The 115,343-nt window shown below is 47.2% G+C and carries 112 protein-coding genes, 2 pseudogenes and 1 riboswitch (2 of these 115 running past the window's edge); of the genes and pseudogenes, 32 read left to right on the top strand and 82 right to left on the bottom strand.

The features are described from left to right. Positions 1 to 185, top strand: the end of a protein-coding gene (locus tag ABTV53_RS07010) for a hypothetical protein (RefSeq protein ID WP_433751878.1). 481 nt of this gene lie to the left of the window's left edge; only the last 185 of its 666 coding nucleotides appear in the window; the start codon falls outside the window, past its left edge; the stop codon is at positions 183 to 185. 170 nt (positions 186 to 355) lie between these two features. Here ABTV53_RS07010 and ABTV53_RS07005 read toward each other — a convergent pair whose 3' ends face one another. The 9 genes from ABTV53_RS07005 to ABTV53_RS06965 form a co-directional block, all read right to left on the bottom strand. Next, positions 356 to 835 carry an SRPBCC family protein gene (locus ABTV53_RS07005; protein WP_433751877.1) on the bottom strand — a complete coding sequence of 160 codons (480 nt, stop codon included), beginning with the start codon at positions 833 to 835 and terminating at the stop codon, positions 356 to 358. Positions 836 to 855: 20 nt separating this feature from the next. After that, positions 856 to 1,164 carry a hypothetical protein gene (locus tag ABTV53_RS07000; RefSeq protein WP_433751875.1) on the bottom strand — a complete coding sequence of 103 codons (309 nt, stop codon included), beginning with the start codon at positions 1,162 to 1,164 and terminating at the stop codon, positions 856 to 858. Between the two features lie 191 nt (positions 1,165 to 1,355). Continuing rightward, positions 1,356 to 1,607 (bottom strand): hypothetical protein, encoded by a 252-nt coding sequence (locus ABTV53_RS06995; RefSeq protein WP_433751874.1) that lies wholly within the window; start codon positions 1,605 to 1,607, stop codon positions 1,356 to 1,358. A 231-nt stretch (positions 1,608 to 1,838) separates the two neighbouring features. Next, complete coding sequence (locus tag ABTV53_RS06990; RefSeq protein WP_433751873.1) at positions 1,839 to 3,560, bottom strand: helix-turn-helix domain-containing protein; 1,722 nt, start codon at positions 3,558 to 3,560, stop codon at positions 1,839 to 1,841. A gap of 44 nt (positions 3,561 to 3,604) precedes the next feature. Then, positions 3,605 to 4,381, bottom strand: a complete 777-nt coding sequence (locus tag ABTV53_RS06985) for a (2Fe-2S)-binding protein (RefSeq protein ID WP_433751871.1) — start codon at positions 4,379 to 4,381, stop codon at positions 3,605 to 3,607. A gap of 1 nt (position 4,382) precedes the next feature. Beyond that, entirely contained in the window at positions 4,383 to 5,423 is a 1,041-nt protein-coding gene (locus ABTV53_RS06980; protein WP_433751869.1) for an ABC transporter substrate-binding protein, read from the bottom strand. 151 nt (positions 5,424 to 5,574) lie between these two features. Next, complete coding sequence (locus tag ABTV53_RS06975; protein WP_433751868.1) at positions 5,575 to 5,868, bottom strand: hypothetical protein; 294 nt, start codon at positions 5,866 to 5,868, stop codon at positions 5,575 to 5,577. Between the two features lie 556 nt (positions 5,869 to 6,424). After that, positions 6,425 to 7,009: a chloramphenicol phosphotransferase CPT family protein gene (locus tag ABTV53_RS06970; protein ID WP_433751867.1), complete on the bottom strand. Its 585-nt coding sequence runs from the start codon at positions 7,007 to 7,009 to the stop codon at positions 6,425 to 6,427. 46 nt (positions 7,010 to 7,055) lie between these two features. Beyond that, complete coding sequence (locus ABTV53_RS06965) at positions 7,056 to 7,193, bottom strand: hypothetical protein (RefSeq protein WP_433754373.1); 138 nt, start codon at positions 7,191 to 7,193, stop codon at positions 7,056 to 7,058. Between the two features lie 113 nt (positions 7,194 to 7,306). Between ABTV53_RS06965 and ABTV53_RS06960 the strand changes: the two genes are divergently transcribed. Further along, positions 7,307 to 7,921, top strand: coding sequence for a hypothetical protein (locus ABTV53_RS06960; protein WP_433751865.1), 615 nt, complete (start codon positions 7,307 to 7,309; stop codon positions 7,919 to 7,921). A 277-nt stretch (positions 7,922 to 8,198) separates the two neighbouring features. Here ABTV53_RS06960 and ABTV53_RS06955 read toward each other — a convergent pair whose 3' ends face one another. From ABTV53_RS06955 to ABTV53_RS06880, 16 genes and pseudogenes are all read right to left on the bottom strand, one after another. Then, on the bottom strand, positions 8,199 to 9,035 hold the full coding sequence (locus ABTV53_RS06955; protein WP_421898328.1) for a carbohydrate ABC transporter permease: 837 nt from the start codon (positions 9,033 to 9,035) through the stop codon (positions 8,199 to 8,201). 17 nt (positions 9,036 to 9,052) lie between these two features. Beyond that, complete coding sequence (locus tag ABTV53_RS06950; RefSeq protein WP_433751863.1) at positions 9,053 to 9,988, bottom strand: carbohydrate ABC transporter permease; 936 nt, start codon at positions 9,986 to 9,988, stop codon at positions 9,053 to 9,055. Positions 9,989 to 10,060: 72 nt separating this feature from the next. After that, positions 10,061 to 11,362 (bottom strand): ABC transporter substrate-binding protein, encoded by a 1,302-nt coding sequence (locus ABTV53_RS06945; protein ID WP_433751862.1) that lies wholly within the window; start codon positions 11,360 to 11,362, stop codon positions 10,061 to 10,063. A 530-nt stretch (positions 11,363 to 11,892) separates the two neighbouring features. After that, positions 11,893 to 13,017: a GntR family transcriptional regulator gene (locus ABTV53_RS06940; protein ID WP_433751860.1), complete on the bottom strand. Its 1,125-nt coding sequence runs from the start codon at positions 13,015 to 13,017 to the stop codon at positions 11,893 to 11,895. 256 nt (positions 13,018 to 13,273) lie between these two features. Then, positions 13,274 to 13,714: a hypothetical protein gene (locus tag ABTV53_RS06935; RefSeq protein ID WP_421898340.1), complete on the bottom strand. Its 441-nt coding sequence runs from the start codon at positions 13,712 to 13,714 to the stop codon at positions 13,274 to 13,276. Between the two features lie 255 nt (positions 13,715 to 13,969). Next, positions 13,970 to 14,110, bottom strand: coding sequence for a putative holin-like toxin (locus ABTV53_RS06930; protein WP_421898343.1), 141 nt, complete (start codon positions 14,108 to 14,110; stop codon positions 13,970 to 13,972). Between the two features lie 325 nt (positions 14,111 to 14,435). Beyond that, positions 14,436 to 14,840, bottom strand: coding sequence for a tyrosine-type recombinase/integrase (locus ABTV53_RS06925; protein ID WP_433751857.1), 405 nt, complete (start codon positions 14,838 to 14,840; stop codon positions 14,436 to 14,438). Positions 14,841 to 14,862: 22 nt separating this feature from the next. Further along, entirely contained in the window at positions 14,863 to 15,192 is a 330-nt protein-coding gene (locus ABTV53_RS06920; RefSeq protein ID WP_433751856.1) for a hypothetical protein, read from the bottom strand. 337 nt (positions 15,193 to 15,529) lie between these two features. Then, positions 15,530 to 17,572 carry a B12-binding domain-containing radical SAM protein gene (locus ABTV53_RS06915; protein WP_433751854.1) on the bottom strand — a complete coding sequence of 681 codons (2,043 nt, stop codon included), beginning with the start codon at positions 17,570 to 17,572 and terminating at the stop codon, positions 15,530 to 15,532. Positions 17,573 to 18,160: 588 nt separating this feature from the next. Next, complete coding sequence (gene recQ / locus ABTV53_RS06910) at positions 18,161 to 20,041, bottom strand: DNA helicase RecQ (protein ID WP_339303479.1); 1,881 nt, start codon at positions 20,039 to 20,041, stop codon at positions 18,161 to 18,163. A gap of 347 nt (positions 20,042 to 20,388) precedes the next feature. Then, positions 20,389 to 21,264: pseudogene (locus ABTV53_RS06905) on the bottom strand (Rpn family recombination-promoting nuclease/putative transposase). A gap of 272 nt (positions 21,265 to 21,536) precedes the next feature. After that, the gene (locus tag ABTV53_RS06900) at positions 21,537 to 22,667 is read right to left on the bottom strand and encodes a glycosyltransferase (protein WP_433751852.1); all 1,131 of its coding nucleotides are present in this window, start codon (positions 22,665 to 22,667) and stop codon (positions 21,537 to 21,539) included. Positions 22,668 to 23,493: 826 nt separating this feature from the next. After that, on the bottom strand, positions 23,494 to 24,240 hold the full coding sequence (locus tag ABTV53_RS06895; RefSeq protein WP_433751851.1) for a class I SAM-dependent methyltransferase: 747 nt from the start codon (positions 24,238 to 24,240) through the stop codon (positions 23,494 to 23,496). Further along, entirely contained in the window at positions 24,227 to 25,744 is a 1,518-nt protein-coding gene (locus tag ABTV53_RS06890) for a nucleotide sugar dehydrogenase (protein ID WP_433754105.1), read from the bottom strand. Before ABTV53_RS06890 ends, ABTV53_RS06895 begins: the two co-directional genes overlap by 14 nt. Before the next feature lie 75 nt (positions 25,745 to 25,819). Next, positions 25,820 to 26,809, bottom strand: a complete 990-nt coding sequence (locus ABTV53_RS06885) for an SDR family NAD(P)-dependent oxidoreductase (RefSeq protein WP_433751849.1) — start codon at positions 26,807 to 26,809, stop codon at positions 25,820 to 25,822. Positions 26,810 to 26,827: 18 nt separating this feature from the next. Next, a complete protein-coding gene (locus ABTV53_RS06880; protein WP_150366442.1) occupies positions 26,828 to 27,517 on the bottom strand; it encodes a glycosyltransferase in 690 nt (229 codons plus the stop codon). Positions 27,518 to 27,836: 319 nt separating this feature from the next. Between ABTV53_RS06880 and ABTV53_RS06875 the strand changes: the two genes are divergently transcribed. Beyond that, positions 27,837 to 28,547, top strand: a complete 711-nt coding sequence (locus ABTV53_RS06875) for a GT-D fold domain-containing glycosyltransferase (RefSeq protein ID WP_433751847.1) — start codon at positions 27,837 to 27,839, stop codon at positions 28,545 to 28,547. A gap of 225 nt (positions 28,548 to 28,772) precedes the next feature. Here the strand turns inward: ABTV53_RS06875 and ABTV53_RS06870 are convergent, their stop codons facing one another. Next, entirely contained in the window at positions 28,773 to 29,180 is a 408-nt protein-coding gene (locus ABTV53_RS06870; protein WP_433751845.1) for a hypothetical protein, read from the bottom strand. A 189-nt stretch (positions 29,181 to 29,369) separates the two neighbouring features. On the opposite strand from ABTV53_RS06870, the gene ABTV53_RS06865 reads away from it, so the two are divergent. From ABTV53_RS06865 to ABTV53_RS06805, 13 genes and pseudogenes are all read left to right on the top strand, one after another. Beyond that, positions 29,370 to 30,518 (top strand): RluA family pseudouridine synthase, encoded by a 1,149-nt coding sequence (locus ABTV53_RS06865; protein ID WP_433751843.1) that lies wholly within the window; start codon positions 29,370 to 29,372, stop codon positions 30,516 to 30,518. A 97-nt stretch (positions 30,519 to 30,615) separates the two neighbouring features. Beyond that, positions 30,616 to 31,194: a DUF1273 domain-containing protein gene (locus ABTV53_RS06860; protein WP_433754104.1), complete on the top strand. Its 579-nt coding sequence runs from the start codon at positions 30,616 to 30,618 to the stop codon at positions 31,192 to 31,194. 127 nt (positions 31,195 to 31,321) lie between these two features. Further along, positions 31,322 to 32,137 (top strand): adenosylmethionine decarboxylase, encoded by an 816-nt coding sequence (gene speD / locus ABTV53_RS06855; RefSeq protein WP_433751842.1) that lies wholly within the window; start codon positions 31,322 to 31,324, stop codon positions 32,135 to 32,137. A gap of 184 nt (positions 32,138 to 32,321) precedes the next feature. Continuing rightward, positions 32,322 to 32,732, top strand: a complete 411-nt coding sequence (gene flgB, locus ABTV53_RS06850) for a flagellar basal body rod protein FlgB (protein WP_433751840.1) — start codon at positions 32,322 to 32,324, stop codon at positions 32,730 to 32,732. A gap of 150 nt (positions 32,733 to 32,882) precedes the next feature. Next, positions 32,883 to 33,374 (top strand): annotated as a pseudogene (locus ABTV53_RS06845) (GNAT family N-acetyltransferase); the annotation flags it as partial. A 207-nt stretch (positions 33,375 to 33,581) separates the two neighbouring features. Further along, positions 33,582 to 33,977 carry an NUDIX domain-containing protein gene (locus tag ABTV53_RS06840; protein ID WP_433754102.1) on the top strand — a complete coding sequence of 132 codons (396 nt, stop codon included), beginning with the start codon at positions 33,582 to 33,584 and terminating at the stop codon, positions 33,975 to 33,977. A 44-nt stretch (positions 33,978 to 34,021) separates the two neighbouring features. Then, positions 34,022 to 34,543: an ankyrin repeat domain-containing protein gene (locus ABTV53_RS06835; RefSeq protein ID WP_433751838.1), complete on the top strand. Its 522-nt coding sequence runs from the start codon at positions 34,022 to 34,024 to the stop codon at positions 34,541 to 34,543. Positions 34,544 to 34,762: 219 nt separating this feature from the next. Beyond that, complete coding sequence (locus tag ABTV53_RS06830; protein WP_433751836.1) at positions 34,763 to 35,278, top strand: sigma-70 family RNA polymerase sigma factor; 516 nt, start codon at positions 34,763 to 34,765, stop codon at positions 35,276 to 35,278. Then, entirely contained in the window at positions 35,275 to 36,591 is a 1,317-nt protein-coding gene (locus ABTV53_RS06825) for a DUF4179 domain-containing protein (RefSeq protein WP_433751834.1), read from the top strand. The genes ABTV53_RS06830 and ABTV53_RS06825 overlap by 4 nt, the downstream gene beginning before the upstream one ends. Before the next feature lie 111 nt (positions 36,592 to 36,702). Next, on the top strand, positions 36,703 to 37,746 hold the full coding sequence (locus tag ABTV53_RS06820) for a S66 family peptidase (protein WP_433751833.1): 1,044 nt from the start codon (positions 36,703 to 36,705) through the stop codon (positions 37,744 to 37,746). A 64-nt stretch (positions 37,747 to 37,810) separates the two neighbouring features. Further along, on the top strand, positions 37,811 to 38,116 hold the full coding sequence (locus ABTV53_RS06815) for a hypothetical protein (protein ID WP_433751832.1): 306 nt from the start codon (positions 37,811 to 37,813) through the stop codon (positions 38,114 to 38,116). 235 nt (positions 38,117 to 38,351) lie between these two features. After that, positions 38,352 to 39,113: a threonine/serine exporter family protein gene (locus ABTV53_RS06810; protein WP_433754100.1), complete on the top strand. Its 762-nt coding sequence runs from the start codon at positions 38,352 to 38,354 to the stop codon at positions 39,111 to 39,113. Between the two features lie 18 nt (positions 39,114 to 39,131). Continuing rightward, complete coding sequence (locus tag ABTV53_RS06805) at positions 39,132 to 39,590, top strand: threonine/serine exporter family protein (RefSeq protein ID WP_433751830.1); 459 nt, start codon at positions 39,132 to 39,134, stop codon at positions 39,588 to 39,590. Positions 39,591 to 39,691: 101 nt separating this feature from the next. Here the strand turns inward: ABTV53_RS06805 and ABTV53_RS06800 are convergent, their stop codons facing one another. From ABTV53_RS06800 to ABTV53_RS06750, 11 genes are all read right to left on the bottom strand, one after another. Beyond that, positions 39,692 to 40,243, bottom strand: a complete 552-nt coding sequence (locus ABTV53_RS06800) for a DUF2569 domain-containing protein (protein ID WP_433751829.1) — start codon at positions 40,241 to 40,243, stop codon at positions 39,692 to 39,694. A gap of 120 nt (positions 40,244 to 40,363) precedes the next feature. Next, positions 40,364 to 42,040, bottom strand: a complete 1,677-nt coding sequence (locus ABTV53_RS06795) for a transglycosylase domain-containing protein (protein WP_433751827.1) — start codon at positions 42,038 to 42,040, stop codon at positions 40,364 to 40,366. Positions 42,041 to 42,043: 3 nt separating this feature from the next. Next, entirely contained in the window at positions 42,044 to 42,232 is a 189-nt protein-coding gene (locus tag ABTV53_RS06790) for a hypothetical protein (protein ID WP_433751826.1), read from the bottom strand. After that, on the bottom strand, positions 42,226 to 42,738 hold the full coding sequence (locus ABTV53_RS06785) for a HAMP domain-containing protein (RefSeq protein ID WP_433751824.1): 513 nt from the start codon (positions 42,736 to 42,738) through the stop codon (positions 42,226 to 42,228). The genes ABTV53_RS06790 and ABTV53_RS06785 overlap by 7 nt, the downstream gene beginning before the upstream one ends. Before the next feature lie 98 nt (positions 42,739 to 42,836). Then, a complete protein-coding gene (locus ABTV53_RS06780; protein ID WP_433751823.1) occupies positions 42,837 to 43,970 on the bottom strand; it encodes a sensor histidine kinase in 1,134 nt (377 codons plus the stop codon). Between the two features lie 59 nt (positions 43,971 to 44,029). Next, positions 44,030 to 44,734: a response regulator transcription factor gene (locus ABTV53_RS06775; protein ID WP_026081203.1), complete on the bottom strand. Its 705-nt coding sequence runs from the start codon at positions 44,732 to 44,734 to the stop codon at positions 44,030 to 44,032. Between the two features lie 29 nt (positions 44,735 to 44,763). Continuing rightward, complete coding sequence (locus ABTV53_RS06770) at positions 44,764 to 45,717, bottom strand: aminoglycoside phosphotransferase family protein (RefSeq protein ID WP_433751821.1); 954 nt, start codon at positions 45,715 to 45,717, stop codon at positions 44,764 to 44,766. Between the two features lie 106 nt (positions 45,718 to 45,823). Beyond that, positions 45,824 to 46,291, bottom strand: coding sequence for a DinB family protein (locus tag ABTV53_RS06765; protein WP_433751820.1), 468 nt, complete (start codon positions 46,289 to 46,291; stop codon positions 45,824 to 45,826). Between the two features lie 176 nt (positions 46,292 to 46,467). Then, a complete protein-coding gene (locus ABTV53_RS06760; protein WP_433751819.1) occupies positions 46,468 to 47,409 on the bottom strand; it encodes a DUF1963 domain-containing protein in 942 nt (313 codons plus the stop codon). A 380-nt stretch (positions 47,410 to 47,789) separates the two neighbouring features. Then, entirely contained in the window at positions 47,790 to 49,079 is a 1,290-nt protein-coding gene (locus ABTV53_RS06755; protein ID WP_433751817.1) for an ammonium transporter, read from the bottom strand. Then, on the bottom strand, positions 49,076 to 49,495 hold the full coding sequence (locus tag ABTV53_RS06750; RefSeq protein ID WP_433751815.1) for a hypothetical protein: 420 nt from the start codon (positions 49,493 to 49,495) through the stop codon (positions 49,076 to 49,078). The genes ABTV53_RS06755 and ABTV53_RS06750 overlap by 4 nt, the downstream gene beginning before the upstream one ends. 286 nt (positions 49,496 to 49,781) lie before the next feature. Between ABTV53_RS06750 and ABTV53_RS06745 the strand changes: the two genes are divergently transcribed. Then, positions 49,782 to 50,273: a DinB family protein gene (locus ABTV53_RS06745; protein ID WP_433751813.1), complete on the top strand. Its 492-nt coding sequence runs from the start codon at positions 49,782 to 49,784 to the stop codon at positions 50,271 to 50,273. A gap of 109 nt (positions 50,274 to 50,382) precedes the next feature. Here ABTV53_RS06745 and ABTV53_RS06740 read toward each other — a convergent pair whose 3' ends face one another. After that, positions 50,383 to 50,886 (bottom strand): N-acetyltransferase family protein, encoded by a 504-nt coding sequence (locus ABTV53_RS06740; RefSeq protein ID WP_433751811.1) that lies wholly within the window; start codon positions 50,884 to 50,886, stop codon positions 50,383 to 50,385. 96 nt (positions 50,887 to 50,982) lie between these two features. Then, positions 50,983 to 52,086, bottom strand: coding sequence for a M23 family metallopeptidase (locus ABTV53_RS06735; protein WP_433751810.1), 1,104 nt, complete (start codon positions 52,084 to 52,086; stop codon positions 50,983 to 50,985). A gap of 220 nt (positions 52,087 to 52,306) precedes the next feature. Here ABTV53_RS06735 and ABTV53_RS06730 point away from each other — a divergent pair, with 220 nt between their 5' ends. The 3 genes from ABTV53_RS06730 (at position 52,307) to thrS (ending at position 57,297) form a co-directional block, all read left to right on the top strand. Further along, positions 52,307 to 53,068 carry a response regulator transcription factor gene (locus ABTV53_RS06730; protein WP_433751809.1) on the top strand — a complete coding sequence of 254 codons (762 nt, stop codon included), beginning with the start codon at positions 52,307 to 52,309 and terminating at the stop codon, positions 53,066 to 53,068. Beyond that, positions 53,065 to 54,825: a sensor histidine kinase gene (locus tag ABTV53_RS06725; protein WP_433751807.1), complete on the top strand. Its 1,761-nt coding sequence runs from the start codon at positions 53,065 to 53,067 to the stop codon at positions 54,823 to 54,825. The genes ABTV53_RS06730 and ABTV53_RS06725 overlap by 4 nt, the downstream gene beginning before the upstream one ends. A 471-nt stretch (positions 54,826 to 55,296) precedes the next feature. After that, positions 55,297 to 57,297 (top strand): threonine--tRNA ligase, encoded by a 2,001-nt coding sequence (thrS, locus tag ABTV53_RS06720; protein WP_433751805.1) that lies wholly within the window; start codon positions 55,297 to 55,299, stop codon positions 57,295 to 57,297. Positions 57,298 to 57,343: 46 nt separating this feature from the next. Here thrS and ABTV53_RS06715 read toward each other — a convergent pair whose 3' ends face one another. Beyond that, the gene (locus tag ABTV53_RS06715) at positions 57,344 to 58,207 is read right to left on the bottom strand and encodes an SDR family oxidoreductase (protein WP_433751803.1); all 864 of its coding nucleotides are present in this window, start codon (positions 58,205 to 58,207) and stop codon (positions 57,344 to 57,346) included. 104 nt (positions 58,208 to 58,311) lie between these two features. On the opposite strand from ABTV53_RS06715, the gene ABTV53_RS06710 reads away from it, so the two are divergent. Together ABTV53_RS06710 and ABTV53_RS06705 are read left to right on the top strand one after the other, a co-directional pair. Then, positions 58,312 to 58,854 (top strand): hypothetical protein, encoded by a 543-nt coding sequence (locus tag ABTV53_RS06710; protein WP_433751800.1) that lies wholly within the window; start codon positions 58,312 to 58,314, stop codon positions 58,852 to 58,854. A gap of 67 nt (positions 58,855 to 58,921) precedes the next feature. Then, complete coding sequence (locus ABTV53_RS06705; protein ID WP_433751799.1) at positions 58,922 to 59,653, top strand: MBL fold metallo-hydrolase; 732 nt, start codon at positions 58,922 to 58,924, stop codon at positions 59,651 to 59,653. Positions 59,654 to 59,759: 106 nt separating this feature from the next. Here the strand turns inward: ABTV53_RS06705 and ABTV53_RS06700 are convergent, their stop codons facing one another. Next, complete coding sequence (locus tag ABTV53_RS06700; protein WP_433751797.1) at positions 59,760 to 60,971, bottom strand: PQQ-dependent sugar dehydrogenase; 1,212 nt, start codon at positions 60,969 to 60,971, stop codon at positions 59,760 to 59,762. A 263-nt stretch (positions 60,972 to 61,234) separates the two neighbouring features. Between ABTV53_RS06700 and ABTV53_RS06695 the strand changes: the two genes are divergently transcribed. Then, the gene (locus ABTV53_RS06695) at positions 61,235 to 62,323 is read left to right on the top strand and encodes a M24 family metallopeptidase (RefSeq protein ID WP_433751795.1); all 1,089 of its coding nucleotides are present in this window, start codon (positions 61,235 to 61,237) and stop codon (positions 62,321 to 62,323) included. A 192-nt stretch (positions 62,324 to 62,515) separates the two neighbouring features. Here ABTV53_RS06695 and ABTV53_RS06690 read toward each other — a convergent pair whose 3' ends face one another. Next, on the bottom strand, positions 62,516 to 63,199 hold the full coding sequence (locus ABTV53_RS06690; protein WP_433751793.1) for a queuosine precursor transporter: 684 nt from the start codon (positions 63,197 to 63,199) through the stop codon (positions 62,516 to 62,518). Between the two features lie 263 nt (positions 63,200 to 63,462). After that, positions 63,463 to 64,860, bottom strand: coding sequence for an L-cystine transporter (locus tag ABTV53_RS06685; protein ID WP_433751791.1), 1,398 nt, complete (start codon positions 64,858 to 64,860; stop codon positions 63,463 to 63,465). Positions 64,861 to 65,212: 352 nt separating this feature from the next. Between ABTV53_RS06685 and ABTV53_RS06680 the strand changes: the two genes are divergently transcribed. Continuing rightward, the gene (locus ABTV53_RS06680) at positions 65,213 to 66,913 is read left to right on the top strand and encodes a methyl-accepting chemotaxis protein (protein ID WP_433751789.1); all 1,701 of its coding nucleotides are present in this window, start codon (positions 65,213 to 65,215) and stop codon (positions 66,911 to 66,913) included. A gap of 126 nt (positions 66,914 to 67,039) precedes the next feature. On the opposite strand, the gene ABTV53_RS06675 is transcribed toward ABTV53_RS06680, so the two are convergent. The 11 genes from ABTV53_RS06675 to cobD all read right to left on the bottom strand — a co-directional run bounded on the left by ABTV53_RS06675 (position 67,040) and on the right by cobD (position 78,679). Then, the gene (locus ABTV53_RS06675) at positions 67,040 to 68,584 is read right to left on the bottom strand and encodes a cobyric acid synthase (protein ID WP_433754098.1); all 1,545 of its coding nucleotides are present in this window, start codon (positions 68,582 to 68,584) and stop codon (positions 67,040 to 67,042) included. 129 nt (positions 68,585 to 68,713) lie between these two features. Continuing rightward, positions 68,714 to 69,604 (bottom strand): adenosylcobinamide-GDP ribazoletransferase, encoded by an 891-nt coding sequence (gene cobS / locus ABTV53_RS06670; protein WP_433751787.1) that lies wholly within the window; start codon positions 69,602 to 69,604, stop codon positions 68,714 to 68,716. Beyond that, positions 69,601 to 70,161, bottom strand: a complete 561-nt coding sequence (gene cobU / locus ABTV53_RS06665; protein WP_421886903.1) for a bifunctional adenosylcobinamide kinase/adenosylcobinamide-phosphate guanylyltransferase — start codon at positions 70,159 to 70,161, stop codon at positions 69,601 to 69,603. Before cobU ends, cobS begins: the two co-directional genes overlap by 4 nt. Beyond that, positions 70,158 to 71,279 (bottom strand): nicotinate-nucleotide--dimethylbenzimidazole phosphoribosyltransferase, encoded by a 1,122-nt coding sequence (cobT, locus tag ABTV53_RS06660; RefSeq protein WP_433751785.1) that lies wholly within the window; start codon positions 71,277 to 71,279, stop codon positions 70,158 to 70,160. The genes cobU and cobT overlap by 4 nt, the downstream gene beginning before the upstream one ends. 45 nt (positions 71,280 to 71,324) lie before the next feature. Then, complete coding sequence (locus tag ABTV53_RS06655) at positions 71,325 to 72,161, bottom strand: ABC transporter ATP-binding protein (RefSeq protein WP_433751783.1); 837 nt, start codon at positions 72,159 to 72,161, stop codon at positions 71,325 to 71,327. Next, positions 72,158 to 73,204, bottom strand: a complete 1,047-nt coding sequence (locus ABTV53_RS06650; RefSeq protein ID WP_421886913.1) for a FecCD family ABC transporter permease — start codon at positions 73,202 to 73,204, stop codon at positions 72,158 to 72,160. Before ABTV53_RS06650 ends, ABTV53_RS06655 begins: the two co-directional genes overlap by 4 nt. Next, the gene (locus ABTV53_RS06645; protein WP_433751781.1) at positions 73,201 to 74,199 is read right to left on the bottom strand and encodes an ABC transporter substrate-binding protein; all 999 of its coding nucleotides are present in this window, start codon (positions 74,197 to 74,199) and stop codon (positions 73,201 to 73,203) included. Before ABTV53_RS06645 ends, ABTV53_RS06650 begins: the two co-directional genes overlap by 4 nt. 443 nt (positions 74,200 to 74,642) lie before the next feature. Then, positions 74,643 to 74,760: riboswitch (cobalamin riboswitch) on the bottom strand. 197 nt (positions 74,761 to 74,957) lie between these two features. Next, positions 74,958 to 75,644 carry a histidine phosphatase family protein gene (locus tag ABTV53_RS06640; RefSeq protein WP_433751779.1) on the bottom strand — a complete coding sequence of 229 codons (687 nt, stop codon included), beginning with the start codon at positions 75,642 to 75,644 and terminating at the stop codon, positions 74,958 to 74,960. Beyond that, entirely contained in the window at positions 75,635 to 76,615 is a 981-nt protein-coding gene (gene cbiB, locus ABTV53_RS06635) for an adenosylcobinamide-phosphate synthase CbiB (RefSeq protein WP_433754096.1), read from the bottom strand. Before cbiB ends, ABTV53_RS06640 begins: the two co-directional genes overlap by 10 nt. 44 nt (positions 76,616 to 76,659) lie before the next feature. Then, the gene (locus ABTV53_RS06630) at positions 76,660 to 77,490 is read right to left on the bottom strand and encodes an adenosylcobinamide amidohydrolase (protein WP_433751778.1); all 831 of its coding nucleotides are present in this window, start codon (positions 77,488 to 77,490) and stop codon (positions 76,660 to 76,662) included. Further along, positions 77,471 to 78,679, bottom strand: a complete 1,209-nt coding sequence (gene cobD / locus ABTV53_RS06625; protein WP_433751776.1) for a threonine-phosphate decarboxylase CobD — start codon at positions 78,677 to 78,679, stop codon at positions 77,471 to 77,473. Before cobD ends, ABTV53_RS06630 begins: the two co-directional genes overlap by 20 nt. Positions 78,680 to 78,868: 189 nt before the next feature. Here cobD and ABTV53_RS06620 point away from each other — a divergent pair, with 189 nt between their 5' ends. Together ABTV53_RS06620 and ABTV53_RS06615 are read left to right on the top strand one after the other, a co-directional pair. After that, entirely contained in the window at positions 78,869 to 79,873 is a 1,005-nt protein-coding gene (locus ABTV53_RS06620) for a lipoate--protein ligase (RefSeq protein ID WP_433751774.1), read from the top strand. A gap of 240 nt (positions 79,874 to 80,113) precedes the next feature. Further along, positions 80,114 to 80,917 carry a Cof-type HAD-IIB family hydrolase gene (locus ABTV53_RS06615; protein ID WP_433751772.1) on the top strand — a complete coding sequence of 268 codons (804 nt, stop codon included), beginning with the start codon at positions 80,114 to 80,116 and terminating at the stop codon, positions 80,915 to 80,917. A 406-nt stretch (positions 80,918 to 81,323) separates the two neighbouring features. On the opposite strand, the gene ABTV53_RS06610 is transcribed toward ABTV53_RS06615, so the two are convergent. Continuing rightward, complete coding sequence (locus ABTV53_RS06610) at positions 81,324 to 82,262, bottom strand: DMT family transporter (RefSeq protein WP_433751770.1); 939 nt, start codon at positions 82,260 to 82,262, stop codon at positions 81,324 to 81,326. Between the two features lie 120 nt (positions 82,263 to 82,382). Between ABTV53_RS06610 and ABTV53_RS06605 the strand changes: the two genes are divergently transcribed. Beyond that, positions 82,383 to 83,804, top strand: a complete 1,422-nt coding sequence (locus tag ABTV53_RS06605; protein ID WP_433751769.1) for a PLP-dependent aminotransferase family protein — start codon at positions 82,383 to 82,385, stop codon at positions 83,802 to 83,804. Between the two features lie 121 nt (positions 83,805 to 83,925). Here the strand turns inward: ABTV53_RS06605 and ABTV53_RS06600 are convergent, their stop codons facing one another. From ABTV53_RS06600 to ABTV53_RS06570, 7 genes are all read right to left on the bottom strand, one after another. Further along, on the bottom strand, positions 83,926 to 84,552 hold the full coding sequence (locus ABTV53_RS06600; protein WP_433751768.1) for an ABC-2 transporter permease: 627 nt from the start codon (positions 84,550 to 84,552) through the stop codon (positions 83,926 to 83,928). Further along, complete coding sequence (locus tag ABTV53_RS06595) at positions 84,545 to 85,411, bottom strand: ABC transporter ATP-binding protein (protein ID WP_433751766.1); 867 nt, start codon at positions 85,409 to 85,411, stop codon at positions 84,545 to 84,547. The genes ABTV53_RS06600 and ABTV53_RS06595 overlap by 8 nt, the downstream gene beginning before the upstream one ends. 5 nt (positions 85,412 to 85,416) lie before the next feature. After that, on the bottom strand, positions 85,417 to 85,791 hold the full coding sequence (locus ABTV53_RS06590; protein WP_433754095.1) for a GntR family transcriptional regulator: 375 nt from the start codon (positions 85,789 to 85,791) through the stop codon (positions 85,417 to 85,419). Between the two features lie 227 nt (positions 85,792 to 86,018). Next, entirely contained in the window at positions 86,019 to 86,600 is a 582-nt protein-coding gene (gene clpP / locus ABTV53_RS06585; RefSeq protein WP_433751764.1) for an ATP-dependent Clp endopeptidase proteolytic subunit ClpP, read from the bottom strand. Between the two features lie 18 nt (positions 86,601 to 86,618). Beyond that, complete coding sequence (locus ABTV53_RS06580) at positions 86,619 to 87,491, bottom strand: RNA polymerase sigma factor (protein ID WP_433751763.1); 873 nt, start codon at positions 87,489 to 87,491, stop codon at positions 86,619 to 86,621. Positions 87,492 to 87,631: 140 nt separating this feature from the next. After that, positions 87,632 to 88,417 carry an MBL fold metallo-hydrolase gene (locus ABTV53_RS06575; RefSeq protein ID WP_433751761.1) on the bottom strand — a complete coding sequence of 262 codons (786 nt, stop codon included), beginning with the start codon at positions 88,415 to 88,417 and terminating at the stop codon, positions 87,632 to 87,634. A gap of 175 nt (positions 88,418 to 88,592) precedes the next feature. Further along, on the bottom strand, positions 88,593 to 89,039 hold the full coding sequence (locus ABTV53_RS06570; protein WP_433751760.1) for a hypothetical protein: 447 nt from the start codon (positions 89,037 to 89,039) through the stop codon (positions 88,593 to 88,595). Positions 89,040 to 89,415: 376 nt separating this feature from the next. Between ABTV53_RS06570 and ABTV53_RS06565 the strand changes: the two genes are divergently transcribed. Continuing rightward, entirely contained in the window at positions 89,416 to 90,678 is a 1,263-nt protein-coding gene (locus ABTV53_RS06565) for a hypothetical protein (protein ID WP_433751758.1), read from the top strand. A 119-nt stretch (positions 90,679 to 90,797) separates the two neighbouring features. Here the strand turns inward: ABTV53_RS06565 and ABTV53_RS06560 are convergent, their stop codons facing one another. The 4 genes from ABTV53_RS06560 to cysT are packed head-to-tail and all read right to left on the bottom strand — an operon-like array spanning position 90,798 to position 94,563. Next, complete coding sequence (locus tag ABTV53_RS06560; protein ID WP_433751756.1) at positions 90,798 to 91,862, bottom strand: sulfate ABC transporter substrate-binding protein; 1,065 nt, start codon at positions 91,860 to 91,862, stop codon at positions 90,798 to 90,800. 25 nt (positions 91,863 to 91,887) lie between these two features. Beyond that, positions 91,888 to 92,952 (bottom strand): sulfate/molybdate ABC transporter ATP-binding protein, encoded by a 1,065-nt coding sequence (locus ABTV53_RS06555; protein ID WP_036610770.1) that lies wholly within the window; start codon positions 92,950 to 92,952, stop codon positions 91,888 to 91,890. Position 92,953: 1 nt separating this feature from the next. Continuing rightward, a complete protein-coding gene (locus tag ABTV53_RS06550) occupies positions 92,954 to 93,751 on the bottom strand; it encodes a sulfate ABC transporter permease subunit (RefSeq protein WP_433751753.1) in 798 nt (265 codons plus the stop codon). Then, positions 93,748 to 94,563 (bottom strand): sulfate ABC transporter permease subunit CysT, encoded by an 816-nt coding sequence (gene cysT, locus ABTV53_RS06545; RefSeq protein WP_145320373.1) that lies wholly within the window; start codon positions 94,561 to 94,563, stop codon positions 93,748 to 93,750. The genes ABTV53_RS06550 and cysT overlap by 4 nt, the downstream gene beginning before the upstream one ends. Before the next feature lie 345 nt (positions 94,564 to 94,908). Here cysT and ABTV53_RS06540 point away from each other — a divergent pair, with 345 nt between their 5' ends. Beyond that, positions 94,909 to 95,310, top strand: coding sequence for a secondary thiamine-phosphate synthase enzyme YjbQ (locus ABTV53_RS06540; RefSeq protein WP_433751751.1), 402 nt, complete (start codon positions 94,909 to 94,911; stop codon positions 95,308 to 95,310). Positions 95,311 to 95,499: 189 nt separating this feature from the next. On the opposite strand, the gene ABTV53_RS06535 is transcribed toward ABTV53_RS06540, so the two are convergent. The 5 genes from ABTV53_RS06535 to tkt form a co-directional block, all read right to left on the bottom strand. After that, positions 95,500 to 96,102: a TetR/AcrR family transcriptional regulator gene (locus ABTV53_RS06535; RefSeq protein ID WP_017689980.1), complete on the bottom strand. Its 603-nt coding sequence runs from the start codon at positions 96,100 to 96,102 to the stop codon at positions 95,500 to 95,502. 5 nt (positions 96,103 to 96,107) lie between these two features. Further along, positions 96,108 to 96,740: a YigZ family protein gene (locus ABTV53_RS06530; protein WP_036610785.1), complete on the bottom strand. Its 633-nt coding sequence runs from the start codon at positions 96,738 to 96,740 to the stop codon at positions 96,108 to 96,110. A gap of 176 nt (positions 96,741 to 96,916) precedes the next feature. Continuing rightward, entirely contained in the window at positions 96,917 to 98,272 is a 1,356-nt protein-coding gene (locus ABTV53_RS06525) for a glucose-6-phosphate isomerase (RefSeq protein ID WP_017689982.1), read from the bottom strand. 189 nt (positions 98,273 to 98,461) lie between these two features. Further along, positions 98,462 to 98,779 (bottom strand): pyrimidine/purine nucleoside phosphorylase, encoded by a 318-nt coding sequence (locus ABTV53_RS06520; protein ID WP_017689983.1) that lies wholly within the window; start codon positions 98,777 to 98,779, stop codon positions 98,462 to 98,464. A gap of 268 nt (positions 98,780 to 99,047) precedes the next feature. Next, on the bottom strand, positions 99,048 to 101,090 hold the full coding sequence (gene tkt / locus ABTV53_RS06515; RefSeq protein WP_433751748.1) for a transketolase: 2,043 nt from the start codon (positions 101,088 to 101,090) through the stop codon (positions 99,048 to 99,050). Between the two features lie 431 nt (positions 101,091 to 101,521). On the opposite strand from tkt, the gene ABTV53_RS06510 reads away from it, so the two are divergent. Beyond that, positions 101,522 to 101,998 carry a hypothetical protein gene (locus ABTV53_RS06510; RefSeq protein WP_433751746.1) on the top strand — a complete coding sequence of 159 codons (477 nt, stop codon included), beginning with the start codon at positions 101,522 to 101,524 and terminating at the stop codon, positions 101,996 to 101,998. A gap of 81 nt (positions 101,999 to 102,079) precedes the next feature. Here ABTV53_RS06510 and purU read toward each other — a convergent pair whose 3' ends face one another. Together purU and ABTV53_RS06500 are read right to left on the bottom strand one after the other, a co-directional pair. Continuing rightward, on the bottom strand, positions 102,080 to 102,973 hold the full coding sequence (purU, locus tag ABTV53_RS06505; RefSeq protein ID WP_433751745.1) for a formyltetrahydrofolate deformylase: 894 nt from the start codon (positions 102,971 to 102,973) through the stop codon (positions 102,080 to 102,082). A 42-nt stretch (positions 102,974 to 103,015) separates the two neighbouring features. Then, positions 103,016 to 104,122 carry a deoxyribonuclease IV gene (locus ABTV53_RS06500; RefSeq protein ID WP_149846393.1) on the bottom strand — a complete coding sequence of 369 codons (1,107 nt, stop codon included), beginning with the start codon at positions 104,120 to 104,122 and terminating at the stop codon, positions 103,016 to 103,018. Between the two features lie 171 nt (positions 104,123 to 104,293). On the opposite strand from ABTV53_RS06500, the gene ABTV53_RS06495 reads away from it, so the two are divergent. Together ABTV53_RS06495 and ABTV53_RS06490 are read left to right on the top strand one after the other, a co-directional pair. Further along, on the top strand, positions 104,294 to 104,761 hold the full coding sequence (locus tag ABTV53_RS06495) for a DUF2621 domain-containing protein (protein WP_339259632.1): 468 nt from the start codon (positions 104,294 to 104,296) through the stop codon (positions 104,759 to 104,761). A 159-nt stretch (positions 104,762 to 104,920) separates the two neighbouring features. Then, the gene (locus ABTV53_RS06490; RefSeq protein ID WP_433751742.1) at positions 104,921 to 105,832 is read left to right on the top strand and encodes a TIGR01777 family oxidoreductase; all 912 of its coding nucleotides are present in this window, start codon (positions 104,921 to 104,923) and stop codon (positions 105,830 to 105,832) included. A 12-nt stretch (positions 105,833 to 105,844) separates the two neighbouring features. Here ABTV53_RS06490 and ABTV53_RS06485 read toward each other — a convergent pair whose 3' ends face one another. The 9 genes from ABTV53_RS06485 to ABTV53_RS06445 form a co-directional block, all read right to left on the bottom strand. Beyond that, positions 105,845 to 107,626, bottom strand: a complete 1,782-nt coding sequence (locus ABTV53_RS06485) for a DUF6382 domain-containing protein (RefSeq protein WP_433751741.1) — start codon at positions 107,624 to 107,626, stop codon at positions 105,845 to 105,847. A gap of 338 nt (positions 107,627 to 107,964) precedes the next feature. Then, complete coding sequence (locus tag ABTV53_RS06480) at positions 107,965 to 108,480, bottom strand: A24 family peptidase (protein ID WP_433754093.1); 516 nt, start codon at positions 108,478 to 108,480, stop codon at positions 107,965 to 107,967. A gap of 11 nt (positions 108,481 to 108,491) precedes the next feature. Further along, positions 108,492 to 109,523 (bottom strand): pilus assembly protein, encoded by a 1,032-nt coding sequence (locus ABTV53_RS06475; protein ID WP_433751739.1) that lies wholly within the window; start codon positions 109,521 to 109,523, stop codon positions 108,492 to 108,494. Between the two features lie 29 nt (positions 109,524 to 109,552). Continuing rightward, the gene (locus tag ABTV53_RS06470; protein WP_433751737.1) at positions 109,553 to 111,670 is read right to left on the bottom strand and encodes a hypothetical protein; all 2,118 of its coding nucleotides are present in this window, start codon (positions 111,668 to 111,670) and stop codon (positions 109,553 to 109,555) included. 91 nt (positions 111,671 to 111,761) lie between these two features. Continuing rightward, the gene (locus ABTV53_RS06465; protein WP_433751735.1) at positions 111,762 to 112,439 is read right to left on the bottom strand and encodes a TadE/TadG family type IV pilus assembly protein; all 678 of its coding nucleotides are present in this window, start codon (positions 112,437 to 112,439) and stop codon (positions 111,762 to 111,764) included. Beyond that, positions 112,420 to 112,611: a Flp1 family type IVb pilin gene (locus tag ABTV53_RS06460; protein ID WP_433751733.1), complete on the bottom strand. Its 192-nt coding sequence runs from the start codon at positions 112,609 to 112,611 to the stop codon at positions 112,420 to 112,422. Before ABTV53_RS06460 ends, ABTV53_RS06465 begins: the two co-directional genes overlap by 20 nt. Before the next feature lie 11 nt (positions 112,612 to 112,622). Next, positions 112,623 to 113,492, bottom strand: a complete 870-nt coding sequence (locus ABTV53_RS06455; RefSeq protein ID WP_433751731.1) for a type II secretion system F family protein — start codon at positions 113,490 to 113,492, stop codon at positions 112,623 to 112,625. 12 nt (positions 113,493 to 113,504) lie between these two features. Continuing rightward, on the bottom strand, positions 113,505 to 114,248 hold the full coding sequence (locus tag ABTV53_RS06450) for a type II secretion system F family protein (protein ID WP_433754092.1): 744 nt from the start codon (positions 114,246 to 114,248) through the stop codon (positions 113,505 to 113,507). A 40-nt stretch (positions 114,249 to 114,288) separates the two neighbouring features. Then, a protein-coding gene (locus ABTV53_RS06445; protein ID WP_433751730.1) for a CpaF family protein crosses the window boundary here: on the bottom strand, positions 114,289 to 115,343 show its 3' portion. 250 nt of this gene lie beyond the right edge of the window; the window shows 1,055 of its 1,305 coding nt (coding positions 251–1,305); its start codon lies off the right edge, out of view; its stop codon occupies positions 114,289 to 114,291.

Raw genomic sequence — 115,343 nt, 5'->3', positions numbered from 1 at the left:
CAGCGCCAGAACAACAAGGCAGTTATTCATTCACTAGGTATGCCACTTATTATATTGTTGATGATGATTATGTTTTATCTGCGTACCAAGGAAAATCTGAAGATATGAAAAAGTTCACAAATCAAACAGATGGTAAAACGTTAAATAACTTGGTAGAGCAGATTACAGAACTCTGGTCTAATTAGTAATGAAAAATAGAAAAGTTCACTATTATCCCCTTTAAGACTATTTGGAGGGGATTTTATGATCTGATGGATTGTAATATGAAGTGCGACACTACTGTAAAATAAATAAAAAAGCGCCTAAAGCCGGATTCGTGTAGAATGAAGGTTCCTACACCACATTCACACTTCATTTAACTTTCCAACTTAAATACTTCACTATAGACTTTACGCAGCTCAGTGGAGTTATCGTCCCACTTAATGGGTTTACTATTGATAATTTGGACCAATACATCCAGACACCTATGCCATCCTGCGGCGGTATTCACTGCCCATGAATTATCGTTAAACGTATGGGTAAAGATCAATCGACAACCTTTATCTTCTTTCTGCAATGAAATGTTTATCAGATCATCAACTTCACGGAAACCAAATACATATGGTTTTTCTAACTCTGTAATGGTCCCCTCATATGTTGTTCCTTCACCATCATCGAAGGCAATCTTGCCACCAAGCCTGAGATCCATCTCTCCTGTTGCGAAAGGGTACCATTGGGCGAAGGAACTAGGCTTCGTGATCACAAGGAAAACATCTTCTGGATTATGATGAAGAAATCGTTCAAACCTCAAAGCATATCGACCGTTTGACTCATGTAATGTACCATATTCTTTCACCTGTTCATCCTCCTTTTTCATCACATATATCCATCTTCAGGTTCACCAACATCAAAACCTAATATTTTTGACGCTTCCAACTTGAACGTTGCTATCCAAGAAGTCCAATCATCGTTATTCATCTGTGCATAAAATGATAATCCACTAGGCTCAACGGATGTTTCAATAAAAACATCATCCTCGTCAGTTCCAAACCAATATGGAATTCCACTTTTATAACCAATCCACCCTGGCATTCGCTCATATACTTTAGAAACTTTAGCCCATATCTCATCAGGCAGGTCATAACTTACATTTAGGTTGCAATTATGAGAATTTATGTTGTTCATTTAGATTTTCTCCTTTTACATTGGACATATATCAAAATTCACCTTTATTTTTATGTAAAGTACTACAACTCTTCCACCACTTGCTCAAAGTTGTATCTCTTGGTCCTTATACACTTTTTTCGTTATCATTTTTGTATATTTTAATCTGGTGATTTCAATAAGTTCATTTGGCTGTCCATCATAGTTAATTTTTAATTCGTATTACGTCTCACTCTCATTAATGGATCTTTACGGAGATGAATCACAAAGTCTTGATTCGAAGTATGATATACAACGTTACCAGGCTCTACTCGAAAAAACTCTTTATTCGCATCTTCTTCTGATACGGTGCGAATTGGTGCAACTTCATCTACAATTTTTTTGTTATCTTCCTCATGATAATGAATGATAGAAACCAGAACAAATTGGTCAGGAAACAGTTCTCTAACCTCTTGCCATTTCATGTGTTATACCTCCTGTTATTCGTAATGGTTCAACTTTCTATCATTTTAACATATACCCTTACTTCATATATCATTCCATCCTGTATTCATAACAGGCAACCTAGTCCAATGTATCCTCCCTCTAGTATGTAAAATGTACAAAGAAACCGTCTCCTTTGGTATATGGTTGCTCTCACTTCCATTTACTACGGAACGGTTTCTTTTGTTTTTCCTCATGAAAAAGCTACCTGCTCAAGCCAACAACGCCTGTTCAATCTGATCCACAATCCCATTGATCCCTGTCGGCCCATAACAACCGATCCATGTGGCGGCATCTACCGAATGTATTTGCTGTCGCTCATCCTTATCAAGCATCCCCCGAATACGTTGCTCTGTCGCGGATATCCCATCCTGCATTACCTCATTACTGAGCAAAAAGTAATGGCTGGCTTGTACAGCCGGTAGTCTATCAACCGAGATATGATAGGCCGTGTCGGCGGTATCGGATACAAATAGCGGCACAGGCAGACCCAGATCACGGTATAACACAGCACCTGTACGATGAGCGGCAGAGTGAACCCGAACGAGAGAGTCCAGCGGACGGATCAGTGCTACACTTTTGCCTGCCAATACTGCAGCTAATTCCTCAGATAACAAAGCCGTTCTTCGAAGATAGTCCGCAATGATCTGCTTGGCTTCTGCTCGCTTGCCTGTCAATTCACCAAGCAGGCTCAGAATGGTCTGCCAGTTTTCGTTGCGCTTGAACATCAGCACTGGAGCTACCCCACTTAGCCTTTCAAAATATCGTTCATGCACTTCGGTGCAAATAATTAGATCCGGTGCAAGTCTCTCTACCGCAGGAAGATCAGGATATTCATATGTCCCGAGTAATTCGGTATGTTGGAGCCCCGTTCGGAGAGTTTGAGGGAACGTTAATACGCTGCTCCCTAGTCCGACACTTCCTGCCGGAGACAAACTCAGCGTAAGCAGATGATCAGCATATTGAACATCCAGTACGGCGATACGTTGTGGTGGCTCAGTAACTTGATATTCACCTCGCATATGACAGATCACCGGACCTTGGGCCGACTCGTACGAAGAAGCTGTGCGATTCCGCAGTAAGGCTTGAGCATAGTTTTCATCTAGTTCTGAAGCGGCAGCTAGTCGATAACGCAGCGGAGGAACGCCATAATATTTCTTAAACGCCCTGCTGAAATAATACATGTCGCGGTAGCCCATTTTGTCAGCAATCTCCCCAATGGAAGCATCCGTATGGAGCAACATCCTAGACGCATTCTCCATCCGCAGCTGGATGACGTACTCCATTGGCCCGAGCTGCTTTTCTTGTTTGAAGCGACGCTGCAATTGTCTTACGCTACAACCCGCAAGGGCAGCCAGCTCTTTCAGTTCCAGGTTCTGACGATAGTGCGACGTAATATAGGAAGCGACCACATCTACCATGTCGGACTCCGCTCCCCCCTGACCACGTTCATATGCCATGATCAACTCGTAGATCATCCCCTGGAGCAAGGCGTTCGCATAGAATCGTTCCAGTCCTTCGCCGCGGCGCCATTTGGCAACGATTTTTTCCGCATTCTCTATCCATTCCGCATGGGTTGCCGAGTTCTGCACAAAGGATCTGCGCAGCGGGTGTTTACGGTACGATGGCACAACAAGTGAGGCTCCCTCCATGGAAGAAACCTTGTACTTGATCACTATATAATGAATGTCCTCTGATCTGGCCGTCAGTGTGTAGGATGATCCCTTCACCACATGACAGGCAAAAGAAGCTCCAATGTGGCAACCCTCGCCATCCATTGCAAGCTCCCCTTCCCCTCCGTATGCCAGCAGCAGCACATTAGAAGTTACATCTGTTTCGTGTAAAACACTGCCTGTCTGCAAAGTACCGCTATGCCCGTCGAGCATCTTGATCGCTGTATCACTCCAACCACTTGTCTGTTCTTGCAGCGGCATTTCTTCATCTCCTGACAATCGCATAGGTAAAATCATTGCTGTTGTCATTGTAATTGAGATTCTTTCTCATTGTCAATTTTCGGACATTTGAGACAATATTCCCCTGACATCTGGTAATAGAAACAGCAGGTGATCCGCTCACTTTTGGCAACATGCACATTGTCCTTACAATCGGTGAAGCGGGTTAACGGATTCTTCCTCTCACCAAACACCTCCCCGGATGCCACCTGCGTCAGATAGGAAAAGTCTTCTTGAATGATCTTACGTTCCTGCTCCGTCTCGCCTTCATCAGGAGCGAATAGTCGGCCAATCCGTACCATGATATTCTCCCAGAGAATGCTCATCGAAAGAGGTGCAATCGCAGCAAGTGTCTTTAACAGCGGTGTCAGTTGTACTGCAAACATCTCATGGACTGCCTTTTCCCGCCATACGCTCCTGTCTCCAGTGAGTTCTTCAGCCTGAAGCCCGTTCACCGCTAGAAAAGGAAACCGTGTCCCCTCTTCATGTTCTTCGAGCTTCGGATGATAGAGGAAGCTGTTCTCCAGCTGAAAGGTTACATGCTGATGATGATACGTCATCGCGGTCACGAGCGGAGTCGTCCATAGATAGCCAAGCCGCTTGGCTAACATGGAGGCTGCGACTTTCATGTCAGGCGCATTGATATAATTCTGAAACCAGCGGATATACTCTCGACACGCCTCTTCGTCATGCAACTCACTCAAAGCAATGATACGGACACTATGTTCAGGCGGTTCACCGAGCAAAATCGAATAATCCTCTACCGTCTCTTTCCATAAGTCTGTCGAGAGATATCGGTTCATATTAGTTCGATCCGAGCAGGGCTTCCGATGCCTGATCTACAATCAGATTAATTGCAAGCGGTCCGTAGTATGCAATCCACAGTGTGGAGTTTACGTCATACGTGCGGTTATTTTTCACAGCATCAAGGGACTTCCACACGGGATTACTCACCATAGCCTCTGCCTCTGCGGCAAACAGCTCATCCGACAGTACAAAATAACGATCTGCCCCAATGTCAGGCACTTTTTCCATCGAAATTTCAACGGAGCCATCTTCATTAATCTCCTGTACCAAAGCAGGCATTTTCAGCCCCAAGTCATTGTACATAATACCGCCAATGCGGTGCTCAATACCGTGAACACGAATTCCTTCTTTTCGTGGACGAATGATCGCCACTGTTTCATCGCCCAGCTTCTCTGACAATTGTGCTTTCAGCCCGGCGATTTTCTCTTCATACGCTGTGCGCACTTTCTCTGCCTCGTCCTGCTTGTCTGTAATTTGGGCAACTGTAGCTAACGTATCCCGCCAGTCTTCGTAGAAATCGAGTACCAGGGTGGGAGCAATTTTGCTTACACCCTCATACTGTTTTTCTTGAAAGTCGGTCATGATAATCAGATCCGGGTCGAGTGCAACAATCGCTTCCAGGTTAGGCTCGTCCCGTGTACCCAGAACTTCTACGCCATTCGGCTGGTCTCCTAAATATTCTGGAAAATCGGTATTCCCTCCTGCTATAACACTTCCTGCTGGCTTCTCGCCAATCGCTAACATCTGATCCAAAAACTTAACATCGAGAATTGCAATCCTCTGTGGTTTTTCGTTTAGAGTGATGTCACCCTTCATACCCTTGATCGTTACAGGAAAAGCTCCGTCCGTCTTCGTTTCCGCATTCGCAGGTGTCTCCGCTGGCGTTGCTGCAGATTGCTTACTGCTATCTGTACCTGCTCCGGCACCGCAAGCCGTCAGGACTAGAATAAGGGCCATCATCAAGCCCATGAGTAATCGTGATTTGTGAGCAGTATAGGCTTTGTTACCAGCCGTTTGCCCCTTTGTTCCTTGTTTCATTTGTAAATCCCCCTTATGTATAATACTGATAATGATTTTCATTATCGAAACATAAAGAGAGTATATACGATCTCCGTATCGTGTTACCATGTACTTTTGCGACATTTCAGCCGGACTAATGCGACATCGCGATTCATATTTTACCTATACACTATCCACCTTTTAATTTCTCAGCAATATAGATCTGCAACCTGTAGATATCCGAAAGAAGCTCTTCTTCCTCCGGCGTATTCCCATACTCCCCCAGCCAGCGCGGTGTGCGGATATGCCACTCATCTGTCAGGTATTGCTGTTCATCCCGATACTCCAAAATATGTCCCAGGAAATATTCCAGTGATCCAAAAGATTGTTTACAACTATCGTTGATGATGGATTGTGTTTGTTCAATGATTGACTGTAACATGTGCTGGATATGATCTTCTGGATTCACGGCGTTAATTTCCATCGATTACTCCACACCCTATCTCTACAAAAAATAAATTAGTATATTATTTAAGTGAGCCTAATATTTCAAAACGTAGAATTCTGTTCTGATTAAATACAATAAATCGATGCCCAATGAGTATGGAGACATCGATTCATATCATCTAATTATTGAGGTGAATCATGAGTATGCGACCAAACATCAAATATAGCATTATTATTAGCGCAGTTATTATTGTCGATTGTATATGTTGAACAAGGTTGTCGATCCTGACGAGACAATGGTTACGAGAACTGAAGTTTCTCCTGAGCGTATTACCGTAAAAGGTGGATTTGCAGACAGTATCAGCAGATATCATGGCTACTCCCTCTCACATCATAACAATTCACTTTTCATTCAGATTAAAGGCAGTAAACTTCCTATCGGTGGTAGTAAAGACTTCACAATTTCATTTTCTAATACTTATGGGAATGTTGATGAAATCTACTTATTAGGTCCTGGTAACGCTAAGAAAAAGATTTGGCCAAATCCCTAACTTTCATTGGAATGGATATCATATGATCTGACGCAAACAGCTTCAGTCTCTTCTGCTTAACTTCTTAAATGCCGAGTATTCCTGATCGGACTTCATATAACTTAATATCTTTTCCGCACATGCAGCTGAACTTAGCTCTTCCGTATTCACTTCCAGATCATATTCATCATAGGCGTAGATGTAGTCGTACTGGGAATGGGCAAGGCCAATCGCTCGATCTCCCCTGCTCTGCTCTCTTCTGGTAAGTTCTTCTTTCGAACAAAGCACGCCAACAAACAATATCGGATAATCCGATAGTAAATCATAAAACTCGTTAAACCACTTGTCATTGCTGATGACTGTATCCACGATGACATTCAAACCCATTTCCGAAAACAGTTTAATCGTTGCACAGTACAACGAATTGATGGGGTCGAACAGGATATCTGTCATCACATGGTGTTCCACTTCTCTTGTTGGTTTCAGATCTGGATATGTAGTATCGATGAACTGGTCATAATTATGAAGAAATTGATCCACTGATAGATGATGGAATGGAATATCTCCCTGTTTTTTCATTTCCATTGTGATGCTTGTCTTCCCCGAACTTGAGGCTCCGTTCAAAAATATAATAAGTCCTCGTTCCATATCTATCACCCTTATCATTAAAATTGAAAAACACTGTTCAGCGGAATTACCACTTTCTACATTCTTCCGTAATATCTTCATTCTCCTGGATGTCTAATCCAGCCTGCCTAGCCGCCTTGTCTATAAAATCAGCCAAATCTTCACGTTCCATCGTTTCAATAAAGTAACCATTGGCCTCTTTCATTTCATTAAACCAGGTTTGTATAATTAATTTACAATAATTTTCAAATATATGTATAGTAGAAATGAAGTAAGATGCTTTTAAAAGAAGTTAAATCTAACGGAGAGGATGAGATCATGTCTTTTTTCAAAAGGAAGGTTGTACTAGTCTCTTTATTCGTATTGGCTATCTCTGCTGTTGCAATCGCTTACGCAAATGGTCAATCGAAAACGGACGTGCCCATTCATAACCTCGTCAACCTTTCAGCCAACTCTTTAATATTTCATGAAATAGATAAGCTGGATGCGTTTGCTGAACTGATCGTTATTGGTTATGCAACAGAAGATTTCAGAGATCGAGAGCATGTTATTACTGCATTTGATGATGGGACCATGCAGTCCTTTCACACCAATACAAACATCAAGATTGATAAGATACTGAAAAAACCTGACGATTTCCCTTCAGATCAGAACGAATTGAAGATCATTGAACCCGTCAGTCTGGAAGGAGACGTCGTCAAATATACAGCCAATGACTATGTAGAACTTCAGAAGGGTGATAAAAGTGTGCTTTTCTTGACGAAAAACACCTTTGGTGATTATGGATTAATCAATGATAACCTAGGCAAATTCAGCCTTGAAGGGGTAACTCAATATAGTGTACCTCAATCCTCCACCGCACAAGCGTTATCAGATTACAAGACATTCCGTGGCTTGGTAATGGAAAAATATAATATACAGCAAGTTCAATAGCAGACCACCAGCTAGTTGAATGTACAAAGAAACCGTCTCTTTGGGTATATGGTTGCTCGCACACTCATTTACCAAGGAACGGTTTCTTATAATTTTACAATTTATAATGGGGCTATGCCTAATCATTTACGACCTATGGGAAAAGCCAAACGAGCTGTGGGTCCATAACAGCCGATCCATGTCGCGAAATCTACCGAGTATATGCGCTGTCACTCATACGTATCCATAGTTCCCCAGACACTTGCTAGATCGCTGATATTCCGCCCTGTATAATTGTTCAACCTTTTATACCACTAAAGGTAATGCCGCTAATAAACGTCTTTTGAAGAAAAAAGAACAAAACGATAATAGGTAATGTCATCAAGGTGGAGACGGCCATTAATAGACCCCATTCGGATCCCTTTTGACTCTGAAATTGCTGCAATCCGAGCGAAACCGTGTAAGATGGTTCGTTGGTTAAATAAAGCAAGGGGCCCATGAAATCAGTCCAGCTCCCCATAAATTGAAACAATGCCACGGCTAATACGGCGGATTTGGCTAGTGGAAACATGATCTGTAAATATATGCGGAACTCACTAGCGCCGTCTAAGCGGCCCGCTTCGCGCAGGGCATCAGGCAGTCCCATGAAAAACTGCCGCAATAGAAAAATGTAAATGGGCACTCCAAAAAATTGGGGTACAATCAGTGGAAGAGGTGTTCCCACCCAACCTAATTTAGTAAACAACAGGAATAGAGGAATCATGGTCACCTGTCCGGGGATCATCATAACAGCAAGGGTAACAAAGAAAAGTATACCTCTCCCACGGTACTCTAACTTGGCAAAACTATATGCAACCAAGGGACAGGATATGATCACACCAAGCGTACTAACGATAGTTATAATCGCCGTGTTTTTCAGATATGTCCAGAAAGGGATATACTCAACAGCACGGGAATAATTACTCCACAGAATTGGACGCGGAATCCACTCTGGTGGGAATGTAAAGATTTGTGTGAGTGGCTTAAGAGAAGTCGAAAGCAGCCATATGAACGGAATCATGAAAAATGCAGAAGCAACAATTAGACATACATAGGCTAACGCACGATTGATTCTTTTGATAGCGGTAGGATTCATCCCTTACTTCCTCCTCCTTATTTCCCCTGATAATGAACCCAGCGTTTAGACGTAATAAAAATAATTCCGGTTAATGCCATAACGATAATAAATAAGATCCAGGCCATTGCGGAGGCATAACCCATTTTGAAATACCTAAATCCGTTCTCATATAAATACATGACGTAGAAAGTCATGGAGTTTGCAGGAGTTCCTTGCCCTTTGGTCAATGTATAGGGAAGAGTAAACTGTTGGAATGCACCAATCATTCCCATGACAAGGTTGTAAAAAATAACGGGAGTGAGCAGAGGCAGGGTTACCTTTCTCGTTTTCTGAAACCAGTTAGCTCCATCGATTTGCGCCGCTTCATAGTACTCCTCAGGGATGTCTCCTAGTCCAGCAAGATAGATAACGACAGCTTGCCCAATACCCCAAAGCGACATCAGAATGAGAGAGGGCTTGGACCACGACTCACCACCAAGCCAAGCTGGCCCATCGATACCGATATTCGCTAACATCCCGTTCACCAATCCGAAGTTTGGATGTAACAGCCACATCCACAGAACAGCCAGAGCTACTTGTGGCACGAGCGTAGGTAAGAAAAAGATCGTTCTGAATACAGCCATACCCTTCACCTTCATATTCAACATCATAGCGAGTGCCACACCGAAAAATATACTTAATGGAACAAAAAATACCGTAAAATAAATCGTGTTGTATATGGATTTCCAAAACAAAGGATCATGAAAAAGCTCTTTATAATTATTCATTCCGACAAATTCACCAGGCTGTAGAATGCTGTAAGTCGTGAAGCTGAAGTAGATGGACATTAGCATGGGAATTGCATAAAAGCATAGCAGCCCTATAGCCCAAGGTGAAGCAAACAGCCACCCAATCACGTTAGTTCTGTGGAGTGCTCGTTTCCTTGCCGATGGAATTGCTTTTACTTGAACTGGATCGGCCAGTTTCGCCATGTACATTCTCCTTCCAATTGTCATTCATGAATAGGCAAGGAGAGAAAGTTCGCTCCCTGCCTACCGAGCACTCTATTTGTCGTATTTTTCTAGAGCCTTATTAACCGTCTCTGTTACTCTATCCAGGTTCTCTTTCGGAGTGCCGTTACCGCGGGTAGCCTTTTCCGTAGCGGAAGCTAACTCATTCCACAGCAGTTGTCCTTCAGGAATAACTGGGCGGTTATGTGAATTGGGCAAAATATTAATAAATTCCTTCATAATTGGATCGTCCTTGTAACCGTACTTGTCGTTAACCGAATCAATAACGGAAATTTGAGAGTCAGCGTTTAATAATGTTTGCCCTTCTTCTTTCCCTAAGAATTCGAGGAATTCCCAAGCAGCAGCGACGTTCTTGGCGCCTTTAGGGATAATAGCGGACCCGCCTCCCGACCATGTCGTAAAATCAGTACCTGTTGGGGTCGGTATGGGTGCAACACCGTAGTTTAAATCCGGCTTAAATTTTTCGATGCCCTTCACCGTAAAATTTCCACTTATCTTCATGCTGACTTGACCGGAAATGAACGGATCCATTTCCTCCGTACCCGCTGCACTTGTGAATCCGGCAATATCCTCGACATTGTATTTTTGGCCGAAGTCGGTCATCCATTGTAATGCTTCCACGACTTTAGGATCATTTGCGGTAATTTTGCCGGTGGCAGCATCCTGGAACTCTCCTCCAAATGCCCATCCCCAAGTATACAGCCAGCCTTGCGAATACCATGGGATGAACCCGATCCGCTTGAAACGTTTACCTTCCTTGATAGTTAACTTATCGGCGGCCGCTTCAAGCTCGGCGATCGTTTGTGGTGGTTTGTTGGGATCCAACCCTACTTCTTTGAAATGATCCTTATTGTAAAATAACAGGCGAGAGTCCGTATCCATCGGCATTGCATAAAGCTTTCCTTGATAACTGGACTCCTCCCATGCAAATGGATAATACATTTCCTTACGTATTCCGGATTCTGCTGCCATCGAGGATAAGTCAGTCAGAGAACCTTGTGCAGCCCACGTACCGACCTTAAACCGATCGAAAAGTGCAACGTCAGGAGGGTTGCCGCCTGCGACTGCAGTCAGCAGCTTCTGATCGGATCCCTCGTTGGATTCTGTATAAACCAAATTCATTTTGATCGTAGGGTTTTTCTCTTCAAATGCCTTCACAACTTTATTCATATTATCTAAATCAATTGAGGTAAGACCATGCCACATGGTAACCGTTGTAATCCCCTCTCCGGCCTGATTGCTAGAGCCTCCCTTGGTTGAACAAGCCGTTACAAGTAGTAACATAACCAGAAAGCAAACAAGAATTGGAAATGTGGATTTTTTGGATCTCCTCATTCAAAGTCCCCCTTAAGTTAAATGAATTCGTTTAACTTGGATTCCTATAGGATCCACTTCATTTTCTGATCATCCACAACTTATGTAAGCGCTAACAACTCTAGTGATATGAACTATAAAATCAGAAAATGATGAACACCGTGAATTTGTTATAGGAGCCCACTAGTTATACTAAGTATATTAATATGACATCATAAAACATGTCAATTGCAATATTACGACATCACTATTCATGATGTATGGCTATGATTTAGAGATAAAAATCGACGTTTCAAGGTTGGTTAATCTCCGGTCCCCTAACCCATTCCCAGATGTGAACCATGCTTTACCCTAAGAAAAACGCCTATCGACATACTTCATAGAAGACAGACCGCTTCTAAAAGAGGTTTTTCTTGCGATATCAGGTCAGGAAGGTGCCTGCCTCGAATTTAATATTTCTGATATCAAAAAAAGTGCCGATAAGCCCCTCGGGACTTCTCGACACTTTGAACAAAGATCCTTGCTTTTGTATAGTTGCACTTGTATAAACCCTACCTGTTATTTTTCACGACCATACGATGTTTGATAATGTTCAGCTCGGGAACTGCTGTTCCATGCAATTGAGAGATTAACATATCCACTGCCAATTCACCCATCTGCTTCTCATCCTGCTTAATATGAGTGAAGATGGGTTGACCCAGGTGATCGTTCAGGGAGTCGAAACAAACGATCTCGTATTTCTCCAGAGATTTCCCCATCGAGTGGATGACTTGAGCCAGCATGGTAGCTACTAGAAATTCCGATGCGACAAACGCCTTTACATCAGGATGTTGTTTCAAAAAATGCTTTACTGTTTCTTTATCACTTTCAATCGCTGTTCCGTTTATGTTCTTGGGAAGGGTGCCCTTCAAGTTCGTCAATACATAATCTTTGTTCAAATTCATTCCTTCCTGGGTGAAGGCAAACGTATATCCGAGCAGCCTTTCCTCCAACGTTGAAGTGTTCTCTTCCGGCGGAGATAAAAAGGCAATTTTTTTATGACCTTTGTTAATCAGATGACGCGTAAGATCCATGGCTGCTTTCTTATTGTCTGTATATACCGAACAAACCGGAATTCCTTTTAGATATCTATCGGCCAAAACAATTGGAAACCGATCTAATACAAGTCGAAGCAGTTTAGAATTATAGTGTTGACCATGAATGGGCGTCACGATTAATCCTTTGATGCCTAAACCAATAAATAAGTCAATCGCACGTTTTTCCTCATCCCGATCCCCGCAAGTTCGCTTGATAATGAGTTGATAATTATGCTCAGCACTCCGCTTTTCCATCGATCTAAGAAGTTCCAGGCCAAACTCGTCAGAAAAATTCGGTATAATAAACCCGATCACCCGCTTATCGTCCTCAGGTACCAAAGTTGTTCTTACCTCTGAATAATGCTTCGGTTCTTGTCCTCCAATGATACCATCGGCTACATATGAACCTTTTCCTTGTATTCGTTTAATAACCCCAGAATCTGCCAATTTCTCCAGAGCCTTTTTAGATGTAATACGACTGACGCCAAATTGTTCAGCCAACTCTTTTTCAGAAGAGACACGGTCACCTTCTTTTAAACGACCTTCTTTAATCTCTTGTACAATATAGCTATATATCTGCTCGTATAAATGCAATTCCACAAAACCACCCTGACATCATAATATTAATATACTAAGTATATTACACAAGAAGTAATTCGCAAAGTTAGTGGATGGGATTGTGGTGTTCCTTGAAGAAGGTCGAGTGCCTCCTAGAGGCTTGATGATTGTACAGGCTTCCTTTCGAATGTAAGCAGGATCAAAATTAGCACCTTGATCACTTCCCCCTCTAGCAACAGAACGTTGCAATTGAATTAACTCTATAATTAGACAATATGTATTTGTTCTTTTAACAGTTTTAATCATTTTCAACCTTTACTTCAGCAATAAAGAAATTCTCTCCAGGTATTGAATCTCCAGCTACTCTTCTTATCATTGACAATTGACCAACATGTGTCATTGCATCTGATAGTGGTCCTTGAATCAGTTTTTCGACAATTCTCTCTTTATTTGGTAGTCCATTTGATTTCATTAAATTGTCTAAGTTATGCAGCTCATTAAAAAATGTCTGTACTTCGTCATTCCAGTTTCCTGATTCTTTCTTAGGTTGTACTTGGTTATCAAAAACGGATTGGGCATATCTTATGACGTCAGACATGTGTGCCAAAATCTCAATTGGAGTTCTTACTCCGTTACCGAGCTCATAATTCGGGTAATTGCTTGGAGCATTTAGAATTGCTTTTGAACATCGATACTTGAGAGACGAGAGATAATGTCTTAAAAAGTAAATTTCATCCATTTTTATCATCCCCTTTTCTAATTCTTTTCTTTTTGCAAGTCTACTGAACTTTCATATAACTCTTACGCATCTAACTTCTTATTGTAGTAAATATTCATGGAACATATGTGTTTCTGGACAAGTGAATCATCTTTTTCATTGCTCTTTTTATTTTGATTCATCTTTTCAGATGTGTTACCATGTTCTTAAATAAAGACCAAGTGCGGCGAACACTTGGTCAGCACAATTGGCTTGGATGGTTAATCCCTTCTTAAGTCAAGTTAGTACAAAGACCCACCTTTGGCTCTCAACCTTGGGGTGGGTTTTTACTTTCTCTGTTGTTATTGATGTAGTTAAAAGTGCAAGAATGAATGTTCCGAATAACAGCATTAGAGTCATCGCATCTTTCACTTCCATGGTTTCACCTCCTTTCGAAGGGAAACCATACCCACCCAAGATTCAATTGTAGCTATATTTTACCTTTGTTTACATCTCCGTACAAGTGTTCTTATCTGCTTTTTTGTATTCTTTCCTTTATTCTATTTTCAGCCCATCATTTCTATCATATAACATCTAATTTATGTACTCCGTAAATACCACACATCCTATAGTTTCTGAATACAGCCCAGGTCTGTTCCGTTTTCCAGTAAATGCGTAACAAAAGAGTGCCTCATGACATGAACACTAACCTTTTTTCACAATGCCTGCGCGCTGTCTAGCTTCTTCGAACAATTTCTGCACGCTACGCTCGGTAAGATGCCGTTCCGAAGAGTGCTCCGGAAACAACCAGCAATGGGTCTATACTCAGCAATGTAGTTCTGCACAATCTCCCAAGCAAGATTGAAAATAGGTTTCTCCGATCCTTTTGGCCTTTTCCCTGTCTTACGATAATTGTCTGACGCTCAATATCCAGATCGCTATATCGCAGACGAACGACTTCGCCTACACGTAGCCCACCTGATTGGGTAGGATACAGAATCGTCTTATGCTTGAGATTAGTTACGGCTCTAAGCAATTTGGCAACTTTTTTTTCGGACATGACATTGGGCAGCTTTGTCTGCTTTTTTGGACGTATATACTGGATTTCAGCAGGATAATGGAGCACATGTTTGCAATAGAATCGAACCGCACTTATTGTCTGATTCACATTGGAATGGGAAACTCCTCACTCAAGCAAACCCAAACAATACGCCTGGACGTTTATGTGTTAATTTCTGTATTTGTTTGAGGATGACTGCCCAGAAATCGTTCGATCTGACTGCAGTATGCTTTAATGGTTTTCCGACTGTATCCTTTACATCAAAATGGTTCGTAAACTCCTGGATCGATGTAATAGTGTGAGGATTAATCCACAGTTTCTGTTTGGGCTCCCACCGTCTACCCGATATCTGACGAATGCGTTGAATATATACAGTTTTATAGGGAATATGGACATGAAGTGAGTCAGCTGAACCTTTAGTTACAATGATTGTCTCTTCGGTTCTGGCCTTATCATTCATAAGAAACTCTCCTTTGACTGAATTCGACATGTGATTCTATGTAATTTGGCAAACAAAAAAAGGAAGATCATTCTTCATCCCGTGTGGGAATCAGATGATCTTCCGATGCTTTCGTTTCGGAAATATGATGTTGAAAAGGTAAATCTGAGCGCGGCTTATGCAACGGCAAGCCGCGTCTGTATGAGGTGCTGCGTCCAACGGGTGCAGTACCTCATACAGACGCATCGCGTTTATTAGCGCGGTGCTCATCGTTGTGGCATCTCGAGCATAAAGCCGCGATGCTTCATCCTGCTACATGGCATCAATCAGCCATGTAACTTATCTCAGGCTGCTGCACCTACATGGCAGCGGCTTCTTCTCCCAGCGGCAGCGTGTAATACTGCGCCTGCTGTCCTTCATGCTGCTGGTACACAACGACCAGCAGCGTCCGCCCTTTCGCGGCAAGCGGGCTGGCGCCAGCTAGCACACGCTCAAGCCGGAACGGAAGCACATCCAATACGGTGTGCTTCTGCAGTTCCTTTTCGCCGAGACCGAGGTCGGCGAAAGCACGGGCACCCATGACCGTCTGTGCGGTCATGGCCGAGGTCATCGGCAACGCACGCGAAGCGTTGCCGTCTTCCCCGTCCGCCGCTCCATCCGCGGCGGACCCTGTTGCGTCACCCGAAGCAAGCGACGCTGCACCCCCGGCTTCGCTGCCGATCACACCCGCCGCATCCGCGGCAGAGTCTTCCTCGGCAGCAGCCGAACTTGCCGCAGCGACACTCGCACCCGTGCCGATGCTTTCGAGCCATGCCGTGCCAGCGGCACCGGCAACACGTGGCAGACGAACGTCTTCCGGACGTTCGGCCAACGTTTTCATATAACCCGCCCACTGGTCTTTCTGGAGCGGATCTTCCCACCAGATTTTGCGTGGTTTGTATTTGTGACCGAGGAAATAATCCAGTTTCATCAGGCCGAGTACGATATCCATATGCGGCGTATTCCGTGACTCCAGGAAGCTGTGCAGACGAGTAAACAGATCCTCCAGTTGGTGACCAATCTTCTGCCAACCTTGACCTTCCCAATAATCCCCAAACGCCTGGAAGAAATCAAACGGCGAATTGAACTCCTGCTCCATCAGGTACTTCAGCGTATGGTCCATCCGGTGTGCGTTCCAGTATTTCTCCAGTACATCCTCCAGCCGCTTCAGGCGTACGATGTCGCTAAACGGCAGGACATCACTGCCCAGAATCTCATACGGTGCATGATCCATATACGTATAGTTGTACTTTTCCGCATCCAGACGCAGACCCGTACCACGCAGCATTTTGAGGAATCCAAGCTGAAGCTCTTCCGGTCCCAGTGCGAACACATCGTTAAACGTCTTGCGAAACGTATTGTAATCTTCCTCCGGCAGTCCGGCGATGAGATCCAGATGCTGGTCGATTTTGCCGCTGGCTTTCACTTTGTTTACGGTACGGCTCAGCTTCGTAAAGTTCTGGCGGCGTTTCACCAGTTCATTTGTCGGATCATTCGTGGATTGAACCCCGATCTCAAACCGGAACGTGCCCGGCGGCGCATTCTCTGCCAGATAGTCCAGTACTTCAGGACGCATAATATCCGCCGTAATTTCAAACTGGAACACCGTCCCCTGATGATTCTCAATCAGGAATTTGAACATTTCGAGCGCATAATCTCGCTTGATGTTGAACGTCCGGTCCACAAACTTGATCAGCTTTGCACCCTTCTCAATCAGGTACAGAATGTCCGACTTTGTCCGCTCAATATCGTAATACCGCACGCCGACCTCAATACTGGACAGACAGAACTGACAACTGAACGGACAGCCCCGGCTGGTCTCAAAATAAACAACCCGTTTCCCAAGCTCCGGGATATCTTCTTCAAATCGATGCGGTGACGGCAGATCGTTCAGGTCCGCCTTCGGCCGTCCTGGCATGAGAATGACTTCTTCCCCTTTGCGATACGCCAGTCCATACACGAAGTGGAACTTTTTGCTCCCTTCCAGCTCCGTCAAAAGCTGATGCAGCGTCTCTTCCCCTTCACCCATCACGATGAAATCAACATTGGGAATCCGGTTCATCCAATATTCCGTGTCGTAGGACACTTCCGGCCCGCCCAGCAAAATTTTCACGTCAGGCATAACCTTTTTCAGATTATCAATGACCTTGATTGTCTCTTCAATGTTCCAGATGTAACACGAGAACCCAATCACGTCCGCCCCACGCTGGTACAGATCAGACACAATGTTCATGACTGGATCTTTGATCGTATACTCGGCCAGGTCAATATCAAAATCCTTCTCACTGTACGCCTTCAGACACCGCAAGGCCAAGGAGGTATGGATGTACTTTGCATTTAATGTAGAAAGAATAACCTTCATGGTTCACAACCTTTGCCTGGACACCCAGACCATATTTTTTTGGTAAAAGGAAAGCATCACAGCCATCCTACCCCGGATGCTGTTCATCTAAACCTCTTTTGAACTAGCCATTCCATGTCTCATGGACATATCCAACTTTTGTCTTTCAAAGAGTGGACACTCTTTTCAAAAAGACATATACACCTCGCCAAACAAAAACCACAACATACAGTATGAAACACACATAATAAAACTACATGCTGTATGTGATACGATCAGCCCTTTCTAACGCCAATGTCCACCTTTTGAAAGACAATTTACCATCTTTTGTCCGCATCCCAGAGACACAAAAATCAACTTCAAACTCAACTTCACCCTGTAAAAGACCTCGTTCGCATTCCAACCACAATAGATATCCACATTTTACTGCATTGAGCCTTTAGACTTTAGCCTCGAACCTCTACCGAACGCTTCCCCCGTATCATGTTATTAATCAATTAAGCTTTACGCGTCATGAACTTCAAAGACCTGAAAGCGCGAATGTAACAACAATCCTCACTTCATCCCATCCAGCCTAACTCGCTCATACTTACTAATACCTTCTCATACCTACTCATACTCGTAAAAAGCATCGTCATCCGTATCGACTTCTTCGCCGGATTGCTTCTGGAAAAACTCCAGGAAAGGAAGTCCATACTTGCGGTACTTGACCTCACCGACTCCTTTGATATCCAGCATGTCACGTTCTGTCTGAGGACATACCACACTCATCTCACGCAAAGTTGCATCATTGAAGATAATGTACGATGGTACATGCTCTTTCGCCGCCAGATCACGACGGATCAGACGAAGCTGTTCAAATACCGTCTCATTAACCGCAGATGGCATCGCATCGCGTCCACGACGTCCGCCGTAATTTGTACCCGAAGCCGTTGCCGCTGTCTTGCGGACGACACGTTGCATCACTTCACGCTGGCCTTTGAGCACTTCCACCGCCAGGGGCTGCAAACGTACAACCGGATACTGTCCCTCGGACAGCATCAGATATCCTTCGGATACCATCACGTTGATGATCTCCGATATTTCGCGCTCTGTCCGATTGCCCATCACACCGTAGGTTGGCAGAGAGTTGAAGCCGTAATCAAGCACCTTTTTGGCACGGGAGCCTTTGAGCACCGAAGCGACCAGCGATACACCATAGCGTTCACGCATGCGGTGAATGCAGCTGAATATTTTCTGCGCATCAATCGTCATATCAACCAGTTCGCGGTCGTCCGTACAGGAACTGCAAATACCGCAAGGCGTATCGTCATGCACCTCACCGAAATAGTCCAGCTGTGCACTGCGCAGACAGCGGGTCGTGTAACAGTAATCCACCATCTGTTGCAGCTTCCGGTAATCATTCTGTTTGCGGTCGCCCTCCATCGGATTCTGCTCAATCAGGAACTTCTGGGTGATAATGTCCTGTGCCCCGAAGAGCAAGATACACTGGCTTGGCTCTCCGTCCCGGCCCGCACGTCCGGCTTCCTGCACATATGCTTCCATGTTCTTCGGCATGCTGTTATGAATCACGTAACGTACGTTCGATTTATCTATCCCCATCCCGAACGCATTGGTCGCCACCATCACCCGGATATCATCGTACAAAAAAGCTTCCTGGCTCTGGGCCCGTTCATCGTCCGTCATTCCGGCATGATAGCGTCCTGCGGGCAATCCCGCCTGCAACAAACGCTGATGCAGATCGTCCACGTCCTTACGGGTCGCGGCGTACACAATGCCCGGCTCGCTGGCATGCTCGCGCGCATAATTCAGGACAAAATCCTTCTTGCTCTCGCCGCGCAGCACGCTAAACGCCAGATTATCACGCCCAAGTCCGGTCACATACGTCTGCGGGTCCTGCAAACGCAGCAGCCGCAGAATATCGCCCATGACCTCGGGCGTCGCTGTTGCCGTGAATGCCGCAACCACCGGCCGCTCCGGCAAACTGTCCACAAACGGCGCTACCGCCAGGTAGCTTGTCCGAAAATCATGCCCCCACTGCGATACACAGTGGGCCTCATCCACAGCCACGCAAGAGATCGGCAAATAGCCCATCTCCTCGCGGAACCAATCCAGCTCCAGTCGCTCAGGCGCGACATAGAGCAACTTCAGCTCACCGCGCTGCGCCGCGCGGATGCGATCATTCACTTCTTTGCCGCTCAGTGTACTATTAATATACGCGGCAGCAATTCCGGCGGTCGTCAACGCATCGACCTGGTCCTTCATCAATGAGATCAACGGGGAGACAACAAGTGTCAGTCCCGAATATAACAGGGCGGGGATCTGATAACAGATCGACTTACCGCCCCCGGTTGGCATAATGCCGAGCGTATCTTCACGTTCGAGCAGGCTGGCTACAATCTTTTTCTGTCCCTCACGGAAGTCGGGGTAGCCATAATATTTTTGCAGGAGACCCTGCGCTTCTTCAATAGTAGGTGTTTGCACACTCATGTAAAGACTCCTTACTTATCACCGGTGTTTCTCCACCAGCTTGGTCCGATCCGATTCTGACATCCGAAAGCGGCTCATATACCGCATCCTTGACAACAAAATGGCGTTCTCATGACTTGTCCGTCAAGCAAACGCCGCTCCCTTTAGTTTAACGGCCCAGCCCCGAATGAGCAACCGCGTTTTACTGTAAAACGTTTGAAGCTTCTTCATTAAAATAAAAACAACCGTCCTGCCCTAGTTGGACAAAACGATTGCATATAAACTTTGATTCACGAACCACACTCATCCCCCGCTAGTATACCTGTACCAATTCATCTGGTGAACCTACTACACCTTATAACTTCACTTTAATCTTTTAACGACTCTACCTCAGCCTCCGTCAAGCCACTAGCCTTGGTAATAACATCAACCTCAATACCAAGTGAAAGCATATTTCTTGCTATTTCAATCGCCTTTCTTTTTTCGCCTTCAACTAGCCCTTTTTCCAATCCTTTTTCCATTCCCTTTTCCGTAGCCCACTCAATCATGGAAGCTTCATCATGCAAATACTTCTGCCGCTCTTCATACAAACGACGCGCTTCCCGATCCTGACTCAAGAACTCCAGTGTATCCGTCGCCTTCTTCAAAGTAGGTTCATTCATTTGCAGCACCTCCCAATTGGATTTATCAGCACCTTTCAGGAACAAAAGCCAGTTGATCAGCCCGCCTTCCATCGGAACGGATTGATCGTCCAGCTTGGACAGCTCCATGAAATGCACTTCAAGATCATCACTAAGTTCAAGTCCGGTGTGGTCTTCCCTCAGATGAAAAACATTATGATAACGCTCATTTTCGATAAATGAGTAATTTAAAATATTAATAGTCACACACTTTTTCAGTTCCTTGTACGTTTGGCCTTCCTGCAACTGACTGGAATAACGCTTGCTCCAATAGTATAGGGTCCGCTTTTCGATATCGTATTTATTAAATAACTGCATCTCAATGTTAATCAATTTACCTTCAGCTGTTTTCGCCCAAATATCAAATATGGACTATTTATCCAGTGGAGCATCTTTATCAGTATACGGATTAAGGAGTACAATCTCCGTCAGCGGCTGTTCCCCCGATTCTGCAAACGTTCGGTTCAAGAACACCAGCAGGACATCTTTATTTTCCTCACTGCCAAAAATACGCTTGAAAACAAAATCGTTCCGAGGATCCGGCCCTGAATGCTCCACTCTCATCTTGATGCGTAATCTTCACTGCACCGCTCATCAGAAGTTCTACGCTGTATAGCCTTGTGAAATTTTCGTCAAATGACTTTCATTACACCATGACAGGAGATACACACGCGGTACGAAAAGCGTAAAAAGCCCCACTCACCGACTCTTTCGGTCAGGCGGGGCTGCTCTTGATCATTAACAACTTTCCTATCTATCGGACTTAAAACGTATGGTAGCATTATCATTTATCTATCATATCTATGATACCTCATAATCTTCTTCTGCTCGTCTCCCTACTTACGAGGTGACACTTCACCACGTTCTTCCCGCTCCTTCATCTCCTTGCGAACCATTACTTCGAGCTTCTGCCGATTGGCTAGCAATCCTGGATCATCGGGCAAAAACTCACGGGCTTTGGTGTTATGCATCAATGCCTGCTCCCAGTTGCCCAGATGGGCATAACAGAGGGATAAACGAGCATGTGGCAGCCAAGTACGACAGGCGACAGGTACCGGGCGCAGTCCTGGATCGCGGCTACTCACGTCTACCGCCTGCATATACCAGTAGATCGCGGAGACGGGTTCCTGCCGTTCATGGAAACAGGCAGCAATGGCGCAGCAGAAATCGGCATGTGGCAGATCATACCGGAACGACTGCAGCAATGCCCCCAGCTTGCGACCCGGCTTGCCAAGCCGTTCGTGGCATTCTGCCAGCTTTGCACAGGCAATCAGGCAATCCTCGCGGTAACCGCTTGGCTGCTCCAGCAGCTTCGCGTACCCGCGTGCCGCCGCCGCATACTGCTTGCGGTCATAACATTCACCTGCATAGTAGTATAGCAGGCGGCCGTGGGCTACGCCCTCTTCGGCGATCCATTTGCGCAGAATGCGCACGTTTCGCGCCGAATGATGTCCCGCTTCGCGGCGGTGCGTGACGGCAATGTCTGCCGTAATCACCTCGCCCCGCGGGAAGCTAAGCTGTTCGTGCAGCCGGCCATGCCAGCGGCACCCGGCACCCCGCTTGACCAGGCGAAGCCGTCGGTCCGTCACGAGCGGACTTCCCTCCGGCCCCTCGGCCAGCGTGTAGTTCAAGATCACAGCCGCCGTCTCCCCCTCGGACGGAAGCTGTTGCTTCAACACTGCAAGCTTCGCCCGTTCCGCGGGCAGCAGCACATCATCCGCATCAAGCCACAGGATATATTCCTGCGTGGCCTTGGCGAATGACTCATTCCGCGCTGCGGCAAAGTCATCCTTCCATTCATACGTGTAGACCTGGTTGGTGTACTGCGAAGCAATGTCCATCGTGCGATCTGATGAACCGGTATCCACAATGACGATCTCGTCGGCGATGCCATCAACCGAGTCCAGACAGCGCGCTATCGTGCGTTCCTCGTTCTTCACAATCATGCACAGACTGATGGTGATCACATTTTGAGCTCCTTCCTGTCGTACGCGTATTGCAAAATGTCATAAAGGGTTTGTTTTTCAATGGCCAGGTAAGGGTACTAAGCCACTCCAATTCCCTCTTCAAACTTGCAAGTAACTCGTAATCAAGGATTATCAGCGCTACCATTTCAAGCGACTGTTTTCCCCGCTCATTCTCCCAACTCTCAAAGTTCAATAAAGGATTCATTTCATTTCACTGTGGCTAACGAACTGAGGAAACGCTATTAGGTGTATTTCAGCCACTTGGAAAATGTAACGAATCTGACGCACGCTATTTCCGCATTTTAGGCAACCATTCGTCTTTTATCGCAGCTTTTAGATGAAATAGCATCGCTCAGATTCGTTACATTTCTCATCTCTTCTACATCATCGAAATAAGGCGTGTGAGATTCGTTAGAACGTAGAATAGCTCTAACTCTCCGTCACACTAAACAACAGTGAGGAATTGAGATTATCCAGTTAGGTGCTCTGATAATTGCTCTGGGAAGCTTGCATGGGAAACTTTCGAGACCAGCCCTTTGCTCTAAGCAGGAGCGCCCTGGTCTCCTTCATAACGAGAATCACAATAATGCCCCATAGCACCCTCCTATTCACATTTACTCAGGCAGGAGTTTTCCTCTCGTCATAAAATTTACGTTTAGGTTTACGTTTGCCTTTACAGTTACTCGTAACACAGTTGCAGTATCCCTACCTCTACCTTGCAGTTACTTGCAATACAGTTTCAGCGTCAGTGTCCTTGGGTTTGGGTTTGGCCCCTAATCCTCCCCTAGCCTTGCCGCTGTCCCTGCCCCTGTTCCCACCTTCACTGCTACCCTTCCCCACTCTCCTGACGGCGAAGCCGTTTCACCTGCTCCACCGCACTGTCCAGTGCCTTCTTGCGCTGTTTCATTACGCGAAGATGATTTTGCTCCACCTCGGCAAAATGCATATGATCCAGCTTCATCCACTCCAGCAGTTGATCCAAAGTCGGTGACATATGCAGTTGTGTTTTCCGCCGTTTGCGGGCCACGCAACATAGATATTTATGATGAACTTCGAGTTTCAAGACTTCAAAATATGGCATCAGGGTCATCGCCAGGCTTCCTGCATAGAAGGTCTGCTTGTGGTCATAGAACGGGTGATACCCATACGGCACGGTTACAACCAGCGTCCCCTCCTCTTGCAACAGGCGATGAATCTGGACCAACAATGTCTCCGGATGAGCAAAATGCTCCAGCACTTCTCCAAGCAGCACCGTGTCAAAAGTCGTTCTGACTTTCCATTGCGTAATATCCAGCATTCGAAAATCCACATTCTTCTGGACTGGCCGGGATTCTTTGGCAAGCTCAGCTTGCGCATACCGGATACTCTCTTCCTCCAGATCGATACCGGTGACACGAAATCCTTCTCTTGCTAGCAAAATAGAAGTAATTCCCTGACTGCACCCGACATCCAGAATACGTTTGCCAGTTGCCTCACGGCACATCCAGTGGATACGCGTCCTCGTCGCTTCATGAGAATCTTCCGAATTAATCTCGCCATAGTAGCGTTCACTTACACGATCATGATTTGCCATGGGCATCTCCCTGATCCTCGTTGGGATCGATCGCAGCTTCATGGTGAGTTGCGGCATTCTTGACTGCCACCTTCACTTCTTCTTGCCCTGACCCTTCTACTCGTTCCTGCTGCTCACGGACTTCCTTCACCTCATGCCGTACTGGCTGACCCAGCACCACAATATTTCCCCCGTGGCACCGGGCCGTTGCATTCCGTGTATCGAAGATCAGCTTCGCATGATCTGCCATCTCCTGATAATCGAATCCTGTATGATCCGTGGTGATGATCACCAGATCAGCTTCTGTCCACAATTCCGGTACAGCAGGCCGAGACTGGAGCATCGTACCGTCATCCTTGCGGAAGACAGGCACCATTGGATCGGTGAAAACCACATCTGCGCCCGCTGCACTCAGCAGCCGGAAGACATCCAGCGCTGGTGATTCACGCAGGTCATCAATGTCTTTTTTATAAGCCATACCCGCGAGTACAACACGTGCTCCCCGCATAGATATCCCCTTCTGCTCCAACAGCTCCGCGGCACGCTTCACCACTCTCTCTGGCATTTGCCGATTGGTTGCATCCGCCAGCTGGATGAATTGCAGCTCCGATCCCTGACGATTTGCAGCCCAGGACAGATAGATCGGATCGATTGGGATACAGTGCCCGCCGATGCCGGGGCCGGGATAGAATGGCATATAACCAAACGGCTTCGTTGCCGCCGCATTCAGCACTTCCCAGATGTTTACCCCCATCTGTTCACAGGCCGGGGTCAGCTCATTCACAAGGGCAATATTGACACTGCGAAATGTATTTTCGAACAGCTTTGCCGTCTCCGCTACCGTCGTTGAACTAACCGGAACAACTTCGTTAAGGAACGAGCCGTAGAACGATTTACCATAATTCAGACAATTGGGTGTGGAGCCGCCAATGATCTTCGGGGTATTTTTCACACCATAATGCACACTACCCGGATCTACCCGCTCTGGAGAATAACAGACGTAAAACTGTTCTCCAGCTTGCCAGCCGTTTGCCGCTTCAATCGGGTGTTTCACATGTTCTTCCGTCGTGCCCGGATAGGTCGTGCTTTCCAATATAACAAGACTGCCCTCCTGCAAATACGGAGTCATGCCATCCACCGCCGCCGAGATATACGAGATATCCGGTTGATGCTCGGCAGTCAGTGGGGTGGGCACACAGATTACAATAACATTGGCCTGTGCCACCGCTGCATAATCGGTGCTTGCCGTGAATAACCCAGCCTGCATCAGCGACTGCACAACATCATCTTCTATACCGATGACATACGAATTCCCGGCGTTCAGTTTGGCTACCTTGGAAGTATCGATGTCAATCCCGTGGACTTGATAACCGGCCTGTGCCATCTCTACAGCCATGGGTAAACCAACATAACCGAGACCGATGACAACAGCTTTAAGGGAGCGGTCATTAATATGTTGTATTAGGATACGTGGCTGTAACTCTTCATTTCCTTCCTGCTGGTTGTGCTGATGATTCTCTTCCATTCCTTCCACCTCCAAACGCTCCGCCTCCCTTCGGTGGGCGTGTCTGAAAACTCCGAACGAGTTTTCAGACACGCCCTAATCGATATAGCCGCCTGCACGCAAAAACCGGGCAATCGCTGGTTTGTTCATCATGGCACTGTCCGAGCGATACTCGGAGAAGTTCACACGAGGCAGACTGCTGTACTGATCCGTCAGGCTCTTGTCCTTGTGCTCAGGCAGGATCACATAATACTGCGCATCGTATTGGTACGTGCGCGGTGCTTCAAAGGGCGAGATTAACACTTCATGCAATTTCTCGCCTGGACGTATCCCTGTCACCTTATAATCGAAGGATGGACGACCTGCCTGTTCCAACATGACGGATGCAAGTTCCGTCATCTTGCAAGCTTTCATTTTCATCACAAAAGTCTCTCCGCCTACAGCCGCCTCAGCCGCCTTAAGCAGTAAATGTATGGCTTCGGTACGTGTCAGGAAAAAGCGGGTCATGCCTTTGTCCGTAATGGTCGGGCTTTTGCCTTCATCGATCTGACGACGGAACAGGGGCACGACACTACCACTGGTTCCAAGCACATTACCGCCGCGGATGCAGACAAATCGAGTACCTTCACTTAGCCAGTTGGCACGAATCATCATTTTTTCACCCAAGGCCTTTGTCATGCCATATACGTTAATCGGATCTACCGCCTTATCGGTGGACACATCAATGACTTTGGGAACCTGCATACGTATCGCAGCCCGAATAATATTCTGGGTACCGATCACATTGGTCTTGAACGCTTCATCCGGCTGGTCCTCGCAGACCGGAACATGCTTCAGCGCAGCCAGATGGAACAGCACATCCACACCTTTGCACGCATCCTCCACTGCTCGATAATCCCGGATATCCCCAATAACGAATCGCAGACGCGGGTCATGATTGAACTCTCGCTGCATCGCAATCTGGGCGTATTCATTACGTGACAGGAGGCGAATCTCGGCCGGGTCTTGCTCCAACAGCACCTCGGTCAGCTTTTGACCCCAGGAGCCTGTTCCTCCGGTAATTAGAATGGTTTGTCCTTGAATCATGGATGAATCCCTCCCTGATCAGATCATGAATTCGCGTAATACCTTTGCCATCTCATCCCGGCTTAGTCGGTCTTTGGGCGGTACTTTTTTGACTGAAGTATTGCTCGAATGGACGATATTCACGTAATTGCGCGGAGCCAGCAGCTCATGCGGCAGATCAATGACATTGCCATGCGTACCTCGGCCCGGCAGCTTCACCCGATACCCGGATGCGTACTCCGCTGTTTTATACAGGTAGACATAGAATTGCGGAGAACGATGAAACGCAGGCGCCATCTCGTTGTTCACGCTATCCCAGAGATAGCCGTTCTGGTTAATCAGAGCCATCGTCTGCGGCTGTGGCTGCACGTCATATAGCTGCTGTACAAAGGTCCGGTGATACAGGTCATCCGAATCCAGACGGGCAATATAGATGTGCTCCGCCCCTTCAGCAAATGCCAAAATCGCCCGCACACTCTCAATATGGGTTCCAAAACGAATGTTGGCAGGCAACGGCTCCTGTTCCGCGAGAATCTCCTGCATCACTTCTCCCGATTCCTTGGATAACTTCACTACCGTCAGGAAATCCTGATTCGTCTGAGCTTTAAGACAGTGCAATGTAAATGTGCGAAAAATGCTCATCCGCCGCTCCAGCCATTCTCTGGTCAATCGCTGCGGGTCAAGCCCATAATTGTTGAAGTTAATCTCAATAACCACTTTCCTGGACATAACATTCCTCCTCATGAACTCTGCCATCTTCTTTCAGCGGATACCGACCATTTTCATAGTTTCAACAGTCGTTTTCATACGAAACACAAGTTCCAGCTGTCTGGTAGTTGACAATCCATCCGGGTTTCGCTTGCCAATCCTGCCGACTCTATAAGGTATGAAAAGTTAATAGAAGCGGTACGGACGAATGCACTGATTTTCAACGAAATAGATTGATATACACCTGAAGATGGTGCCCTGCGGGTCGAACGTACATATCGTTACTCCAGCTGCAACATAGAATAGAGCAGTTCAATTTTCAAAGGGGGCAACCACTGAAATGGATTCAATCTATCTTGAAATGGATGGTGTGCTGGATCAGCTTGAAGCGGCGCTGGTTGAACAGCGTCCTCTCTCTCTTGTTCGAGTCGGTGATGGCGAGAATATCGTCATGTCTCAGGAAACCGTGTGGACTACGGAACAGGTCCTTCAGGAGCGTTGGGCCATTAAGGCCAATTTAGGGCAAAAAGGACTAAATCTTCCCAACCTGCAGCTACGGGATGAAGTCGCCGCTTCCTTGCAGCGGGCGGATATCGTCGGCGTTCTTCCCCGCGGTGACAGTACAATTAATGCTCCGGATTATCTCAAAAGACCCCTGACCGATATGGTGTTTGCACACTTTGGCATCTCTCCTCCGCTGACTTGTCATGCCTGTGTCAATCGGGAGCTGGCGCAGAACCCGCGTTTCTGGCAGATGCTTGCAGGCAAGCGTGTGCTTCTCGTTACCCGTGAGATTGAGGCACTGCGTTCCACGCTCGAACGTGAGCCGTATCATTTAAACATCGTGACCGCGCTGCCCTTCGACAGCTATGATCACATGCTGGAAACACTCGAGTGGATTCAGACGAATCAAGATACCTTTGATGTCGCCCTCTTCTCCTGCGGTGTCAACGCGGTTGTTCTTGCTGAGCGAACAGCCGCACTCGCCGGTAAAGTCGCCATCGACTTTGGTAAAGCCAACAACATCATTCTGAAAGGCCGTGCCAACTGATACACGCGGACACCTCCTTCCTTCCGATGAGTGAGCTACCTTGAAATGTAAGATGCTTGTATGGCAAAAACCCCCGGCTTCTTGAGCCGGGGGTTTCTTGCTGAGCGCTAGTCGAAACATATCGCGACATGGTCTTCTACTTCTGGTTTCTGGGGTATGAAGCGAACTCTGCCGTCAACATAAGCGATGACGAGCACTCTGCCTATTCATATTAAGTCTTCATAACTAGCCAGTGGCTGCAATACCGTATAACATCTCCGGCCCGGTTCTTACTGCTGTGGACACCCCCGAGATGAACGAAGTATACACACTTTCCAATGCTGGTGGTGCAAACAGATCCTGAGCTGTGAACGAATGGAATTCGGCACCTCCGTTCTGTCCAATCGTACCTTCAGCACGGTAGATGACATAGAAAGGATCATATAAAAAACCCCGCACAAGCTCTACAACAAAGGTATCTCCCAGTTCTCCCGTAACACCTACTGTCCCGTTCAACGTAATAATCGGATTCACGACACCCAGGGTCTGAAGACCAATGGTGCCGAATGCTGACGGGGATTCCGACAGAGACAAACCGGGCTGTCCTACCGTTCCCGAGTTCATCGAAGTTCTCATATCGAGAAACACGCCCATGAGTAACACCTCCAATGCTATGGGATACCCTATCCTATGAATCTCATTACTCTTATGATTGGATGTATAACAGATTGCGTGAACCTATTTTTATTTGTCGACTGTTAATGGTATATTGAACTGCATAACGAAAATGAACGGATCGTATGCACAAAGCGGTACAGGCTGTTCAGAAGGAGATTACTATTCATGAATAAACGCAAACGTCCAACAGGCAAAACATCGGCCTCGGCCAAGGGGAAATCTTATGCAGGTTCATCTTCAGCACGGTCCAGCAAGTCCAACTTCTCATCTGCCAAAACATCAGGTGCTTCCGCATCACGCCATACGGAGGAGAATAAGAAGCCGATAGCCGCGAAATCATTGGGTGTACCGAAGAAAGCTGGAGGCAACAAATCCAAAAATGCCAGCGCATCCAAACGCCCGGGCAATGCCTATTATCGCAAGCAGGAACCACCACGCCAGTACAAAGTAACCGAACCGGATGAACTGTTGAATTTCTTGCTGCAACATCTGAAATCAGGACGGAACGCGGTGAAGTCCATTCTGGGTCGTGGACAGGTGTCCGTGGATCAGAAGGTCGTAACCAAGTTTAATGAAGCGCTGACGCCAGGTCAGATTGTCTACATCCGCAAAGAAGGTGCAGTCGCTGCTCCATCCTTGACGGGGATTAACATTTTGCATGAAGACGATGATATCATTGTGATCCGCAAGGAAGCCGGACTGTTGTCCATTGCCGCTGACAAGACGGATGACCTGACGGCTTATCGCCAACTGACGGAGCATGTACGCCGCACCAATCCGCTCAACCGGATCTTTGTTGTCCATCGTCTGGATCGGGATACGTCGGGTGTAATGATGTTTGCCAAAAGTGAAGAGGTACAACAGAAGCTGCAAAACAACTGGAAGGAAAATGTGCAGGACCGTGTCTACGTTGCCCTTGTTGAAGGTGCAGTAGTCAAGGAAGAAGGCACCATCTCTTCCTGGTTGAAGGAAACCAAAACGCTGAAAATGTACTCCAGCTCTCGTCCGAATGATGGACAACACGCAATTACACATTACAAACGTCTGAAGTCGAACCGTGAGTTCTCCTTGCTGGAAGTGCGTCTGGAGACAGGTCGTAAAAATCAGATTCGTGTGCATATGGAGGATCTCGGACATCCGATTGCCGGGGACAGAAAATATGGTGCACGTACAAGAGATCTCGGCCGTCTCGGACTTCATGCACGTATACTCTCGTTTATTCATCCCACAACGAATGAGTTGATGTCATTCGAAACGGATATTCCGAAGCCATTCCTGTATCCGTTCCGTGCAGATACTCCACCTGCGAAATAACTGCATCTTTTGTGTGTGTCTATAGATAGTGTGTGTCTATAGAAAATATAGAAAATTCCACTGATCCATTGATCATGCCTGAAAGGAGGAACGGACACTGAAGAATCTGTTGATTACCGGTTACCGCGCACATGAATTGCAAATTTTCGGACAGAAGCATGAAGGTATTCCTTTTATCAAAAAAGCCATCTCTTCCCGCCTCACTCCCCTTGTCGAGGATGGTCTGGAATGGGTGCTGACGCCGGGACAATACGGTGTGGATCTGTGGGCCTGCGAAGTGGTGATTGATCTGAAGAAGATGCACCCGCATCTAAAGCTGTCAATCATCACTGCATTTCAGAACCCGGAGGAACAATGGAAAGAAGACAAGCAGGAGTATTACCGTTCCATCCTCTCCGGTGTGGACTATTACGGTGCGATTAGCAATCAACCTTATATCGGGCCGTGGCAGTTCACTGCCCGGGATGACCTGTTGCTGCGCAAAAGCGACGGTCTTCTGCTCGTCTATGACGAAGATGCCGGGGAAGGCAGTCCCCGTTTTGTGAAGGAAAAAGCCGTAAAGAAACAGCAGAACGAGGATTATACGATTATCAGTGTCACTTCAGAGGATATTCAATCCGTAGCTGAGGATGAGCGTATGAATCATATGGGAGACTTCGACGATTCTTCATTCTGATTCATTAGTTCGTCAGAGGTGCATAACATTTCGAATGACGTACTTATGTTTTTTTTTGAGGCAGGTTGGGTATAAGTAGTATTATAACTGCGATGATATGTCGTATGGGATAAGGGGAACTGCAACCATGACAATTACGCCAGAGCAGCGCCTTCAACTGCATGGATTTAACAACCTGACCAAGTCGCTGAGCTTCAACATGTACGATATTTGTTATACCAAGACCAAAGACGAACGCGAAGCTTACATTGAATATATTGATGAACAGTATAACGCCGCCCGGCTGAGTAAAATTCTGAACAACGTCTCTGATATCATCGGAGCCCATGTGTTGAATATCGCTCAGCAGGATTATGTGCCTCAAGGTGCAAGTGTGACAATGCTGGTCTCGGAAGGCCCAATTGTGGAAATCCCCGAGGAATCCCTCGATGAATCTCCCGGCCCTCTGCCAGATAACGTCGTTATGCAGCTGGATAAGAGCCATATTACTGTGCACACCTACCCTGAATTTCACCCCAGTGAAGGCATCAGTACCTTCCGTGCCGACATCGATGTCTCCACCTGCGGTGAGATCTCCCCGCTCAAGGCACTGAATTATCTGATCCACTCATTTGATACGGACATTATGACGATGGATTACCGGGTGCGTGGTTTCACGCGGGATACGAGCGGACGCAAGCTGTTCATTGACCATGAGATCGGCTCGATTCAGAATTATATTCCGGACGAGATCAAGAGCAGCTTTGACATGATTGACGTGAACGTCTATCAGGAGAATATTTTTCACACCAAATGTAAACTGAGGGAATTCGATCTCGACAATTATCTGTTTGGGTACACCAAGGATAAGCTCAGCAAGAAGGAACAACAGGAGATTACGGAGTGGCTGAAGCTGGAGATGGACGAGATCTATTACGGCAAAAATATTAATCGTCCCTCTTAAAGAGGTTGTTCAACGCTGATCCATATGGGTAAGATCTAAGACAAGATTTCATGAAGGCAGGGTTCTTCTTTTCGGGGGACCTCCGGCATGTGCTTGTCTTTTTCTTTGTTATGTTGACAGTATGCAACTTAATTTCTTATTATAGAAGTAACTGTATCAATCTACAGTGAAGGAGACTGAGCCCGTGATTGAAACGAATACGACAAGACGCAACGAATCACTGTTACAAGCGCTTACTGCACAGCACAATGCCATTACCAACAACATTGCCAATGCAGACACGCCCAACTACAAAAAGAAAACGGTAGAGTTTCAGGAAGAGCTGAGACGGATCGTTGAGAATGGCAAAACAGATCAGCTCGCCATGAAGCGGACTCATGACAAACACTTTCCTATCAGTGATCCCAATTCTTCCATCGTACAGTACCGAATTGTTGAGAACAACGAAACAACGATGAACAATAACAACAATAACGTTGATATTGACAAGGAAATGGCGAACCTCTCCGAGAATCAGCTTATGTATAACTACATGGTTGATCGGGTTAGTGGGCACTACAAAAAAATGAAAAATTTACTGAATGATTTGAAATAAAGTATGTACAGCAGCCCGCGATGGCTGCTTTTTTTTTTATCTCTTTTTCCCTGAGCGCCCCTTGTTTGATTCCATTTTTCGGTATCCTCTGCTGTTCGTAGTATAATGGGGAGAAGCGAATGATTTCATAATGAACAAAAGAGGTGCAACATGGCTCCACGTCATTTAAATGGTTTTCAAGGTTCCAAAGTCAGATTAGCGGCCCCATGCCCGGAAGATTGCATGCGTCTCTCCCGCTTCACAGATGATTATGAGTATTTGCGCAACATGGATACCGATATCGCGATCCCGTTAACGCCGGATGAGACAGGGTCCTCCTCTGTCCGCCGAGACAACGGATTTGAATTTGCACTACGCACACTGGAGGGTAACCGATTCATTGGGTTCACAGCCCTATACCGGATTGAATGGAACAATCGCTCCGCTCGACTGGCCATTGGTATCGGCGAAGAAAATGATCGAGGTAAAGGTTACGGCAGTGATGCCCTTGCTCTCATTCTTCGATATGGATTCCACGAATTGAACCTAAACCGGATTGCGCTGGAAGTCATCGAATACAATGAAGCCGCGAGACATGCGTACCTGAAAGCCGGATTCCGGGAAGAGGGGCGCCAGCGTTCTGCAGTTTTGCGGAATGGCCTGCATTACGACCTGATCTCGATGAGTATCCTTGCCGAAGAATGGTCTGCACAGTCTCAGCTTCCCTTGTCATTGCAGTCTACTCGCACTCCTCAATCTGGGGAAATGGACGCGAGTGGTTTCTCACAGCGTAATGGGAACGAACATGCTGCGTTGTCCTTGTCGGAATTAAGTTCTGTTCCAAAAGGTGAAGCTGACATCTCTCCTCGCATCGGCGTAGGCGCGGTCATCCTGAATGATCGGGGCGAAGTGCTTCTCGCTTGGCGAAACCGCCAGCCCGAGCAGCACACCTGGAGTATTCCTGGCGGGAAAGTAGATCCCTATGAATCATTGGAGACTGCCGTCATCCGTGAAATCAAGGAAGAAGTCAATCTGGATATCGCCATTGACCGTCTGCTCTGTACGGCGGAGACGATCCAGCCAGAGCAGAAGGAACATTGGATATCCGTGCTCTATTCCACCAAGGTGATAGGCGGTCATGCTCGTAATCTGGAAGAAGGCGGAGCTATCGGTGAGATCGGCTGGTTTCCGCTCCATGATCTGCCCTCTCCACTCGCTTGTTTTGCCGTACCTGGGCTGGAAGCTGTGAAGAAGCTGTATAAATGAATCCCTGTAAATTCTAATATCTCATCAGATGGAGGTATTCCTTTATGAATCATGCAGCACAAATTAATCAACTATTTCAGGCTGTACAGGCTGGAGATGTGGCCAACCTGCAATTATTGCTCGCTGCTCACCCGGAACTCACCAATATTGAAAATCAGGATGGGTTAACTCCGCTGGGATATGCCTCTCATTATGGACAAGCAGGAGCAGTTCGTCTCCTTCTGGTGCATGGAGCAGATGTTAACACCCTTTCTCATTCCAAAATTTCCTTTATTCCGTCCAATACTGCACTGCATGCCGCACTTGCCGGAGAACGCTCGCCAGAAGTTATCCAACTTTTACTCGAACATGGGGCATCCACGAGTATTCTGGACAGCGATGGACAATATGCGTTGCACTCTGCAGCATTTCATACGGATCAGATCGAACTTATCGAGATGTTAATCCAGCATGGTGCAGATCCAAATGCGCTAAACTCAGCGGGTCAGACCGCACTGGATATTTCACTTGAACGTGGTAACACGTCTACAGCTTCATGTCTGCGAGCAGCCGTGGCAGCACAGTAGCAACAATGATTAGATAACGTGAGCAATACCGCGAATAACCGTCAGGACTCTTTTTGGAGTACAAAGAGAAGGTCTGACGGTTATTTGTGTTGTCCTCTACGTTCTCGTGTAAATACTTCATTCAACTTTTATAGAAAACGCATTTTTTTTCAGAATATAAGAACCGTTTGACGCCTTAGACGGTCTAATACTCAACATATCCATGAAAGGAGGAGCCATGTGACCCCTATTCAGCTCACTATCGCCGCACAAAAAGGGGATGCCGAGGCTTTTGCAGCCTTAATGGATTTACATCAGAGCCAACTGTACCGTATCGCCTATGCCTACCTGCATAACGAAGGTGATGCGTTCGAAGCGATCCAGGAATCAACCTTCAGAGCGTTCCGTCAACTCAAAAAATTAAAAGAGCCCTCCTACTTTGGCACTTGGCTCATCCGCATTCTGCTCAACTACTGTGCAGACGAACGCAAACGCATAAGTCGGTTCAGTCCCGTCACCGAGATCCATGAATCCGGCAGTTGGGATCGTCCTGCGGACCCGGATCTTGCTGCCGCCGTCTCCACCCTTGACGGGGATTGCAAACCAATTATTATTCTGAGTTATTTCGAAGGTTTCTCTTTAACTGAAGTTGCTGATATTCTCGACATCCCGACCGGAACCGTGAAATCCCGCTTACACCGGGCACTCGGACAGCTTCGTATCCAACTTGAAACGAAAGGAGATGCATCCTCATGACGAATGAACAACAATCATTTGACGCATTGGAAGAACGGCTGAATGCTCGCAAGACGGAGTACGAAACCATGCCTGTACCAGATGCTGCCTATCAGGCTGTACAGTCCGGAATCCGCCGGGCTGCCCGTAAGCGCAAGTCCCGGCTGCGCTGGTATATGAGTTCCATCTCGGCAGCGGCCCTCATCCTGCTGTTTACCGGATGTATCCGTGTCTCTCCCGCTTTTGCTTCCTTCGTGGAGCAATTGCCTGGCATGGAAGGCATTGTGAGCATGATTCGCCAAGACAAGGGATTAATGATGGCGATTGATCAGTCCCTCTTGCAGAAGGTCGGTGTCACCGACGAGCATGATGGTACTTCCTTGACCGTTGAAGGCATTATCACAGACGAGTCACGTATGGTCATTTTTTACACGATGAAAGGCATGAAAGATCCGGAGAAGGGTGGATATGATATCGATTTGCTGGATGAGAACGGTAAAGATCTTCCTGTTGCCTTTAGTTATTTTTCACCTAGACCTGCTTCAGAACATGGCATTTATGAGGATAAAATCGATGTCTCATTTACAGAATCTTTACCGCCACAAGAGCTGACTATTATATTTAAAGAACGAGGTGAGGAAACAAATAACAAGTGGAAGGTCACCTTTCCAGTGGATCACAGCTTAACGAAAGACATGAAAAAAATCATTCCCGTAAACCAAACAATGACCGTGGATGGGCAGCGTATTCATGTAAAACAGGCCGTTCTATATCCCACTCGCCTTGTGCTTGACATCGAATATGATCGCAACAACACCAAAAAAATCTTCGGCATTCGTGATCTGCATTTGGTAGATGAGCAAGGCCGAGCATGGCGAACAGATTCATCTTCCATCTCGGGCTCTGGAAATTCCGTCTTTTTCGAAAGCATGTACTTTTCCACTCCGAAAAAACTGACTTTGCAAGGGTCTGGCCTTTCAGCCGTGGATAAGGATGAACTGGTTATCAGTATCGATCCAACATCAGGTGAAATCCAAGGTGGCCCATCAAGTTTGAAATTCTTGAAAAGTACCGCCCAGGGCAAAAATCTGATCCTCGAGTTTTCAATTGCAGACGCTCAAAATGCTACTTCAGGGCTATCATTTACCAATATCGAGGACAGTAAAGGGAACCCCTTCGACATTGATGAAGTAGGCTGGAGCCCTTCCGTCTTTGAAGCAAGAGTTGTCATCAAAAATGGGACCGCAGCCAAAGGAAATCTGACAATGGAGATATTCTCTTACCCTGATCAAATTCGTGCACCGTTTTCTATTGAAATTCCTGTGACTCCCTAAAGAAAATATAACAGCCATAATTGCAAGCCACATGAAGTGGTCTTGCACTATAATGTTAATATTAAACATCTATATTAAATCGATATGTTTATAGGAAAGGGTGTTTCCACAATGAATCAACGTTCTATCCGTTATCCGCAGCTACTCGCTCCGGGAGACATCATCGGTGTGGCAGCACCCTCCAGCGGTGTAGGTGAATCCCTGCACCATTATCTTGAGGAGAGCAAACGCAATATGGAGCGCCTTGGTTTTGGCGTGATGGAAAGCCCATCGCTCCGACAGAACATCAAATGTGTGAGTGCCTCCAAAGAGGAACGCGCCGAAGAGATGAATGAATTTTTCCGCAATCCCAATATTCAAGCGATTATCCCTCCATGGGGGGGAGAGTTCCTGATGGATATCCTGCCCCTGCTGGATTGGGAAGCTTTGAACACATTGCCGCCCAAATGGGTCATGGGTTATTCGGATATCAGCACCTTTTTATTCGCATACACCCTGCTCACCGGCACAGCGACAGTGCACGGCACCAATTATGTGGATTTAAGATCACACGCCCTTGATCCCGTAACTGCGCGCTGGATCGATGTATTACAGACCCCTTACGGCGGACAGATTACACAATCGTCTTCCACACATTATCAATCGGCATGGAAAATGGAACTGCCTGGATTTAACCTCGATACACCTTCGCGCTGGAAACAGCTCGGGTACTCGGAAGATGCTGATACCGCTGTGGCGTTCTCCGGTCGACTGATCGGTGGCTGTATGGATACCATCACCTGTATGATTGGCACCCCGTATGCACCCGTGCAATCGTTTTTGGATCAGTATTGTGCAGAAGAAGGAACCATCTGGTATCTGGAGAGCTGTGAGATGAGCGCAGGGGATGTTTACCGTCATCTGTGGCAGATGAGACAGGCTGGCTGGTTTGCAGGGGTAAAAGGCTTCATGTTTGGCAGACCTGCCGGTTATTCCGATACAGCGGATTTCAACTTCACTGATGCTCTCTCCTCTGCACTTGGAGATCTGGATGTTCCTGTACTGTATGACGTGGATCTTGGCCATATGCCGCCCCAGTTAACCTTTGTAAATGGAGCATTGGGCAAAGTCGCCTATGAACATGGACGCGGGAGCCTGGAGATGGCGTTTGTGTAATCACCCTTTGTAGGCAGATGCATACCTTGAAGTAAGAACTTATTTTGAGGAAGGGTTGTGCATCATGTCTGAATCCACATCCACGACATCCATGCGTGTCGTGTATCAAGCCAATCAACCGATGCTTCAATCCGTGCAAAGTGTGCGGAATATGCTTCATCATACAGCTCGCCAGCATATAGGCAAGAAGGTACACGTCCAGAATATCGATGGGCAAGTGTGGGAAGGTGTCATCATCAGTGCAGACCGGGGGATTTTGTATCTCCAGGTTACACCGATGCATGGATACCCTGAACCGCGCGCCTTGTTTGGACCAACGATTTTGCCGCTGGTGCTGTATGAATTGTTGGTTATCACACTGTTGATGTAGTGGTATTGTACTTCTATATCCGAACCTGTTCCAAGAAGCTTCGCTCCTGAGATTTTCAAGTCTTGGGAACGAAGCTTTTTGATGGTCTTGGGGATGGTGCGGTATGATTCCTTGGGAGCGTGTGAAATATGATACAATGGTGTCGCACCACCCCATATCTCATATGAAACGGAGCTTGATCCGGTTGGAATACATACGTCATAATTCATCACCCGTATCACAAGTCGAGACGGGTATGATTGGCAGCAACCCTACTGAACAATCCCGCGTGATTGCAATCTGTCTGCTCGCAGGCAAAATCATGCTGCAAAGCGGTGGTGAGACCTACCGTGTGGAAGATACGATGAAACGTATGGCGGCAGCCCTGGGTTTACCCCATTCGCACAGTTACGTTGTGCCGACAGGCATCTTCTTCTCTGTTGATGCAACCGAACCCGCCAAGCTGATTCGCATCTCCGAGCGTACGACGGATCTGGACAAGGTGTCCGAGGTGAATGCGGTCTCCCGTCGCATCGGACAAGGTGAGCTATCCGCTCAGGAAGCCCATGATCTGTTGGTACAGATCGAAGGTAAGCCCTCCTCCTATTCAACGGCTGTGCAGCTTACGGCCGCAGCATTATCCAGTGGTTGTTTTACCATTATGTTTGGCGGGGGCTGGAGCGACTTTCTTCCGGCGCTAATCTGCGGGGGCATAGGTTATACAGCCGTTATTGCCTTTCACCGGTTGGTACGGGTCAAATTCTTTGCCGAGCTTACGGCGTCCTTTGTTATTGGCTTACTCGCTTTTCTCCTGATCTATATGGGAGTGGGTCATGAACGGGACAAAATCATCATTGGTTCGGTTATGCCGCTGGTTCCGGGGCTGCTGATTACCAATGCTGTACGCGACCTGATGGCCGGGCATCTCGTATCCGGATTATCCAAGGGAGCTGAGGCATTTCTGACTGCTTTTGCCATAGGTACCGGCATTGCAGTTGTATTTTCACTTTTTATGTAAGACGGAGGAATGCAGGATATGCTCCATTTTCTTGAACAAGCCTTGACCAGTTTTGTCGCTTCAGCCGCGTTTGGGATCATCTTCAACGCACCACGGCGCATGCTGCTCCACGGTGGATTTGTTGGCATGATCGGCTGGATCATCTATATCGTGCTTGAATATGCAGCGGATGCGGTTCCTGCTACACTTGCAGCGACCATAGCCGTAGGTGTCATCAGCCAGGTATTCTCTCGCATGTTTCGTGCACCCGTCATTATCTTCAGCGTCGCAGGCATCATTCCTCTCGTTCCTGGGGGACTTGCGTATAATGCGATGCGAAGTTTTGTGCAAAATGACTACAGTGCCGCCATGGAGATGGCCGCCAAGGCACTCATGTTATCCGGCGCTATTGCCGTTGGCCTCGTGTTATCCGAGGTATTGAACCAGATGATACGCCGAATTCCCGCCTCACTTCGGGGAAAATCATCATCGAAATGATTATTTTTCATATATTTAACACACGTAAGGCCCGTTAGCACACAGGATGAGCTCTTGTATGCCAGCGGGCCTTACGTATCACTTTTTTTAATCTAATCTTTTTACTTCACAAATGTATTCTTCACACGTACCGACCTCAGGAAATATGGAATGAAGATACAGCACGTCAGAATGGATCGTACGATCAGCTGAAAAGCCGGAGTTGCATCAAGCACATGCTGTTCTCTTGGGATTTCATTGCGCGCAATCAGAATCCACGTCACGATGCTTATGATCACATTCATCAAGTACATCATGATCATCATACGTGGAAACTGTCTCTTCCGTTTATATAAAAGAATGAGATTCACGATAACAATCAGCATTAAAATGGCACTGCTTATGAATCCAAACCACAGGAGTGGAAGGATCATCTCCGTGTAAATCTGAGGATCGACACCACGGCCTTCTTCCCATCTGGCAGGGTCCATGATGACATTCACCTGCGATACATCCGAGATGAGAAACACCAGCGCAAGCCAAAGACTAATCTGGATCAAAATAAGCCATCCGCCCAAGCCGGAGATACCAGGCCGTTCCGGTCTGATACCGGTTTTGGGTTGCAGCGAGTTCATATCCGTATCTGTATCCGAGTCACTGTATCTACCTTCCATTTCATCCTCCTTTTACACTAGATAAAAAAACATATTATACATTAAAATCTGGATTCTGTGTATTTTAGAGGATGACGGAGCATCTGGCCTATGATCTCCTTGATCTCCTCGCTTAGACGTTTATCGCATCGCACGTTTCATCACCGTTGCAAACAAATCCGCTGCAACACCACTTCCTGACCTCATATAATGTTCTGCATCCGTATGATCAAATCCCATCCAGACCGCTGCAGTCCAGTTACTCGTATAGCCCACAAACCACAGATCCCGATTGGCTTCCCTTCCCACTCCAGGTAATGCAGCCTGTGTTGTTCCTGTTTTACCCGCTACCTTGTGTTGACCTAACTGTGCACGGCTTCCTGTTCCCTGACTGACTACATGTTGCAGCATTCTGGTCGTGTCATTCGCCGTGCCAGAGGAGATTACCTGCTTATTTTCCGACTTATGAGCATATATGGTTCGTCCACGAGAATCTGTAATCTGGCGTATCAGATGGGCTGTGTTCAGCTTGCCGTTATTCGCAAACACGGTATAGGCCTGTGCCATCTTCATGGGTGACACCCCCTGGTGCACACCTCCCAAGGCAATCGAGAGGTTTAGATCTTCTTTCCCCAGTTCAATACCGAGCCGTGCGGCAAATTGATGTGCATCGTTTAGCCCTGTCTCATGAAGCAGCCATACGGCTGGGGCATTGATGGACTTTTGCAGGGCCTGGGACATGGATATTGAACCACTGTAACGCCCACCCAGGTTGCTGGGTTGATAGTTGCCATAACTCATGCGTTTATCCGGCAGTATGCTCTCTGGCTTGAACTTCCCCGACTCCAACGCAGGGCCATATGCAATAATCGGTTTAAAAGATGAGCCTGGCTGCCGTGCATCCATAATTGCTCGGTTGATCCCCCCTTCTAAGGGATTACGTCCACCCATCATCCCTTTCACTTCACCGTTATGCTGATCGATAATAACCATACTTGCCTGGACCTGCTCATCTTGACGATCATCGGGGAATCGGGTGGTGTCTGCAAATGTTTCCTCCATCGCAAGTTGCGCCTGTTGGTATAACCCGGTTTGAATAACCCAGCCTGCCGATTGAATCTCTGTTTCACTTCTGCCTGTGAGCTGAGAAGCCTCCTGAATTACAGCATCCACGGCAGAGACATATCCAGGCTCGCTGAGGCCTACTGAAGTTGATGCATTTAACATCGTTTCAGGCGGCGTGTAATCGACGCTGCGGGCTTCTAGCATCTGCTTTCGCGTAATTAGCCCCTGTTCATGCATGAGTCCAAGGATAACGGCACGTCTTTGTTTGGAAAGTTCAGGATGATCTACTGGATTGTATAGAGATGGACCTTTGGGCATTCCAGCCAATGTAGCCATCTGCCATAGTTCCAACTGGTGCATATCTTTAATTCCAAAATACCGCCAGGCTGCCGCTTTTACACCATACTGCTGGCGTCCCATGTAGATCTGATTCAGATACATTTCCAGAATTTCATCCTTGCTGTACTTCTTCTCCAGGGCCATCGCAATAGCTATCTCATTCACCTTTCGACTCAACGTTTTATCCCCATTCAAATACAAATTCCTTGCCAGTTGCTGCGTGATGGAGCTTCCTCCCTGACTCAGATTCATATGTATAATGTCTTGCACGATGGCTCTGCCGAGTCCGATGACATCCAGTCCATCATGATTGTAGAAACGTCGATCTTCTGTAGCCAAAAAAGCCATCTTTAACAAATCCGGCATAGCGTTCAGGTCGGCATATTCGGAATACCCTTTGGTCTGCGTGTGCAACCTCTAAATTTCGGTCCCCTCTGCATTCGTAATAATGGTTGAAGAGACCACCTGCATGGCCTCTGGACGATTGCGAAGCATTCCCTCTCCATAAGTCATCAGATAGATATAGAAACAGGTCAACATCAAAACTACAACCACTGCGGCATCAAAAACATAATACATCCATCGCTTGCCCCTGTGCTTCAACATTCAGTCTCCTTTTCTTCTGCAATATGTTGCTGAAGTCCGGGTTGCTCATGCTTAATAAATGCTCCCTCTATCTCTCTTCTCTCCTGTTTCGTTTCTGATCTGCTCAGCCCTTCCTCATGCAGGAGAATAACAATCCTATTCAGATTGGCAGCAATTTGTCGTAGTTCACCACTACTTAGAACATCTATTCTTCCAGGATTGTGGCCCAATGCAAGTTCGGCTGTTCCGCGCGCAAGTTCATTAAGATCTTCTGCAATCTTCTGGGATCGAATCCAGAAAAAGATCGCGAACACAGCTCCACCAATGAAGATAAAGATCGGCTTTGTTCCGATATGGTTGATTCCCCAGTTCATCATACGCGTTATCCATGCTGCATCTGGAAGGATGTGATTGTGGGCAAACCGCAGCACGTGATAAACGACAAAAAGGAGCGCTGCGCTCAGTAACGCGCTTGCTCCTCCAATGTATATGTATCTTAGTCTTACTGTACTGAATTGAGACTTCATATTCGGTATCCTCCCTATACAATAATATGGTAATAGAGGTAGAATACCGAATATTTCTTAATGAGATAGTGCTTAACTTCTTACCAAAATCTTAATTATTATTCCTCTGAGTAACTACTTGGTGAAGCAGCAGTTACAGGGAAACGGGTAACTAAATCCGTTCTGCCATTTTCACTGTAAGCAACGATACTTCCTCGATGTAATTCAATCATCGATTTGGCAATCGCCAGGCCGAGACCGGTACCTCCCGTATCGCGGGAGCGGGACTTATCTACCCGATAGAATCGATCAAATAGATGTGGCAGATCTTGTGCCGGAATCGGTTCACCATAATTACTGATGCGGACTACAGCCTCTTCACCTTCAAGGGCTAGCTCAATCTCCATTAGTTTACCTTGCGAACCATACCGAATGGCATTACTGAACAGATTCTCATATGCTCGTACAAGCTCCCCCGGAGCAGCCTGTATCCATAGTGGATCTTGCCCGCCGATGATCTTGTAGGTCATGCCAGCATCCTCCAGCATGGGAGCAAACTCTTCAGCCAGCTGCATCAGAAACGAATTCAGGTTCAACGCTTGCAGAGATAACGGAAGACTCCCGCCACTCACACGCGTATATTCGAACAAGTCATCGATTAACTTGCGAAGGGTCAAGGATTTCTCATAGGCAATGCTAACGTAATAGCGCATCTCAATCTCATCCTGGTACCGATCCTTCTCGATGTACTCCAGAAATCCCAGAATAGAAGTGAGTGGTGTTCTCAGATCATGTGATATACCCGTAATCAGATCATTTTTGGCAGCAACTGCATTACGTTCTTCCTGAAGCGACAATTGCAATTGTTCAGCCATCTGATTAATGCTTGCAGCAACCACTCCGAATTCATCCGAGGTCTTCACTTCGATGCGATGGGACAACTCTCCTTTGGCAACTTCCTGAATTCCTGCCGTTATTTCATCCAGAACCCGCATCACCTTGCGAGAGAACAGGAAAAAAAACAGCACAAAACCCAGCACGCCTACCACAATCATCAAAGGCACCGAACCGATATTATTCACCAACCACCTGATCCCTTGGGCCGGAATAGAATAATCCGGATACGTCTGAGCTTCCAGGATGGTCTGCCCCACCTGACTGCCCCCGTACAAAATAACTGCAGTTAATATGCCACTCAGCAGAAATGCATAGATAAATTTCCATCGGACCGTATTAATCAGCTTTGAATTCATAGTTGGAACTCCCTGCCTGTGTGTGTTCATGTCACATGACATCCTGTCGATGTACATGTTTATTGCGGTTTGATCATTTTATAACCAACACCCCATACGGTCTGAATGAACTTGGGATGTTTGCTGTCGAGTTCAATTTTCTCACGAATCTTGCGAATATGCACCATGACGGTATTGTTCGACTCCATGAATTCTTCTTTCCAGACCTGACGATAGATCTGTTCCATACTGAGTACTGAACCTTGATGACGAGCCAGTAGTTCAAGAACAGCAAATTCACGCGGAGTCAGACGAACCGGCTGCTCATCCACCCAAACTTCATGTGTATCGGTATTAATGACCAGATCATCAATAACCCACTCGTGCTCTTTGTTCTCCCGACCTTCATTGAAGGTGTGGTACCTTCGCAGCTGGGATTTCGCCCGTGCAACCAGTTCAAGCGGGTTAAACGGCTTGGTCACATAATCATCAGCACCGATGCTTAGCCCTGTAATTTTATCCATATCCATACTTTTGGCGGACAGCATAATGATCGGCATTTTCTGCTCTTCCCGAATTTTCATACAAGCTTCGATTCCGTCCATATTTGGCATCATAACATCGAGAATAATGAGATCGATCGACTCTTTTTTCAATTGTTCCAGCGCTTCAAGACCATCATTCGCAGTGAGAATCCGATAACCCTCGTTACCAAAATAAATTTCCATCAGTTTAATAATCTCCTGCTCATCATCCACAAGCAGAATGGTTGCTGGCTGTGCCACGGCATTATTCCTTTCCCTTCCATAATTCCTTACCTGTTCAAAGTATACCACCGAGGGATGAAACTACGAAAATCATCGTGATCTTCACGGACACGCTCGATCCTGGTCATCATCTCATGCGTCTCTTCCGGCTTCACCTGCTGAATCCATACCACAGAAGACACCAGCGCCATAGCCGTATACAGTGAATATAATCTCCAGAATAACTCATCCGGTTCATTGCCATCGAAATATCCCTGAATCTGACCTATGGAATATGGAATACTTATCTCTGAAGCAAACAAACCCAGCTTCAAAAATTCATGAATGGGATCACCTTGATCATAACGATTAAAATCAATTACTCCTGCCAGCTTATCCTGCTTAACGACAAGATTGCTCGGGTGGAAGTCATCATGCTGAAATCCATCTGGACGATTTCTCATCCAAACGAGATGGTCTGCAATAAAAGTTAGAATAGCATGATCCTCTTTCATCACGATCGGGCACTGTTTATAGCGCTCCACGTAACGTTGATGCTTTGTGCTCTTGCGTATGTACCATGATTCGGTCTGTTCCTCCATCGGCAACTGGTGAATCAGCTGTAGCTGCGCTCCTGCTTCCAAGCCAACCACCCACTGCTGCTGTTCATTCAGCTGCGGCAGTCTCTCAGACGCATCTTCGCCTTCAATGTAGCTAAGAATCATATAACCGTTCTTCTCATCCAATCTACCTGTGCCGAACGTTGCTGGACATAGTACACCTAATTGTTGCATGCTCTTCAAGCATTGATATTCCTTTTGCTTCGTCCATTCCTCAGCAACATCATATACCCTCACCAAAACATTCCCTTGGCCAGGGACAAACATTTTGAATTTGGCATCCGCTGAATACCCCTTCATAACGGGTTCAATTCGTGTAGCCTGACCAAGTTCAGGAATCTGTTTTAACCTGTCAATCAACATATTGTTCATCGATGCATTCCATGTATTATGTCGTTCCATGCCAGAATCCTCCGTTATTTCACGTATAACGTGCAGTATCGTCGGTCTATTTCCACTTTAACCCATGATGTTTCCTGTAACATGCTTATATGTATTCTATCCGTTTCTATTTAAAAAGTACTGATTCCGGTTCTTTGCCCGTCAGGGTCAGCATCGTATACAATTGTCCTCTGTGATGATACACATGCCCCATGATCTCAAGTAACCACTCCAGCCGACTATAGGATGCCCCCCAGTATGAATCCGTCACATGCAGTAACTCTTCCGTGTTAAACTGCCTGTACCGCTGGTATAGATACATCTGATTATCGATCAGAGCCTGCTTGATCTCACGGAGCGAATGCACCTGATTCTCTGCATAGAATTGAGCCATCTCTTTCTCCGATGCACCTTCGGAAATATAAACATCCGCTCGGCAGATCACAGACAGATGGGCTAGTAATTCTCCAACTGGTCGTTTACCTTCAATTGGAGTCAAAGCCAAATCTTCTTCCGACAACTGATCACATATATCAATTAACGATGTTACAGCCACGTCAATATGTTTGAACGCAGATTGAATCAACAGATACACTTCCTTTTTATCCCATTATACAGAACATATGATCGGTAATCAACCAAGATATCCCTCCCTAATATATAAACAAGTTATACCCCAAATTTATCAATCTACGAACAAAAAAAGTCCTTCCTCCTTCATATAGACGGGATTCAGGACATTTTGTTGCCTATATGAGTTCAAATCTTTGTTCAACTTGAGTATAACGAACAATACGTATGCTCGAACCGTCCAGCCTCCAAGTCAGACTTACGAATGAAAAATTGCAGTTCCCCGCAATCCCACCATTGGAAACCAATAGCATCATGTGTATCTATCTTCAACAGTAGCAACGTATCGGATAGTTCCTGCCATGTCCGATGCTCATCACCGCCGTAATGCTTGGTCAGCTTCTTCTCACATTCCTGCTCATTATTATTGTACTCTTCTCCAAGTGCGATCTGTAACAAGGCACGATGCTCGGCATCCGGATGCTGCCCGTCAGGATATCCAAACATACCACCCCAATTCAGCGTACTCGGATGATTCCAGCTCGACTCGAATTCAAGGTATCGGTCATACAGACTCACTTCCGCTTCGGCCTCATCGGTCTCAAGCTGAGGCGGCGAGAGCTCATTCAGCGCGTTGGCGTCTATATAAGCATATGTAGGAAACTCAAGATTAGGCAGCACGGTCACCGAATGTGCAACAAACGGAGCTCCGTCCAGCGCGGTATCCCCTTCAGGCTCTCGCCTTATTAAATGATGAGAACTCGGCTCAAAAATCACACGATGTTCAATGGGACAAGCAGATTCATCCGTGCCAACGAAAAAGTATAACATTCCACGTTCAGACAAAGTCCCGCGCCCATCATTCGGCGTATACGGCGACAAATCCACCATGTTTAACTGGGCCAGGAAAGTCATTGGAACTCCTTCTTGTGTTACGGGCCATTCCATCCGACTCGGCAAATCCGGATGTCCACCCACACGTGAGTTTCCTGTCCTGCGATATTCGTCCAGTGTGGATACATCGAGGCGAATTCCCCAGCGGCTTGAGGACAACAGCAGATCGGCAGCAACTCCCAAACCATATTCCTCAAGAGTTTTACGGGCTTTTCTGGTCAGACGTTCACATTGTTCTGGCTTAATCATATAGATCCTCCCCTTTTGACAATACACCTATGCTGAGACATATTCAGGTTCACACCTGTATATTCTTCCGCCCAGACGTCTTTCCCTGCTTCTATATAAATTGAACTTAAGAATATTTTACACTTACCACTCCGATGACAGAACAACCTTCCGATCGCTGTTATCCCCAGAATTTTTTAGATTCACCTTTGCAAAGGTAAAAATCTGGGGATAGCGTATGCTTCTGATGTAGCTTTCTTGCAGAAAGCTTGTAGGCGAACTCTTCGCTTCTTCAGGTTCTTTCTGTCCTCTACGTTCTCCTGTAAATATGTAGCTCAATTTGTATAGAAAAAAGAGACTGACATTCCTTGTCAGTCTACTTCCTTAATTCTATATGCCATTTAGCGATTTGGATCAGAAGACTTTTCCTGGTAAGCACGCATATGCTCCTCACCGTCCAGGAATTCATGGGCCTGATGGGCTGCCATCACCCCATGATAGCTGATATCCAGACCCAGATCCTCCTCTTCTTCTGTCGATCGTACAGGCACGATTTTGCCAATCAACTTTAACCCGATCCAGGTCATGGCGAATCCCCAGATGACCAGAACTGTAAGGCCAAGTGCCTGAACACCCAGCAACCTCCAGCCGCCGCCCATGAATAATCCACCATCCGTGGCAAACAGACCTACAGCAATCGTGCCCCACATTCCGGATGCAGCATGTACCGGGAAAGCACCAACTGGATCATCAATCTGCCGACGGTCCAGCCAGTTGGTTGCAGCCATCATCAATAAGCCGGATACGGCCCCAATGAATATCGCTGCTACATCACCAACAAATGCACAGCCTGCCGTAATGCCGACCAGTCCCGCAAGCGAACCGTTAATGACCGATGGTGCATCTGAACGATTGAAGCGGAATAACGTGTACAGCAAGGTAACTGCACCACCCGAAGCCGCGGATAACATCGTAACAATCGCAATGTGACCAATTCTTACATCCGTCGCGCTGAGTGTACTACCAGCATTGAAGCCAAACCACCCGAACCATAACAGAAATGCACCTACAGATGCCAGTGGCAGATTGCTCGGGAGTGCAATGGCACTTACGCCAAGTGGCGTGTATTTGCCTTTACGTGGACCAATGATAATCGCAGCAGCCAGTGCCGAGAATCCACCGAGTGCATGGATGACAGCAGAACCGGCAAAGTCCTGCATCCCCAGCTGACTAAGCCAACCGCCACCCCATGCCCAATGTCCGCCAATTGGATAGATGATCGCCGTCATTAATATGATATACAACAGGTAGGCACGGAAGTTGATGCGCTCGGCTACCGCTCCTGAAACGATGGAAATAACGGCAATGGTAAAGGCAGCTTGGAACAACCAGAATGTCTCCAGAGACACCGGTACGTCCAGGTGAGACAAATCCCCATTCAGGAAAAATCCCGTTACTCCCGCAAAACCGCCAACGTCCGAACCATACATCAGTCCAAAACCGATGGCATAGAACAGCAACGTTCCAATCGTAATGTCCGCAAAAACCTTCATAATAATATTCACACTATTTTTATAACGCACAAAGCCAGCCTCGAGCAGGGCGAATCCACCCTCCATCAATAAAATCATCGCTGCACTCAGTACGACCCAGACCGTATCGATCCCGGTGCTTAACGTCTCCAAAGTCATGTTTGTACATCCTCCGTTTCACTAAGCTGTCTGAGCTCACGGATTGTATCGGGCGCAAGCTCAATCTCGTCCCGCTCAATGCTGTCCGGATGCTTAATTCGTTCTGAGATCTGATCCAATTCACGTATGCGTCTGCGAATCTGTTCCATCTTGCGAAAACGTTCCTTCACCTGCACCATATACTCCACCGCCTGATGATGGGATGCAGGGCGTCCCGCAAACCATTTGCGTACGGGCGACAACGATTGATAAGCAACCTCTTCCGCTCGTCGCTTCTGTTCGAACTGTTCGATCTTCTGCTTGAGCGTTTGGATCTCATTTTCTTTTTTGACCTTCAGCCGTTCGATAAGGTACAATAAATCGGACGATGATATTTGCAATGCTGTATGGTGATACACCTCGTCGATTACTAACATATCATGTCAGGACTCCTTACATATCAAGTTACTTGTACCGATTATAGTTTGCCGGGGTCTGCCCGTCAATCTTTTTTTGGACTTGGGATGGATTTAAATGAACCGTTCATAGAGAACGGCTTTTTTTATTTGGCTCAGATTACATCTAACAAGGCTGATCTTGTCTAAGGTTCGCATTCACTCTTTCCGTTCTCAATGCTTATAGAATAAGCATCCACATTTTGGGTAATGAACATACACAGACTACCCACATCATAGAACCCGTATATAAGGAGAGGATTGCACAATGTTTACTCGTAATGACGATATACGCAACCAAATCTGGGAAGCAGTCTCGGGACTCGAAGAAGAACAATTGAACCGAAAACCTTCACCCAAACAGTGGAGTATTATGCAAGTACTACGTCATCTGAATCTGATGGAAAATGTAATTGGAAAGCAAGCCCGCCTTGCACTCGAAAAGGAACAGGTGGTGTCTGTGGACAAAAAACCATATGAACTATCGTTGGACCGCAGCCGCTCCGTCGAGGCACCCCCCCATCTTCAGCCTCCAGCAGCGCCTGAAGCACTCGCAGACGTACGCAGTGATCTGGACGAATCTCACCAAGCGTTAAATAATTTTGCTTTGGATCATGATCCTGACCTGCTGCGCAGCAAGTCCTTTCCTCATCCCGTATTCGGTGAGATGGATCTTACCCAATGGATTGACTTTGCAAGTTATCATGAGGAACGTCATCTGGGACAGATTCTAGATATCAAACAGCAGCTTGGCGTATAAGAACAGCCTACACTTTCACATAGCGAAATACTGGCACGACAAAAAACCTCCAATCCTATAACCTGGGTTGGAGGTTTTCAATGTTACTTCCTACGAATAAGAACAACACTTATATTTTTTTGCCCAAAATTGCCAGATCTCTATTCACACCATCCAGCACGGCCACTTCGGGATAATATCCCCACTGTTCAAAACCATGCTTGCGCAATAACCCCAGACTCGGTTCGTTATGCCCAAAGACAAATCCGAGAATGGTCGTAATTCCAAGTGCAGGACACGCCGCAAATACCGTTTCGAGCAAACGTCCACCAGCCCCAATTCCGCGGCATTGCTGATCCACGTATACACTGACTTCCACCGTTCCGTTATACGCAGGGCGTCCATAGAACGAGCTGAGACTTGCCCAAGCTACCACCTGTCCTGCTTGCTTCATCACCCAAAGAGGACGATGATCCGGTGAATGTTCCTCGAACCACGGGACACGTTGCTCTACTGTCACCGGCTCCAAATCCGCTGTTGCCATACGGCTCTCAATAGTAGAATTATAAATTTCTACAATCCTCGGCAAGTCCTCCAGGCGCGCATATTCAATCTGCACATCTTCCAGTTTCATCGCTACTCCTCCATCATTTCAGATCGTTCTCTTATCATAGAGGATATTATAATGGAAAATAGAAGCCTTCGTCATCCCTAACATTCTGACAGAGAATTACTCTGCCAGTCCTTGAATTGTGTTCCCACGAGTTAACTGTTGACTCTGGTCAGCCCAGCGAATGTTCATCGAGCGAGATGTGAACAGATCGGGGCCGTCCGATACCTGGAAATGCAGATGGGCTTCACTGGAGTTACCCGAATTACCAAGCTCACCGATGAGGTCCCCCTGCTTGAGCTTATCTCCTTTTTTGACCGAAACACTACCTTTCTTGATATGTGCTGTAATGCTGTATTCACCGTTGCCATGGTCAATAACTACATAGTTACCCGCCGGCTCTTCCGGATTCATCACACCCGGTACATTGTCCGGAATATCGTTCTTGATTTCGACGACCGTTCCATCCGCAGCAGCATAGAGTGGTTCACCAAAAGCATGGTAGTTTTCATTTTCCTTAGCATCACCATGATAACTTGATTGTTCTTTTGTCCGAATGATATCCAGTGCATAGCGCTGTGTTTCATGCTCATAATGATAGTTCGACATCACATCGTTACCTCCCCAGAACACATACCATTCACCCTTTAAAGGGAAATGGAATTCGGTTTTGGTGAACTTTTGATCTGTATCCTCATGCGTTTCCAGCGGCTGGATCAACAGACCATCAATCTGATTGGCCTCGGTAAAATAGACTCGAATCCCTTTTGTCCCTGTTTGATCCTTCCAGGCGAACTCGGTCAGATTGTTCATCTCAGCTGCGAACACTTGATCCAGGGATGTTACTCCCTCCAGGAACTCGTCAGCAGACGTTTTAAGCTTTTCAAGTGTGATCGCTTCCTTCATTTGAGGACCCAACTGACGGTATATATCTTCACTGGAACCCTTCATAAGGGTATCAACAAAATTGTCGGGTGTAACCATTGCAGCTCCTTCTGGAGCGGAATTCTGTTCCTGATGAATGTTCTCACCCTCTTTATTTGTATTTGACGTCTGTTCGGCCGACTGCTTTTCCCCTTGTTCGGATGTAATCGAGTTATCGTTACCGCAAGCAGACAATATCACGCAAGCTCCAAGGGTAATCGCAAGCACCTTCCAGCCCTTCCTATGCCTAAATATCTGCTGTGTATGTTGCTCTGATTTCAGATGACCTTCCCTGTTCATTTTCAACATCCCTTCTATTAATCGTTATACTTTCCAGTTAAGTGTACAGAATGAGTCTTATCCTTCGTCTAACCCCAACTTACCAGTAGTTAAACTCGTCTTACCCTTTAACGATTCATAATTAAGACTCCGTTAAGATAGCTTGTACGCTATACAGCCCTCTTGGATGGTATGATTAGCAATAAACACAACGGAAGGATCAGGAGGTCTTTTTCTAACTATGGATAACGTCTCATTACTGCTTGTGGATGATGAACAGGCTATTCTGCATATGCTCAAAACCGTTCTGCTCAAAGAGCAGTTTCTCGATATTGATACTGTTACAACAGGCGAAGCTGCCATTGAGGCCTGCAACAACAAAACGTACCATTGTATCGTGCTCGATATCATGCTTCCTGGCAAAAGCGGGCTGGAAATCTGTCCTTTTCTACGGCAGGTCACCGATGCGCCCATCCTGTTTCTGACGGCCAAAACAACCGATTATGACAAATTAACGGGATTCGCCGTTGGTGGCGATGATTATGTCTCCAAACCCTTCAATCCGCTGGAAGTCGTGGCTCGAATTAAATCATTGCTGAAGCGTTATTTACCTTCTAAAACCGTAGCGATCTCGGATCACGTACCATCTAACGTAAATACGTCATCTCGCAGCACATCGGAAGGCGTGTACGATTTTGGACGATTCCAGGTACTGGAGTGGGCTGGTGAACTTCGTGTTGAAGGTGAGTCCGTACCCTGTCCGGCACTTGTGTTTCAACTGCTTCTCTTTTTCTGCAAGCATCCCAATCGTATCTTTACCAAATCAGATCTATATGAGCGAGTATGGGGCTCTGAAGCCATTAGTGATGACAATACCGTGATGGTTCATATTCACCGCATTCGGGAACGCATTGAAGCCGATCCTTCGAACCCCGCTTTTCTTGTGAATGTCCGGGGGTTGGGTTACAAGCTCATTCAACCAGAAAAAGCGATTCGTCCATGAGTATTCGTCGCAGATTGATGACCCGGTTTGTCGGGATGCTTGCCGGTATAGTTGTCCTTATTATCCTATTGGGTTCTGCGGCTACCTATTGGGTCGTTCAAAGGGTAAATGAAGTAATGTTGGTGGATGACTTCGCTACAAGCGGACTGGACCAATTAATCAATACCGCAGAGATGATGTCCGATGGCACGGTACGTTATGATCCCAAGCTGCTAGAGCAGGTTAAACATAATCAGGGATGGTTGCAGGTTCTGGATAAGAAGGGCTACGTCATTGACGACTTTAATACACCACCCGACGTCCCCAAACAATACAAGCCCGGCGAGTTGATCGCTTATTGGAATGCCAAAGAGCCCTTCCCGTACCAGATCATCATTCAGATTCGGGAGAAAGACGGACAGGATTTCACCTTGCTGTACGGCGAGCGCAATCAGGCCGAATCCTTACTTAATCAAGCCCGTCAAAACAGTTATTACACCAATGGAGAGCTGGTTCTCCAGCCCCAACAACAGGATGCGATTCGCTCCAAAGATGCATATCTGCAAGTTTTGGACGCTTACGGTCAAGAACTGGCTTCCTTTAACAAACCCGCCATAGGCGTCTCCAGCAGCTATGACATTCAGGAACTGGTTTTACGTATTCGTTATCCCAATCGGTATGGAATATCGAGCGCAACTTTTTACGACGAACAGAACAGCACAACATGGATGATTAACATACCTGTAGACCCATCTGTGTCAGGAGATGAAAATCCATATAAATTCATATTGGCACCCGCTCTTCTCGTGCTTCTCCTGTCCGTTGTCATCTTGATTAGCCTACTCGCATTCTGGTACGCCAACCGATTCGGCTCACCCATGCTGCATATGCTCCAATGGTTGCAACGTCTGGAGAGAGGGCATTACGAGGAACCTACTGGAGCCTTCGGAGTCCCTCGCAGTCAGCGTCGTAACGGAAAGTGGAAGCGAAAATACAACGTGTATGCTGAAGTGCTCCGCTCCATGCAGGCCCTGTCTCACACATTGAAGCAAGATGAAGAACTTCGGAAACAGACCGATTCTCTGCGGGAGGAGTGGATTGCTGGCATAACACATGATCTGAAGACACCCCTCTCCTCCATTCAGGGATATGCTCATATGCTTGAAGCGGATAAGTATAGCTGGACCACGGATGAAGTGAGGGAATTCGCAGGCATAATGCTCGATAAGTCCATGTATATGGACAGGCTTGTTAACGACCTTGCCATGACCTATCGATTACGCAGTGGAGGATATCAACCTGTGGTGGAAAAGACTGACGTAAATACGTTACTTTGTGATCTGATCGAGCGCGCTGAACGGAACCCGGCATATGGGGAAGGACGCATCCTATTCCAACCTTCCGAAGTGCCTGTATATGGACTCGTCCATATTCCGTCGTTTGAACGAATTGTGGATAATCTGACCGCCAATGCCCTTCTTCATAATCCGCCCGAGTCCATCCTGGTTGTCAGCGTGCATTCTGGTGAACATGCAGATGCATTCAGCATTCAGTTTGCCGATAATGGACGCGGCATGCACCCCGAGACGGTATGGAAGTTATTTGAACGATACTACCGCGGTACAGATACAGGTACATCGGATGTTGGATCAGGGCTGGGCATGGCGGTAACCAAAGGTTTGATCGAAGCCATGAATGGTCGTATTGAGGTACATTCCACGCCTGGTGAAGGAACGATCATTCGCTTAATATGGGATGGGCAGTCCGAAACCAATTAAAATGTTCCGCTTGACCTTTCCATTTTCAGTCTATATAATCGACACTCAATAACACCTGTTCCAATATATTGATATTGAATGCAACACATTTCAGGAAAACTTTAATGAGTTGATCTAACATATTTGGCGATGACCAGAGACATGATTTCGTTTGCGTGCTGCCCAGAGAGAGAGGGGATTGGTGAAACCTTCTTCAGCGAACGGACCGGAATTACCCCTCTGCAGCCGTGACCTCGAACCTCAGCATTTCGGACCTCCTTCGGATGTTCGGCATGCTGCCAGTAGAGTTCACCGCCTGATCCCCGATAACGGATTCCAATGAGGGTTATGATGTTTTCTGTTCCGGCGGCTGGCCGAGAGCAGGGTGCACCATAACCAAATTAGGGTGGAACCACGAGCCAAGCGCACTCGTCCCTTTTCCGGGACGGGTGTTTTTTGCGCTTTCATTTGATGAAATGGAGAGTGGTTCACATGAGCAAAAAAGAAAACAGTAACTCAGCAAGCAACAAATCAGGTAACGAAATAAACAACCAAGCAAATGATCTGCAACAATCCAGTCATTCCATTGAGGTCCGTCTGCAAGGTGGCGCGGTACGTTCTTACAAAGCAGGCATCACTGTAGGTGCAGTTGCCTCATCTATCAGCACAAGCCTGGGAAAACAGGCCATTGGCGGTATTGTAGATGGTCAAAATGTCGATCTCGATTATGTGCTTGAGCAAGATTGCGAACTTGTCATCGTTACTTTGGACAGCGCGGAAGGTCTGTATCGTTATCGTCACAGCGCAGCACATGTGCTCGCACAGGCGCTCAAACGCATCTACGGTGCAGAACAAGTGAAACTGGGTATCGGCCCCGTGATTGAAGATGGATTCTATTACGATGTTGATCTGGAGCATGCCCTGTCCATTAGTGATCTGGCTGCCATTGAGCGGGAAATGAACAAAATCATTCAGGAGAATCTTAAGATCAGTCGGCGGGTCGTTAGCCGGGACGAAGCCCTCCGTATCTTCGGAGAAATCCAGGACCCTTACAAGCTTGAACTCATTCAGGATTTGCCGGATGACGCCGAGCTTTCGATCTATGATCAAGGAGAGTTCTTCGATCTGTGTCGCGGTCCCCATCTTCCATCCACGGGTCGGATCAAAGCGTTCAAGCTGCTGAATGTGGCTGGTGCATACTGGCGTGGCAACTCGGATAATAAGATGCTGCAACGTATCTACGGTACTGCTTTTCCGAACAAAGCCCAACTGGATGAACATCTGCACATGCTCGAAGAAGCGAAGAAACGGGATCACCGTAAACTCGGCAAAGAGCTTGAACTATTCATGTTCTCCGAAGAAGCGCCAGGTATGCCCTTCTATCTGCCCAAAGGTATGACTGTTCGCACTGAACTGGAGCAATTCTCCCGTGAGCTGCAATTACAGGAAGGTTATCAGGAAGTTCGGACGCCTCTCATGATGAACAACCGGCTGTGGGAGCAATCCGGCCATTGGGAGCATTACAAGGACAATATGTATTTCTCAGAAGTGGACGATGCCACTTTTGCACTGAAACCGATGAACTGCCCTGGACACATGCTGATCTTCAAAAATACACTCCATTCCTACCGCGAATTACCGATTCGCATGATGGAATTCGGTCAGGTCCACCGTCATGAATTCTCAGGTGCCCTGAATGGCATGATGCGTGTAAGGACATTCTGCCAGGATGATGCCCATCTCTACGTCATGCCAGAGCAGATTGAGGACGAGATTAATCAGGCGATCTCACTGATCGGACGTATGTACGACATCTTTGGATTCGAATATAAGATTGAGTTGTCCACTCGACCTGAAGATTCCATGGGATCGGAAGAACTGTGGGATCAAGCGGAAAAGGCATTGCAAAATGTATTGGATCGACGGGGCGTGGAGTACCGCATTAACGAAGGCGACGGTGCCTTTTATGGACCGAAAATTGACTTTCATATCCTCGATGCGCTGAAGCGCAGCTGGCAGTGCGGAACAATCCAGCTTGATTTTCAAATGCCGGAGAAGTTCGACCTCACTTACATTGGCGAGGATAGTCTGAAACACCGTCCTGTCGTGATCCATCGTGCCATCTACGGTTCCATTGATCGTTTCATCGGCATCCTGACTGAGCACTATGCAGGTGCGTTCCCACTCTGGCTTGCACCTGTGCAAGTGAAGCTCCTGCCTGTATCAGATCATTACGCAGATTATGCGCTCCAAGTACAGAGCCAACTCCGGGCTGCGGGCATTCGGGTCGAAACAGATCTGCGGAGTGAGAAGCTCGGGTACAAAATCCGTGAAGCCCAGATGGAAAAAGTGCCTTATTCACTCGTGCTTGGTGAGAATGAGAAAAATGCCTCATCCGCCTCCGTCCGTGAATACGGTCAGGGAGATCAAGGCATTCAACCTATTGGAGATTTTATTAAAATGATCCAGCAAGCTGTGAAGGCAAAAGTATAAAAAAGTAGCGGCTCTACTCTATGGTCAATCATAAGCTTGCGTTGAATTACAACTTTTCGTCAGGCTTTAGCCCAACCTGTTCTTCACTCCACGCCCAGAAACGCTCAGCTGAAGCATCATCAACGGCATGTGCCTTCAGCTGCTGCTCTCTCTGCTGATAGAAGTAACGCCCGGTGATCCCAACAACTTCAGGACTTGTGGCCAGATAAACAGCCGTTCGCGCCCCTTCTTCAGGTGACAGGAAGAATGGAAGCTTGCCTGCCAGAGCCATAATGCTTGTGCCAAATCCGGTATTGCGATCTACGCCAATACTCGTTCCCACCGCACCAGGGTGCAGACAGTTCACTGTGACAGACGTACCTGACAGTTTGCGAGCCAGTGCACGAGTGAACAGCACGTTAGCCAATTTGGATTGAGCATAGCTTTTGATCGGATTATAACCTTTGTGCAGATGTGGATCTTCGAAGTGGATTTTGCCGGCCTTGTAAGCACCTGACGAAACGTTCACAACCCGTCCCTGCTTCGCAGCTTTCAGAGGTTCTATCAAAAGTAAAGTCAGCAGGAAATGTCCCAGATGGTTAATACCGATACTTTGTTCGAACCCATCTGAGGTTTCCTTCCGCTTGACCATCACCACCCCCGCATTATTAACCAGAACGTCAAGGCGATCATGACGCTCGCGGAATGTGCGGGCAAACTGGCGTATACTTTCGAGTGAACCCAGGTCACACAGCATCAATTCAATCGTAGAAGAGCCGGACTGACGCACAGCTTCCTGAAGAGCCTCCTGTCCGCGCTTCTCACTGCGGCATGCCATGATTACGCGATATCCTTGTCTTGCAAGTTCAATGGTGGTTGCCAACCCCATACCTGAGTTAGCTCCTGTTACAATTGCTGTCTGATTGGACATGAGGTACTTCCCTTCTGAACCTGAGGTTCCGAAATTAGAGGCGCGACGACGGACAATATGAGATAATGATAGGATCACATCTCGGTTTCCATGGGAGGACAAGTATGCTGACCAAAGAAGATTTTAAGAAAGTTAAAAAACAAGCCAAACTTGAAATCGCACGACTCGAACAGGAATATCAGGAAATCTTGCAGAACGTTGATTCTACGCTGTATGAAAAATACGGTATTTTGGACAAAGAAGAAACACGTGAGCTCACCCGAAAACGCAAAAACCGAAGATATGCTTCACTCGTCATCGAACTATGCGCCATTCTTGAACAAATGTTAAATCAACTGTACAGAGACGTATATCAGAAAAAGTTTAATTCGACCCAGCTGATGAAAACTCCTGCCTACCGTGCACGCTCCAACATGGAGATTATTCAGGCCGAATTGAGTAAAGAGTTCATTGCCCTGGAATCCGAAAAGGAACAATTTGCCGAAGCCCTTAGTCAGGTGTTTCAGACGAGGAACAAACTTGTTCATGATAACTTCTCATTTGTCTCCATCGTTAAGGATGGCAGTAATGAAGAAGAAACGTTCGAAGCACTGCTCCATACGGTAAAAAAATATAGAAAACACTTAAAATATAATCGCCCTGAATAACAACAATCACTGAACAATCACTGCTAAAAAAGAAAAGGAGGTATACCGGACTGCGGTCCGAATAACCATGAGCCATCCAACAACTTCGATTACTGTGCTAAATCTTCAGATTCCTACACCTTCCGGGAACAGCCCCATATTCCCCGTCATGCTTCGTGATGTAGATGGCGTTACCCTGGTGGATACAGGCATGATTGGACAATTTGCAGAACTTCAATCCGCATTGGAACAAGAGGGCGTACAGCTCTCGGACGTCAAACGTGTGATTATTACTCATCAGGACATCGATCATATCGGTAACTTAGGCGATCTTCTGGATGCCATCCCTGATCTGGAAATCTGGGCACATGCCAATGAAATTCCGTATCTAACCGGTGAGAAGCCTTTGATCAAATTCACGCCTGAACGTCGTGCGCTGCTTCCCGAACCCGTTTTGGCACTCGCAGATCAACTGCTCTTGCAGCTGCCTGAAGTGAACATCAGCAGAACACTGGCGGACGGAGATCTGTTGCCCCTTCAAGGTGGTACACAGGTCATTCATACACCGGGACATACGCCAGGTCATATCAGCCTGTATTTCGGAGAGCAGCAGCTCCTCCTTGCTGCCGATGAACTTCGTGTGGTTGATGATGAACTGGTTGGCCCTGCGCCACCTGCGACACCGGACATGCCTGAAGCGCTGCGAAGCCTGAAGAAACTGACAGACCTGAAACTTAATAAGGTTCTCTGTTATCACGGTGGCGAGTACACGAATGATCCGGCTCAGCGTATTGCCATACTTGCGGAGAGCGCAGAGTAAGTAAAGAACGAGGAGCTGTCCCATAAGTCATGAATTTGACGGGACAGCTCCTTTGATAATTCACCATGTTCATCTACTATTGCACTGGCAGGTTCGTTAGAATAAATTAATCCTCCGGAGTAAGTACAATCAGCTTGTCATCCCCATCACGTGGCGATCCTCGTCCATCCCGATTGTTCGTAAGCACGTACAACTTTCCGTCTTCACCAACACTCACATTGCGAATTCGACCCCATTCATCTTCGAAGATAGGTTCCACCTGCTCTACCTGTGTGCCATCTTCCGAAAGAGTAACCTTCAGCAACTGCTCTCCACGCAGGTTTGCAGCAATCAGTGATCCAGCCCAAGGCCCTTCTTCAACAAAAGCTACACCAGACGGCGCCCATGTATCATTTCCACTATGTGCAAGCGGAGCCTGATATACGCCGTTATCATTGTCGTCTCCTTCTACCTCGGGCCAGCCATAATTCTCCCCGGCCACAATCCGGTTAATCTCATCATGATTCCGCTGACCATGCTCAGTGGAATAGAGGTAACCGTTGTCCGGGTTCCATGCCAGTCCCTGTGCGTTGCGGTGTCCCATACTATATACAGGTGAATTCGGCCATGGGTTGTCTGCCGGGATCGTTCCGTCGAGACCTATCCGCAATATTTTACCTCCAAGGCTATCTTCGTTCTGGGACAGTTCCGGTTCATAACGTTCACCTGTCGTGATATAGAGCAACTTGTCCGGGCCGATCTTGATCCGCCCACCGTTATGATTTGTTCCGCCTGGAATGTTACCAAGCAGTTCTTTGTCTATGATGGCTTTCCCCTCATTCACCCTGAGGCGTAACACCCGATTGGCAATGTCGTCACCTTCCAGATAGGAGTGGTATGCATACAAGTAACCGTTCTCCGCAAAGTCCGGATCAGCTGCAAGACCCAACAGACCTCCTTCACCTTCTTCATTAAACGGAGCTGAGAATTCAATCAGTGGTTCAGGGGCCAGTTTTCCATCCTCAATGACCCGAATTGCACCAGGGCGCTCCGTTACAAACATCCGACCATCAGGCACACTTACAATCTCCCATGGTGCATTCAATCCTTCTACCAGCACGGAAGCCTGATACGGAATAACTGCCTCACTTTGCGCTCCACTGTCGTTTTCACTTGCACTGGTATTGCCTCCGTTAGCATTCTGTCCCTGACCAGTTCCCTGCCCTTGAGACGACTGCTCTGTTCCTCCCGTAGAAGGCTCGCCTGAAGAACATGACGCGGTTAACAGTGCCACACTTAATAATGAAGCATACAGTGGAACGGTTACCCGATTATTCATGATTACATCTCCCTTCGTATATGGTTCTTTTGTATAAAGTAAATAAGCCAAGCTTCAACGTATTGTTATTGTATTGTTCGCTATAGTGGTGGTGTTATTATTCATGTGTAAAGCGGTTTCGCCCTGTATTACCCTTCACACCAGCCGCTCAAACGAAGAATGCAAGGGATTAAACCGATCTGGAATCACTCCAGTTTGGAATTCCTTCATAATCTTCTATAATAGAAGGATCGTATTGAATGGAAAGGTGGACAACTACACTTATGAATCAAAATCCTTTATCTCGTCTTGAAGCCGGTCTGTCCGGGCAAGGACTGGACGCCATGCTCATTACAGATCCGAAACATATCTACTATTTGACTGGATTCGCAAGCAATCCGCATGAACGTTTCCTTGGTCTGGTTCTGGCACGCGGCGAAGAACCTTTGCTGATTGTACCCGCACTGGATGCTGAAGCTGCCGCAGCTGCTTCTTCGGTATCCAACATTGCCACTCACACGGATACGGATAATCCGTATGCTTTGTTTGATCGTTATCAGGGGCGTTTGGGCCGAGTCGGTCTCGAAAAAGAATACGTGACCGTCGCACGTTATGAGCAGCTGACCGCCGCACTGGGTACTGCCAGCTTCCAAGATGTTGGCCCACTGCTTCGCACATTGCGTGTCAAGAAAACACCTGATGAGGTAACCCGCATTCGCCATGCCATTCATCTGATCGAAGAAACACTGCGTCAAGGCCTCTCTCACGTTCGTACAGGCGTAACCGAGATCGAGCTTGTTGCCGAGATGGAGTATCAGATGAAGAAACTGGGCGCTGATGGCCCATCCTTTGACACCATGGTGCTCACGGGACCCAAAACAGGTCTGCCGCACGGTACACCAGGTGAACGAAAACTTCAACATGGTGACCTGTTGATGTTCGACATGGGTGTCTATGCTGGGGGATATGCCTCGGATATCACGCGTACATTCGCTTTTGGTGACATCTCACCTGAACTCAAAACCATCTATAACACCGTGCTCGCAGCAAACGAAGCTGCCATCCAAGTGGTGAAACCAGGCATTACCTGTGCGGAAGTGGATCGTGCAGCACGCCAGGTCACGGAAGAAGCTGGATACGGTGAGCGCTTTATGCACAGAGTAGGCCATGGATTGGGTATCGACGTACATGAGTATCCTTCTCTCCATGGAGAGAATATGGACATCCTGAATGAAGGTACCGTGTTCACGATTGAACCGGGCATATATACCGCAGCAGGCGGCGTCCGTATCGAAGATGATGTAATTGTGACCGAGACGGGTGTCGAAGTTCTGACAACATATCCAAAAGAACTGCAAATCCTTACCGACTAATCCAATCTAGATCCCAACCTGTACACGCTAACCTTCTACGCATATGTATATAGGTTGGTTACAGCCTTATATGCAAAAAAGTCCCGCGAAACCATGAAGTCATGGCTTTGCGGGACTTTTTGAACTGTACATTTACACGAGAGCGTAGAGGACAAAATTAACCTCATTTTCTGAGTTCAACTTATATCTAATCTAGGCTTTATCCTTAAACTTAAAGCTGCGTGCAGCATACAGGAACGGCGTTCCAACCGCAGTTAATACAAATTTGATAATATACGTCGTCAGGAAGATTTCCAGCCAAACATCCCAAGGATAGATGAACGCAAACGCGATCGTACAGAACACCAGTGTATCCACAAATGAACTGATGATCGAACTACCGTTGGTGCGTATCCACAACTGATTGCGCCCTGGGGCCACCTTGCGCAGCCAGGAGTACAATCGTACATCCAGGAACTGACTGATGAAGTACGCCGTCAGACTTCCGAGAGCCAGGCGTGGCAACAGACCGAACAATGTTTTCATCGAATCCTGTGCAAAGTCCGTTGGTGCCGGGTCAAAGTACAATACCATCTGCATCAGAACCGTCGTCATGATGAGCGTGAAGAATCCAAACCATACGGCTTTGCGTGCCTCACCTGGTCCATATTTCTCATTAAGAAGGTCACTGGTCAGGTACATGCTGACATACATCGTGTTGCCAAGCGTCAGCACGATTCCCATGATATCTATCGTTTTGGTCACCTGAATGTTGGCTATAACCGTAGCCACACCAATCCAGGCATAGAGACCTTTTTTACCGAACAAGCGGTAACACAGCAGGAAAAATCCATAAGTTACGAGAACAAAAACTGCTCCCCACCCTAAGTTAAACATAAATACATACACTGCCTTCCTAGTTTTGATTACGCGGGATGGTTACGAACCGCGGTTTGGCTCAGGGCCAAAACATGAATACTCTATCACATTTCTCGTCCCATGAACAGAACTAAATAACTCCGATCCTACCCGAGAGGCTACTTAAGTTAATGCGATTGTCGCAAAAAAGCCGCCTTCCGGAATTCTCCGAAGGACGGCTTTACTTGCTTAAACTGTAGATGGCTTTGGCTTTTATAAGCCTCTATCTGATCCAATCTGTATTACGCCTGAACAGCTGAATCCAGTTCACGGCTCTGATCATTGAATGTGTCATGATCATTTTCTTTCAAGATTTTGCTGGTTACAAGTCCAGAAGTCATGGACCCATTCACGTTCAAGGCTGTACGACCCATGTCGATCAGCGGTTCAACCGAGATCAGCAATCCTGCCAAGGCTACAGGCAGGTTCATGGTGGACAATACGATCAGGGAAGCGAAGGTTGCCCCGCCGCCGACTCCAGCTACGCCGAACGAACTGATCATGACTACGAGGATCAATGTCACAATGAAGTCCCAGCTCAGCGGATCGATGCCGACCGTTGGAGCAATCATCACCGCCAGCATGGCCGGATAGATCCCGGCGCAGCCGTTTTGCCCAATCGTAGCCCCGAAGCTAGCAGACAGATTCGCAATCCCGTCCGACACACCCAGTTTCTTCGTCTGTGTCTCCACGTTCAATGGAATAGCCGCAGCACTTGAACGGGATGTAAAGGCAAATACCAGCGTTGGCAGAACCTTTTTCATATACGTTATCGGGTTGAACCCAGAGAGCGCAATGATAATCAAGTGAATGATAAACATGACGAGCAACGCCACGTAGGATGCGACAACGAATTTGATTAACTTTAGAATTTCATCCGGATTCGTGGTTGCTGTTACCTTCGTAATCAGGGCCAATATACCGTATGGCGTAAGCCTGAGCACCAATGTTACAATTCGCATAACCACCGCATATACCGCATTAACCATGCCTCGGAATGTTTCCGCCTGTTGTGGTTTTTTGCGATCCAGTCCAAGTACAGCTACACCGATAAACGCGGAGAAGATAACCACCGCCAGTGTGGATGTACGACGTTCTCCTGTCATATCTGCAAATGGATTCGAAGGAATGAATTCCAGCACTTGCTGCGGGATCGTCTGATCCTTCACGTCAACAAGCCGTTCCTCCATCTTTTGCCCTTGAGCAAGCTCTCGATCTCCGCCCTCGATTTCAATCGAGGTCAGATTGAAGCTGAGGCTCGTTACAATGCTGACCCCTGCCGCAATCGCTGTGGTGATCAACAGAATAGCAATAATGGAAACACTCATCTTGCCGAGATTTTGCTTGCCCTTCAGATTCATAATAGCTGAGATGATCGACACCATGATCAATGGGATCACGACCATTTGCAACAAACGAACATATCCTGAACCAACCAGATTGAACCAATCGACTGATTTCGTAACTACATCAGAACCTGATGTGTACACCAATTGGAGAATAACCCCGTAAACAACCCCCAATCCCAGACCCGCAAATACGCGTTTCGTAAAGGAGATATGCTTTTTCTGCATCCAGTAGAGGATGCCAAGTAAGACAAGCATAACCACTACATTCAATATGATTAGAAAAGTATCCATTTCTTTAAATCCTCCTCAGGCATGTGTGTAACCGGAACATATCCGGTTTTCTCTTCTATCTTTTGTACTTCCGACAAAGACATTTTACAATATACCATATAACAAACTATTCTGGTAGGTATTAATTGATATTATGTAATATGCATGTAACAGATTCATGTATTTCTGAAAAAAATACACCGAATCGTGAAAATTGTTCTATTCAACCTCCGGTTAATTTTGTAATATAGGTATATCCGCTTATTCCCAAGTTTTCTCAATGTATAATTTAGGTCTTTCTTCATTGGTAGATAGGTCTTATGATTACGGAAAAGCGACAATGTTAATGAACTTGACGTGAAAGGATGATCATATGTTTCGTAATCGCACCGTCGCCGGTAAAATCAGAGGTACCTTGTTCCTCGTTCTGCTGGTTGCTTCCCTGTTGTTCAGTATTAGTTTTTACGCCGTATCAATGAATATTATTCAAAGCTACGTGCTTCCTCAGTTCGACAAAGTCCTAAACACGTCCATTCAGGATATATACAAGAATACTTCAGCATCCAAAATCCTGCAGGTACAGAGTGGCGGAGCCGGTTCTGAAGGTGCTGCCATGACCGTGGAATCGTATCTGGCAGATAAGGCAAAAGAACACAACCTCGACGCCGCATACGTTGTTGCTATACAGGACGGCTCAGCCAAAGTCGTTGTGGCCAACTCTTCCTCAGGCATGAAAGCACAGGATGAGATTAGTGTAGAACCCGCAATGAATGCAGCTATTGAGAACAAAGAAATGGTAATCAGTGAGGTCTACTCCGATTCCTTTGGTGTACATAAAGCAGCCTTTATCCCCATTGCAGGTAGTAACATGATTATGGCTGTGAGCATGGATGCCCAGTTCATTCAAGACAAGATTACCCAGATTTTCTGGTTGTGTCTTGGAATTACAGCATTAGTATTTGTGCTCGGCTGGCTTATCTCCACTAGTATGATCAAAAGAGTGACCAAACCGATCATCAAGCTTGTCCAACATAGTAAACAAATATCCCAAGGTGATCTGACCGCTGAACTCCAGATCAAAGGCAAAGATGAAATTGCCCAGCTTGCCGCAAGCTTCCAGACGATGACACATAATCTGAAAGAAATGATCAGCCGTGCCTTGTCCACATCCAATGAAGTTGTGTCAGGCTCCAATGACTTGCTTCAGCGGGTTGAATCGATGTCCGGTATGGTTCGAAACTCCAGCCGTTCCGCAGAAGATGCAGAAAAAGGAAGCATCAGCATTGCGTCTAGCGCATCCGAGAACGCCAGAGCCATGGAAGAAATTACGCAGGGTATCATGCATATTGCTTCTTCTTCCGCTGAAGTGTCTGAGCAGATTAGTGAAGCAGCTAACGAGGCAGTTAACGGTAACCGACTGGCTCAGAATGCCATTGAGCAGATGGAGCGTGTAGGCCAGACAGCAAGCGAATCGTTGCGTTATGTGGAGACCATGAATGAACGTTCGGTAGCCATCGGCACCATTGTTGCTTCCATTTTTGAAATCACCAAACAAATAAACATGCTGTCACTTAACGCCTCCATTGAAGCAGCACGTGCCGGAGAGCATGGCCGCGGATTCGCTGTTGTTGCCGGAGAAGTTCGCAAACTTGCCGAGCAATCCAAGACAGCCACCGAAGAAATTTCGGATTATCTGGGTACCATTCGTGAAGATGCTGAACGTTCCGTTGATGCCATGAACCGTGTAACCCAAGAGATTGGTTCAGGTACAACTGTTGTTCAACAAGCCGGCTCAGCCTTTCAGCAACTGAATGAATTGATCCAGAACGTCAACCTGACCATTCAGACCGTCTCTGCTTCGACACAACAAGTATCTGCTGGTGCTGAAGAAGTGAGTGCATCCGTTGAAGAAACGGCACAGATTACGACCAAATCCCGTGAAAGCATGTTACAGATTGCTTCAACCGCAGATCTTCAGCTCAGCGAGATGGATTCACATTCGAACACAGTTCGTCACCTGCATGAACAAGCTGTAGAGCTGCAATCCGCCATGAAGAATTTCAAAATAAACTAACAGGTTAACCATTAACCTATCATCACCTGTTCTAAACCTCATTTAATCATAGGATATACAATACCCCCATGCAGCTAACATCCCGTTTCTAGAGAACGGTTTGTCGGACATGGGGGTATTGTTGTTTCACTCGGGTGCCTGAACACCCATAATCTCGTACACACGCTTCATATCCAATGCCGAACGTAATGATTCAGCTACCCGATCGAACTCCATCTCTTTACGTTCATGCGCACTGTATGTCTCCTGAAGCGGAGCCAGTCCTTTTCCTGCACGCAAGGCATTCAGCCATGAACGTCGGAATGGATCACTTTCAAACAAACCATGCAGGTAGGTTCCCCACACGCTGCCATCTACTGAGCCCCAGCCTTCTTGGAAAGGTTGACCACCTGGATGTGAGATTTCAAACAACGCGGTTACACGTTCAGGCTCGTGGCACTCCGTAACACCCATATGAATCTCATATCCATTAATGGGTAATGGAGATACCTCCACATCTGGTTCACTATACAGCCGAATCGGATTCTGAGGTTGCACTCGTCCGGAAGCCCTGACTGTTTGCTTACTCTGAAGAAACGTTGTGGATAAAGGAAGCCAGCCCAGTCCCTTCGCTTCCTGGATCTGATTCGCCTCCACAGCAAACGGGTCCTTCAGATGACGTCCCAGCATCTGATATCCGCCACATATGCCTACGAGCTGCACATGCTCACGCTCGGTCTGGCTCGCAATCGCCTGCTCGAGCCCAGACTCACGCAGAAATGCCAGATCACCTATGGTGTCTTTCGTACCCGGCAGAAGAATGGCATCCGGACTGCCCAATTCCTCTGGCGAGGTCACGTAACGCACATTTACATCCGGTTCACGGGAAAGTGCATCAAAGTCTGTAAAGTTGGAAATTCGCGGATATCGGATCACCGCCAGATCCAGCTCGGTTTTGCCGGATTTCCCGTGACGCATGGAGTCCAGCACCACTGAATCTTCCGCTTCAATCTGAATATCTCTTATGTAAGGCAATACACCTAATACTGGAATGCCTGTCCGTTCTTCGAGCCAGTCGAGTCCTGGCTGCAACAGGGACAGATCACCTCGGAACTTGTTGATAATGAACCCTTTGACACGCGCCGCCTCATGAGGTTCCAGCAGCTCAAGCGTACCTACAATGGAAGCAAACACCCCACCCCGATCAATATCGGAGATCAGAATCACCGGCGCATCGGCCCAGCCTGCCAGATTCATGTTGACGATATCCCGGTCCTTCAAATTGATCTCGGCAGGACTGCCCGCTCCCTCCATCAGCACAATATCATAGGTATCCCGTAGCCGGTTCAACGCATCCATAACTGTCTGCTTAGCTTCAGGCAGGAAATGCTGACGGTAGTCCGATGCACTCATCTGGGCAAAAGGTACACCGTGAACCACGATCTGCGAATGCATGTCCCGCACCGGCTTGATCAGGATTGGATTCATATCGGTTGTCGCCTCAATACCGCAGGCTTCGGCCTGTGCCCCCTGGGCCCGGCCAATCTCCTTGCCATCTTCCGTCACATAGGAATTCAGCGCCATATTCTGTGACTTGAACGGGGCTGGCTTGAAGCCATCCTGCTTGAATATACGGCATAATGCCGTTGTAATGACACTTTTGCCCACATCGGAAGCCGTTCCTTGCAGCATGAGTACTGCCGCTGTTTGCTGTACAAGCTTACCCTCCACGATCTCTCCCCCTGTCTACGTGTTATCTCCAGATCACCTTGCTGCCAACCTCATGCGTAACGCTATCCAAACTGCTTCACACTTCAAAAGTTAAAGCCAGAACAGTCCTTGAAGCAAATTCAGCACGGTCAACAAAGCCGCCTCCAGTAGCTCATTCATGGCACCATACGTATCCCCGGTTAAACCGCCGAGTCGTTCACTGATCCGCGCAGCCACGAATCGGCCGATGTAATAACACGCCACAGGCAGTATAATAACGGCCGTCACCGGGTATAGCCACCATGGCAGTGTTCCCAGACCACTCAGCATTGCATCTGCAATCCCCATATCCGGCTCGAAAAGCCACACCGCGGCAAACGTAACTGCCCCTGCGATCAAGGTCAGCCCCACGGCTGAGCTGCGTGCACGCTGGACCTCTTTCCGCTCACCGAGTCCTTTGAACAATACGGCAAGTCCATCATCTCCGCGCGCATTCGGCCATGCAGACATCGCATACACCATGAACCAGCGGCTCCAGATCATGGGCAGGATCAACAGCGCACCGTACACCCAGTGGCCCCGGGCAATAAAATCGGCGATCAGCGCCGCTTTCATCATCAGCAGCAAGACGCAGGCGATCACGCCCATGGCGCCCACACGGCTGTCTTTCATAATTTCCAGCATCCGTTCACGGGTACGATAACTGAGCAAACCATCCGCCGTATCCATCCACCCGTCAAGATGGAGTCCTCCGGTGAGCCATACCCATAACGTCAAAGTTAGGACGGCAGCCGGAAAGGCTGGAAGCACTGCACCACTTAAGGCTCCCAAGAGCCAGACACACAGACCGATTGCAGCACCGACCAATGGATAAAAGACCACACTTTCCCGCAGCAGCGGCGGGACAAAATCGATTTGCATTTTGACAGGGAAACGTGACAAAAATTGAAAAGCGGCTGCCGCCGCGTGTTTGCGCTGAGGAGCAGGCGTGCCATCCTTCATAAGCGATACTCCTTGCTTTTCAGTTCAATCGCAATGCCTACGGTCACCAGGAACACTTCACCGCATATCGCCGCAATGCGCTGATTCAGTACACCGGCCAAATCCCGATATCTCCTGCCAAGGGCATACTCCGGTACAATCCCGTCCCCCACTTCATTTGTAACCAGAACAAGTAAACCGGGATAGGCTCGAATCGCTTCAACCAGCGCGTCCAAATGTCCCTGTAACACGTGCTTCTCGTCATGCTCATGTGCTAACAAAACATTGGTCAGCCACAGCGTCAGGCAATCCACCAGAATGGTGGGTGCAGAAGTACCTGTATGCCCTTCACCCATGCGGCTTATCAGTGCAGGCAGATGTATCGGCTCTTCCATCGTATGCCACAGATACCCCGATGCTTCGCGCTGTTGCTGATGCAAGGCGATACGTTCACGCATTTCATCATCGTACGCCTGAGCTGTCGCCACATACCAGGCCTCTGAGGAACGCTGCATGCAAAGACGTTCGGCAAAGGAGCTTTTGCCACTGCGTGCGCCGCCTGTCACCAATACGCTCATCGGGAATTCTCTCCTTGAAGGGATGAGTCAACCAACGTTGTGGAATCTGGAGTACGGCTTGTCCCATCCGAGACACCCGCGCTTGCAAAGGTCGCCATCTCGTTCAGAATAAGGCATGCTGCATCAATCAGATGAAGACTAAGCACGGCGCCTGTGCCTTCACCCAAGCGCATGTCCAGATCCAGCATCGATTTCAGGTCCAGTTCACGCAAAAGCGCTCCATGTCCATTTTCATGTGACGTATGAGAAGCGATCATATAAGCTGTACTCAGAGGTGCAAGTTGTCTTGCAACCAGTGCTGCCGCGGTAGAGATGAACCCGTCTACAACGACCGGGCAACGATGAGCAGCCGCTGCGAGGATAACCCCCGTGAGTCCCGCAATCTCAAGTCCCCCCACTTTACACAGAACATCCAGTCCATCTTCCGGGTTCGGAGCGTTTACGCTAAGTGCCCGGCTGACTACAGCAGCCTTGCGCTGCAAGCCTGCATCATCAATGCCGGTGCCTCGCCCTACGGCGGCAGCAGGTGCAACCCCGGTTAACGCGCTCATTACCGCAGCACTTGCAGTGGTGTTGCCAATTCCCATCTCCCCGGTGACAAACAGCTGTGTTCCCTTCGCCACCTCTGCCGATACAACTTCGGCTCCTGCAATGATCGCCCGAACTGCCTCATCCCGGGTCATCGCTGCCCCTCGGGCCATGTTGGCTGTGCCTTTGCGAATTTTACGGGAAAGCAGGTCCGGATGTTCAAGATCGGCATTCACGCCGATATCCACACAGATCACATCAGCCCCAGCGTGACGGGCAAGCACATTCACGGCTGCGCCTCCAGCCAGGAAATTCAGGACCATCTGCGGGGTCACTTCAGCAGGAAAAGCACTGATACCTTCTTCCACTACGCCGTGATCTGCGGCCATGACAATGACCGCTCTGTGATCAAAACGCGGACGTGCATTGCCTGTCATACCTGCCAGGCGGATCACCAGCTCTTCCAATTTGCCCAGACTTCCCGGCGGCTTCGTCAACGAATCCACATGTGCAGAGGTTTCTGCCGCCACTACTTGGTCAGGAGCAGTAATCTTTTTTGTTAAATGCTCCAACACCTGTTCATTATTCATACAACCAGCACTTCCTTCATCAAAATATGGGTTGCCCCGCTTCCTTTAATCGTTGTCCCGCCGCAGCAGCAGTTGTGGTATGGCATGGTCGGGATGGGAGACAATCGCGGGTTTGACGCGAAATATGTCCTGGATATTCTCATCGTTGATCAACGTATGAGGCGTGCCCTTTCCAACTGCCATGCCTTCACGCAGCGCCAGAATGTGATCACAAAATAATGCGGCCAGATTCAGATCATGCAGCACAGCCACAATTGTAATGTGATTTCTCTGTCGCCATGCCGATAACAATTCCATGAATTGCAATTGATATTTAATATCCAGAAACGTGGTCGGCTCGTCCAGCAGCAGCAACCGCGGCTCCTGTGCCATCACTTTGGCGAGTGCGACCCGTTGCCGTTGTCCGCCACTCAGGGAGTCCAGGGACCGATCCGCCAGTTCCGTAAGTCCTAACTCTTCAAGCACCCTGTCTACCACAAGTGCCCCATCACCCATTTCCCGCCCCAGCCAGTTCTGGTATGGATATCGCCCCATCTCCACCACGTCTCGCACGGGATAGGAGATGGCTGGCAAGCCGTCCTGCTGCAATACAGCAATCATGCGCGACAGGTCCTTACGGCTGTAAGAGCCGATATCTCGACCATCGATATGAATCTGACCTTCGCTTAACTGTTCCGTTCCGGCAATAAGCTGGATCAGAGTGGACTTGCCGCTGCCGTTTGGACCGACAACTCCCCACCAGTCACCTTCACCAACATGCCAGTCCAGACTACGCAATGCCTGGTGGTTACCATATAACTTTCCTGCTCCCTTAATGGAGATAAGGGAAGCCGAAACCATGCCCCGAAGTTGATTCGTACGACTCTCCTTCTCTTCACTCATGGCATCATCCCCTTCCGCAACTTTTTGTTCCGGTGCAGCAGGTAAGCAAAGAACGGTGCACCAACAAAGGCGGTGACCACCCCGAGTGGAATTTCAGTTGGAGCCAGCAACGATCTTGCGATGGTATCGGCCCACACCATGAAGATTGCTCCACCAATGGCAGACAAAGGTACCAGCAGTCGGTAATCCGGCCCCACCAGTAGCCGCAACATATGTGGGATCACCAATCCAACGAATCCGATGACACCTGATACCGAGACAGCCCCGGCGGTCAACAGTGTGCCAACTGCCAGCACGGACAGCTTAAGCCTGTCCACTCCGATCCCGATATGTGCCGCTTGACGTTCTCCCAGCGCAAGCACATTCAACGAGCGTGCGCGACTCCAGAGAAAGATTAGCCCGAGCAGAAAATACGGGAAAAGGATGGCCGTATACGACCACCCGCGTAATGCCAGACTTCCCATCGTCCAGTATATAATTTCATTAATCGTCTGTTTCGACATGGTCGACAGGAAGGAAACCACTGCGCCCAGGAAACTTTGCATGACCACACCAGCCAGAATGAGGCTGTGTGTTGGTATTTTACGCCCTTCACGAGCCAGCGCCATAACAAACCATAACGTGAGTACACCCGTCAAAAACGCAATCAAAGGTAACGTCCAGATTCCAATCAGTGCATACTGCAATCCGAAGAAAATCAGGAAAGCAGCCCCCACTGATGCACCGGATGATACACCAAGTGTAAACGGATCGGCCAGTGGATTACGCAGCACACCCTGGAAGCCCGCACCCGCAATGGCTAGTGAAGCACCCACAAGCACAGCAAGCAGTACACGCGGAAAACGGACTTTCCAGATAATCTGTTCGGCTGCCTTATTCCAATCCGGTGTAATCCAGTCGCCCACCCAAGGGATTTTGTGAATCAGGATACCTGCAATATCCCGGATCGGCAAAGCTACTGAACCAATGCCCGTGCAGATGAGCACGGTGAGCACCAGCAGCACCATGCCCGTCGTTCCGAACAGGATCAGCTTTTTACTCATTGGAACAAATCAGGGTAGATCGCTTTGGCTACTTCTTTCAACCCTTGAGTTACCCGTGGACCCGGACGACTCAGCAGGTTGGCATCCAGACCAATAACCGCGTCATTTTTCACAGCCGTAATTTGATCCCAGCCGCTGCGCGCCTTGATGATCTGATCCAGTGTTTTGGAGTTTTCGTCAATTACATCATTAGCATACAGAATCACATCCGGGTTGGAGGCGATCACATTTTCTTCATTGATCTGGTACCAGCCTTCTTTGTCCGAAGCAATATTGGTTCCTCCGGCTACGGTGATCAGTTCGTCCATGAACTCACCTTTACCTACCGACCAACCTGGGGAGAATTCAACGTATACTTTTTTCTTCTCTTCCGGTTTAACGGCCTTCACCGCTTCGGTTACATCCGTCACGTCCTGTTTCATCTGGGTGATGATTTCTTGTGCTTTTTCCTGATGATCGGTAATTTTACCGAAGGTTTCGATATTGTTCATCACATCGTCAACGGATTTAGGATCCGTTTTAAAAATGGTAATACCGAGTTCGCGCAGCTTCTTCACGGCATCCTCACTCATCGAGATACCTGTGAAGACAATGTCGGCTTCTGCGGCAATGATGGACTCTTCATTGGGCTTGGTGATCCCGCCCATTTTGGCTTTGGTTGTTGCTGCTTCCGGATAGTCATCATAGTCTGATACACCAACGATCTGATCGTCCAATCCCAGGGCAAACAGGGATTCCGTCTCAGCTGGAGACACGGATACAATTTTGGCTGGTGCCTTTTCAAAGGTGAACGATTCACCCGTTGCATCCGTAACGGTCAGTGGATATTGTGTTTTGAGGTCCGTCTGCGCCTGGCCTTGGGACTGCTCCTGTGTTGGTTGCTGTGAAGTACCTGTGCCCTCGTTTGTTGTTGCATTGCCACATCCGGCCAAAGCCAGTGCGAGTGCCGCTGCACTTAGCAGGGACGCTATGCTTTTCCAATTCTTGATATTCATTCTGTTATTCTCCCCTTCTCTATTTGTACTATTTTCTTGCATCGTGCCGAACGCTTACTTCCCATGTCTTGGTGTTCCTGTACAAGTAAAACCCATCAATTTACACAAGTCCACTCCGATTGCAGTACCATCTTCCGATCGCTGTTATCCCCAGATTTTTTGATTCCCTTTTCGAAAGGGAAAATCCGGGGATAAGCATATGCTTCCGATGTAGCTTTCTTGTAGAAAGCTTTAAGCGAACACTCCGTTTCTTCAGATTGGTTCTGCACTCTTCGTTAACGTGTAAAAGTTCGGTTTATCTTACATGAACAATAAAAAAATCCCTAATCCTTACGTCCAGGATCAGGGATGACGTCTCGCATATGGCGATCTGTACATGTTCAACCAAGGGTTGTCCATGCGCATAGAATAGCCCGAAACGCTGTCCTTTCCTCGAAGGAACACCGGTTTGTACGTCCAGGGCAGGTAACCTGACTTACAGGAATCATCCTGTTTTACAGTGGCGGGACCGTGCCGGATTTGCACCGGCTTCCCCATTTCACCCTTGTGTGATTCATAACTCTTGCTATTTTCATGACTCTTACTAATCTGCCATGAAAACAGCCTTCACACGCGGGACCCTTGGTCGCTGATATGGTAAACCATTGCCGTGTAATTTCTGCATGCTGCATACGCGTTCAGGCTTCACAGCCTGAAGCCTATCTGTATCCATGCTGAAGTCACACTTCTGTTGTGATTATAGGGTATATTCTACATCCTTACAACCCGATCGGCGGAAAAGTCACTCTGCTGCCAAACCACTGATTCCCCTGTTGTTCAAGCTGAACCTGAATCGCCTGTCCCGGTGTGACATGTGTATCCCAGAATCCAAGCCCCGCAATCAGACGGGACAAGACATACCGGATGACACCACCATGCGTAACCACAACTATGGTTGACTCGCGCCCCTCATCAACGTGCATTGAAGGACGACCCTCCAACAACATCTCTTGGAGAAAGAAATCCAACCGCCCGGTAAACTCCTGCCACGATTCCCCTCCGGGCGGAGTGACCTCCTGCGGCGCATCAATCCAGCTTCGGTACACAGGGTTATCCTTAAGCTGATCATACGTCAGCCCTTCCCACTCTCCAAAATCATTCTCGCGCAGGCGCGAGTCGAAACTGACCTGTCCGCTCGCGTCAGGAAGAATCTGTTCCAGCGTCTGTCGGCAGCGAAGCAGATCACTGCAATATATCTCGTGCCACGAAACACTGCTCAATTGTTTATGAAGCGGAGCCAGTTCTTCTTTGGCATCTGGCAGCAGACCGATGTCAGTATGCCCCAGGTATCTTTTTTCCACATTCCACAGCGTTGTCCCGTGACGGACCCACAGAATGTTTCGTTTCAGTGAGCCGGGTTGATTCGTATGTACGTCATTGTCTGCGTTCCCTTCATTTACGGCCATAACAGCGTCCCTCCTGCCAGCCACACACCCAGCGTTATGAACACGCACAGTACAACAAAAGCCCCTGCCGACCAGAACATCAGGCGTGATGTTCGCACAATATCCTCGGCTTCCATCGGCCGTGTGGCCTCGCCCATGTAGGCACGAAACGAAGCAACTCCGTGATATACGTTATGTCCGCCAAGCCGGATGCCCAGTGCTCCAGCCACCGCAGATTCGGGAAAACCGCTATTCGGACTTGGATGCAGTCTTGCATCCCGTGCGACCATGCGTGCTGCTCCTTTCGTGTCCAGCTTCATGACCCAGGCACCCATGATTAACAGAATCGCGGTCAGCCGGGCAGGTATCCAGTTCGCCACATCATCCAGTCGGGCCGAAGCCCATCCAAGATGCAGATACTTGTCATTTTTATAGCCGACCATGGAATCAAGCGTGTTGACGGCGCGATAAGCCATGGCTAACGGAGCGCCTCCAATGAGTGCATAGAATAACGGAGATACAATGGCATCCACGATATTTTCGGCAACCGTCTCTACCGTTCCCCGCACAACCTCAGGTTCATCCAGATGCGCCGTATCACGTCCTACAATCATGCCCAAGGAACGTCTGGCCGCCGGCCAATCCTGCAACTTCAGATGACGATACACTTCCATACCTGCATCCTTCAGCCCTTTTGAAGCAATGGTCGTTGCGATGAGCAACACTTCAGCTGCCACCGCAATGACAGGATGAATCAATCCAAGCACATATACAAGTCCCCAAGTGATGGCAAAAGAACCCCCCGCAATCACAAGCGGGAACAACAGCCCGGCTCTCTTCAGCCCCGAATCTGTGTTCACACGCGAGCGAATAACACGCTCCAACGCCGAGATGCCTTTTCCCATGCCAATCACCGGGTGGGGAATCCAGCGCGGATCACCGATACATCGGTCCAACAGGTACGCCAGTATAATAATCCAGGCTCCAGCCATGCCCGTCCAGAACGGCCAGGTCCATAGATGCTCTACCTCAAAAGTCATTTGTGCCTGATCCTCTCTTTCCATAACAGTCCGGCCTGAAGGCTCTCCGTCACCGTGTCGTATACCAATCTGCCAATCGCCGCCCCCGTCGTAGTCGCCGTCCCGGCATAAGTGATCATTGGTTGTGGTTCCTCCACTGCCTGACGTACTGCAAACACAATGGTATCAGTTGTGGTGCCGGTGGCGGGCAACCCGTTCTCCGAATCCAAAACACCTGCATCCGCCAGCGCTGCCGCTTTGGCTTCCACTGCTGTCTGTACCGCATTCACCATCGCCCCGGTGGTCATCCGTCCATTCAACCAGAGCATGATGTTAATTGTACCAGGGACATAGGAAGGAATCGTCAGATTCCGTGCTGAAGGAGCAGAGCGATCCATGTCGGAAGACATGATCTTATTTCCCGCCGCATCAAATACCGTTCTCTCCGACCCCGCGCGTGCTGCATTCGATACACCCGCAGTGGTGCAGCACAGAAGACCAAATTCATCACTTGTATATTCCTGAATGGAGGTATGCTCCAGCCTTACGGCTGTCAGTAATCCGGCACATTGATCCCGCGGCTCATGCCATTCATTCAGCGCTTGTTCGATATCACGCGGCGGATCATCACAACGGTAATGCCTGTCCACATAGATGTTAAAAATGCGATCCAGTTCAAACATTCCACCGCCATATACCGCACTCGACAGCGCTTGGGCAGCCTTTAGGCTCTGTGCTTTGATATGTCGTTCATGTGCGGATATATTCAGTCCGGGCCAGGAAGAGGAAGCATATTCATTCTCGCCTGTTTCACCATTCGTAAAGTAGTTATAAAACGGGAGTGTCACTGCCGCATCCCTCCCTGTGTTCCTGTTCGGAATCTTTCGTCTGCTCCTGCTGACTCAATTCATGAATGGGGGACTGATCGGCATTCGAATATGCCTTGGTTTCCAGCACGCTGCCCAGCACTTCGAGCAAAGTAGCATTGGCATCGGCATCCTTGACCGCGAAACGTACATGCCTGTCGTCAAGCCCCGGATACATGGCACAGCTGCGAATCAGGATGCCCCTTCGACCCAGCGCCTCCTGCATGGATGCTGCTGTCCAAGGGGCCGGCACACGTGCCAAAATAAAGTTCGCCTCTCCCGGTGTCACCGCACATCCATACGCCTGCAGCCCTGTGATAAGATGCTCCCGTTCCCGCGTTATCTGTGATATGGTCTCCTGTTCGTACCGTTCTCCGCTGCGCAGACAGGCTTCCCCTGCCATGAGCGCCAGGCCGTTGACACTCCACGTCACCTGTTTCTTCGTCATCGCCTTGATGTATTCCGCACGGCCCAAAGCATATCCGAGACGCAAGCCCGGAATGGCATAAAACTTCGTCATCGAGCGAATGATGATCACATTGGGATAGTCATTCAGATGTGCTGCAAGGGACTGGCGCCGGGTTACCGGAATAAAATCCATAAACGCCTCATCAATGACAAATACGGTTCCCGTTACTTCTGCTTTGCGGGCAAGCCTCTGCAATACCTCAAGCGGATATTGTACACCGTTTGGATTGTTCGGCTGGCCGAGAAAGAGCAGGTCTACCTTTTCCATAAGTTGCTCGATCTCCTCGGGTTCCGCTCGCCACGCCAGCTCTTCTCTGCCCTCTGTATGCATAACCTCAGCACCGAATTGTCGTGCCAACGCGCGGTACTCCGAGAATCCCGGTTCCACCGTACCCACCTTGCGCGGGGCAAGTCCCAGCAGAATAAGTGCCATACTTTCGGCTGCACCGTTGCCCACGGAAATCTGCTCCTGCATTACACCAAGACGCTCGCTCAGCAGTGCCTTGAATCCCCGATGCCCCGGATCGGGATACCGAATCACCGACTGCAATCCTTGCTGTATAGCCTCCAGCACCCCTCTGGGCGGACCAAGTGGATTAATGTTGGCGCTGAAATCCAGAAAATCAGCGGCTTCCCTTCCAAATCGTGACGCAGCTGTCTCCACGTCCCCACCATGTCCGAACACTTCGATATAACCGGTCATTCTTCCGTCATCCTTTCTGTATGTCCTTTTTATTATGGATGGCACGGGAGGTGTGGGTCAATCCTGTTTTCTTTGTGTCCCAACCATAATTCGTTTACAATAGAAGAGGAATTTCGGTTCCTTTTGATATACAAGATTCACTACATAAGGGACTAACAATCCCTCACATACATTAATGGAGGAATGACCATGCTGTTTGTAGACAACCAGGGTATTACAGATCCTTCTGTAAACCTGGCGATTGAGGAGTACATTCTGAAACATCTGCCGATGGAGGATGACAGCTATCTGCTGTTCTACATCAACCGTCCGTCGATCATCATCGGTAAGCATCAAAATACGATTGAGGAAATTAATATCGAGTACGTTCAGGATAACGGTGTGCAGGTGGTTCGTCGTCTTTCGGGAGGCGGAGCGGTATATCATGATCTGGGCAACCTGAATTTCAGTTTTATTACAGCGGATGACGGTCAATCCTTCCATAACTTCCGCAAGTTTACCCAACCTGTGGTTGAAGCTTTGCACGAGCTTGGTGTAAATGCCGAGTTGACCGGGCGTAATGATCTGCAAGTGGGCGAAAAGAAAATTTCGGGCAATGCCCAGTTCTCCACACGTGGGCGCATGTTCAGTCATGGCACATTGATGTTTGATCTGAACCTGGAGCATGTTCAGGCTTCCCTGAACGTCAATCCCGAGAAATTCAAATCCAAGAGCACCAAATCCGTGCGCAGCCGGGTCGCCAACATACGGGATCTGATTGACACTAACCTGACAATTGAGCAGTTCCGTGATGAGCTGTTACGTCATATTTTCAGAATGGAGCCACAAGACGTCCCTCAATACAAGCTGACTGACAAGGACTGGGACAAAATCAAGGAAATCTCTGCTGAGCGTTATAACAACTGGGACTGGAACTATGGCTTGTCTCCGGAAAGCAATGTGAAGCACACTCGCAAATTCCCTGTCGGCATCATCGATTTGCGCATGAACATCAAGGATGGACGCATTGAAGATATCAAAATCTTTGGCGACTTCTTCGGAGTAGGTGATGTAGCTGATATTGAGGATATGCTGCGCGGCAAACGTTATGAGGAGTCCGAGGTGCGTACTGCACTTGAGGACCTGGATGTAAAACACTACTTCGGCAACCTTGAGCTGGAAGACTTTATCGGTCTTGTTTTTCTGGAAGAGTAGGTATATAAGTTCAACCCAAGAATATTTACACCTGCCACTCCGATGACAGAATAACCTTCCGATCGCTGTTATCCCCAGATTTTTTCGATTCCCTTATTCAAAGGGAAAATCCGGTGATAAAGGCGAACGCTCCGCTTCTTCAGGTTTTTTCTGTCCTCTGCGTTCTTGTGTAAAACGTTCATATTGAACTGATATAGATAAAGTCGGGTATAGATACAGATAAAAAGGAGAGAAACACAGATGACCTACAAATTAATCGCAATTGACATTGATGACACACTGATTAACGACAACAAGGAAGTAACTCCTGCGACACAGACTGCACTGGAACAAGCGGTTTCCCATGGTGTAACTGTAACGCTGGCGACTGGACGTGCTTATGCTTCCGCACAAGCGCTTGCTCGTCAAACCGGACTTAACGTGCCCATCATTACGTATCAAGGCGCTTTGGTGAAAAACCTGCTGGACGAAAAAGTACTTTATGAGCGTTACGTTCCACAGGAAGCTTCCCGCAAATTGTATGACTACTGTCTGGAGAACAATCTCCACCTTCAAACATACATTGACGACAAGCTGTATGCCCGTGAGGAAAACGACAAGCTGCGTGATTATGCCAAGTTAAACGGCACCCAATATTATATCGAATCTGATTTCATCAAAGTCATCGAACAAAAAACACCGAAGTTGCTTATTATTGATGAGCCAGACTACTTGGATAAGGTTGCCGTTGACCTGCGTGAATTGCTCGGACCTCAAGTGCATATCACCAAGTCCAAACCTTACTTCCTGGAGATCATGCACAATGAAGGAACTAAAGGCCACGCCCTGACCTTCCTGGCGGACCATTTTGGTCACCAGCTCAGCGAGTGCATTGCCATCGGCGACTCTTGGAATGACCATGAGATGCTGGAAGTTGCTGGTCTTGGTGTAGCGATGGGCAATGCCATCCCTGCTCTTAAAGAGCTGGCTGATTACATTACGGCGAGCAATAACGAAGATGGCGTAAAAGAGGTTATCGAGAAGTTTGTATTGAACGCAGAGTAATAAGGTCAACGAACAGCCCGGTCAGTGAATTTCGCTGTACAGGGCTGTTTTTTGATTAAAAAAATATGTTCATTATCCTGTTTAAACGATTATATTAGGTATATTTCTCTGTTATTTTTTATGTTTTGAGAGCAATAATGCGGTGATCAAGGATAACTGTAGTGAAATCGTAATCGCCATAGCTAAGATGACACGATCTGTATCTGGGACATCGTCAAAAAACAAAATAATAAAAAATACAATGAATGAGATTACAATGCTAGCTAAGAAATTAAGAATTATTCGTTTCATGTTTTGCCTTCTCCCCTTTATACATACTTCCCATAGGACCGGTAGCCAAGTTTCACTCAGGGGTGATTCGTTTACTGGTGACGTGGTGGAAACAATGCATACCATTAATCTTTATCTATTTTAAAATCGATTCGGAAGCCTGCACTGTCACCCTCGCACGCCCTCCTCTTTTCAACCAGCCACTCACCTTCTCATTCATCACCAGCAGACCTGAGACGACCAGGGCCACACCGATCCATGTAACCCAGCTGACATGTTCCCCATAGACCACAGCGCCAAGCCCTACGGCAATGGGAGGGGAGATATACAGCCAGGTTGCCGGGAACAACGGATTTGTGCGAGACATGATCCAATAGAACAGACTGTGCCCAACCATGGAGCCAATAACAGTCAGATAGATCACGGACGAGACAGCAGGCACCCAATCCAAAGCAGACATGTTCCAGGATTCTGTCACCGCTGAGAGCAGGGTTAACAATAGTCCTCCATACATCATCTGTACTGCGTTAATTGCTATGGGGTTCACTTCTTTGAACTGATTGATAACCTTCTTGGAGTACAATGCACCTGCCGAATAACAGACTTCCCCCACCAGTACTGCGATACAACCCCACATGAACAGGGAACCTGCACCAAGCGATACACCTGGCAATACAACCAGAACCACACCAGTGAACCCGATCAGACAACCTGTAATCATACGGGCAGATGTTTTTTGCCGTAACAGCGACGTCTGCATCAACATAATCATCAGCGGCCCTGTCGCTGACAAAATGGCACCCACACCCGAGCTCACATGCTGTTCAGCCCAATATAACGTTGCAAATGTACCAAACGTCAGACCCGCTCCCGTTAACAACATCTCCTTGCGGAACAGGAGGGACCAGCTCACTTTACCCTTCATCCACATCCATGCAAACATCAGCGCTCCCGCGATTACAAATCGCAATCCGGCTGACAGAAAAGGTGGCATGCCTGCCTCCACTCCAATTTTAATAGCCAAAAACGTTGTACCGAAAATAAGACACATGACCGTAAATGCAATCCCCACCATGATAACCACTCCTTTGTCTGTTCTCCATCATATAGCACTGTCTACAGAACAGAATGAACAAAACAGAACAGTTATCTTCCGTTTACTGTTACAATAGTGTTCAAAAGGAGTGTGAGCCGGGTGGGCAAAACCATGATGATGACAGATAACAGCCTGAAACTATATGAGCAAGTCATCCATTATCTCGTTGTGCGTATAGAAGCGGGAGAGTGGGCTGAACATGAAAAACTGCCATCTGTACGTAGCCTGTCCGAGCTACTCGGCGTACATCGTCTCACCGTTTTCAAAGCTTATCAGGAGTTAAAAGAACGTGGGAATGTTTATGTGAAGGACAAGTCCGGCTATTATGTCAGTCCAGCAACTCCATTCTCAGTAGCGGATCAGGCGGATGATCCCGCCGTGTCAGCCTGGCTGCATTGGGACTCCCTCGCACGTGTACAGTCGCTTGAAGCCGAATTCCAGTTCTCCAAATCACTGATTGATCCCTCCCTGCTTCCCAATCGGTATTGGGGAGAACTGATGCGTGATCTGCTCGATCAATATCCCCGTTTGCTCGGCACATATTCCACAATTCAGGGAGATCTGGAATTGCGTAGCGCGCTGGCAAGCCATCTGACAACCAAGGAACGCTTCTACCTCTCCGCAGACGAGGTGTTAATTACATCAGGTGCTCAGCAAGCGATCGACGTCATCTCGCGGACGCTGGTCAAGCCCGGAGATCGGGTCTTGATGGAACGGCCTACGTATGGACCGGCAATGGAGATTTTCCGCAAACAAGGTGCCCGACTCGTCTTTACCGACATTCATCCCAAGGGTTATGATCTGGAGCAGATCGAACATCTGATGAAAAGTGAGAAGCCGCGCCTCTTTTATATGACACCGACCTTTCAGAATCCAACCGGCATGAATGTCCCAGTAGAACAGCGCAAGCAGTTACCTGAGCTTGCAGAACAGTATGGTTGTTTTCTGCTCGAAGACGACAGCACCTACGATATCTATTTTAAGGAGAAACCTCCTGCACCCATTTTCACCTACGACACCACTGGGCACACACTGTACATTCGCAGTTATAGCAAGTATGTTGCACCCGGGCTGCGGATTGCAGCCATCATATGCCGTCAGCGTTTCATGCCAGGACTACAGGCGGTAAAATCACTGACAGATAACGGATCTCCCCTTCTGAACCAGAAGCTTTTTCTCCGTTATTTTCAGTCAGAACGCATGCATCAACATCTGTCCAAGCTGCGGACCGCCATCCAGCTACGGATGGAAGTGATGGAACAATATCTGCTGGAAACGGACTGGACGTGGACCCGGCCAGAGGGCGGACTCAACTTTTGGGTAGAGCTTCCTGAGAGTGTGGATACAGGGAGACTGCTTCACCGATGCATGGAACAATTCGTTGCCTTTGTACCCGGCACCGTATTTGATTCTTCGGATACTTCAGCCAGTCGCAAGCTTCGTTTGTCGTTCTCTTATGCACATGAGCAGCAGATTCGGGAAGGCATGAGCAGGCTTATTACGCTGGCTAAAAGTATATAAGTGCGTGTTCAGTCCGGTTTTCAGTACCAAGAAGATGGGATAAGGCTATTCTTTTAAATACAACCTCAGTTAACACAAAGAGTCGCCATGTGGCGACTCTTATAGCGATTTCCCCTGTGTTCTACAAGTCCTTCCTGGAAAATAGGCGAACTGTAACAACATAAGATACAAAGAACAATAACAAGATGCCCATTGAAATTAAAATCATTAACGGCACACCAATCCTGCCTTTCTCGTTCACTATATTCAAGAGCACAGCAACTGGTTGCGCAAGGATGATGAGAGAGGTCATGAATACTGCATTGATAATGGCAGCTCCCTTCTTGCTAAGTGAATAAAACAGAGGCATATAGATTGAAACCAGAACAAACACTATGCCTACTGCAAACAGAATATCGAGTATAGAGTAGTTCGGCTTGTTCAGCTCAGAATAATTCAATTTCACGAGCCAGTGAATCCCATATGAAGCAAGAACTCCAAAAAACGTATATAGGATAGCGGAAAGGTACTTTGCTTTCACAATCTGCTTGCGACTAATCGGAAGTGTGACCAGAAAATTATGATTATGGTTTCTGATATCAATCATAGTTGCAAGGATGACCGAACCAAATGCGGTATAGATCCCTACAAAATACATCGACATTTCACTCTGCGGTATAAATGCAAGACTGAATACAACCAGATATAATGCAATGATCCACAGTGAACTTTTTAGTACGATGAAATCTTTACGAAGCAAGTTAAGCATATTTGCGTCCTCCCTTCGCCGTAAAATAAATGAGGTCTTCCAAGGTAGGTCTTTGTATAAGAGCAAACCTGCCAAATAACTGTTCGGCCTCTGCCTTATGATCCGACAATGCTTCAAAACCGACGGCTGTCTCTCGTATTCCGATGAAATGTTTCCGAATGTCGGAATCAAGCAGATCCAAGTCCCCTTTTACAATCGTATACCTTTCCAGCACATCATCTTTCGCCTCGTTAAATACCAGTTTTCCTTGATGAATAAATGTAATATAATCTGCAATACGTTCCAGATCGGTCGTAATATGAGTCGAGAAAATAATGGACCTTGTTTCGTCCTGTATCATATCCGCAAGAAGATCGAGCAGTTCCCGCCTAAATACAGGATCAAGCCCGGATGTCGGTTCATCCATAATCAGCAGATCCGCTTCATGTGACAAAGCTATGGCGAGGGAATACTTTATCTTCATGCCTTTGGACAGATCCTGGATCTTCTTTTTGGGAGATAGTTCGAACTGATCCAAGTAGTCATTGAACGCTTTATTGTCCCATTTGGTGTAAAAAGGAGCGATCATTTGTGTCATCTCCCGGATCGTCAGATGCTCATAATAAAAGCATTCATCAGACACAATGCCAAGGCGTTGCTTGATTTCAACTTCCTGATTGGGCATCTGGCTACCCAATGTCTTGAGGCTGCCCTGATCGGGATGGATCAGACCCGTGATCATTTTGATCAAAGTACTCTTCCCCGCCCCATTCGGACCAATAAGTCCCGTGATATATCCTTTTTTCACATCAAGCGATACATTATCTACTTTAAATAAGGGATACGTTTTGGTTACATTACGTAATTCGATAGCGTTCATTATGCTTATTCCTCCTCAATCAACAATGTTAGATGATCAATTACATCCTGTGAATTCATGCCCAGTTCTTTGCTCTCACGAATCACTTCGAGCATCTTCTCTTCCAATTGTTTCATCCGCCGCTCTCGAATAAAGTCCTGATTGGCCCCGGATACGAAGCTCCCTTTGCCTACAACTGAATCGATCAGCTTCTCCTTCTCCAACTCTTCATAGACACGTTTGGTTGTAATGACACTGACTTGCAGATCCTTGGCGAGCTGCCGAATGGAGGGAAGACTATCTCCAGCAACCAATTCTCCGCTCAAGATGCTTTGTCTGATCTGAGTTAGAATCTGCATATAGATCGGATCGCTCGATGCGTTTGATATTAAAATGTTAATCTTTCCTCACCTCATTGATGTTAAATAATTTTCGGTAGGTATAGTGTATATATATAATATATACACTATACCTACCGATGGTCAATCTTTATTTCAGCATGTTCTCATTCTGATTCATTCCATAAACGTGGACTGGTTAATCTGAACGACAAAAAAAGGACGTCAGTTTCCTGTTCGTCCTTTTGGTTAATTAAGCCCGGAAGGTCACATGACTTTCCGGGCTACTGTTATGAGCTGGATATGACCTTATCCACCAATCCATATTCGACTGCTTCAGCAGCGGTCAGGAAATAATCTCGATCCGAGTCCTTCTCAATCCGCTCCATCGACTGTCCCGTATGGTCGGCGAGCAGCTTGTTAAGACGTTGACGATGTTGAATGATGCGGTTAGCATGAATCAGCATATCCGACGCCTGCCCTCGCGTACCGCCATGTGGCTGATGGATCATGATCTCACTGTTGGGCAACGCCATACGCTTGCCTTTTGTTCCACCCACCAACAATATCGTACCAAAGCTTGCCGCCATACCTGTACAGATCGTGGAGATATCCGGCTTCACGAATTGCATCGTGTCATAGATCGAAAATCCCGCTGTCACCGACCCACCAGGGCTGTTAATGTACATCTGAATATCTTTCTCCGGGTCCTCTGCAGTCAAAAATAATAACTGGGCCACAATGGCATTTGCCATCTGATCCTCGATCTCTCCGGATACCATAATGATCCGGTCTTTGAGCAAACGTGAATAAATATCATAACTCCGCTCTCCGCGGGTTGTTTGTTCCACTACATACGGCACTACATTCATATGTGTCGCCTCCTCGGTTTAGGCAACCATGGTGACCGTGTACCCGCCTCCATACGACATCGAGTTCATACCAGAAGTGGAGTACCCGTACATCATTGGCTGCATGGATGGAGACGGCAAAGTCTGCTGCAAAATCGTCCCCGCCACAGCCATCGGATCATCGGTCCGGTTCAGGCACAGATCAATGATTCGGGCAGTATCTCCATTACGAAATGCCAGCAGATAGCTGCGCAATTCCTCCCGATGGTTTTCCACTGCGCCTTCCTCATACTGCAATTCAGTGTCCGATTGTTCCAACCTGTGCCTCACCTCGGCTATGGCAGAGCGGGCACGATTTAACGCCGCTTTCACAGCGCCTTCTGTCGTATCCAACATTTCCGCAGTCTCTGCCGCCTTGTAACCCATTAATTCACGTAATACATATATCACTCGCTGCCACGGTGGTAGCGTATTTACAAGAAGTTGTACGGCAGACTCCAATTCCTCGAATCGCCTTTCCTCCTCCATTTCGTGTAGGAGCGGCTTTAAGCTATCCAGTTTATATGCCAATCTCTCCCGCTGACGTAAGATATCAATCCAGCTGTTGCGTGCAATACGAATCAGATAAGCTTCCCAGTTTATATCTTTATTCATCCCGGAAGTTCCAACCACTCTCGACGACAATACTTTGAGACAGGTCTCCTGTACCAGATCCTCCGTCTCTGGAACTGATTTCGTCAGAGATAAACAATACGCATACAACGAACCCATCAGATCGGGTAATCGCGCATGGATGCTTTGGTTCAATTGGTTTGTCTCGGCGTTACCACCGGATTCAATATGGGATTTATCTGATTTACCATCATCATGTGGTCTGTTGATTCTGCAATCCACGGACTTCACAAAGGCCATCTTGGGGGCCCCCCTTTGCTGGTTCCTGATTGATTTTGACTTACACTATGTAAACGAAGAACCTCCTCCAAAGGATACGCTCTTCTCCATTTATTTTTATTACAATGCTTCAAGTTGAGTTACGCATTCGTTTCATACTATTAGGCTCCGAGCGGCACCTTCATCCCGGTAAGGGCAATCGTAATGCCTTGATCCAGATTATAATTCTGCCGTACATCAATGTCATGAGACATATGTGTAAAATAGGTATGGCCCGGTTTCAGTTCCCGCAGCAGCTCCTGCGCCTCGCGCATATCGTACACGGAACGTGTTGAGAATTCCGCAAGTTCATGCACAAAGCTTGTTCCGAGCACCAACAGATCCAATCCGTGTAACGGCTCTTTCTCGGATGTTTTCAGGTCAATGGCATCTGAACAATACGCCCAACTATAGCCATCCCGATCCAATCGATACGCGTACGAATACCCGTTTTTACCGTGGCAGACCTTCCAGGAATGCACCTTCCATCCTCCAAGCTGGATATCATCATCCGTTTCCATAAAATTCATATGGTGACTTAGCCAAGGAAATTGGGTCTGAATGGTGGCAATCACTTCACGCGGTGCGTACAGTTTGCCCTTTACACCCAACCAGCGGCATGCATCCGCCCATTCCGGTAATCCACCAATATGGTCAAAATGGGCATGTGTGATGAGCAGCGTATGCACCATACGCAATCCTTGATCCTCCATCTGTGATCTCCAGTCCGGTCCGCAGTCAATCATGAACTGTTCACTCGCACCATCGCCACCACTGTCAATCAGAACCGCAGAGCGTTTTCGTTTATTTGCTCCCGTAAGCCTCGCCTCTGTACATACGTCGCAATCACAATACACACGTGGAACGCCCATCGCATCGCCAGTGCCCAGAAATGTTAGCTGATTCAATCCGCATTCCCCCTGAATTGATAATATGTAAATTGTAATCGTCCACCCCTGTTTTTGCAAAAAAAGACCATCCCGCTGCAGTTACCCACTGCAATTCGGGACAGTCCATGGTCTGACCATTTACCCGTCAGACTTTCATCTCCATGCTTCGCTCCATCGGAAGCGTACGCTCAATTTACACCAGCGCTCGCAGCTTCAAAGTAAGCTCCTGACCCGCAGGTACATCCTTCGATTCTGTAATGACCCAGTTCGATGCAAGCCGCTTCGCCAGCACTTCTGCCTGCTCCGGTTTCAACTGTAATCCGGTAACGACCCCTTCACCTACCGTAAAGTCTTTCTCTGGCTGTAGCCTAAAGGCCTTCTCCAACCAGATTCCGAGACCACCACGCGTGTTAAAGGTAATCCGGTACCCGTCTTTTACTGCTGCCTCCAAATTTTCACCATGCTCGTCCGCATACGAGAAAAATTCGTTATATCGGTATTCCTCTTCAGACACGGCGTCAAAAGCGGAAACATCTTTGGTTTGAATGGCATTTAAAATTTCTTCCTCGGGCATCCCCTTACCTCGGGCCTGCTCCAGTCGAATTGCTGTACTTTGGGATAATTTGATCTCTGCACTCATCCAACTCACACCTTCCTGCTAGTACTATGTAACAATCATGATTCAGTATACCTCTATTATAACCTTTTGGCAGTAAAAAGCCTCCATCTCTACTTCCATTGAAATGAAGATTGAGCTTCCGGTCTCAAGTTTACTTTCATTGTTTTGAAATAGTAACTATCATATTTAAATAGAACAAAATAAAATCATTTACAAGATATACAATTAAACCTAATATATAGTTGTCCGGACTTAGCTCAAATAATCACATTGTTAATACGGGAACTGTAAGCGGTCATTTAATAAATGTCTCAGGTTATGATTTTAGAACAAATGATGCTAAAGTAAGACTCCCTTCCCTGCTTCACTACTCTACAGGTCTACAGGGGGCTCAAACATGAATATGAAATATGGACGTAAATCTATTCATATCACATTAATGCTTACCTTATTGCTCACAGCATGTACCAATTCAACTCCAGCCAATCCAACTACAGATCAGCACATACCTAAAAAGCCATCTACTACATTGGAAACTGCACCTGAAACCAATTTACTAGACTCATCTCATGATCAAACTGCACCAGAACTGCCAGAGGTTAAACCCGACGTTGCATTCAAACTCCCCTTCAGAATGGATTCAGTGACCATCAAAAATGATGTTTTAGATCGTAATACCATCGTGGCTAGCTACAAAGATGACAACGACAGTGTCATTTTTAGCAGAGATTTTTCTACAACTGAATTAACCGAGATGGAGATCATCCAGTTTGACACGAAAAAGAATACGTATACTTCTCGCTACCGCGCTGCGAAAGGCATCATTATTAATACTCTGGTGTCTGTTGGAGACGACTTATTTTGGATAGAGAACACAGCTAACCCAACGGATAATAATACACCATGGCAAATTCTACGGATGAAGCGAGATGATCTTAAAGCAACACCTGTCGTTTTTGCCGAAGGCATTAGCGAAGATCAAATCGCCGTCCCCGTATTAAGATCTCATTATGATGAAATTAGCTGGATTGAGAAGAAGATTACCGATCACATTGTGAAGAGCGAGGCTTACATTTATAATGTGAAGACCGGGATCAGGACCAAGGTAGCCACACAATTGCTAAATGAACAAAAGAAGAATAACAGTGAAGGAATTTTCCTTGATATACAAAGACCTGTTAGTGAAGGATTATTGATACGACAAACGGTTTTTGAAAATAAAGGCGATAAAAATACAAAACAGTTTGACATTGTTATGTATCCCACAGACCAATCTGAACCTGAAGTTATTGTTAAAGATCGTGAAGAGATTTACGATTTTACAGCCAATGAGCAATGGATTGTATTAACAATGGAGAGTACTACCGAAATCTTAGATCGAAAAACGAAAAAACAGGTCTATTCCATTACCCACGATAGCTCTCTACTCGGTGGGTACTCACCTTTTTTATTTGGAAATCAACTTATCTACCACCAATCACCCTATATTATGGCTGTAGATTTAACCACAGGCAATAAGCAACGAGTAATTAAAAAAGAAGGAAGTTATACACCTATTACTAATTTCGGAGATAATCTCACCTTTACTCGCATGGAATATGAAAAGGATAGTACTCAAGCTGAATTATATTTTATGGACTTAAATCCAGAACAGCAATAATAGTGCTGTAAGAATAAATCCATAGCATTTTTGCTTTAACTCCCGTTCACGTAAATGGCCTCCCCATGGCTAGACATGATCTAACCATGAGGAGGCCATTTCAATGCTGTACGATTCCACTACAGCCCCGCCAGCACCTGATACCACACCCCGCGTTTGGAGTACAACGTACTGCGTACCTCGTCCCATCCACCCAGATAGTTGATATCAAATAATCCTTCCGGCATTGGGAATGTGGATTCCGTCTCTGCGAATACATCCGGATCTACCGAGCGGAAACCATGCTTGGCGAAAATGCGCTGTGCTTCGGGTGTACGCAGATATGCGACAAAAGCTTCTGCCAGTTCACGATTCCCATGTTTGTCGGCATATTTATTCACCACAACTGCCGGATTCTCAATCAGAATCGTATTTTTCGGAATGACGATGTCATAATCCACACCTTTGGCGATCCGGGCAAGCAATTCATTTTCATACGTGACGATAACATCACCAACACCATACTCGAATGCCGCCATTGAAGAACGACCACTCTTGTCCAATGATTCAACATTGCGATGTACCTGTTCGAGAAAAGCCTTGGCTGCGGCAGGATCTTTCTTCCCCTCTTGCTCCTCCGACAGTTTCAATCCGGCACCGTAAATGGCATTAATGTCCCATTGTGCGCCCCCGGATGTCTTTGGATTAGGGTAGAGCACTTTCACTCCCGGCTTGGTTAAATCCTGAAAATCATGAATGCCGAGCGGGTTTCCTGCTCTTGTGCCCAGCACAACAATCGAACGGGTAATCATGCCCTCATTCGGGGTCTGTTTCCAATCAGAGCTAACCAGATCGGCTTTGACCAGCTTGTCGATATCACTCTCCATCGCGAGCAAGGCCACATCAGCCTCAAATCCCCCAACGATAGCTCTTGCCTGTGTACCTGAAGCTTCATAGGACTCCTGGAAATTGATCGTCTGTCCGGTCTTCGCCTTCCACTCCTCCTGGAACTTGGGCAGCAATTCGCCTACAGCGTCTTTTGCTACACTATAAGCACCAATCACCAGCGTATTGGATGAATCGGTACCAGCGGGCTCGTGTTGTTCGCTTGACTCCTCCTGCTTGCTGCATCCAGCGGTCATGCAGACGAGCAGAAGCATGAGGGCAACATATAAAAGGTTGATTTTCTTCTTCCTCGTCTGCATGGGCAGCCCCTTTCTTCCACTTGATCTAAATCATCACCGGCATCGGATCTTCCTTCAGTCGGTTCTCAACGACCCAACTGTTGGAGTCATTGAACAGGTATGCACGGTGTACAAGGACGCGAATTTGTTGACCAATCTCTAAGGTCGTTTTCTCCAGGGAACGATATGTGATTAACTTATGCCCCTGTACGTCCACCTCCACCATCCATTCACTGCCGCGGAAATGAAGATGTTTGACTGTCCCTTTTTCCGTTGCAGACAGCATCGTGAACTCGTTTTTCAAACCGATCTCAATATACTCCGGTCGAATCAGCGCTTTGGTATGTTCACCCTCGACGGCATGTTCAAATCCTTTCAGCTGGGAAGCATCCTCCACAACCGTAGACTCTCCGATAAATGTAGCGACAAATGGTGTCTGCGGGTTTTTGTAGATATCCCAAGGTGTGCCCTTCTGTTCCAGACGACCCTGGCTGATAATCATAATCTCGTCCGCCACTTCAATCGCTTCATCCTGGTCATGTGTTACAAAGATCGAGGTGATTCCCACTCGCTCGATCAGCTCTCGCAACCATGAACGAAGTTCCTGACGGATCTTGGCATCAATGGCCGCGAACGGTTCATCCAGCAATAACAGCTGTGGCTCCGGAGCGAGTGCTCTGGCAAAAGCCACACGTTGACGCTGTCCACCAGACAACTGGTGTGGATAGCGTTGTTCGAAACCTTTTAACCCGGTCAGTTCAACAAGTTCCATAACCCGATCACGGATCTGGGCTTTTGGTGTCTTCTTGACCTTGAGTCCAAAAGCAATATTCTCAAATACCGTCATATGTTTGAACAGAGCATAGTTCTGGAATACAAATCCGATCCCACGCTCCTGTGGAGGCAGATGATTCACCACTTTTCCGTGAAAGCGAATCTCTCCGGAACCCGGATTCTCCAGTCCCGCAAGCATCCGCAGAATGGACGTCTTCCCGCCTCCACTTGGTCCAAGCAGACCGATTAGATGGCCTTTGGCAATATCGAACGAGACATCTTTTACCGCATGAAAATCACCGAAGTGTTTGTTCAGATCACGGACTTCTACATGCATATCAATGCACTTCCTTTCGCTTCTTGGCCCATTCCATCATCAGCAGCAGCAGGGCGGAGAAGGTGACCAGCACCAATGCCACACCATTTGCGGCAGCCACATTAAAATTCTCAACATCCTGATACACCAGCGTTGTTGCCGTCTGCGTTTTGTTCATAATATTGCCGGATACGACCAGCACTGCCCCGAATTCCCCGAGCGAGCGTGCAACCGTCAAGACAAGACCATACACCACCGCCCAGCGGATCGAAGGCCAGGTCACACTCCAGAATGTTCTCCAGCCGTAGGCACCCAGTGTGGATGCGGCCTCCTCTTGCTGTGAACCGAGTTCCTGCAGGACTGGCATAACCTCTCTGACCATCAGTGGGAAGGTAACAAATAACGTTGCGATCACCATACCCGGGAAGGCATAGACCACATTGAATCCAATCCCTTCAAAAAAAGCGCCCATAATGCTGTTAGGTCCCAACATCAAAACAATCATCAATCCGCCAATGACAGGTGATACCGCATAAGGCAGGTCTACAATGCTGTTCAGCAGTCCTCTTATCCGTTCACTCAACCATCCGGCACGAACCAGATATATGGCCATCATGATGCCAAACAATGTATTTAACAGGGTGACCACCAGTACAACCATTCCGGTCATCATCAAGGCGTGCAGCGCCTCCGGGCGCATCAGCCCTTTCAGGAATCCGCCTGCCCCATCTTCAAATGCACCGATAAAAATGCGTCCGAGCGGGATGATAATCAGTACAATAAATACCGCAAACGTCAGTCCGATTAACAGTCTTCTCATCGTCTTCTCCCCCGCATCTGCACCAGATTGATCAGCCAGAGGATCAGGAAGGAGAGCGTCAGAAGGATAACGGATACTGCAGCGGCTCCCGTTGGATTGTCACTTTCAATCTCCCCGTAGATGAATACGGAAGCCGTCAGTGTTCTGCCTGGAATGTTACCAGCCACCAGCACGACAGCCCCGAATTCAGCCAATCCTCTGGAGAAAGCGAGCATCCCCCCACTGATCATGCCAGGTGCCATGGAGGGCAGAATAACCTGCATGAACGTGCGAGCCTTGGATGCCCCCATCGTGTACGAGGCCTCTTCCTCGGAAGGATCAATTTCTTCCAGCAAGGGCTGCACTGCACGGATCACAAATGGAAACGTGACAAAGGTCATCGCGATAACAATGGCGGGCTGATGGAATACAATCTCGAACCCCATGGATTCAGCCAATTTCCCGATGGCACTGACTGGACCCAAAAGTAGCATAATCATCAAGCCGCCCACCGCTGTTGGCAGTGCAAACGGGAGATCGACCAGACTGTTGAGAAACGACCTGCCGACAAAACGATACCGTGTTAACACCCAGGCGATCATCGTGCCCAGAACTACATTAATCAGCGTGGCGATCACGGCCAGTCGAATGGTCAACAATACAGCTTTCCACGCGATTGGGTCCATAATGCTCTGAACAAAGTTGCTCCATCCTTCGGAGAAGGAATTGACGTACACACCGATGATTGGAAGTACAATAAGTACGATAAAATATAACAATACGGTACTGCGGAATCCCCAAGTCCATCCTTTATGACGAAGAACGGTATTCATTGCTGCGTTCCCTCCCAGCCTCCGGCTTTAGCTCCGGTCGGCAGTCTTCCTGGTTTCAATACGACATTTTTCCTAAGTTGGATGATATTACTTTACATTATTCCCATTAGTCTACTTGGTTTTGCTTTTCTGATACTTTACCAGTTTGCAGTGCTAATCGTCAATGCTTTTATTAAATATAATTGGGTCACCTATGAGATCGATTGATAAATGTTTCTTCAGGTTATTTCTGACCTCTCCGTTATTGTGCGATTCACATATTTGTCTTCATATGTGGTTTGTTTGGTATGTAGTGGTTAAGGTACAATCGAGGGTATGAACAGAGATGATAAGGAGTGATCGAACATGTTATATACGAAGAATATATCCACCTCCACACGAGATGAAATGAAGGATATCACACGGGACGTGAAGCATGCGGTCCAGAGTAGCGGGGTCCAGAATGGGACGGTTCTCATCTACTGCCCACATACGACAGCGGGTATTGCCATTAACGAAAATGCAGACCCCGATGTGAAACACGATGTCTTGTTGCGTTTGGACGAAGTGTACCCTTGGGAGCATCCCGAGTATCGACATGCCGAAGGCAACACAGCCTCTCACCTCAAATCGATCACAACAGGGCCATCACAGACGGTGATTATTCACAAGGGCAGACTGCTGCTTGGCCGCTGGCAAGGCATTTACTTTTGCGAATTTGACGGACCACGTGAGCGGGAATACTTTCTCAAAATCATGGAAGGCTAGCGTCAGTCCAATAGAGACCGACCTACTCATTCATTTTTGCAAACACAAACAGGCGGTCCACCCTCATTTCGGGTCGGAGCCGCCTGACTTGGTCTTTGGCGCGTACTAACTTTCGCGAGATAACGTTATAAAGAATTAAAGTTATGACAAATCACCGCCCTGAAGTGTAGGGGTGCGACAATAGCGCCATTATTGGACGCCAGGCTGCTGACCCAGATTGCGGCACAGCACTTTGACATGAGACAGCGCAGACGATTCAATCTCCACAAACGTTAAACGGTCCTGAATGTAATAAGAAATGAATCCGTGCATAGCCAAAAATAGCGTACGCGGTACCCTTTGAATATCCTCTTCCGTACAATTCTCTTCATTCATGTACTGCCTTATAATGGATGCAAACAATTCGAAGCACCGTCCCTGTTCGGTACGACAATAAGACAACAATTCTTCGTCCCTGATCATAAACATAATTTCGTATTGATATGGGTTCTCCAGACCAAAGCGAATAAACTCCATCATGATGTGCTCTACCTTGCTCACATCATCACGAACCGGCCTGACCATGGCCTGCAGCAGCAAATGCCCCAGATGATTGAAATCTTCAACCACGATGGCATAGAACAGCTCTGCCTTTTCCTTAAAGTGATAATACAGCGACCCATGACTATAGCCTAGATGCTGGCCGATGCTTCGCATCGAAATGGCGCGGTATCCTTTGGTAATAAAAAGGTGCCTCGCCGCCTCCAGTATCCGCTCCCTCGACAACTCCTGTTCGACTGCTCTTCTAGCCATATATTTTATTCCCCTTCAATAAAATAAAGCCGCTGTCCCTCCGTGATCCGGGATTGCCCTTGCGTCAAATCCGTGATCCAGGCTACAAATGCCTCGGTTTCACTATCCGGCGGAAGACAAGTCAACGTAACCTTATCGGTGAATCCAGTTTCACCTGTACGGACTTCCCGGCTCCTTAACTCATTTTCCACTTTACCCAGCCACGTATAATCCAGTTCAACAAATACTTCACGATGCAGCACGTTGGTGATGGCTTCTCCGGCTTCAATGGCTGCTACAGCTCCATCCGTATAAGCGCGAATTAATCCACCAGCTCCGAGCATAATTCCCCCGAAGTATCGTGTAACTACAATTGCCACATTTTTTAATTTCTGATTTTTGATCACTTCAAGAATGGGTTTCCCTGCTGTTCCACTGGGCTCCCCGTCATCGGATTGTTTCTGGATCTCGTCCCGCTCCCCAATCATGTATGCAGAGCAGTTATGAGTCGCATTCCAATGTTTTTTCTTGATCTCATCGATGAAGGCAACAGCCTCTTCCTCTGTCGTGACCGGCATAATATGACCGATAAATCGCGACTTCTTGATTACAATTTCCAGATTGCCCGGTCCTCGAACCGTGCGATAACGTTCAATCATCCTAAATCCAACTTTCTGATCTTTTCCTGAGTCCATTTTACAAGAAAGCAGTTCACCGCGCGAACGCGGACGAACTGCCCTGGTTATCTACATCCGGGAGCCCTGCATCTTACATAAACAGTGATTCCCGGATCGATTAACATTACCTTATTCAACTATATGAGCAGACCGATGAATTATTCGGAAAGTCTCGCTTCGAGCGCTGCTTTCTCTTCTTCAAAGCCTGGTTTGCCCAGCAATGCGAACATATTTTTCTTGTAAGCTTCCACGCCTGGTTGGTCAAATGGATTGACGCCCAGCAAGTAGCCACTGATACCGCATGCTTTTTCAAAGAAGTATACCAGATATCCGAAAGAATATGGAGTCATATCTGGAATGTTCACAATCAGGTTTGGTACTTGACCATCTGTATGTGCAAGCAGAGTTCCCTGGAACGCTTTTTTGTTAACAAAGTCCATCGTTTTGCCTTCAAGGAAGTTCAATCCATCCAGATCGTCCGGATCGGATTTGATGGAGATATGCTCTGCAACTTCAGTAACCTGAATAACCGTTTCGAAGATATTCCGGCTACCTTCCTGAATGAATTGACCCATGGAGTGCAAGTCTGTAGAGAAATCAACAGATGCAGGATAGATCCCTTTGTAGTCTTTACCTTCACTCTCTCCGAATAACTGTTTCCACCACTCGGATACGAAGTGCAGGGATGGCTCATAGTTTACGAGAATCTCCGTGCCTTTGCCCTTACGATACAATGCGTTACGAACAGCTGCATATTGATATGCTTCATTCTCAGCTACGTTCGGGTTGCTGTATTCCTTGGATGCGTCAGCCGCACCTTGCATCATTTCTTCGATGCTGATACCAGCTGCTGCGATTGGCAGCAAACCTACAGCCGTCAGAACGGAGTAACGTCCACCTACATCATCCGGGATAATGAAAGATTCGTATCCTTCTGCATTTGCCAGTTCTTTCAGTGCACCACGTGCTTTGTCTGTTGTAGCATAGATGCGTTTGCGAGCTTCTTCCTTGCCATATTTCTCTTCCAGTGCTGCACGGAAGATACGGAAGGCAATGGCCGGCTCTGTTGTAGTGCCGGATTTGGAGATGACATTTACGGAGAAATCTTTGCCTTCAACCAGATCCAGCAAGTGAGTTACATAGGTGGAACTGATATTGTTTCCTGCAAAATAGATTTCAGGTGTTTTGCGTTTGTCTTTTGGCAGATTGTTATAGAACGAGTGTGTCAGCATTTCAATCGCTGCACGTGCACCCAGGTATGATCCACCGATACCGATAACGATCAGTACTTCGGAGTCGCTTTGGATTTTGGCAGCTGCTTTTTGAATGCGTGCGAACTCTTCTTTGTCATAAGCCGTCGGCAGGTCAATCCAGCCCAGGTAATCGGAGCCTGTTCCTGTTCCGTTGTGAAGCTGCTCGTGAGCCAGACGAATCGGTTCAGCGAAATAGTCCACTTCGTGCTGATTTACGAATTGCAAAGCCGTACTATAGTCAAATGTCACTTTTTTTGCCATGATCTCAAAAACCTCCTGATTTCGGTTATATTATTTCCGTATCCGTATTCCATTCTAAACAACTTGCCTTAAGGATACTTCAAATCCACGGGGCTGACAAGCTTGCAGCCCGAACTTTGTCGTTAGAATTCAAGAAGCAAAAAGGGTAAACCGAATCCGCGGGTTGCGGTTCTGCTTACCCTTCTTATGTTATTCCGCCGGGTACGAGCAGACGTAGTCAGTAACGCTGCGTATCTCCAGTTTAAATTTGGATTCGGCAGGCACGTGAAACGTAGCTTGACCTTGAATCTCTTGCCACTCTTCTTCTCCAGGAAGCAATACTTTCAGATCTCCGGACAGAATCTCCATAATTTCACGGGAATCCGTACCGAATTCATAACTGCCTGGAAGCATGATGCCCAGAGTCACTTTGCTGCCATCCCCCAAAATAACCGTTCTGCTGGTTACCTGACCATCATAATAAATGTTGGCCTCTTTCACTACACTGACTTGATCGAATTGTGACATGCGTACCCGCTCCCCTGAAGTTAATGAAAACAAAAGGCAAAACAGATCAGGGCGATAACGAGTCACCGCCCATGTTCTGCGGAAATAACTTGCTGCCATGAATCAGGACAGCATGAAGCTCTCCCGACCATAGCAGCGCTTATGAAGCTATAAGTGCGTGTTCAAAAAGTCAGGTTTTCAGTACTTTTCGGCTGAATCCCATCTTCGACGCTGAGGATGCCGTGAGGCATCCTTCGTAATCAAAAGCAGACTTTTTGAACAATCTCTATTACAGCAATGCTTTTACGCGGCTAACCACGTTATCCACTGTAAAGCCATACTCTTGGATAACACGGTCGCCAGGCGCGGATGCACCAAATGTGGTGATTCCGAGAATGTCACCTTGATCGCCAACATATTTCTCCCAGCCCATTGGATAAGCCATTTCAATCGCAAGACGAGCTTTAACATCCGGAAGAAGAACGGACTCTCTGTAAGCTTTGTCTTGTTTCTCGAACAGATCCCAGCTTGGCATGCTGATTACGCGAACTTGGATGCCTTGTTCTGCAAGTGCTGCTTGAGCTTTAACAGCCAATTGCACTTCAGAACCTGTAGCGATGATTTGTGCTACCGCTTTGCCATCTTTTGCATCAGAGACAACATAAGCACCTCGTTTCACGTTCTCACGTGAACCTTCAACGGTACCTTCGAGGATCGGCAGGTTTTGACGAGTGAGTACGAGTGCAACCGGGTTGCTCTTGTTCTCAAGCGCGTAAGCCCAAGCAGCCGAAGTTTCATTACCATCAGCTGGACGAATAACTGTCAGATTAGGAATGATACGCAGGGATGCCAATTGCTCGATCGGTTCGTGTGTAGGACCGTCTTCACCAACAGCGATACTGTCGTGAGTCAGAACATACGTTACAGGCAATCCCATCAGTGCTGCCAGACGAACAGCTGGACGCAGGTAATCGGTAAATACGAAGAACGTACCTCCGAATACTTTCACACCACTGTGCAGTGCCATACCGTTCATTGCTCCAGCCATACCGAATTCACGGATACCGAAGTAGATGTTACGACCGGAGTAATCTTCAGGTGTGAAGTTCTCCAGGTTGTTCAAGTGAGTCATTGTGGAGCTTTCCAAGTCAGCAGATCCACCTGTCAGTTGTGGCACGTTGTGCGCCAGACCATTCAGAGCGTTACCGGATGCTACACGAGTGGAAAGAGCTTTGTCTGTTGCTGCATATTTAGGAAGATCACGGTCCCAACCTTCTGGAAGGTCGCCGTTAATCGCTGTTTCGAATTGAGCTGCCAGCTCAGGGTATGCTTTTTTGTACTCGGCAAATTTCTCGTCCCAAGCTTTGTTAGCAGAGATACCACGATCTTTTACTTGTGCGAAGTGATCGCGAACTTCAGCTGGTACGTGGAAGTTTTCTTCGTAAACCCACTTGTAATACTCTTTAGTCAATTTGGCTTCGTCTGCACCCAGTGGAGATCCGTGAGTACCGCCGTGGCCGCCTTTACCTTGTTTGTTCGGGCTACCATAACCGATAACCGTTTTAACTTCGATCAGTGTAGGACGCAGTGTATCTGCTTGACCTTCCTGAATTGCTTTTTCAATTGCAGGCAGATCGTTACCATCTTCAACACGCAGCACTTGCCAGCCATAAGCTTCAAAACGCTTCGCGATGCTTTCGGAAGAAGACAGATCCAATTTACCATCAAGCGTGATGTCATTGGAGTCGAACAACATGATCAGTTTGCCCAGGTGCAAACGTCCAGCCAGGGAAGCTGATTCATGAGATACGCCTTCCATCAAGTCGCCATCACCACAGATTGCGTAAGTGTAGTGGTCAACGACGTTGAACTTGTCTTTATTGTATGTTGCGCCCAGTTGAGCTTCAGCCATTGCCATACCTACAGCCATTGCAATACCTTGACCCAGTGGGCCGGTAGTTGCATCAACACCTGCAGTATGTCCGAATTCCGGGTGACCCGGTGTTTTGCTTCCCCATTGACGGAACTGTTTCAGTTCTTCCATTGGAAGATCATATCCGTTCAGGTGCAGCAAGCTGTACAGCAACATGGAGCCATGTCCTGCAGACAGGACAAAGCGGTCCCGGTTAACCCAAGTTGGGTGGTCCGGGTTATGAGTCATCGTTTTTGCAAAAAGTTGGTACCCCATTGGAGCGGAGCCCATAGGCATACCCGGGTGTCCGGAATTTGCCTTCTCAATTGCATCAATCGCCAAAGTACGTACGGTCGTAATCGACAGGTTGTCGATTGTAGTATTCTCGTCCTTTTGAATCGCTTCGTTCTTGTCAGTCATGGTTTGTCCTCCTCATGTCTTTAGATAAGTCGGGTGCGCAAGCGAATCCCTCTCATCATACAAGCAAACCGAATTTCACAATAAGTGAATCCGCTTGAGTGTTTCATTTTGACTTATTCACTTTTGTATTGTATCACTTGGCGTGAAGCTTTTCCATAACCTTCTTTGAGAAGTTCATGAAAAATCGGTAATTTGTGATGAATAATCCTTGGCCTATCAAGCAAAAATCGTATCAGGACAAGGCATTAAATTCCATAAACAGACCTATTAAGCCTCGCAAATCCATCGCATGAAGTATAACCTTTAACACGAAAACCATACACTTTTTAGATATCCAAGTTAAATTTACATAACATATCCTGAATATGGATTCGAAAGCGGGACTGTGGTTTACTTTTCAAAGTAAGCATCAATCATAGGAGGTTGTTATCATGTCTGTACCCGCTGCTCCCCCTACTAGGTACTCAAATCGTTCATTACCCTGGTTCCCGGGCATTTTAACAGGTATGGTTTCGGGCGTTGTCCTTGGTTTCTTTCTCAAAACAATTCAGTTTTACACTGATGAAAAGGTATATACCCTACTTCTGAATATTGATTTTGTGCCTGGTCTTCCACCAACCTTGCCTGAATTCATTGAATTTTCTCTGCATCTAGTTGTGTCCGTTGTAATCGGCATCTTCTATGTGTGGTGGGTACAGCGTAAAGGGCATCCCCTGTTCAAAGGAGTTTTGCTCGGTGCCGCCTCATCCCTGCTCTACATTCCACTCTCTCCGTTGTCATCACGCGTGCCAGATCTGTACGATGTAGCGGCCATCCTCTACTGGATTGTTGGTCATCTGTTGTTTGGTATCGTGCTTGGCTTATGCGGAAAATATATCAATACCAAAAAAGCGACTCCCTTTTCGTAAACGAAGAGGGGTCGCATTTTTATTAGGCTATAGTCTATTGCGTGGTTCCGAATCAACCTTGCGCAGTATTAAAGCATGAGCTTAAAATACAACGGTTTTATTCTCATGAACGAGAACACGGTCTTCGACATGCCATTTCACGGCACGTGCAAGTACAACACGCTCAATGGTACGTCCAATACGCTTCAGCTCGGTTACATCGTCCCCGTGGCTTACACGCTGCACATCCTGTTCAATAATTGGGCCGCCATCCAGTTCTTCCGTAACATAGTGCGCTGTCGCACCGATAATTTTGACACCACGGTTGTACGCCTGCGCATACGGTTTACCACCCACAAAGGCTGGCAGAAACGAATGGTGAATATTAATGATTCGATTACGGTAGTGCTCAATGAACATGGGAGAGATAATCTGCATGTAACGAGCCAGAATGATCACATCCACATCATTGCCAATGACGTCAAGTTGACGCTGTTCTGCTTCTTTTTTGGTATCTGCTGTAACCGGAATATGATGATATGGAATGCCAAATGATTCTACATAGTCCTTCATGTCTAAGTGGTTGCTGACGACAAGCGCAATATCAGCATCCAGGTCGCCTGCCTGCCATTGCCACAACAATTCAACCAGACAGTGATCTTCTTTGGATACAAAGATAGCCAGTTTCTTCTTGCGGCTGACCGCAGATAACGTCCATTCCATCTGGAAACGGCTTGCCACTTCTGCAAAGTCTGCTTCCAGTTTCGGCAGGTTGTGGAGCAATTGCGGAAGATCAAACTCAATCCGCATAAAGAACATGCCGCCAGCAGGGTCCATGGTGTACTGGTCCGACTGAACAATATTTGCACCATGCTGGTGCAGGAAATGAGACACTGCAGCAACAATTCCAGGACCATCCGGGCAGGAAATGAGCATGCGCGCACGTTCGGCGCGGTTTTTAGAATCAGGGCGTACTTGTTTAGCGTGGATCTCCATCGGGTTATTCTTCCTCCTTCAATTAAGCCATGACCTGCGGGGTTAACCCGCAAGCCATGCAATCAAGCGATGATTCAGTTGTTCTTCATTCAAATGCGGGAACAAAGCCGCTTCAGTCACCATGTCATAGAGGCGTTCCAGCGGTTCGCGCGGATCTGCCTTTTTGGCTTTGGCATCATTTTTGAGCAATGTCCACACATCCAGAATATATGAACGGGACTCAATCTCTTTACCTTTGAAAAAGTGTTGCAACTGTTCTACTTCTGTCAGGAATTCCTGGCCAAATCGACCAGCAACATCCCCACGAAGCAGGGCAATCTCCACCTCATACATTGGACGCTGTGTCTTGGCCTCTTTGCCAATCCAAGGTGTCTCCAGAATAAATGGACGTCCTTGAAGCTTCTCATGGTTGACGATGCGGTTAATCGCCTCAAACCCGATCCAGCCAGAGCCAATGGGTGTATGACGGTCCTTGTGCGCACCCACAGCATTCTTACTATCATTAATATGCATTACGGCAATGCGGTCAAGTCCCACCGTGCGATCAAATTGTTCCAGTACACCGTCAAAATCGTTAACGATATCGTATCCGGCATCATGAATGTGGCATGTATCCATACACACAGTCAGGCGCTCGTTATACGTTACTTTCTCAATAATCTGGGCGATCTCTTCGAAACTGCGACCCATCTCCGTACCTTTGCCAGCCATGGTCTCCAGAGCGATGTTCACATCTGTCTCTTTCACACCTTCCAGCACTTCATTCAGTCCTTCTGCGATCCGTCCGATCCCATAGTGGGCATCTTTGTCTGTAAATGCACCAGGATGTAATACGATGTTTTTGACACCAATCGCATGTGTACGACGGATCTCTTCCTGAAGGAAATCTACAGCGAGTCTATACGTGTTGTCTTTGTATGAACCAAGATTGATGATGTACGGTGCATGGACAACGATATCTTCCATTCCACCCTCTTGCATGGCAAGTTTGCCTTCTTCAATATACATGGATTCAATTGGCTTGCGACGTGTATTCTGCGGTGCACCCGTATATATCATAAACGAACTGGAACCGTACGAGGACGCTTCCTTCGTTGCACTCAATAATCCCTTGTCCGAAAAGGACACGTGGGAGCCGATTTTCAGCATTATTGATCCCCCTTCATCTGAATTATCCCTTATTCTAACGCGATTATCGAAATAAATCTAGAAATGCGCTATAATTCGGGATAGAGGCTATTTTTGACAACTCATATTATGGAACATGGGCAGGCGGAATCCGCCTTTCCGTGAAAATCAATGAACCGAGGTGACTCCGCAATGATTTTCGACTCCTACACGATGATACTGACCAGCAGTTCCCCCAGCAACTGGTTTATGAATACGATCGCATTCTGGACTTTTTTATTGCTTGGCAGCATGTGTATCGGTGGATTTTTCATGATGCGCAAATTTTTGAAAGTGCTACCAAAAGCAGACGGAAAGTCCAAACTGGATTGGCAAAATTATTGGGTGGAAACCAGCCGTCACTTGTGGACGGATGAAGCCAAAGCTTTTTTGGATCAGCTCGTGGAGCCTGTACCTGGGCCATTTCGTGACATCGCTAAACATTCGATCGCTGCAGAGATCGGTAAAATTGCAGTTGAAGACAACGCCACGGAAGTATCGAGAGATCATTGCATCAAAGGATACATTATTGCCACACCTAAGCGGGATAATAAGTTTTTGGTAAAATTTTTGGAGAAAAACAAAATCGATTATTCCCCTTATCAACATTTGATTAAATAAAATAAAAGATGAGTTAAATGGCATATAGATTTGGTTAATTAGATACAGATATGCTCCGTCAGGTAAGTTGTTCTCAACAGGCATTGCTTACCGTACGGGGCTGTTTGTCGATTCAACGGTATATATCAGCGCAGTGAAAATACAGAGAGGATGTTTGATATGAAAATTGCCATTTGTGGGGGTACCGGATTTGTAGGAGGAGCACTTGTAGATTATTGGCTGCAAGCCGGGCACCATGTGAAAGTTATTACACGAAAACTGCCTGACTTGCATAATCCAAGTAAAAATCTTACATATATTTCGTGGGAACAAGTCGAAGAACAACCTCACTTGCTGGAAGGTATGGACGCTCTCGTTAACCTTGCCGGAGAAACGCTGAATCAACGCTGGACAACCAGGGCGAAGCTGGAGATTGTTGAATCCAGAGTCACGACCGTAGCGCGGGTAGCCCGATTGGTAGAAACCCTGAAGCAAAAGCCGGAAGTGGTCGTTCAGGCTTCTGCCATGGCCATCTATGGAACCTCCCCTAACGAAACCTTTGACGAGAACAGTCCGCAAAAATCAATGAATTTCCCGTCTCGGGTCTCGGAACAATGGGAAGTTGCTGCAGATGCAATCAAAAATGTAAGACTCGTTAAAATTCGGGTAAGTTTAGTACTCGGACATAAAAAAGGTGCATTTCCATTGATGAAACTCCCGTATATGTTGGGTTTTGGCGGCAAGATCGGCAGTGGCAAGCAATGGACCAGCTGGATACACATTATGGATATCGTAAGACTCATTGATTTTACCATTCAGAATAAACAAGTGTCGGGTCCGGTCAATGCTTCCTCCCCGAATCCGGTTACCAATGATGAATTTGGTCGTACGGTCGGCAAGGTCTATCATCGCCCACACTGGTTCCCCGTACCCGGTTTTTTGATCAAAACCGTAGTTGGAGAGCTGTCCGTTGTTCTGCTTCAGGGGCAGAAAGTCATTCCGCGAAAAGCACTCGACCACGGATTCCAATTCACCTTCCCTACCTTAACACAGGCACTGGAAGATCTGAAGCATCGCGGCTTATCTGACTGATTGAACTATGTCTTATCCAACCGACCGATAAGTGTAGACTGATTCCGCAAGTGTAAATGTGTCTCCATCCGCCAATGGATACTCCTTATACGGAGCAAGAATATCGCCCTGAAGAATGGTTCCATTGACGGAACCCAGATCCTTAATCACATAGCCCGATTTGTTCCGGCTCAATTCCACATGAGCACGGGACACGCCGGTCGCTGTGTCCACCCACTGAACCATGTCTGCCGATCTTCCGATGACAAAAGATGTACCTTGTACATCCATCCGTTCATGTTGGTCACTGCTTCCAGATCTTCGTTCAAGATAATAAGACGCCATCACCGGGCTTTCCCCTGTAAAGTTACCTTTAGCCAGATTCTGCAAATTCACGGTTGCTTCTGCAACTGCGTCATGTCGAATTAGCTCTGAAGTTGAAACTGCCGTTTCCAAATGGCGCTGAACGAACGGTGGTTCGGAATGTTCAGGTGTCATATGCAGACTTTGGTAGCGGGAATGCTCGCTCCCACCTTCCGAGGCGGATGCAACCGTTTGGTTTACACGTTCCTCCTTCCTATCAGCTGTATTCCAGCGCCAACTTTCCTGAAATGGTTCCTCTTCATCTTCGGTTTGCTTCCCTTTATGCTTACCTAAATTGAATGAAAAAGACCGCTTGTTCTCAGCGTCATTCTGAGAATTCCCCTTGCGCTTCCACGTCCATCCTGCTACACCAAGCAAGCCAAGGCTTAGTAACATGCACAGGATCATCTGCATCTGTCCCGGTTGCTCCATGTAAATAAATCTCCATACCAATGCCATCGCAACCATGCAGCCCAGTATGATATAGGTTACTTTGGAAGTTCCGGGCTTTTCCTCTACTTCCATATCAACAGCCTCTATCGAATCAGAAGCATACGTGTTACTTCGTCTTTTATCCAAGCTGTTTAAGCTCTCTAATGAAGATTGCTCAGGTGAGCGCCTGCCTGAAAAGGTTCGAGATCTCACCGGAAAGTCTTCCACTACGGATTCACTTGTTTTCTTCTGCGTCTGACGAAAATTTAGCCCAGGCTCCACAGCAGCGTTTTGAACAGGAGCACCGGGTTGATATGGCCGAAAATTACCAAGGGCTGGCCTGCTATCTCGCTCAGGAATCGACGAATGAAGATCACCTCTTGAAGCATCGAAGGTTTCCGAAGTTCTGGACGAGAGAAATGCTGCGCTTCCTCCATTCTCTTGCTCGTCAGCATATAATTCCAGCAGAAGCTCTCGCAACTGTCTGATATCCCAACGTTCGTTGTCACATAACTGCAGAACACGCTGAATGCCTTCTCCCTGCAGTTCCTGTACATGTGCCATCAGCCTGATCACAAGCTCACGGAATTGCTGAGGCGTTGGATCAACTTCAACTGTATCCATGATTGGTACATAGACCATCCCAAGCTCACCCTGTTCGAATGAACCGTTGATGAACAAGTACTCTTCCTGGATCAATAATTTACGTGGCTCCAGCATATATTGTCGGCATTCCGTAAAGGCATCAGCTAGTTGGAACAGCAAACCATACAGAACACGCAATTTGATTTTGCTTGACTTTAGCATCTGAGATAACATTTTGTACCCTGATATGTCGTACTGCAAAGTTACATTTCGATCGACTTCCCGAATATGAACAGGAAGAAGTCGCGGAATCTGATTGGACGACAACATCCCCATTTGTACCCGGCTCAATTCCTCCATTCGCAAGCCGTCCTCTTTCTCCAAAACCATAAACGCTCCGCCGTTACGAATAAAATCTCTCGTTAATCCATACATGCCAATCCTCTCTTTCCGTTGCTGTATAGGTTCAACTAAAGAAAGTTACACTGGGCACTACGATGACGGAACAACCTTCCGATCGCTGTTATCCCCAGATTTCTTGATTCCCTTCTATAAAGGGAGAAATCCGGGGATAAAGGCGAAGCACATGCTTCCGATGCAGCTTTCTTTCAGAAAGCTTTTAGCTCCGCTTCTTCAGGTTTTTTCCGTCCTCTCCGTTCATGTGTAAAAAGTTTAGTTGATATAAGTTGAGTTACAATATGATACACTCTGCCACTCCAATTGTAGTGCTATCTTCGATCACTGTTATCTTAACGTTTTCCAGACTCCTGATATCAAGGGAAGAGTCCTGAGACAAGCACAGTGATAAATCCAGGTAACACCGCCAGCATAAATGGAAACTTCAATGTCTTCTCTTTATTCAGCAACTTGAGGGAACCCAACATGAAGAACCCCGCAAGATTTCCTGCCATGCCTCGAATCCGTTTCGCTGAGTCCTTGCGGAATAGAAGTATCAATAAACCAATGGCTCCTGCATACAAAACGGAATAAATAATCACATGAATGCCAAAAGCAAATCCCGTCCATGCGCCAATCCCACCAAACAATTTCACATCTCCTGCCCCTACTGCGCCAATCGCATACATCAGAAACAAAATACCAAAACCTGCTGCAAATCCAGCCGCTGAGAACAAGAAACCATCCCAACCTGCCCATATGATGTGGGCCAATACGCCTGCAACCGTCACGGGTAAAGTCAATCGATTTGGAATCTTCATGGAACGAATATCGGTAATAAAAGCTGCAATAACGTATATGCAACAGGCAATATAAAACCACTCCACCTCCATCATCCCCTTCCTTATTTTCTGGAGGCCACGGTAAACGTAGTCTCCGTCTTGGCACCGTCCCCTGTCTCGACAACAAAACTCCATGTTCCTTCTGTTGTCCGAGTGCCAACAAACCAGGTCCATTCAATTATTCCATTCTCATCTGCGGTGGCCCATCCGATGTGTTTCGCAGAACTTTCACCTGACTTGTAAAATATCGTTAAGTTGGCGGTCGCTCCTGGTTCTACCTTCACCTTGATCGTTGCATTGTTGCCTATGTATGCCGGGTCAGGCTTCGACAGTACCGTTGCTGAACCCGCAGTATCCTCGTCTCCTGCACTGCTATCTGATCCTTCTCCGGTATCTCCAATCCATACCCGTTCTGCCGCAGCAGCCTGTATCCGAAGCGGTTTACTGAGAAATGGGACTTTTATAGGTAATTCATAACTCAGTTCAAGTCGGAAATATGGATTTGTTTTGTTTTTGAGATCAGGTATCGAAATACCATTCACATGAACACGCTCCATATTCAGCAGCGTTGGCTCGATAAATGGTTGAAGCAGCGGTTTTACCGTGGGATCAAGTACGGTTTCCAAGACGGATGTCTTGATCTCCTGTAGTGGTTGTTCACCACTGGCCGCTGCTGAACGTACCCAATCACTTAATGGCTCGGGCAGAGAAGAAGCATAACCTTCTGCCCATTCCGTCAGAGACAACTCCGGTATCTTCCACCCTCCTCCAGAGCCTTCACCTCCGGCAGAATCAGAAGGTGTGAATGCAAGGGAAACGGGATATATTTTCGTTGATAACTGCTTTACCGCTTCTCCTGCTGTGCTCTGCAGCGCTGTGGAGATTAGAGTCATTTGCACAATGAAGATGAGAAACATGATAAAAAACAGAAAAACAGGTAAGACCAGTGATGCTTCCAGCACCATGCTGCCCTGTTCCTTTTTCGGAGAACATATCCGCTTATTCAGAGACTTCAAACGTTGCAATCTGATTATTCTGGTTAAACGAATTTGTAATTGTGTGCTTTCTTTTTCATATTGTTGCTGCTTATCCATAATCCCTCCACCGAAACGATCCTGATCATTCAATAGGAATAATCTGCCTTCCGCTCAATGAAATATCGCCCATTTTCAACCTGGTCCGCATTTCCCATAACTGCACCGATGCTTCTAACCACCCCTGGCAAAAACCACAGCTTGATGCTGCTGCGCATGTTACCCGAAGCGTATGTCTGTTTCTCATCTGGGTTCACACCCGTATTCAATCGAATTAACACCAGCATTCTGGACATTTTGCGTTCATTATTGCTGTGCATCAAGAGGAACAATCGAAGATGGTCCCTGTACGTCAATTTGACTTTGATATATTTGGACAATTCCACACTGCCCTCTTTTGCAAGTTTCACCATATCCGCAATAGCGTTTGTAATTCCGTATAAGATGGCTGCCGATAAAACCAAAAGCGGATTCCCCAGCTTGCTGTGCTCAATTAATCCTTCTGCGGTTCGAATAGCCAGCCGCATCCCAAAGATTTCCGAATACGCCGCAGCGATGTTACCCGATGGATTATGGAACCCGTACACGATATACTCCAGTTCCTGATTCTCCAGTTTAAAGACATCACCCGCATCTCCACCACCTTCAGTCCAGGTAAATAGTTGCCCAAAATCCATGGAGTTGAAGTAGGCTAGAGCGTATTCATTCTGGAACAATTCGTCGCCAAGACTATCCAGCAAACCTGACATTCCGCCAAACAAATTGTCCATTCCCTTCATGGCCTCGCCACCAGATTCATAGGGATCACCAGCAATCTCTGCTTTTTTGGCTTCCTCACGACTAGCCTCGTTAAACGCAATGTTAGCGTGGTAATATTCCTCCAGCTGTTTGAAAGCGTCCATGGCACCTGAACTTCCATTCTGAATCTGCGACAAGATTCGTTTAACTTCCTTTAGTTTTCCTTTGGATTCTTTGTCATTTGCTTTGCGCTGGGCATCCGACCCACGACCACTCTCCAGCTGTTGCTTACTCTGTTGGATGAGGTTGGCAGGACCGCTGCGCACATAGGTGTCCATATATCGTTCCGTTACCTGACTTGCCTGTCTGACCGCAGGTTTAATCGGAACACCACTCATACCCGTGACGCTGCGAAGCTGTGTATTCAATTCCATGTTGTCTCTTCTAACGTTAGAGAAGTCCGAATTCTGGGAAAGCACTCGTGCCTTCAACTGGTCAAACAGGCTATCTGCCCTCACAAGCTCCGAAGCAAGAGAACGTGCACTTTTGGCTTCAGTACCTGATCCTGTAGATGGAGGACTCGTTCCAGGCAGATTCGAATTGCCCACGTTGTCGTAACTGGCATTCTCCGAACGGTTCTCCCCCTCCGCGATCACACGTTTCATTTCCTCATTGATCTTGCGTGCTTCTTCGATCTTGGACTGTGCCTCCTCCAGCTTCGTTTGATGGGACTGTAACGCCGGTTGTATGATCATGCTGATGCCTGTCACCACATTACCAACACCAGTCCGATAACGAGCCAGTTCCAATATGTATTGTTGCTCTCTCAACGGCAATCCCTCATCCGCCTGTTTCTTGTTCAGATAATCTGCGTAACGTGCCGCTGCCTCGGCAGCTGTCTCTGGTGTTTCTTCCAACATTTCTTCATAGATGGCCTGTGAGGGCGGGTCCATGATCAACTTCGGAAGATTTTTCAGCTTCTCAGCGGATTCCACCTGATTGGCAATGGCTTCATCCAACAGCTCTTCACGTTTGTCATATAACTTCTGTAATTTCTTCAGCAAGTCTACCGTGTGCGCGGCTTCCTTCATCTCGTCTGACATCGGTTTGAACCGATTGATCACTTCAAGGGTAAAATCAACCGGGGCCCGATACTTCATATCCTCCTGAATCTGGCGATTAAATATATCGTATCTGCCCAGTTCACGCTCCATGCTCAGCGTAGTTGTATCCCACTGGATATCCAGAATGGGGAATCCATCTTTTACAGATGAAGGCTTCACGCTATCATTCAACACTTTAGCCATAATCGCATCCCCACTGCTGTCACCATACCCGAATAAACCATACTCCCGTAGTGAGGTGTCATAGGCTGACATGACCGATCTCATCGCAGCATGAGTCATTCGTTCGGTCTGCACCTTGAATGCTGCTATACGAGCATAATCAATGAATATCGCGACAAACATATAAACTCCGGCTAAGATTAATATTAAAAAAAGGGTTACGGCTCCCAACTCACCATCTTTTTTTCTAAACAGCTCCGCCCTCCTCCTTTTCTCACTTTTTGCTTTTGCCAAAATGCTGCACAACCTGTCCTGCTTCCGCGGCAGTACTCGCGGCTTCTCCGCCTTTGCCTTTAAACTTGGCTGCGTAATAACGGACCAGATCTACCGTTCGAATGAATTCGACCGGTTCAACAACTGCAGATGATCCTTGGGTCAGCACACGGTTACCAGAATCGAACAAAAAAGAAGGCAGAGGCAAAGAGATCACTTGTTCCAGCTTGGTTGTTACTTTCCGCTGAATCAGAGAATTCTGATACTCAACCGTGCCCTTCATGGCTGAGGGCATATGTTGAACCGCTTGTGCTAATTTCTGTTCTGAGAGACTTCCCCCTTCACCAGCAGGTACAGGTATGCTAACCTGATTATCCGCTCCCGCCCAGCCAAACAGTGCTCCAAGCATACGATCATCCGTCAGTCTCCAGTACAGATTGTCATGTTCTCCAGCGACAAATTCACCCGTCATAGTCTGTTTGTGGCTGTTGTCCCAGCTATAAGCTGCACGTTCGGAAGCTGCATAGGCGTGTTGATTCAGGAATGTCTTTTGATACATGTACATGGTGAAAAAGAGCAATAACACAAGAATAAACAGCACGACAGGGAAGATCAGGGAGGCTTCAACGGTGAAGCTCCCTTCTTCCTTCTTCAGCCTGTTAACCCGGGAAAAATTCATTACTTTTTGTATCCACTTTGCTAAGAAGAGACTTGATTAGTGCCGTTATTTGGTCTTTAAAGATCAAAGCAATAATGATAATAACCCCGATAATAAGAATCAGCTCCAATGTGCCGAGTCCGTCCTCTTCTTTCCAAAATGCGTTTACCTTGTTTTTCAACACTTCGATCATTCCAATTCCTCCTACATATTCATCATCATAAAAGCAGGTGCCCCGATCATGACCACAATCGTAAAAAAGATAAGTACCATCGGAAACACCAGTTTGGAAGAAGCCTGTTCTCCCTTCGCTCGACTTACAGCCTTGCGTTTCTCCCACAACACATGTGACAGATCCCGCAGCGCCAATACAAAGTCACCTCCCCCACGCCGGAAATTCAGCAGCACCGTTGTCGTAAAAATGGTCACTTCCTGCACGCCACAGCGGCGGCTGAACTGTTCAAAAGATTGTTGAAACGAATAACCATTATTCCAATCTCCCACGGTCTTTCTGAGTTCGTTGTACAGCGGATGATCCCGTTCCCCCTGGCTTGTGACACAGTGGACGATGGCACGCTGAACGGTCTCGCCTGCACCAACCAGCAGAACAATTCGATTTAACAGCTCCGGTAGCTCCATAAGAATGTCCTGATCTCTCCGCTGAACCTTGGTATTAAGGTCTTTATAGAGTGCAAAAGGCAAAGCTATTCCTAACGCCAGTCCACCCACCATACCTCCGATGCCCATATCTCCAACAAGTGTTAACAGACAACCTACCAGTAACATAAGCCACGTATAGGTTAACATTTCAGCACAATAGAGCATCGTTTTCTCCCCACTGTGCTGTATGCCGTACATTTTCTGGATGGCATGTTGCATTCGAAACATGAGCACAGGCAATCTGCGTCCAATCTCAAACTTGTCCAATATAAACAGGAAGGGGCCATGCAATTTCTTCAATCGTAATCCTTCCATATCCAGCTTGCGCAGATGCTTATAGGTCTGCCCCCGGGTTCGATCCAGCACCAGCCATCCCGCTCCGAGCATCCCTGCGACTATAACCGGAAGCAGCATCGTTTCAGCTCCTTATACTTTGATATCCATAATGCGATTAATCCACAGATAACAGCAGGCCAACACTGCAAGTGCACCAGTAGAGATAAGATGTCCCATCCCGCTATACAATGGCTCCATAAAGTCCTTTGCGGTCAAATTCAGAAAAATCAGAAAAATAAAAGGTGCGGCAAACATGACCTTGGATTCAAATTTTTTCTGCGCCACTGCGACCATAATATCCTGCTGAATATCCAGCTTTTCCCCTATAACAGCCGAGGTGCGGCGCACGACTTCAACCAGATCCCCGCCAGTTCGTTTGCACGTAATGAACACATCTGAAAAATTCGTAATATCCTCAATCTGCGCCCGATCCGAGAAATCCTGTAGTGCTTCTTCAATCGGTTGTCCATACTCCATCCGTGTCCGCAATATCGTGAACTCACGAATCAGATCGGTATCCGCTTCCGGGTTCAACATCCGTAGATCCTCCACGGACTCCTTGAATCCATTTTCCACCGATTTTCCTGCGGCAAGTGCCGAAGATAATGCATATAACGCTTGCTTAAAATGTAAACTGAGTGTCATTCTTTTTCTTTCCAGCAGCACTTTAGTCCAATGTTTTGGTACCCATATGCAACCCGCAGCCAGTATTGCTCCAGCCAACCAGCGATGGTAGAACAGAATTCCGATGCCAAAAAACAGCAGACCGCTAATCAGCATACAGACTATTCGTTGTCTTCGGGAAAGCGTATATACGGTGTAATCCGTCAACATCTGTCTGGCTTCACCCAACAGTAATCACCTTCCAATAACTTTAATTCACGTTGTTATCTGATGAATCTGGTTCAACACTATATTGTTCTATGTATCCATCCAGCCATTCCCCGAGCCCAGCCATCTGAATTTTATCCACCTGAATCAACTTCCCAACCTGTACTAGTCCACCAATAATTTTGCCTTCACGCTCTTCTTGTTCCTGGAAACGAAACAATGGATTCAGCAAAACCGCACCGTTCTGCATGCCAATTACTTCACTAATCTCTGTCACCCGCCGTGAGCGATCTCGTAGCCGGGACAGATGTACAAAAATATCGATTGCTGAACTAATCTGCTGCCTTACAACCGCAATGGGAAGATCCGCACCGCTGAGTACCATCGTTTCCAGTCTGCTAATCATGTCCGAGATGGTATTCGCATGCCCGGTTGACAAAGATCCATCATGACCTGTGTTCATGGCCTGTAACATATCCAGCGCTTCTGCACCCCTTACCTCACCAATCACAATCCGATTCGGACGCATCCGTAAGGAAGACTTGATCAGATCACGAATGGATATCTGCCCCTTGCCTTCGGTATTGGCATTCCGCGTTTCCAGAGATACCAGATTAGGTACCGTAACAATCTTCAGCTCAGCCGAATCCTCAATGGTAATGATCCGCTCATCGGCAGGGATAAACTGGGATAATGCGTTCAGAAAGGTCGTTTTTCCCGATCCAGTCCCTCCTCCAATGAAGATGTTGTATTTGCTCCGTACCAACTGCTGCAATAATTCTGCCGCTTCTTGATGCAGGGCTCCCTTTTCAATCAGATCGGACATCTTCATTGGCTCACTGGGGAATTTACGAATCGTCATCGTGGGGCCTTTCAAGGCAATGGGAGGCAACACGATATTCACCCGCGAACCATCCTTTAACCGGGCATCCACGATTGGCGAAGACTCATTCACAATCCGGTTTACCCCGGACACAATCATCTGAATAATATCCTCGAGCCGTTCCCTGGACTCAAATTCAAGGGTGATCTGACTGACTTCACCTTCCTGCTCCACAAAAATTTCCTTGTGACTATTAATCATAATCTCGGTAATAT

This window comes from Paenibacillus amylolyticus (assembly GCF_050990605.1).
GTDB classification, from domain to species: Bacteria; Bacillota; Bacilli; order Paenibacillales; family Paenibacillaceae; genus Paenibacillus; species Paenibacillus amylolyticus_H.
Note: the sequence above shows the minus strand (reverse complement) of the source record. Positions and strands in the feature narration are given on the sequence as shown.

Bases quoted from the DNA above. Each gene is read 5' to 3' on its own strand.
- ABTV53_RS07000 (WP_433751875.1), bottom strand. From the start codon at position 1,164: ATGAACAACATAAATTCTCATAATTGCAACCTAAATGTAAGTTATGAC.
- ABTV53_RS06995 (WP_433751874.1), bottom strand. From the start codon at position 1,607: ATGAAATGGCAAGAGGTTAGAGAACTGTTTCCTGACCAATTTGTTCTG.
- ABTV53_RS06990 (WP_433751873.1), bottom strand. From the start codon at position 3,560: ATGCCGCTGCAAGAACAGACAAGTGGTTGGAGTGATACAGCGATCAAG.
- ABTV53_RS06985 (WP_433751871.1), bottom strand. From the start codon at position 4,381: ATGAACCGATATCTCTCGACAGACTTATGGAAAGAGACGGTAGAGGAT.
- ABTV53_RS06980 (WP_433751869.1), bottom strand. From the start codon at position 5,423: ATGAAACAAGGAACAAAGGGGCAAACGGCTGGTAACAAAGCCTATACT.
- ABTV53_RS06975 (WP_433751868.1), bottom strand. From the start codon at position 5,868: ATGGAAATTAACGCCGTGAATCCAGAAGATCATATCCAGCACATGTTA.
- ABTV53_RS06970 (WP_433751867.1), bottom strand. From the start codon at position 7,009: ATGGAACGAGGACTTATTATATTTTTGAACGGAGCCTCAAGTTCGGGG.
- ABTV53_RS06965 (WP_433754373.1), bottom strand. From the start codon at position 7,193: ATGAAAGAGGCCAATGGTTACTTTATTGAAACGATGGAACGTGAAGAT.
- ABTV53_RS06960 (WP_433751865.1), top strand. From the start codon at position 7,307: ATGTCTTTTTTCAAAAGGAAGGTTGTACTAGTCTCTTTATTCGTATTG.
- ABTV53_RS06955 (WP_421898328.1), bottom strand. From the start codon at position 9,035: ATGAATCCTACCGCTATCAAAAGAATCAATCGTGCGTTAGCCTATGTA.
- ABTV53_RS06950 (WP_433751863.1), bottom strand. From the start codon at position 9,988: ATGGCGAAACTGGCCGATCCAGTTCAAGTAAAAGCAATTCCATCGGCA.
- ABTV53_RS06945 (WP_433751862.1), bottom strand. From the start codon at position 11,362: ATGAGGAGATCCAAAAAATCCACATTTCCAATTCTTGTTTGCTTTCTG.
- ABTV53_RS06935 (WP_421898340.1), bottom strand. From the start codon at position 13,714: ATGGATGAAATTTACTTTTTAAGACATTATCTCTCGTCTCTCAAGTAT.
- ABTV53_RS06930 (WP_421898343.1), bottom strand. From the start codon at position 14,110: ATGGAAGTGAAAGATGCGATGACTCTAATGCTGTTATTCGGAACATTC.
- ABTV53_RS06920 (WP_433751856.1), bottom strand. From the start codon at position 15,192: ATGAATGATAAGGCCAGAACCGAAGAGACAATCATTGTAACTAAAGGT.
- ABTV53_RS06915 (WP_433751854.1), bottom strand. From the start codon at position 17,572: ATGAAGGTTATTCTTTCTACATTAAATGCAAAGTACATCCATACCTCC.
- recQ (WP_339303479.1), bottom strand. From the start codon at position 20,041: ATGAGTGTGCAAACACCTACTATTGAAGAAGCGCAGGGTCTCCTGCAA.
- ABTV53_RS06895 (WP_433751851.1), bottom strand. From the start codon at position 24,240: ATGGCAAATCATGATCGTGTAAGTGAACGCTACTATGGCGAGATTAAT.
- ABTV53_RS06890 (WP_433754105.1), bottom strand. From the start codon at position 25,744: ATGGAAGAGAATCATCAGCACAACCAGCAGGAAGGAAATGAAGAGTTA.
- ABTV53_RS06885 (WP_433751849.1), bottom strand. From the start codon at position 26,809: ATGATTCAAGGACAAACCATTCTAATTACCGGAGGAACAGGCTCCTGG.
- ABTV53_RS06880 (WP_150366442.1), bottom strand. From the start codon at position 27,517: ATGTCCAGGAAAGTGGTTATTGAGATTAACTTCAACAATTATGGGCTT.
- ABTV53_RS06875 (WP_433751847.1), top strand. From the start codon at position 27,837: ATGGATTCAATCTATCTTGAAATGGATGGTGTGCTGGATCAGCTTGAA.
- ABTV53_RS06870 (WP_433751845.1), bottom strand. From the start codon at position 29,180: ATGGGCGTGTTTCTCGATATGAGAACTTCGATGAACTCGGGAACGGTA.
- ABTV53_RS06865 (WP_433751843.1), top strand. From the start codon at position 29,370: ATGAATAAACGCAAACGTCCAACAGGCAAAACATCGGCCTCGGCCAAG.
- speD (WP_433751842.1), top strand. From the start codon at position 31,322: ATGACAATTACGCCAGAGCAGCGCCTTCAACTGCATGGATTTAACAAC.
- ABTV53_RS06835 (WP_433751838.1), top strand. From the start codon at position 34,022: ATGAATCATGCAGCACAAATTAATCAACTATTTCAGGCTGTACAGGCT.
- ABTV53_RS06825 (WP_433751834.1), top strand. From the start codon at position 35,275: ATGACGAATGAACAACAATCATTTGACGCATTGGAAGAACGGCTGAAT.
- ABTV53_RS06820 (WP_433751833.1), top strand. From the start codon at position 36,703: ATGAATCAACGTTCTATCCGTTATCCGCAGCTACTCGCTCCGGGAGAC.
- ABTV53_RS06815 (WP_433751832.1), top strand. From the start codon at position 37,811: ATGTCTGAATCCACATCCACGACATCCATGCGTGTCGTGTATCAAGCC.
- ABTV53_RS06810 (WP_433754100.1), top strand. From the start codon at position 38,352: ATGATTGGCAGCAACCCTACTGAACAATCCCGCGTGATTGCAATCTGT.
- ABTV53_RS06805 (WP_433751830.1), top strand. From the start codon at position 39,132: ATGCTCCATTTTCTTGAACAAGCCTTGACCAGTTTTGTCGCTTCAGCC.
- ABTV53_RS06800 (WP_433751829.1), bottom strand. From the start codon at position 40,243: ATGGAAGGTAGATACAGTGACTCGGATACAGATACGGATATGAACTCG.
- ABTV53_RS06790 (WP_433751826.1), bottom strand. From the start codon at position 42,232: ATGTTGAAGCACAGGGGCAAGCGATGGATGTATTATGTTTTTGATGCC.
- ABTV53_RS06785 (WP_433751824.1), bottom strand. From the start codon at position 42,738: ATGAAGTCTCAATTCAGTACAGTAAGACTAAGATACATATACATTGGA.
- ABTV53_RS06780 (WP_433751823.1), bottom strand. From the start codon at position 43,970: ATGAATTCAAAGCTGATTAATACGGTCCGATGGAAATTTATCTATGCA.
- ABTV53_RS06770 (WP_433751821.1), bottom strand. From the start codon at position 45,717: ATGGAACGACATAATACATGGAATGCATCGATGAACAATATGTTGATT.
- ABTV53_RS06760 (WP_433751819.1), bottom strand. From the start codon at position 47,409: ATGATTAAGCCAGAACAATGTGAACGTCTGACCAGAAAAGCCCGTAAA.
- ABTV53_RS06755 (WP_433751817.1), bottom strand. From the start codon at position 49,079: ATGACTTTGGAGACGTTAAGCACCGGGATCGATACGGTCTGGGTCGTA.
- ABTV53_RS06750 (WP_433751815.1), bottom strand. From the start codon at position 49,495: ATGTTAGTAATCGACGAGGTGTATCACCATACAGCATTGCAAATATCA.
- ABTV53_RS06745 (WP_433751813.1), top strand. From the start codon at position 49,782: ATGTTTACTCGTAATGACGATATACGCAACCAAATCTGGGAAGCAGTC.
- ABTV53_RS06740 (WP_433751811.1), bottom strand. From the start codon at position 50,886: ATGAAACTGGAAGATGTGCAGATTGAATATGCGCGCCTGGAGGACTTG.
- ABTV53_RS06735 (WP_433751810.1), bottom strand. From the start codon at position 52,086: ATGAACAGGGAAGGTCATCTGAAATCAGAGCAACATACACAGCAGATA.
- ABTV53_RS06730 (WP_433751809.1), top strand. From the start codon at position 52,307: ATGGATAACGTCTCATTACTGCTTGTGGATGATGAACAGGCTATTCTG.
- ABTV53_RS06725 (WP_433751807.1), top strand. From the start codon at position 53,065: ATGAGTATTCGTCGCAGATTGATGACCCGGTTTGTCGGGATGCTTGCC.
- thrS (WP_433751805.1), top strand. From the start codon at position 55,297: ATGAGCAAAAAAGAAAACAGTAACTCAGCAAGCAACAAATCAGGTAAC.
- ABTV53_RS06715 (WP_433751803.1), bottom strand. From the start codon at position 58,207: ATGTCCAATCAGACAGCAATTGTAACAGGAGCTAACTCAGGTATGGGG.
- ABTV53_RS06710 (WP_433751800.1), top strand. From the start codon at position 58,312: ATGCTGACCAAAGAAGATTTTAAGAAAGTTAAAAAACAAGCCAAACTT.
- ABTV53_RS06705 (WP_433751799.1), top strand. From the start codon at position 58,922: ATGAGCCATCCAACAACTTCGATTACTGTGCTAAATCTTCAGATTCCT.
- ABTV53_RS06700 (WP_433751797.1), bottom strand. From the start codon at position 60,971: ATGAATAATCGGGTAACCGTTCCACTGTATGCTTCATTATTAAGTGTG.
- ABTV53_RS06695 (WP_433751795.1), top strand. From the start codon at position 61,235: ATGAATCAAAATCCTTTATCTCGTCTTGAAGCCGGTCTGTCCGGGCAA.
- ABTV53_RS06690 (WP_433751793.1), bottom strand. From the start codon at position 63,199: ATGTTTAACTTAGGGTGGGGAGCAGTTTTTGTTCTCGTAACTTATGGA.
- ABTV53_RS06685 (WP_433751791.1), bottom strand. From the start codon at position 64,860: ATGGATACTTTTCTAATCATATTGAATGTAGTGGTTATGCTTGTCTTA.
- ABTV53_RS06680 (WP_433751789.1), top strand. From the start codon at position 65,213: ATGTTTCGTAATCGCACCGTCGCCGGTAAAATCAGAGGTACCTTGTTC.
- ABTV53_RS06675 (WP_433754098.1), bottom strand. From the start codon at position 68,584: ATGCTGCAAGGAACGGCTTCCGATGTGGGCAAAAGTGTCATTACAACG.
- cobS (WP_433751787.1), bottom strand. From the start codon at position 69,604: ATGAAGGATGGCACGCCTGCTCCTCAGCGCAAACACGCGGCGGCAGCC.
- cobU (WP_421886903.1), bottom strand. From the start codon at position 70,161: ATGAGCGTATTGGTGACAGGCGGCGCACGCAGTGGCAAAAGCTCCTTT.
- cobT (WP_433751785.1), bottom strand. From the start codon at position 71,279: ATGAATAATGAACAGGTGTTGGAGCATTTAACAAAAAAGATTACTGCT.
- ABTV53_RS06655 (WP_433751783.1), bottom strand. From the start codon at position 72,161: ATGAGTGAAGAGAAGGAGAGTCGTACGAATCAACTTCGGGGCATGGTT.
- ABTV53_RS06650 (WP_421886913.1), bottom strand. From the start codon at position 73,204: ATGAGTAAAAAGCTGATCCTGTTCGGAACGACGGGCATGGTGCTGCTG.
- ABTV53_RS06645 (WP_433751781.1), bottom strand. From the start codon at position 74,199: ATGAATATCAAGAATTGGAAAAGCATAGCGTCCCTGCTAAGTGCAGCG.
- ABTV53_RS06640 (WP_433751779.1), bottom strand. From the start codon at position 75,644: ATGGCCGTAAATGAAGGGAACGCAGACAATGACGTACATACGAATCAA.
- cbiB (WP_433754096.1), bottom strand. From the start codon at position 76,615: ATGGCTGGAGCCTGGATTATTATACTGGCGTACCTGTTGGACCGATGT.
- cobD (WP_433751776.1), bottom strand. From the start codon at position 78,679: ATGACCGGTTATATCGAAGTGTTCGGACATGGTGGGGACGTGGAGACA.
- ABTV53_RS06620 (WP_433751774.1), top strand. From the start codon at position 78,869: ATGCTGTTTGTAGACAACCAGGGTATTACAGATCCTTCTGTAAACCTG.
- ABTV53_RS06615 (WP_433751772.1), top strand. From the start codon at position 80,114: ATGACCTACAAATTAATCGCAATTGACATTGATGACACACTGATTAAC.
- ABTV53_RS06610 (WP_433751770.1), bottom strand. From the start codon at position 82,262: ATGGTGGGGATTGCATTTACGGTCATGTGTCTTATTTTCGGTACAACG.
- ABTV53_RS06600 (WP_433751768.1), bottom strand. From the start codon at position 84,552: ATGCTTAACTTGCTTCGTAAAGATTTCATCGTACTAAAAAGTTCACTG.
- ABTV53_RS06595 (WP_433751766.1), bottom strand. From the start codon at position 85,411: ATGAACGCTATCGAATTACGTAATGTAACCAAAACGTATCCCTTATTT.
- clpP (WP_433751764.1), bottom strand. From the start codon at position 86,600: ATGAATGTAGTGCCGTATGTAGTGGAACAAACAACCCGCGGAGAGCGG.
- ABTV53_RS06580 (WP_433751763.1), bottom strand. From the start codon at position 87,491: ATGGCCTTTGTGAAGTCCGTGGATTGCAGAATCAACAGACCACATGAT.
- ABTV53_RS06570 (WP_433751760.1), bottom strand. From the start codon at position 89,039: ATGAGTGCAGAGATCAAATTATCCCAAAGTACAGCAATTCGACTGGAG.
- ABTV53_RS06565 (WP_433751758.1), top strand. From the start codon at position 89,416: ATGAATATGAAATATGGACGTAAATCTATTCATATCACATTAATGCTT.
- ABTV53_RS06560 (WP_433751756.1), bottom strand. From the start codon at position 91,862: ATGCAGACGAGGAAGAAGAAAATCAACCTTTTATATGTTGCCCTCATG.
- ABTV53_RS06555 (WP_036610770.1), bottom strand. From the start codon at position 92,952: ATGCATGTAGAAGTCCGTGATCTGAACAAACACTTCGGTGATTTTCAT.
- ABTV53_RS06550 (WP_433751753.1), bottom strand. From the start codon at position 93,751: ATGAGAAGACTGTTAATCGGACTGACGTTTGCGGTATTTATTGTACTG.
- cysT (WP_145320373.1), bottom strand. From the start codon at position 94,563: ATGAATACCGTTCTTCGTCATAAAGGATGGACTTGGGGATTCCGCAGT.
- ABTV53_RS06540 (WP_433751751.1), top strand. From the start codon at position 94,909: ATGTTATATACGAAGAATATATCCACCTCCACACGAGATGAAATGAAG.
- ABTV53_RS06535 (WP_017689980.1), bottom strand. From the start codon at position 96,102: ATGGCTAGAAGAGCAGTCGAACAGGAGTTGTCGAGGGAGCGGATACTG.
- ABTV53_RS06530 (WP_036610785.1), bottom strand. From the start codon at position 96,740: ATGATTGAACGTTATCGCACGGTTCGAGGACCGGGCAATCTGGAAATT.
- ABTV53_RS06525 (WP_017689982.1), bottom strand. From the start codon at position 98,272: ATGGCAAAAAAAGTGACATTTGACTATAGTACGGCTTTGCAATTCGTA.
- ABTV53_RS06520 (WP_017689983.1), bottom strand. From the start codon at position 98,779: ATGTCACAATTCGATCAAGTCAGTGTAGTGAAAGAGGCCAACATTTAT.
- tkt (WP_433751748.1), bottom strand. From the start codon at position 101,090: ATGACTGACAAGAACGAAGCGATTCAAAAGGACGAGAATACTACAATC.
- ABTV53_RS06510 (WP_433751746.1), top strand. From the start codon at position 101,522: ATGTCTGTACCCGCTGCTCCCCCTACTAGGTACTCAAATCGTTCATTA.
- purU (WP_433751745.1), bottom strand. From the start codon at position 102,973: ATGGAGATCCACGCTAAACAAGTACGCCCTGATTCTAAAAACCGCGCC.
- ABTV53_RS06500 (WP_149846393.1), bottom strand. From the start codon at position 104,122: ATGCTGAAAATCGGCTCCCACGTGTCCTTTTCGGACAAGGGATTATTG.
- ABTV53_RS06495 (WP_339259632.1), top strand. From the start codon at position 104,294: ATGATTTTCGACTCCTACACGATGATACTGACCAGCAGTTCCCCCAGC.
- ABTV53_RS06490 (WP_433751742.1), top strand. From the start codon at position 104,921: ATGAAAATTGCCATTTGTGGGGGTACCGGATTTGTAGGAGGAGCACTT.
- ABTV53_RS06485 (WP_433751741.1), bottom strand. From the start codon at position 107,626: ATGTATGGATTAACGAGAGATTTTATTCGTAACGGCGGAGCGTTTATG.
- ABTV53_RS06480 (WP_433754093.1), bottom strand. From the start codon at position 108,480: ATGGAGGTGGAGTGGTTTTATATTGCCTGTTGCATATACGTTATTGCA.
- ABTV53_RS06475 (WP_433751739.1), bottom strand. From the start codon at position 109,523: ATGGATAAGCAGCAACAATATGAAAAAGAAAGCACACAATTACAAATT.
- ABTV53_RS06470 (WP_433751737.1), bottom strand. From the start codon at position 111,670: ATGTTTGTCGCGATATTCATTGATTATGCTCGTATAGCAGCATTCAAG.
- ABTV53_RS06465 (WP_433751735.1), bottom strand. From the start codon at position 112,439: ATGAATTTTTCCCGGGTTAACAGGCTGAAGAAGGAAGAAGGGAGCTTC.
- ABTV53_RS06460 (WP_433751733.1), bottom strand. From the start codon at position 112,611: ATGATCGAAGTGTTGAAAAACAAGGTAAACGCATTTTGGAAAGAAGAG.
- ABTV53_RS06455 (WP_433751731.1), bottom strand. From the start codon at position 113,492: ATGCTGCTTCCGGTTATAGTCGCAGGGATGCTCGGAGCGGGATGGCTG.
- ABTV53_RS06450 (WP_433754092.1), bottom strand. From the start codon at position 114,248: ATGTTGACGGATTACACCGTATATACGCTTTCCCGAAGACAACGAATA.